The organism is Paraburkholderia nodosa DSM 21604 (genome assembly GCF_000519185.1).
Lineage (GTDB): Bacteria > Pseudomonadota > Gammaproteobacteria > Burkholderiales > Burkholderiaceae > Paraburkholderia > Paraburkholderia nodosa.
In genome coordinates this window covers 1-111,775 of sequence record NZ_JAFA01000024.1, presented here as the reverse complement: position 1 = coordinate 111,775, position 111,775 = coordinate 1, and the positions used below count along the sequence as shown (strand labels likewise).

The window sequence follows — 111,775 nt, the reverse complement described above, 5'->3', positions numbered from 1 at the left end:
GAAGGCGACGGCTTGTCCGTCTCGGTGCGGCGCGGCGAGGTCGAGACGATCGAGCACAACCGCGACAAGATGGTCGGCGTGACCGTCTATATCGGCAACAAGCGCGGCAATGCGAGCACCTCTGACTTCTCGCCGCAAGCGCTCAAGGACACGGTGGCGGCCGCGTACAACATCGCGCGCTTCACCGCCGACGACGACTGCGCGGGCCTTGCCGAGCGCGATCTGCTCGAAACCGCGCCGCGCGACCTCGACCTCTACCACCCGTGGAATCTCTCCGCCGACGAGGCCGTGGAAATCGCGCGCCGCGCCGAAGACGCCGCGTTCGCGGTCGACCCGCGCGTGAAGAACTCCGAAGGCGCGAGCGTGTCGGCACAGCATTCGCAGTTCGTGCTCGCCACCTCGGGCGGCTTCATGCACGGCTATCCGTACTCGCGCCACTACGTTTCGTGCGCGCCTATCGCGGGCGTCGGCCGCAACATGCAGCGCGACGACTGGTACACCTCGCGGCGCAGCGCGGCCGAACTGGCCTCCCCCGAAGCCGTCGGGCGCTATGCCGCCGAACGTGCGCTTTCGCGCCTGAACGCGCGCAGCCTCGACACGCGCAAGGTGCCGGTGCTATTCGAGGCGCCGCTCGCCGCGGGCCTGCTCGGCGCGTTCGTGCAGGCCGTGAGCGGCGGCGCGCTGTATCGCAAGACGTCGTTCCTCGTCGACAGCCTCGGCAAGCCGGTGTTCGCGCCGCACATCCAGGTCGTCGAGGACCCGCATGTGCCGCGCGCGGCCGGCAGCGCGCCGTTCGACGAAGAGGGCGTGCGCACACAGCGCCGCGAGGTCGTGAAGGACGGCATCGTGCAGGGCTATTTCCTGTCGTCGTATTCGGCGCGCAAGCTCGGCATGCAGACCACAGGCAATGCCGGCGGCTCGCACAACCTGCAGTTCCAGAGCTCGCTTACGAAGCCTGAGGACGACTTCGAGGAAATGCTGAAAAAGCTCGGCACGGGCCTGTTGCTGACCGAACTGATGGGGCAGGGCGTCAACTTCGTGACGGGCGACTATTCGCGCGGCGCGTCGGGCTTCTGGGTGGAGAACGGCAAGATCCAGTACCCGGTCGAGGAAATCACGGTGGCGTCCACGCTGCAGGAGATGTTCCACCACATCGTCGCCGTGGGCGCGGATACGCTCGCGCGTGGCACGCGTCAGACCGGCTCGGTGCTGATCGAGCGGATGACGGTGGCGGGACAGTAAGCGCGCCTTCTGCGCTGGCTCGATAAAAAACGGCACGCCCTGGCGTGCCGTTTTGCTTTGGGGCCCGCGCCGCGTGCCGCCTGGGGCACCGGGTTGGGCAGCGCCCGGTCGGTCAATCCCGCCGCACGTACCGCACGAAGGCGAAATCGAAGTCGTTCGGCGCATTCGCATGCAGCGTCTCGCGCGACGTTTCTTGCCACACGTCGGGGTCGGGCGCGGGGAAGGTGGCGTCGCCCTCGAAGTCCGCTGAGATTTCCGTCACCACGAGCTCATGCGCAAGCCCGAGCCCTTCGCCGTAGAGCTGCGCGCCGCCGATCAGGAACGCCGTGGGCGCCTGGTCCTGCGCCGCGAGCGCGAGCGCCTCGTCGAGGCTCGTGGCGGTGTCGCAGCCGGGAAAGCGCTTGCCCGCGTCGCGCGTCACGACGATGTTGCGGCGGCCCGGCAAGGCGCGGCCGATCGATTCGTGGGTTTTGCGGCCCATGATGATGGGCGCGCCCATGGTGGTGCGCTTGAAGAACGCGAGGTCTTCGGGGAGCCGCCAGGGCAGCGCGTTGTCGCGGCCGATCACGCCGTTGCGGGCGCGGGCGACGATGAGGGTGAGCGTCGTCATCGAAAGGGTAGAGGTGCGAGGTTGTAAGCTGTTCGCAGCGATTCTACCTGAGCGCGCCGGGCGCCCCGGCGCGCTTCCTCTGCGGCATCGGGTGTTTCAGTCCTGCCCGTCGGGCGGCAATTCCGGCTGGTTCTCCGCTTCGCCGCCGAAGAACGTTTTTTCGTCGCGCAGGCCGTGCGCGCCCATCAGCCGGTAGAGCGTCACGCGCGAGATGCCGAGATCGGCAGCGGCTTCCGTGAGCCGGTGCCGGTGCCGCAGCAGCGCCGCCTCGATCGCGCGCCGCTCCGCGGCCTCGCGCGCCTGCGCGAGCGTGACCGTCTGCTGCGCGGTGAAGTGCGCGAGATCGAGATCCTCCGCCGAGATCAGCTTGCTTTCGGCCATCACGATCGCGCGGCGCACGCGGTTGATGAGTTCGCGCACGTTGCCAGGCCAGTTGTAGTTGTACAGGGCCTCGATGGCGTCGGGCGTGAAGCCGCGGATGCGGCGCGCGCTGTCCTGCTTGAACTTGTGCAGCACGTGGTGCGCGAGAATTTCGATGTCCTTGCCGCGCGCGCGCAGCGGCGGCTCGTCCACGCGCAGCACGCACAGGCGGTGAAAGAGGTCGGCGCGAAAGCGTCCGTCGCGCATCGCCGCCTCGAGATCGACGTGCGTGGCCGAGATGATGCGCAGGTCCACGGGAATCTGCTCGTGGCCGCCCAGGCGTTCGATCTTGCCTTCCTGCAAAAAGCGCAGCAGGCTTGCCTGGCTTTCCAGCGGCAGGTCGCCGATTTCGTCGAGAAAGAGCGTGCCGCCGTTGGCCGATTCGACGCGCCCGATCTTGCGCTGGTTCGCGCCGGTGAACGCGCCGCGCTCATAGCCGAACAGTTCGGATTGCAGAAGATGATGCGGGATCGCGCCGCAGTTGATCGGCACGAAGGTCGCCTTGCGCCGCGCAGAGCGCTCGTGGATCGCGAGCGCCGTGAGTTCCTTGCCGGTGCCCGATTCGCCCGAGATGAACACGGTGGCGTCGGTGTTGGCCACCTTGCGGATCGTGCGAAAGAGCTGCTGCATCGCTTCGCAGGTGCCGACCATCTCGTCTTCGTCCTGGCTCGCGGCGGCGGCGCCCGGCGCGTCGAGATCGCACAGCGACACCATGCCGAACGCATGGCCCACGAGGTAGTCGAGCGTCGCATGCGCGACCGGGACATGCACGTAGTCGAAGCAGTAGTGACGGATCAGGCGCCGCACTTCGGCGTCGGTGAGGCGCGAATCGTCGGTGAGCGCGATCCATCCCACCTGCTGCAGCCGCAGGATCGTCTCGAGGCCCGCGAACTCGCGCGGCGCGAAACCCGTGAGATCGACGATGCCGGCGTAGGCCGCCTCCGGCTTCACGAGGCGCGAGGCCTCGTGCACCGTGCGCGCGGTCGCGATTTCCCAGCCGCGGCTCTTGAGGTAAGCGCAGAGCAGCGGGTCGGGCGTGCGCGCGACATACAGCAAGGTGCGCTCGAGCCCCGCCTCGGGCTTCGCATCGCGCGCGCGGCCGGCGTCGGGGACATCGCCGGCAAGCGGCGGCCCGGTCACGGCGAGACGCTGACCGGCTCCGGCGAGCGGTGTCACAGTGGCGCCCAGATGTGAGGATTCGCGCACGATCGGCCTCATGTCATCAGAAGGTGTAAGGGAAACGCACGCCGACGACGAAGTTCGGTGCATCGGGCGTGAGCCCGACGGACACCGCGCCGTTGATCGTCAGGTGCTTGTTGACCACGTGATTCAGGCCGAAGTTGAGCACCGAGGCGGTCGTCTCGCTGCCCGGCACGCCGGTCCAGGTGCCGCCCGGCGACTTGGTCTTCGACTGCGGCTCGATGGCCATGGTGTACGAGATGCTCGCCGAGTCCTTGTCCGAGAAGGCGAGCGCGACACCGCCGCCGAACTGGATGATGTCGCCGAGCTTCACTTCGGCAGGCTCGGTTTGCCCGATCACCGAAGAGATGTCGGAGAACGAGCGCGAGATGTTGTACGTGTACGACAAGCTGCCGAACAGCACCACGGGGTCGTAGGTCTTCAGCACTGAGAGGCCGGCCGTCACGTTCCAGAAGCCCGTGCCCGTGGGCAGCTTGCTGGGGGCGACGAGATTGGTGTTGTCGGGCGTGATCTGCTGAACCTTGATGCCGAACGGCGAGGTGCCGGTGGCGGTCTTCACGCGCAGGCTGCCGACCACGTCGGGAATGTTGTTGGTTTCCTTCAGGAACTGGTAGTAGATCCCGAAGTTCACGTCACCGATCGCGTTCGAATTGACCGATGCATCCGTGAGCGTGCTGGCCGAGCCGCCCGCGCCACCCACGATGAAGGTGCTGTGCCGGTAGACGTAAGGCACGTCCACATCGATGCTCATGCGGTCGGTGAGGCCGTAGCGCGTGTCCAGGTCGGCGGTGATCGTGTGCGACTTGGTCTGCCCCAGATTGATGTTGCCGAGGAAGATCGCGTCGAGGGCAAGAAAGCCCGAAAGCTGCAGCTGGCGGCGATCGTAGTAACTGTCGCTGATGCCCCAGTCCAACGTCAGCTTGTGGTCGAAGAGCGGCGCGTGCTCGCGCTGCACGACCGCTTCTTCGGCTTGCGTGCGGGACGGCTCAGCGTTCTTCTGCGTCTCGCCAACCGTTGGGCTTCCATTGGGGTTCACGCCGACCGGCGCGCCCTGCTGCGGCCCGCTCGCGGCCGAGGTGCCGGTCGCGCCATTGGTCGCGCCCGCGTCCGGCGAAGGCGGGTTCACCGGCACGCCCGTGGCCGTGCCGGTGAGCGAACCCGGCGCCGTCGCGCCCGGCAGCGCCTGGGCGAGCGGGGGCAAGGGCACAGGCAGACCGTCTGCGCCCGGCTGTTCCGCGACCGTCGCGTCCGACGCGGCGTCGGGCGCACCCGCGCCCGGCATGCCGCGACCGCGTTGCGCCATTTCGAGGTTCGTCACCTGGCGCTCCAGTGACTGGATTTGCCGCTGCTGCTCGTCGACCACGCGCATGAGCGTATTCAGGCGGTCTTCGATCGACTGACTTTGTAACGCCTGCGCGTGGGCGGACTGCGAGAGCGCGAATAGCAAAACAGCTGCTGGAATGGCGGCCAGCGACATGTGTGGCGCGGCCGCCCTGGACATCATCTTCATTGTTCTTCCCCCGGGATCGAATGCGGGCGCCCGGCGGAACCCCCTGGTCCCACGCCCGCGCACGTCGATGCTCCTCATTCAAAGTGCTGCTTCTCGCGCGGGGCCTTGCCCGCGTGGTGGTCTCCTTGGCTGGTACGTCTCGTTATGAGCCCTCGGTTAGTGGAGATTTCGCAGAGCCTGTAATACGCCGGTCTGCCGGATCATTTGCGACGTCATCTGCTGCGTTTGCAGACTCAGTTGCAGCTGGTTGGCGACCTGCTGGTTATTGCCTGCGACCTGGAGCAACTGGGCGATCGCGCCGGCCTGTTGCGCGTTGCCCGGCATGATGTTCTGCGTGGCGATGCCCGCCGGCGTTTGCAGCGTCACGTTGACGCCGTTACTGCCGAACGAGATGCCCGCTCTTATGCTGCCGGCCGCGTTCGATGCCGACGCGCTCGGCTGGTTGGTGGCGCCTGGCAGATTGGCGAGCTGCGGCGCGTTGTTGTCGTAGGAGATGGTTGCGGCATTGGCGCCCGTATTGCCATTGCCGGCCACCTGGGTGATCTGCGAGACGCCGTTGATCGAGACGTTCTGGCCGCCGGTGGCCGTCGCGTTCGGGTTGGCGCCGCTGTTTGCGCCCGTGGTGCCGCCCTGCGTCGGGTCGATCACGGTTGCATACGTCTTCACCTGCGCGCTCACCTGGTTGGCCGCATTCTGGGCGACCGAGAGTGCGCCTTGCGCGACTGCGGTCGCGCCGTTTGGCAATTGCCATTGAGAAAGCAGGTTCAGAACGAACCCGGAAATCATGTCGCTGCCGGCATACTTGCCGGTCTGATGCGCGAGCACGTCGTCGCCGACGGCTTCGCAGCGGATGCCTTGCGCCTGCGCGTCGGCGTTCGAGAGAAACGCCGGCATCGGTTGCGGCAAGCCGATGCCTTCGGCCGCTAGCGCACCGCTCGAAAAAGCGCAGGCGAGCGCGGAGACGGCTGCCGCGATGCCACACTGTGAGAGGTTGCGTTTCATGATTCTTGGGACTTCAGAACATCACGGCCTTATCGAGGCCGTATTCGAAGAAGGGAGTCGCCGCAGTGCCATTGAGCAGGGCGTTTTCACGCAGCTTGAGCGCGAGCGACTCGTTGTTCTGCAACAGCGGAGAGTCCTCCAGGAACGGTTTGCCGAGCACCGCGAAGACGAGGCCGTTCCATGTTTTGGCGAAGTCGTCTTCGGCGACGATACGGTTGCCGAGCGCGGGGTCCGCAATGAAGATGCGGCCGTTCTCGGCGTGCTTGACGATCACGAAGTGCTCATAGCCATCGATGTTCATGAGCACCAGCACGGGAATCTGCAGGTGGTAGAGCGCGTCGGTGTTGACGCGAAAACCGCGGCCGCGCAAGCCGATCGTCTCGACGAACTTCTTCATGTCGAGCATGGAGAAGCCGTTCTTGACGACCACCTCGGGCGTGGAGAACACCATCATCTGGCGGATCAGCTCAGGTTCGGGGATGTCGATGCCGTAGCCGTACTTGAGCAGTGTGGCGAGTGCGGCGGCGCCGCAGCTGTAGTCATACTGCTGGCTGACGATGCTGCGATAGCGAAGGTCCCGCATCGAGTGGACCGGAAGCTTCACCGGCACGCCGATGAGGTGGGTCGCGTCGAGCGTCGACTGCTGCGCATGCACAGGCACAAGGGCCGCGCTGGCCGAGAGTGTCAGCGCGACGACAAACATCCTTGACGCCGGGGTCGAAACGGGCCCGGACATGGTGGTCTCCTACCTTCTGGTTTGCGCGCCGGCTGTGGTGGGACAGCCGGCGCGCATTGCTTGCTGCGCTTTCTGCCTGGGGCGAGCCCAGTTCCTGCGGTGCTGCCAGCCGTGCTTAGTGGCCGTTGTTCATCGCGGCGATTGCCATGCCGTTGTGCTGCAGGTTGCCGATGCCGCCGGCAATGTTCACGCCGATGTTGCCTTGCGCGCCGGTGAGCGTATTGGCGCCGAGGCTGGCCGTACCCTGGAACTGGCCAGTTGCCGTCATGGCGGCGTTTTGCGAGTTGTTATCCGTCGCGACCATCGCAACCGTCGAGTAAGCACCCGGGGTTGCCGTCGTCACGGAGCCGGCGAGGCTGTTGTTCTGTGCGTTGCCGATGCCCGATGCGACGTTCACGCCGACGTTGCCCGAAACGCTTGCGAGCGAGCCGTCGCCGACCGACGCGTTCAGGTTGAAGTTCTTCACGGTGGCCTTGCCGCTGGAGGCTTGCGTGTTGAAGATCTGCGCGTTGCCGAACACGTTGCCCATGTCGACAGAAGCGAGCGCGACATCGTTGCTTTGTGCGTTGTTGATGCCTTCCGCGATGTTCACGCCGAGGTTGCCTGTCACGCCGGTTGCCGCGTCGCTGCCGGTATTGGCGTCGAGCGTGCCCGCTGCCTGCGTGTTGTAGTGCTGCGTGATCGAGCCCGTGGTGTGCTCGTCGACCGTGTTGAGCGTGTCGCTGACGTTATAGCCCCAGCCGCTGTTCGAGCTCGAGCTCTTCGACGACGAATGCTCATGCGAATCCGCGCTCGTGCTCGACGTGCTGTACGTGTGCGCGTACGTGTCCGAAGAATTCTTCGTCTTCGAGCTCGTGCCGTTCACGCTCGCCGAAAGCGCGGCGCTGGCCGTGCCGTCGGCATGAGCCGTATTGGCCGTGGTCGAGCTGTTGCTCGTGTTCTTGTTGTTGTTCACGGCCCAGGCTGCGCCGACGTTCGTCGTGTCGCTGTCGTTATGCGCGTTGGTCTTCGTGTGCGACGTGCTTTCCGAGCCGCTGAGGTTGATGCCGGCCGAGCCGTTATGCGAGTTGCCGCTGTGCGACCACGATGCGTTGGCCTGGAGGGCGCCATTGCCGCTTTGCGACTTCGTGGACGTGTTGTTGCCTACGCTGTTGTAGCTCGTACCAAGGGCCGCGCTGCCCGTGTCGCTATAGGTGCTCGCGGTCGTGTGGTCGTGCGTGCTGCCGTTGTCGGTCGCGACGTGATAGTCGGCGTTGACGCTGGCGTTGAGCGTCTTGCCGAAGGTCGAGCTGCTCGACGAAGCCTTCGTGGTCGACGCATTGACGTCATGCGTGTGCGACGAACTGCTCGACGAGGACGACATGCTCGAATTGCTCGAGTTCGAATATTTGTAGAACGAGTTCGTGCCGGTGCCCGTCACGCTTGCGTTCGTATTGTTGAACGTCGTCGTGACCTTGCCGCTCACGTAGCTCTGTGCTTGCGGAAGAAGCGTGCCGCCGCTCGTGGTTTGCGTGTTGTTGATGACGGCGCCGGCGGTGCTCGAAACCGAGACGCAGCCGAACAGCGTGACAAAGCCTTCGATGCCGACGTATTGGGATACGCCTGTGGCGTTGAACAGATACGCCGAATTAGCTGCGTGAGCGGAACCTACCGCCGACGCAAGAACTGCCGCTGCTATGAGGGTGCGCTTCATGATTTCGCTCCGATACTGAGTGGTCAGTTAAAAAAGAGTGCCCGCCGGGGGACGGAGCACAAAACTGTTTGCCGTAGCGTTACCGGCGCCGGCCGTCTGGTTCACCTGCACGAGGCCCGTCGCATTCCTGAATGCCGCATTGTCGATGCGTACCTCACGAATACCCCCTGCCTGGACCATTTGCCCCTGACCGCCGTTTTGAGCAGCCGCCGCGGACAGTTCCCCGTCCGAGACCGCCACTACACCAATCGCACCACTGCTGATGAGAGCAGTGTTGCGCTGGATATTGCCCACGCCCGCCGACTGATTCACCATCATTGCGCCGTTCGTGTTCGCAAAAGCTCCTGCACCTATCGTCGCGCTCGCGCCCTTGAGCCGCGCCGTGACGGTGGCGAGCTGGTCGTCGCCGTTCACGTTGATCGACACGTTGCCGGTCGTGATCGTCAGCTGGTTGGCCTGCGCGTTGTCGACACCCGCGGTCTCGTTCACCGTGAGCGCGCCGGTCGTCGAGGTGGCGGCGCCCGGGGCGATGCTCGCCGTCGCGCCGACGCTTACCTGGGCCTGCGCGGCGCTCGCGAAGGCGAGCGCGGCGGCGCAGGCGAGCGCGCTGGGAAGCGCCGTGCGCAACGTGCGTGACGTCTGGATCGAACGGCTCATTTCATGCCTCCCATGGCGCCCGAGAGTGGGGCGAGCGCGCCTGTGATCGTCGAGGAAATCGTGCCGCCGAGACCGGCGCCGATGCCGCCGCTCGCGCCGGCGCCGGCCGCCACGTTCGAGCCGGTCGCGCTGCCCGTGAGAATGCGCGTGAGCGCCTGGACGCCGGCGGTCTGCGCGCTAAGCGCGCCATTCGCGTTCACGCCGCTCGAGCCGTGCGCGTTGGTGAGATCCGTGTCGGTGACGAGCGTCGCCATCGCCGGATCGAAGCTGTTTTTGGGAAAGGTCGTGGCGCGCACGAGCACCGGGTCCTGACTCTTCGGCACGTTGTCGAAGGCGCTGCGCGGCGTGATGTCACGTTCGACGATGACGTCGCCGGGGTTCGTGACCTGCTGGGCGGCCACGCCCGCCGTGACGCTCCCGGCGAGGACGCCGCACAGGGCGGCGGCGACCTGGACCGACCGGCGGCTTGTGCCGCGCGTCGAGTTGCGTGCTCTCATGCTGGTCTCCTCCTGGCCGGAGTCGGCACATGGGCGCCTTGTCCGGTCCTTCTGTCCTGGCTTCGCGCATTCGCCGCGAACCGGACACCGCGCCGCAAGCGGCACGGGTGCTATCTCATCGTTACTTTCTCGTGTAGCTCGCGAGGTTGCCCTGCGCGTTCTGGGTGGCGTCGACGGGGATCGGCAGCGGTGCAGGCGGCGCGATTTCGTCCCAGAGCGTTACGTTGTTGTTGCCGCGCATCAGTTGCGGCGTGGCAGCCACCATCACCATGCCGACGGCGCCGCCGCGCTGGCGCGAAAGCGTCTGGTCGTCCAGAGAGCCGACGCCCGCGAAGACGCCGTCGTTGCCAAAGGCGACGGGGTCGGCCGGGGCGTGGGCGCTGGCGGCCGCGGCGCTGGTCGAGTCTGTGTCGGTTGAGGTGGCGTCGCCGGCCGGCGCGCTCACTTCGAGCGTGGCGGGAACGAGTGCCGCAGGTGTTGCAGGAACGACATCCGGGGCGGCGTTCGCGAGGCTGGCAACCGCGGTTGGCGCGGCAGGCGCATCGTCCACTGTCTGTGCGCGAACACCGGGCGAGAGCACGAGGAGGGCGGCGGGAACGAGCATGGCGGCGCATGCGCTGCCGTAGCTGATGACACTGCGCCGGACCTGCTGGATGTTGAGTCGCATGGCGTATCTCCTGGTGCGAGACATTTAGCGAAACGTGTGCCATCGCCCGCAATCCGTTGATACGCTTCGAACCGCACTATTCTCTGCAAATTTTGAATGGCGGATATTCGCCAAAATGTTTCAGCGCTGAAACGTGAGGCCGTTTAAACCCGTTTGGAATGCGATAGGGTTTCAAAGGAGAACGTTTGCGCGCCGGACGCTTAACTATTGAGAGAAAGGAAACATCCGTAATTATTTCTGCACTGACAAAATGCCGGGAAACTAGTGGAAACATTTCCATCGGTCCCTTATCCATTCCCATTGCATAAATTCTATCCAAGTGCCACGAGGCTATAGTAAGCTTCAGAAAAAGCCGTAATGCCTAAAAGAAAACGCCCGCAACTGGGCAAGTTGACACACACGCCACAACTCGGGGATTCACTGTCAGCAAAAGCATGCGCGTTCACTGTTTTTTTCAGGTACGCGAAAGTCGCTTTTTGCTGCGTGTCTGTACATTCAGGTGCGTGCCGTCATTCCCAAACGATGGTGTTGGCAAGAGGATCTGAATAATGGAACCTGCAACGCGGCAATTGGTGTACGTGACGCGAAAACCGGTCGAAGCGTTGAACGAACGGTTCCACGAGCGTGGCTGGCAGGTGGAGATCGTCGGCAACGCACGGGACGCGCGGCGCGCCCTCCGCGCGGGTATGCCCGCAGGCGGCCTGCTCGATCTCTCAAGCGAATTTCATCTGCATGAAATCGGCTCGTTCGAGCCGTGCCTCACGCTGCCCAACGTCGGCTGGGTCGCGGCGACCACGACGGGGCAACTGCAGGACGCAACGCTGCGCCGTCTGGTGCGCGATTACTGTTTCGATTACGTAACGGTCCCCTGGAACGGCGACCGCATCGTCGATTCCGTCGGCCACGCGTATGGCATGGTTTCGCTCGGCGAAGTCGCCTCGAACGACACCACGGGCGGCACCGAAGGCGAAATGGTCGGCTCGTGCGAGGCGATGCTGGCGCTGTTCCGCTCGATCCGCAAGGTCGCGCTGACCGATGCGCCGGTGTTCATCTCGGGCGAATCGGGCACGGGCAAGGAACTCACGGCCGTGGCGATCCACGAGCGCTCGGCGCGCCGTAGCGCGCCGTTCGTGCCGATCAACTGTGGCGCCATTCCCCCGCACCTGCTGCAGTCCGAGCTGTTCGGCTACGAGCGCGGCGCGTTCACGGGCGCGAGCCAGCGCAAGGTCGGCCGGGTCGAATCGGCCAACGGCGGCACGCTCTTTCTCGACGAAATCGGCGACCTGCCGCTGGAAAGCCAGGCGAGCCTGCTGCGCTTCCTGCAGGAAGGCAAGATCGAGCGCCTGGGCGGTCATCAGTCGATTCCCGTGGACGTGCGCATCATCTCGGCCACCCACGTCGACATGCGCGCGGCGATGGTGGAAGGGCGCTTTCGCCAGGACTTGTATCACCGCCTGTGCGTGCTGCAGATCGACGAGCCGCCGCTGCGCGCGCGCGGCAAGGACATCGAGCTGCTCGCGCGGCACATGCTCGAGCGCTTCAAGAAGGACGGCAGCCGGCGCCTGCGCGGCTTTTCGCCCGACGCCATCGCAGCCCTGCACAACTACAGCTGGCCCGGCAACGTGCGCGAGCTGATCAACCGCGTGCGGCGCGCCATCGTGATGTCGGAGGGCCGTGCGATCACGGCGCGCGATCTCGAACTCGGCGACTACGTCGAGGTGGTGCCGGTCTCGCTCGCCCAGGCGCGCGAAGCCGCCGAGCGCCAGGCCATCGAACTCGCGCTGCTGCGCCACCGCGGCCGCCTGGGCGACGCCGCCCAGGAACTCGGCATCTCGCGCGTGACCCTGTACCGGCTCTTGTGCGCGCATGGCATGCGCCATATGGAAAGCGAGCCGCTAGCGCCGCATCCGGGCGGCCTGGCTTCCGGCGCTTGAGGCGGGTGGGGCTGCTTGAGGTTTGACTGACGCCGATTGAGGCGAGCGGCGCTTTCGTGCTCCGCGCATGGACCGCGCGCCGTCGCTTTTCCCGGCCATTGCCATGGCGTTTCATCTCGCCGCGTCCTGTTGCGCCGCGAGTCTTTCCTTGGGCTCGTCGTAGCCCCTCCTGTGGGCGTTCTGCCCGTGTCCCCGTTGTGTGATGGGCTCGCGCTTTCGGCGCGGCCGACCCGAGACACGCGCGCCGGGTAAAATCCTCCTTTTCCATCCTGAATCCGAACCGGGCGCCACGTGCCCGACGAGGGAACCGCGCATGAAACAGTATCTCGAGCTCGTCCGCTCGATTCTCGACACCGGCACCTGGCAGGAAAACCGCACCGGCATCCGCACGATCAGCCAGCCGGGCGCCATGCTGCGCTTCGACCTGCAGGAGGGCTTTCCGGCGGTGACGACGAAGAAGCTGGCGTTCAAATCGGCCGTGGGCGAGCTGATCGGGTTTTTGCGCGCCTCGCGCAGCGCAGCCGACTTCCGGGCGCTTGGCTGCAAGGTCTGGGACGCCAACGCGAACGAGAACGCCCAGTGGCTCGCCAACCCGTACCGCCAGGGCGCGGACGATCTGGGCGACGTGTACGGCGTGCAATGGCGGCGCTGGCCAGCTTACAAGGTGCTCGACGCCGATGCCGCCGCGCAGCTCGCCGACGCGCGATCGCGCGGCTACGCGCGCGTGGCAGAATTTACCGAGGATGGCCGTCCCAAGGTGCTGCTCTACAAGGCGGTGGACCAGCTGCGCCAGTGCCTCGATACGATCATGAGCAATCCGGCCGACCGGCGAATTTTGTTTCATGGCTGGAATCCGGCCGTGCTCGAAGAGATCGCGCTGCCGGCTTGCCACCTGCTCTACCAGTTCCTGCCGAACCCGACGAAGCGCGAGATCTCGCTGTGCCTCTATATCCGCAGCAACGATGTGGGCCTCGGCACGCCGTTCAACCTGACCGAAGGCGCGGTGCTGCTGCACCTCGTGGGCCGGCTGACGGGCTACACGCCGCGCTGGTTCACGTACTTCATCGGCGACGCGCATATTTACGAGAACCAGCTCGATATGCTCAACGAGCAGCTGCGCCGGGAGCCTTACGCGAGCCCGCGTCTGGCTATCTCCGGGCGCGTGCCCGAGTACGCGAAGACGGGCGTCTACGAGCCGGAATGGCTCGAAAAGGTCGAGCCGTCCGACTTCTCGCTCGTCGACTACCGGCATCACGAGCCGCTTACCGCGCCGATGGCGGTGTGAGGCGCTTGCATTCACGTTAGTGGCCGGTATGACCGCGCCATGAAAAAAGCCCGCGAACGGCGACGTTCGCGGGCTTTTTCGTTGGCGGCGCGGCGATCAGCCGTGGTGGTGATCGTCGTGGCTGTTGCCGCTAGCGCGCTCTTGCGGATGAGGCGCGGGCTGCGGCTGCGGACGCGGTTGGGGCTGCGGCTGCGGGCGGGCCTCCGCGTGCTGCTGCGGCTGGGGCTGGGGCTGCGGATGGAATTCCGGGCGCGGCTGCGGTTGCGGCTGCGGACGGGCTTCCGCGCGCTGCTGCGGTTGCGGTTGCGGCTGCGGGTGGAATTCCGGACGCGGCTGGGGCTGCGGTTGCGGACGGACCTCAGCACGCTGTTGCGGCTGGGGCTGCGGTTGCGGCTGCGGACGGGCCTCAGCACGTTGTTGCGGCTGCGGTTGAGCTTGCACCTGCGGATGGACCTCGGGGCGCGCCGCGGGCTGCTGCGCCGGCCACGCCTCGGCTTGCGGCGGCATCTGCGGGCCATGTTGCGCAGCGGCCGGCTCGGGCATCCGTTGCTGCGGCTGCGGCTGGCCACGCGCCGCGTCGCGCTGCTCCTGCATCGCGACGGCGGCCGGCCTGCCCGCCTCGTTCGCGCCCGGCTGGCCACGCGTGGCCATCGGCGCGTGCGGCTGCGTCCAGGCAGGCTGATGGGCTTCACCGCGCGTCGCATTCGGCGCGTTCATCGCGCCAGGACCAGGCTGGCCGGCTGCGGGCGCGCCGCCTTCGGGCCGGCCCGCAAACTGCGGCGGACGCGGCACGCCCGGCTGGCCATGCTCGGGGCCACGCGGCATGGCGTTGGCGGCCGCGGCGCCCGCTTGGGGCGCGCCGCCAGGCATACCCGGACGGCCGGCTTGCGCCTGCGGGCCCGCCGGCCTGCCGGTCGCGCCGAGCACCGGTGAATGCGGCGGCACGACGCGCACGTTCTGTGCGGGCCACGCGCCATGAGCCGCCGGAGCGAACGGCGAGGAGGGCGCATGCGACGGCGCCGAGACGCGCACCACGGGCGCGCCCGCACCCGGCACTGTGCCGCCGGCGTGAGCGAAGCGCTGCGCGAGGTTGTCGTGGAACGCGGGCGGGGCGACCGGCGCGCGCGTGGCCACGACCTGGCGCTGATTGAGCGTCGCGGGCGGCCGGTAGTCGGCGCGGCGCATGTTGGGCCCGAAGCTGCCCTTCACCGGTGCGATGCCGGGCGTGCCCGGATCGATGCGCGCATTGCGCCATTGCTGCGGATCGACACGTTGCGCGAACCGCGAGACCGGCTGACCGTGGACGAACGCCGTGGCCGGCACAGCTGTCACCGCACCCGGCGCGCGATAGTTCACGTAGGTGTTGTGAACGTTGATATTCGTGATGTTGACGTCGCGCCGGTAATTGTTGACGACGACGGTCTGGTTCACGCGCTCGTAGTAGTGCGGGCTCCAGCCGCCCCAGTGCGGATGCCACGGCTCACCCGGCCCGAGCGCGAACCACGCGACGCCCGCGGCCGCGACGCCGCCTACCGCGAGGTTGACGCCCCAGTCCGTGCCACCGTCGCCGCCGCCCACGAACGCGACCAGCGCCGGCGCATAGACGGGCGGCGCGCTCTCGACGATCGGACCCGGCACCCACGCCCACGAATCGTCGACGTAAGCCCAGCGCCCGTAGTGGTACGGTGCGAAGCCCCAGGGCGCGTCATCGACCCACGTCCAGCCCCACGGCGCCTGCCACACCCAGTGGCCGTCGTGATACGGCGCCCAGCCGGTGGGCACCGAGCTCGGCGTCCAGACTTCGCCGTACTGCGGATCGTTGCGCCACGTGCCGTTGTTGTCGAGGTCCTGGTAGCCCGGGACGTCGCGCGAGACATAGCGCGCCGAGACCGAGCGCTCCTCGGCGGCGTCGCGCGCGAGCGCCCACTGGTCGAAGGCGTCCGGCGGCGGCGCCTGGTCGCTCGCCACCTGCTGCAGGTCGGTGCCGGCGAAGCGGATCTGCTGGCCGGCCGTCATCGGCGTCTGACCGTTTTCGCCGTACACGGTCACGCTCCCGCTGCGCACGGTGACGGTCGTGCTGCTGCCGTCGGGCGCCACATCCACGCGATAGTCGCCGGGGCTCGTCACGCCGAGTGCGAGGTTCGGCGTGTCGATTTCATACGAGCTGCCGGGCGGCACTTCGCGCACACGCGTCGAGAGCGTGCCCTGCGCGACCTTGAGCTGCGCGGTTTGATCGTCGAGATTGAGGACGTCGAGGCTCGTTTGCGCGCCGAGGCGCACCGCTGTCGAGCCGATGTGCAGTTCCGAGCGCCCATTGGCGTCGTTCCAGAGCTGGTCGCCGGTCGTGAGCGGGCGGTTGAGCTGCGCGTATGACCAGTCGCTCGCGCCGGCCGGCTCGGTGGTCACGGCGCCGGCCATGTAGTCCAGACGCGCGACGCGGCTCGGCGGATCGCCGCCCGTGGCGGCGGGGGCGGTCGCGGCTTCGGGCGGCGCCGCCTGCGCGAAGACCGCGGGTGCGGCGGCGAGGTTCAGCGCCGCGAGCGCGGCCAGCGCAAACAGCGTGCGGCGCGAGGTGCGGCGAAACTCGGTGATCGTAGGTGTGCGCGTCGTCATCATTGTTCTCCTGTCGATGGGATTTGGCGTTTTCATGCCGTAGCGTTTAGCGCCATCCCATGCAGGGCACTGTATCCGGCGGGCTTGTTTCCATGCTCACGGATTTGTTAAGGCTTATGCACCAGATGTAACAGAACGTGTGACCGCGGGCGAAACGCGCATTTTTGCACGTGAAATCGGCGATTTTGTCGGGTATTTGTCAGCCAATCAGGCGCGCGCACCCGGTGTTTCAGGCGCCGCCGAGCGCGTCGAACTCGCGCTGTCCCTTGGGCGTGATGCGCAATACGCGCGGGCGGCTCGTGCGCTCGATCCAGCCGTCGTGCGTCCACGAATCGAGCAGCGCCGCGCCGAGTGCGCCGCCCAGGTGCGGCCTGCGCTCGCTCCAGTCGAGGCAGGTGCAGGCGAAGCGCCGCCGCCGCCCGCGCAGCGCCGCCACGTCCACGCCCCAGGCCGCGAGACGCGTCGCGCCCTCGGGCGTGGCTTCGAGCGTGTCGCCGTCGCGCACCAGCAGGCCGCCGTCCACGAGGCGCTCGAACACCTGTACGGCCACTTCGCCGGCCATGTGGTCGTAGCAGGTGCGTGCATGGCGCATCTCGAGCGGCACCGTGCGCGCGGGGCGCGGCGCGGGGCGCTGCGAGGTGACGACGTTGGACACCTGTGCGACGTTCATGAGCGCCTCGATCGCCGCGGCGATCTCGGGCGTGGCGATCCGGTAGTAGCGGTGGCGGCCGCGCACGTCGAGCGCGAGGAGCCCACCGTCGGTCAGGCGTGCGAGGTGGCCGCTCGCCGCCGAAGGCGACAGGCCCGCGATCATCGTGAGTTCGCCCGCGGGCCGCGCGCTGCCGTCCATCAGCGCCCAGAGCATGGCGGCGCGGCCCGGATCGGCGAGCAGCGCGGCAACGCGTGCGAGGCCCGGGAAGTGGCTCGATTCTTCGGTGGCGGGGAGGTTCATGCTGGCTCCTTCATGGCTTGCGATGGCGGCTGACGTCGCCCATACCGTTACTTTAGCGAAATTACGCATTCGACGTTTCAGTCTATGGTGAAGTGTCGATTGCAGCCATTCGATGCTCCGCGACGGGGCCAAAGCATTGGCTGCGGCGGTGCGTACTGCGGCGCGCAGGAGCCCCGCGCTAAAATTGTTTATTCACGCAAATGGCTTGGCCTTTCATGAAACGCTTCCTGGCTCTTTTTGCCGCCGCCGCGCTCGCCGCCTTGTGCGCCGCCTGTGCAGGCGGTTCCGCGCCGTCGTCGAGCAGCGCGAGCGGCATCACGATGTACGGCACGATCGACGAGGGCGTCACGTTCCACAAGTGAGCGGCCAGGCGTCATCTGGCAGTATTTGATGTCACTTTGACCTGACTGCCAAACGCGCGCGTGCGATGATGCGGACACATCGTCAGCATCGAGTTCGCCGCCATGCCGTCTCACCCGCCGTCCCGTGCCGCCGCACGCCATGTCGTGTTCGCCGTCGCGCCCGAGCTCGTGCTGCTCGACGCCTGTGGCCCCGTCGAGGCGTTCTGGCGTGCCGAGCTGGCGATGCGCGCCGCGAGCGGCACAAGCGGCACCAGCGGCACAAGCGGCGGCGAGCCCTGCGCCTACCGCACGACGCTCGCCTCGGTCGCTGGCGGCGTGCTGCCCACCTTCGCGGGCATGCCCATCGTCACCGAGCGGCTCGACACGCTCGACCCCGCCACGATCGACACGCTGATCGTGCCCGGCGTCCCTATCTACGACACTGCGGACGACACCAGCGCACTGCAACCCGAACTCGTCGCCTGGATCGCGGCGGCCGCGCCGCACGCGCGCCGCGTCGCGTCGGTCTGCACGGGCGCGTTCTATCTCGCCGCGGCGGGCCTGCTCGACGGCCGCCGCGCCGCCACGCACTGGCGCAACGCCGCCCAGCTCGGGCGGCGCTTTCCCCACGTTGAAGTCGATCCTGAGCCGATTTTTATCCGCGACGAGCGCGACGGCCGCGTGGTGTGGACGTCGGCGGGTGTCACGGCGGGTATCGATCTCGCGCTCGCGCTGATCGAGGAGGACTGCGGCCATGCGGTCGCGATGCAGGCGGCGCGCCGCCTCGTCGTGTTCATGAAGCGGCCCGGCGGCCAGTCGCAGTTCAGCGAGGCGCTCGCGGCTCAGGCCAGCGCGGGTGCGGAGTTCGACGCGCTGCACGGCTGGATGGCCGCCAACCTGCACGGCGAGCTGAGCGTCGAGCGCCTGGCCGAAGAAGCGCGCATGAGTCCTCGCACGTTCGCGCGCCGCTATGTCGATGCGGTGGGGCGCACGCCGGCGCGCACGGTCGCGGCGATGCGCGTGGAGGCCGCCGCGCATGCGCTCGTGCAGTCGCACCGGCCGCTCAAGCGCATTGCGGTCGACTGCGGTTTCGGCACCGAGCAGAATCTGCGGCGTGCATTCGAGAGGTCCTACGGCGTGCTGCCGCTCGATTACCGGGCGCGATTCGCGGCGAGCTAAAAACGCCGCAGATGGCGTTTCGCAAGCGGCTGCGACCGTCTGTCTTATTGCGCTCGTATAATCGACGCCTCCTTACCCCACCATACGAGCCGCAGTACGCGGCTTTTCGCCATGAGCCAAGCCGAGATGAAGACGCCTACCCAGCCGCTGGACCGTTCGGAAACGACGTTCCGGTTCCTCGCCGAGCCGACTTCGGTGAACTTCGGCGGCAAAGTGCACGGCGGTGCGCTGATGAAGTGGATCGACGAGACGGCCTATGCGTGCGCCGCGGTCTGGTCCGGCCGCTATTGCGTGACGGTGAGCGTGGGCAATATCCGCTTTCGCCGGCCGATTCTCGTCGGCAACATGGTCGAGCTGCGCGCGCGCGTGGTCGCCACGGGCCGCACGTCGATGCACATTCACATCACCGTGCACGCCGGCGACCCGAAGAGCGGCCAGCTGCGCCTCACCACGGACTGCCTGATCGTGTTCGTGGCCGTCGACGAAAACGGCAATCCGATTCCCGTGCCGACCTACGTGCCGGAAACGGACGAGCAGAGGCGCCTCGCGAAGTACGCGCTCGACGTGAAGGAAGCGCTCGACGCGATCGTCGAACTCAAGCCCGAGGAAGTGGCGAAGGGCCAGGTTTGAGCAGGTTTGATACGCAGGCAGGCGGTTGCGGCAGCATGAAAAAGCGGGCGGCGAAGGTGAACTGAACCACGCCGCCCGTTTTGCATTTCAGCCCTGCAAATAGCGCTTATTTCTTCGCGTTGCCCACCATCTCGCCAGGCTTCACCCACTCGTCGAATTGCTGCTCGGTCACGTGTCCCAGCGCGAGCGCGGCGGCCTTGAGCGTGGTGCCTTCCTTGTGCGCCTTCTTGGCAATCTGCGCGGCCTTGTCGTAGCCGATGTGCGGATTGAGCGCTGTCACGAGCATGAGCGATTCGTTGAGCAGCGTGTCGATGCGCGAGCGGTTCGGTTCGATCCCCACCGCGCAGTGATCGTTGAAGCTGAGCGCGCCGTCGGCGAGCATGCGGATGGACTGCAGCACGTTGTGCGCGATCATCGGGCGGAACACGTTCAGCTCGAAGTTGCCGCTCGCGCCGCCCATGTTCACGGCGACGTCGTTGCCGAACACCTGGCAGCAGAGCATCGTCACGGCTTCGGACTGCGTAGGGTTCACCTTGCCCGGCATGATCGAGCTGCCCGGCTCGTTCTCGGGAATCGACAATTCGCCCAGGCCGCAGCGCGGACCGCTCGCGAGCCAGCGAATGTCGTTGGCGATCTTCATGAGGCTCGCCGCCACGGTCTTGAGCGCGCCGTGCGCGAACACGAGCGCGTCGGCGGCGGCCATCACTTCGAACTTGTTGGGCGCCGTGACGAAGGGGATGCCCGTGAGCTTCGCAATGCTTTCCGCCACCTTGTGCGCGAACTGCGGATGCGCGTTCAGGCCCGTGCCCACGGCCGTGCCGCCCTGCGCGAGTTCGTAGAGATGCGGCAATGACGATTCCACGTGCTTGATGCCGTGATCGAGCTGCGCGACGTAGCCCGAGAACTCCTGGCCGAGCGTAAGCGGCGTGGCGTCCTGCAGGTGTGTGCGGCCGATCTTCACGATGTCGGCAAAGGCCTTGGCCTTCGTGTCGAGCGTATCGCGCAGCGTCTTGAGCGCCGGCAGCAGATGCTTGACGATGCCGTAGGCGGCGGCCACGTGCATCGCGGTCGGGAACACGTCGTTGGACGACTGGCCGCGATTGACGTCGTCGTTCGGATGCACCTTGCGCGCCTCGCCGCGCTCGCCGCCCAGAATCTCGCTCGCGCGGTTCGCGATCACCTCGTTGAGGTTCATGTTGGTTTGCGTGCCGGAGCCCGTTTGCCAGACCGCGAGCGGGAATTCACCCGGATGCTTGCCCGCGATGATCTCGTCGGCGGCCTGCATGATCGCGTGCGCCTTGGTCTCGTCGAGCACGCCTAGCGAAAGATTCACTTCGGCTGCGGCACGCTTGATTGTCGCGAGCGCGGTGATGAGTTCCGGCGACTGCTTTTCGGTGGAGATGCGGAAGTTCTGCAGCGATCGCTGCGTCTGCGCGCCCCAAAGCTGCTGGGCGGGCACGGCGATCTCGCCGAACGTGTCGCGCTCCATGCGGACGTTTTCGTTGCTTGCGGTCATTTGATACTCCGGTGATTGAGGCGGCGCCTTGTGCTCGCGTGGCTTGCGCGACGGAGGAGGGCGCCGCTTTCGTGACGGGTTCGGATCCGCGTGGTGGCTAGGCTGCGGGGGCGCTGCGCGTCTCGCGCGACAAATGTGACGCAAGCGGCTTCGCGGCTGGCTCGACGGCGGACGGTACGACGTAAGTCAAGCGCTCTACGTTTTGCGCGCCCGATAGCGGCGTGCGCTCAAAGCCGCTTCACAGCTGGCTATCGACCGGCAACAGCAAGAATAGCCCGGTTAGGACATTTCTGTAGAAACCCGCACCAGGGTCGAGGTTGTAGGTGCGGATCACGCCGTTCTCCTCGTCGGTCCAGACGAGCGGCGAGTTAACCGTCGTGCCTTCGAGCAGCGCCAGTTGCGCGGGCGTAGCGAGCGTCACGTGGTAGCTCACCTGCGGCGAGGTCGCGCGCTTGAACAGGTCGGCGACTTCATGCGCGATCGTCGGACTCTCCACGGTGAGCGCAAGCTCGGTGTTCAGGCGCGCCGAGCGCGGATCGAGATTGAGCGAGCCGATCACGAGCGTGCTTTCGTCGATCACGTAGGCCTTGGCGTGCAGGCTCGCGCGCGAGCGCGACCCGACCACGCCGAAGCGCCGCTCGTCGGCGTGCTCGCCTTGCTGCGGTTTGAACTCGTAGAGCTCGACGCCGGCCTCGAGCAGCGGCACGCGGTAGGGGCTGTAGCCGGCCTGCACCGCGACGGCGTCGGTGGCGGCGAGCGAATTGGTGAGGATCGCCACGCGCACGCCGTGCGAGGTGAGCGCGCGGATGGTCTGCACGCCCGTGTCGTGCGGCACGAAGTACGGCGAGAACACCAGCACGCTGCTGTGCGCCTGATGGATGCGATCGAGCAGCGCGCGCATGGCGTCGCCCAGCTCGCCTTTCTCGGCGCCCGCGATCTTGCCGGGCGAGTCGGCCACGAACGCCCATTTCGCCCAGACGAGCCCGAGCGTGTTGCCCGTGATCTGCTGCGCGAGCGGCGTGGCGTTGAGCGGCTTGGCGTTGTAGGGTTCGGCGCTCTCGCGCCAGTGGCGGCGCAGGTCGTCGCGTGCGGTGTCCAGATCGTGTGCGTCGAACTTCTGATGATTGAGCACGCGCAAGGGGTAGGAGATCGAGCTGTTCCAGTACTCGTCGAAGCTTGCCGAGACGCTTTGCGCGACTGGGCCCGCCGTCAGCACGTCGAGGTCGCGGAAGTCGATCGTCGGGCTTGCGTTGAAATACTCGTCACCGAGATTGCGGCCGCCGACGATCGCCGTTTCGTTGTCGACGATCGTCGCCTTGTTGTGCATGCGGCGCGTGAACTGGTCGACGTTCGTAAAGAAGTTGCGCGTACGCAGGTACATCGATTCGCTCGTGCTGCCGTACGGATTGAACACGCGGATCTGGATGTTCGGATGGCTGTTGAGCGCGGCCATCAGGCGGTCGATGTCGTGAAAATTCAGGTCGTCGACCAGCATGCGCACGCGTACGCCGCGATCGGCCGCATAGAGCGCCGAGCCGAGCAGCAGCTTGCCGGTGGTGTCCTCGTTGGCGATGTAGTACTGCATGTCGAGCGTTTTCGTCGCCGCGCGTGCGAGCGCGACGCGCATCTGCAGCGAGTCGGTGCCGGTGGCGAGCAGGCGGAAGCCCGATTCGTCGGGGTGAGCGGCAACGGCTGCGGCGAGCGCGGCGCCAAGCGGCGTGGCGCTGGCTTGCTGGGCCGGTAGCGCCGCGCTCGTCTCGCGCGGGTAATCCGTGGCGGGCGGGCGCGTTGCGCAACCGCCGACCAGCGCGAGGCAGACGAGCGCGAAGAAGGCTCGAAGCAGGGCTTGCAGCGGGGCGGCCCGCAAGGTCATGCGTTGCGTGACGGCTTCGGATCGGGCGGGATGCGCGGGCAAACGGATTCTCCATGGCGGCGCACCGCATGATGGTTCGTTTTCATTGCACGGCTTCAGGAAGATTCTACGGGAAGCGGCCCGCCTGGCTTGCGGCGGCGGACACGCTGCGTTTGCAAATTCCGGGCCGCATGCACCTGACGTTTGAGCGTGGCCGGAAACGTCCGCGGCGCTTGCCGCGCGACGAGCGGGTTTGCATCAGCGGATGGGGGGCGCACGAAGCCGCGCGCCACAGGAGCGTGTGGCGTAAGCGCCGGGACCCTGGCCTGGCGCCCGGCCACCGCGCCGATCAACCGCGCTCGGGCGACGCGTTCGCGGCGCCTTGTGCGTTGCGCGTGCTGCCGCGCGCCGGCTTGCCGGCCCAGTAGCCCGCGAGCAGCGAGCCCGAGAGGTTGTGCCACACCGAGAAGAGCGCGCCCGGCAGGGCGGCGAGCGGCGAGAAGTAGAGCTTGCCGAGCGTCGCGGCGAGTCCCGAGTTCTGCATGCCGACTTCGATCGCCAGCGTTCGGCACACCGATTCGTCGAAGCCGAGCAGGCGGCCGCCCCAGTAGCCGCCGAGCAGGCCGATGCCGTTATGCAGCACCACCCCGAGCGCGACGAGCGGGCCGACCGTGGCGATGCTTGCGTGCGTGCCGCCCACCACGGCGGCGATGATCGCGAGGATCGACACCATGGAGACGAGCGGCAGCACCGGTTCGACGCGGCGCACGAGCGAGCCCGCGAGACGATTCACGACGAGGCCGATGGCGATCGGCAGGCCGACGATCTGCAGGATGCTCATGAGCATCCCGTGCACGTCGACGACGATCGAGGCGTCGACGTAAAGGCGCGTCAGCAGCGGCGTCGCGAATACGCCGACCAGGGTCGAGAGCGCGCTGATCGTCACCGAAAGCGCGACGTCGCCGCGCGCGAGATAGATCATCACGTTCGATGCCGTGCCGCTCGCCACGCTGCCCACGAGCACCATGCCCGCGGTGAGATCGGGCGGCATGTGCAGCACTTTGGCGATCGCCCAGGCGGCGAGCGGCATGACGAGGTAGTGCAGGAAGATGCCCGCCGCGACCGGCGCGGGCCGCGTGAAGACGCGCTGGAAGTCGGCGAACGAGAGCGTGACGCCCATCGCCAGCATGATGATCATCAGGAGCGTCGTGACGTGCGGCGCGATCGGCGCGACGAGGCCCGGATCGAAGTAGGCCAGCAAGGAAACGAGGACGGCCCAGAGCGGGAAGAGTCGGGTAATCGGGGCAAGCATGAAGGGGTGGTCCGTGAGTGGGTTCGTTATGCGTCGGCGCACGGCAAGCGGTGCCGGGGTGGCCGGCGGCGCTCGCGGGGCGCGGCTGTCTCCAGTCCCATGCAAAGCTCGGCGGGACGTGGCGCTTTAGCGCTTGGTCCCGCCCCATGCAGCGCACTGTTCTTGCCCTCGTGGGACGGACGCCGCTTGCGGCGCCAGGCGCGTATTTTAACCGGTCAAGCCGGTGCGGCCCGGCCGGTTAAGTGAATGCTTCAACCCGCGCTTCAACCCGCGCGGCCTGCCGTGGCGGCGTGAGCCTGCGAGCGCAGGCTCATCCGGTGAAAGCGCCACGTCATGAGCACGGCGACGGTCGTGAGCCCGGCCGCCAGCCCCCACCAGAGCCCGAGCGCACCGAGGCCGAAGCGAAACGCGAGCGCGTAGCCGAGCGGAAAGCCGATGCCCCAGTAGCCGAGCGTGGCCGCGAGCATCGGCACGCGCGTGTCCTTCAGTCCGCGCAGGCAGCCCGAACCCACGGTCTGCGCGCCGTCGACGATCTGGAAGATGGCCGCGACGCCGAGCAGCGTGGCGGCCAGCGAGACCGTGTGCGCGTTGGCCGGGTCGTCGAGATGCAGGTAGAGCCCGACGATCCAGTGCGGCGCCAGCACCATCACGAGCGCCGAGAGCGACATGAAGCCGACGCCGAGTCCGAGCGCGACGAAGCCCGCATGGCGCGCCGCGCGCGGCACGCCCGCGCCGGACCAGTAGCCCACGCGGACGTTGGCCGCCTGGCCGATCGCGAGCGGCACCATGAACGTGACGGACGCCACGTTCAGGGCGATCTGGTGCGCCGCGAGCGGCGTCTCGCCGAGCAGGCCCGCGAGCAGGCCGGTGGCGAGAAAGAGCGTCGCCTCGACCGCATAGGTGATCGCAACCGGCCAGCCGATCGTGAAGAGTTCGCCCATCAGCGGTGCCGTCGGCCGGCGCGCGACGACGAAATGCTGGTGCGAAGGCCGCAGGTGCAGCAGCGCCATCAGTACGAACGCGGTGAGCCACACGGTGATGGTCGTCGCCACCGCCGAGCCGAGAAAGCCAAGGCGCGGCAGGCCCCACGCGCCGTGGATCAGCCCGAAGTTCAGAAAGCCGTTGATGAACACGCAGGCAATCGACACCCACAGCAGGCGCCGCGCCGCGCCGATGGCGGGCAGGAACGAGCGCATGAGCCCCACGCCGATGAGGCTGGCAGGCGCGCCCCAACGCAGCACGGCCGTGTATTCGCCGATGTGATGCGCGAGCAGCGTCGGCTCCCCGAGGGCGCGCAGGATCGGCTCGGCGAACGAGAGCAACGCGAAGGCCGGCATCGAGAGCAGCAGGGACAGCGCGAAACCGGTCCAGTAGATGTGCGGCACGTGGCTTTCGTTGTCGGCGCCGCGCGCCTGCGCGACGCTCACGCTCACCGAGGTGAGTACGCCTTGCAGCACGGTCACCACAACGAAGAACATGTTGGCGCCGAGGCCGCCTGCGGCGAGCGCGTCGGCGCCTAGCGAGCCGAGCAGTACCGTGTCGGTCACGCTCATCGCCATCTGCGAGAGTTGGGCGATCGCGAGCGGCCCGGCAAGGCGGGCGGTGTCGGCCGCATGGCGGCGCAGCGTGGGCGGCGCGGAAACGGCGCGGCGGGAAAGCGTGGTTCGAGTCATGAAAAACAAGCGGCGCGAGCGCGCCGCGTGGCAGGGTTCGTCTGTCAAAACTGAAAGCTTATTGCGAGACAGCAACCTTGTCGATCCAGATGCTCAAATCTGGTGCATGGCTGGCGCCTGCTGGCAAATTCCGGCGGGGTTCACTCGCTCGCCTTGATGGCAATGCGCGTATCGCCGAGCAGCACGGCCTGGCCCGCGCGGATCTTGCACGTCTTGCGCAGCTCGACTTCGCCGTCCACCTTCACCGCGCCGGAGGCGACGATCTGCTTGGCCGAGCCGCCGCTGTCCGCGAGTCCGGTGATCTTCAGGAGGTTGTGCAGTTCGACGTAGTCGCCGGTCAGCGTGAAATCGAGGTTGGGCATGGCAGATTCAAATTCGAAAGGCGTGCGGCAAGCGCGCGAAGGGTGAGCATCATAAGCGATGGCGGGTTCGCGGCAGTGTCTGTCACCGCATTCGGGACATCCAGGGGCCAGATGTTATGAATTCGTCAGTAAATGAAACGTTGAGTAACGTCACGGGACCCCACGGCGATCTTCATACCAAAATGGTTTCACCCGGATCGACAGCGCCGCCCAGGTTTTTCCTGCGCGGCTCCATCGAGCGGGGGCTCGATTGCAGCGGGCTTGCCCACCGCAAAAGCGCCTTCGGAACCACTGCAAAGAGGATACGCCATGACCCAGATCGCCAAGCTGCTCACTGCTACCGCCGCTTTTGCCACCGTGACCACTGCCGCCGTATTCGCGCAGGGCGCGTATGCCCAAAACGCGACCCAGGGCGCGACACAGGCCGGCGAAGCCCCAACGATGGCGCCTTCCGGCGCACCGGCCATGGTGCCGGGTGCCGTCCCGGGCCAGATGACCGGCCATGCGTCGAGCCAGGCGCCGGCGGCCGCGGGCATCGCGCAACCCGCGCCCGCGCCGCAGGCCCTGACCGCACCGCAGTCCGCCGACCCGCTGGTGCAAAAGCGCGACGCGAACGCGGCGGCGAATGCCGAATACCGCAGCGCGAAGAAGTCGGCGAACGCCGAGTACGGCGACGCGAAGAAGCAGGCGAAGTCGCAGTACAAGGCGCAGGTGAAGGACGCGAAGATCAACCACAAGGCCGACCGTCAGGCCAACGACTCGGAAATGAAGGACCAGATGAACGGCATGTCGGCCCAGCAGCAGGGCGGCCAGTCGCAGTGACGAGCGGCTGATGCCGATGGCGCCCGCGCCTTCTGGGGCGCGGGCCTTGACCAGGGCTTGTAAGCGGCGGCGTCCGGCAACGGGCGCCGCCGCTTCGCTTGGTGGCTCCCTGGCGATGATGGCGGCGAAACGCGCCGCGGCGTTGTCGTTAAATCCCGCCAGATCGCCATGGAATCAGGCGCTTGCGGATGCGGGGTGTATGGATATACAGTATGCGTCGCTCCTTCCCGATTCGCCACGTTCATCGTCCCAGCGCCCGCCGTGTCCACCGTTTCCGTTGCCGATTCCTCAGCCTCCGATGCCAGCCAGGCGCGCGCCGAAACGGCCAATGCCGTTACCGCGTGGCTCGCGAAACTCAACGATGCGCAGCGCGAGGCCGTCGAGCACGGCGGCGAGGCGGGCTATGCGCCGGGTTCGGCGCTGCCGGGCCCGCTGCTCGTGATCGCGGGCGCAGGGTCGGGCAAGACGAATACGCTCGCTCATCGCGTCGCGCATCTGATCGCGGGCGGCGCCGATCCGCACCGCATTCTGCTGCTCACGTTCTCGCGGCGCGCCGCGCAGGAAATGACGCGGCGCGTGGCGCGCATCGCCGCTAGCGCCCCGGGCGCGGCCGCCGTGCTCGCGCAGGGGCTCACCTGGGCGGGGACCTTTCACGGCGTGGGCGCGCGCCTGTTGCGCGAGTACGCGGATCACATCGGCCTGTCGCCGGCGTTCACGATCAACGACCGCGAGGATTCCGCGGATCTCATGAATCTGGTGCGCCACGAACTGGGTTTCTCGGCGAAGGAAAAGCGCTTCCCCTCGAAATCGACTTGCCTCGCGATCTATTCGCGCGCGGTCAACACCGGCGATTCGCTCGCCAGCGTGCTCAACCGTTCGTTCTCGTGGTGCCTCGAATGGGAGCCGCAACTCCGCGTGCTGTTCGCGTCGTACGTGGACGCCAAGCAGAAGCAGAACGTCCTCGACTACGACGACCTGCTGCTCTACTGGGCGCACATGGCCGCGGAGCCGGCCATTGCCGCCGATCTCGCGGGCCGCTTCGACCATATCCTCGTCGACGAATACCAGGACACCAACCGCCTGCAGGCCTCGATCCTGCTCGCGCTCAAGCCCGACGGCCGCGGCCTCACCGTGGTCGGTGACGACGCCCAGGCAATCTATTCGTTTCGCGGCGCGACCGTGCGCAACATTCTCGACTTCCCCGCGCAGTTCGACCCGCCCGCGCGTCAGGTGACGCTCGAGCGCAACTACCGTTCGACGGCGCCGATCCTCGCCGCCTCGAACGCCGTGATCGACGCCGCCGCCGAGCGCTTCACCAAGAACCTGTGGACCGAGCGCCCCTCGCAGCAGCGCCCGCGCCTCGTCACCGTGGCCGACGAGGCAACCCAGGCGCGCTACGTCGTCGAGCAGGTTCTCGAGGCGCGTGAAGCGGGCATGAAACTCAAACAGCAGGCCGTGCTGTTTCGCGCGGCGCACCACAGCGCGACGCTCGAAATCGAACTGGCGCGGCGCAATATCCCGTTCGTGAAGTTCGGTGGACTGCGTTTTCTCGACGCCGCGCACGTGAAAGACGTGCTGGCGGTGCTGCGCTGGGCCGAGAATCCGCTCGACCGTGTGGCGGGGTTTCGCGTGACGCAATTGCTGCCGGGCGTCGGGCCCGCCAACGCCGCGCGCCTGCTCGACCAGGTGGCCGCGTGCACGGGCGCGTATCGCGCCGCCGAGGCGCTCGCGGCTTTCGCGCCGCCGCCGCGCGCGGCCGAGGACTGGCCCGCGTTTGCGTCGCTCATCGACAGCCTCTCGATGCGCTCGACGCCGTGGCCCGCCGAATTCGAGCGCGTGCGGCGCTGGTACGAGCCGCATCTCGAGCGCAATCACGAAGACGCCCAGGTGCGTCTCGCCGACTTGTTGCAGATGGAGAGCATTGCGAGCACCTACGCCTCGCGCGAGCGTTTTCTCACCGAACTCACACTCGATCCGCCGGACGCGACGAGCGCCGAATCCGCCGATCCGCTGCTCGACGAGGACTATCTGATCCTCTCGACGATCCATTCGGCGAAAGGTCAGGAGTGGCGCAACGTGTTCGTGCTCAACGGCGTGGACGGCTGCATTCCGTCCGATCTCGGCGCGGGCAGCGACGAGGAGCTGGAGGAGGAGCGGCGGCTGCTCTATGTGGCGATGACGCGCGCGAAGGAGGATCTGCACATCGTCGTGCCGCAGCGCTTTTATGTGCACAACCAGGTGGCGTCGGGCGACCGGCACGTGTGGGCCTCGCGCACGCGCTTCATCGCCACGCCCATGCTGCCGCTGTTCGAATCCCGCGCGTGGCCGCCCGCGCCCGTGGCGAGCGCGCCGAGCGCGGCGGGACTCGCCGCAGCCGCGCAGGCGAAGGTCGAGATCGCCGCGAAGCTCAGGAAGATGTGGGATTAGGGGCGCGCGCCGTTTTCAGGCGGCGCGCCATTGCTTAGCGCCGTTGCTCGCGCGCGGTGCCGCGCTGCGGCGGCATGAAGAAGTTGCGCATCCACGCGGCAAGGCGCGTGAACATGTCGTCGGGCTCCTCGACGAAAATCTCGGGCTTGAGCAGGCGCAGATACTCCATGATCTGTTGCGCTTCCTGCTTCTGGAACACGCCATGCGTGACGCCGAGCCTCAGCAGCCCGCGCAGTTCGCCCAGACGCTCGCGCGCCGCGCTGCCGCTAGCCTGTTCACAGCCAATCTTCGCTTCGTACACACGCTGACGCAGCGACTCGGTGAGGCGCCACGCGGGCGTCTGCATCGACTCTTCGAGCGCCTGGATATCCTGCACGCCCGACTTGATCTGCGCCGCCAGCGGATCGACCAGCGAGTCGTCGCCCTGGGCTTCGCTCACGATGGCGGCCGCCCAGTCGCGGCACTGCTTCGAGAGTTCGTCGGGCGTCCACTCGGGCCGCGACGCGAAGCCGAAACCGAATTCGCCCGCCTGACGCATCAGGATCGAGACGACCTCGGGGAATTCCTTGTCGAGCGTGCGCTTGGCCCACGCGTACTGGCCGCCTTGCAGGAGCCGCTGCACGGCGTGCTCCGTGAGCGGCGTCATGTTGTCGAGCAGCTTCGCGCGCAGGTAATCCTCGAATTCCGGCGTGGCGAACTGCGGGTCGAGTTTGAGCGAGACGCGCAGGAACGCGTCGAAATCCTTGCGCAGCGACGCAAGCGTTTCGTCCTTCAGGTTGAGGGTGATATGCCCCATTGTGGTTGCCCCGGTGTAATCCTTATCGCTTCTCGCGTGCTCTCGCCGTTCGAGCAGTGGCCTGCCAGAGCAGGCCCTGACGGGTTTAACGGCGCTCCGGGGTGAAACTTGAGCGTAAGGTGCGAGAGGCGGCTCTAGCGCAGGACGACGCCTTGCCAGAGGAAGAACACGCCGAGCCCGACCGCGATGGTGAGGAGCGGGCGCTTCGTGAGCGCGCTGACGATGATCGCCGCGAGCGCGCCGACGAGCTGCGGGTTGCGCCAGGTCAGCTCGGCGCCCTGGCCGTGGGGCGACACCGCCATCGGCACGATGATTGCCGTGAGCACGGTGACGGGCACGAAGCCGAGCGCGGTGCGCACGAGCGGCGGGAACACCAGCCGGTCGCCGAGCACGAACACCGCAGTGCGTATGACCAGGGTGATGAGGGCCATGCCGAGAATCAGGACGACGTAGTTCATTGCCCGGCTCCTGCGGTGCGTTGGACGTTGGGGGACTTGCGGGAGGACTCGCTGGCGGCGCGGGCGCCGCGCGAGGAACCTGGGCGCGAGAGCACGACACCCACGACCACGCCAGCGAGCACGGCGCCGAGCAGCCCGAGCTTGTACGGCCAGCCCTGCCAGAAAAAGGCGAGCGCGCCCGCAGTCGCGGCGGCGGCGAGGTAGCGCAAGGCAACGAGCTGCGGCACGACGATGGCGATGAAGGTCGCGACCATGGCGAAGTCGAGGCCGAGCGACTGCAGACCCGGGAACGCCGCGCCGAACAGCAGGCCGGCCGCGGTCCAGAGTTGCCAGTTCAGGTACATCGAGAGCCCCGAACCGAGGAAATGCCACGGCGAAACGTCGTCGCCGGGCGGATGTCGGCGGAAATGCGCCCACGCGACGGCGAAGACCTCGTCGGTGAGCAGGCCGCCGAGCACGAGACGCCAGCGCAGCGGCAGGTGCGAGACATAAGGCGCGAGCGTCGCGCTGTAGAGCACGTGCCGCAGGTTCACGATGAACGTGGTGGCGAGAATCACCGCGAAGCTCGCGTGCGAGGCGATCAGCCCGAGCGCGATGAACTGCGCCGAGCCGGCGAACACGGCGAGCGACATGAACTGGCCGTGCCAGAGCGAAAGCGGGCCCGAGGTGACGAGCGTGCCGAAGATCACGCCGAAGGGCGCGGCGCCGATCATCATGGGGATCATGTCGCGCGCGCCGGCGATGAATTCGGCAAGGCGGTTGGGATGCGTGGTCAAGCTGTCCTCCTGATACAAGGGGACAGCATAGCGGGTGGTCTTACGCGTGGCTTGTACGTTCTTGCGGCGGAACGCGGGCTCGCGCGTTCAGGACGATTGCCAGCGCCCCGGCGGCACGCCGAACATGCGCCGAAAGTGCCGCGTGAAATGGCTCTGGTCGGTGAAACCGCTCGCCGCGGCGACATCGGCGACCGTGGCGCCGTCGCGCAGCGGGGCGAGGGCGCGTTGCAGGCGCAGCTGGGTACGCCAGGCGTGCGGCGGCAGTCCGGTCGCCTGCGTGAAGAGCCGCGTGGCGTGAAACGGCGAAAGGCCCACCGCCTGGGCGAGATCGGCCACGCGCAGCGGCGTGGCGAGATCGGCGGCGAGGAGCGCCTTCATCGTTTCCACGCGCGGATCGTTCGGACCGTGCCTGAGCGCCGCCTCGCGCGTGCGGCCGTAGCGCGTGAGCAGCGTCGAGAGCGCGTCGAGCAGCGAGCCTTCCACGGCGAGCAGATCGGCACACGGCGCCGGAGTAGTGGCTCCGCCGGAACGCGCGGGGAGCGCCGCCACGCCAGCCGAACTGGCGCTCGTGGCGGATTCCGGCACGGCCGCGGCGCGCCGCCAGTCGGCGTCGGCTTCCAGCAGCCGGTGAGCGCGCGAGAGCCGATGCGCGAGATCGAGATCGTGGATCACCTCGGCGTCGAACCACGGCAGCGGCTGCGTGCGCCCGGCGATTTCGCCGGCGAGGTCGTGCAGGAAGTCGATCGGCACGTACATCACCCGATAGCTCCAGCCTTCTTCGACGGCGCGCGAACCCGTGTGCAGCTCACCCGGATTGATCACCGGCACGCTGCCCGTCGCGGCGACATGCTGCGCGCCGCGATAGCGAAAGCATTCCGCGCCGCCCTCGATCACGGGGATCGTGTAGGCCTCGTGCCAGTGCGGCGCGAACGTATGTTCGTTGTATTCGGCCGTGACGAGATCCGCGCCGGGCAGAAGCGGCGTGCGCCAGTAGCGGGCGGAGTCTCGAAAACGGGAATCGGTCATGGTGGAGGATCCTGCACGGATCCCCAGTTTAGCGCAGCGGAATCGTCGTGCCCGCCGGCACCGGCACGGCCGTGACGCTGTTCTTGGCGCTGCCGCTCACCACGCGGTCGCTGTAGGTCAGGTACACGAGCGCATTGCGCTTCGCGTCGACCACGCGCACGACGTGCAACGTCTTGAAGAGGAGCGACATGCGCTCGTTGAAGACGTCGGCCTGCTGTTTGAGCGGGCCTGCGAACGAGATCGGCCCGACCTGCCGGCACGCGATCGACGCCTCGGTCGGATCTTCCGCAATGCCGAGCGTGCCCTTCACGCCGCCCGTGCGTGCGCGCGAGACGTAGCAGGTAATGCCTGGCACCTGTGGATCGTCGTAGGCCTCGACCACGACCTTGTCCGAGCCGGTCACGCGGAAGTTGGTGTTCACGCTGCCGATCTGCTCGGCGTGGGCGGCGGCGCAGGCGACGAGGCTCGCGCAGGCGAGCAGCGGGCGCGCGAGGCGAGCGGCAAGGCGGGTGGATTTCATGCGGATTCCCGAAGATGACGAAGCGACATTATCGGTGAGGGCGGCGTGCGCCACGCGCGCACCAAAAGAAAAAGGGGTTGCGTGCAAACACGCAACCCCTCGATATCTTGGCTCCCCGACCTGGGCTCGAACCAGGGACCTACGGATTAACAGTCCGGCGCTCTACCAACTGAGCTATCGGGGAACAGCAGTACAGCTACAACGCTTTACGTCATAAAAAAACCCGTTGTGCGCTGTGATCAACACGAACGGGCTTTTGCGAATCTTGGCTCCCCGACCTGGGCTCGAACCAGGGACCTACGGATTAACAGTCCGGCGCTCTACCGACTGAGCTATCGGGGATCAACAAAAGCAGAGAACGAGATTCTATGGGGTCTGGCTGGGCCTGTCAATACCCTGTCGCGATCTGTTTAGGGCAATCCGCTGCGCGAGGGACTGTCCACACAGGAGACGGGGCGACACCCCGAACAAGCGATCAGCGCGCGATTAGCGTGCGAGCAGCGCGAGCTTGTCCTTCACGTCCTTGAATTCGTCGGCTTCCGGCAGCGGGGCCTTGGTCTTGGTGATGCTCGGCCAGCCCTTCGCGAGGTCGGCGTTCAGCTCGATGAACGATTGCTGGTCGCCAGGCACGTCTTCCTCGGCGTAAATGGCGTTCACCGGGCACTCGGCAACGCACACGGCGCAGTCGATGCACTCGTCCGGGTCGATCGCGAGGAAGTTGGGACCTTCGCGAAAGCAGTCCACCGGGCACACATCGACGCAGTCGGTATAGCGGCACTTGATGCAGCTCTCGGTCACAACGTGAGTCATTCAGGCAGCTCCTGCAAGCTTTTCGTATCGGGGGATGGCGGTTCGCCAAAAGCGGTATTGTAACTGATGAGGAATTACCCCAACCACAGGCCCGCGACCGTCCTTAGATCGTTTCGTGATTAGTTTATAAGATAGGGTGATCCGCAACGTTTTACCCCTTGCGCGCGAGGGGCCGTGCCGGCGGGCGCGCGGGGCGCGCAGGCATTCGGGTAACATGGGCGCACCGCTGGCGCCTGCCGCCCGGAGCCGCCGCTGGGCATCTGCCCGGCAGCGTGTCCGGTTCCCGCTTCGCGGGCGCTATCCGATTGCAGTCCGGCTGGCCCATCATGATCATTACTTCGCTGCTCGATACCGATCTCTACAAATTCACCATGATGCAGGTGGTGCTGCATCATTTCCCCGCGGCCAACGTGGAATACCGTTTCCGCTGCCGCACGCCGAACGTCGATCTCGTGCCCTATGTCGACGAGATCCGCAGCGAGATCCAGAAGCTGTGCAGGCTGCGTTTCGCCGAGACCGAACTCGACTACCTGCGCAAGATGCGCTTCATCAAGAGCGACTTCATCGACTTTCTCGCGCTCTTTCACCTCAACGAAAAATACATCTCGGTCACGCCGTCGCCCAAGGCCAACGGCGAGATCGACATCGAGATCAAGGGGCCGTGGCTGCACACGATCCTCTTCGAGATCCCGGTGCTCGCCGTCGTCAACGAGGTGTATTTCCGCAACACGCAGCATCATCCGCAGTACGAGGAGGGGCGCGAGCGCCTGCGCCACAAGATCGAGCTGCTCGGCGCGAAGCCCGAATTCGCCGACTGCAAGATCGCCGATTACGGCACGCGCCGCCGCTTCTCGAAGCGCTGGCACGAGGAGGTGATCCTCACGCTCAAGGACGATCTCGGCGAGCAGTTCACCGGCACGAGCAACGTCTACTACGCGATGAAGCACAACCTCACGCCGCTCGGCACGATGGCGCACGAGTACCTGCAGGCGTGCCAGGCGCTCGGGCCGCGTCTGCGCGACTCGCAGATCTTCGGCTTCGAGATGTGGGCGAAGGAATACCGCGGCGACCTGGGCATTGCGCTCTCGGATGTCTACGGCATGCAGGCCTTCCTGCGCGACTTCGACATGTACTTCTGCAAGCTCTTCGACGGCGCGCGGCACGACTCGGGCGATCCGTTCGAGTGGGGCGAGCGCCTGCTCAAGCACTACGAGGACAACCGCTGCGATCCGCGCACGAAGACGATGATCTTCTCGGACGCGCTCGACATTCCCAAGGTGCTGCGCCTGTACGAGCGTTTCGGCGAGCGCTGCCGCCTCGCGTTCGGCGTGGGCACGAACCTCACCAACGACCTGGGCTACCAGCCGCTGCAGATCGTCATCAAGATGGTCCGCTGCAACGGTCAGCCCGTTGCCAAGCTCTCCGATTCGCCGGGCAAGAACATGTGCGACGACAAGGCGTATCTCGCCTATCTGCGCCAGGTGTTCGGCATCGAGCAGCCCGTGGAAGAAGAGTGCGCGGGCAAGTAAGCGGCTGAAAAACGCACCCCCGCGACCCGCAGATCGCAGGCGACGCCCCGGTATAATCGGCGCGTCGCTTTTCTTCATCTGACGAGGACGTTCATGGATACGACGGCCGCCCGCCGCAGCATACTCGCGCGCATTCGCGCGGCGCAGGGACGCGAGACTACGCCCGCGCCGCAAGAACGGGAAGCCGTGGCCGACTATCTCGCGCGTCATCCCGAAGGTCCGCGGCCGCCGCTGGAAGGCGATCTCGTCGCGCGCTTCGTTGGCGAGGCGCGCAAGATGTCGAGCACGGTCGACGAAGTCCAGCAGCTCGCCGACGTGCCCGCCGCCGCGCAACGCTATCTCGCGGAGCGCAGCCTGCCGATGCAGGCCGTCGCGTGGCAAACGCTCGAAACGTTCGACTGGGCCGGCGCGGGTCTCGCCGTTCAGTTCCGCAAGCCCGAAGATCGCGATCTCGTCGGCCTCACGGGCTGCTTTTGCGCCACGGCCGAAACCGGCACGCTGGTCCTGCTTTCCAGCCCCCAGACGTGGGCCTCAGGCGCGCTGCTGCCCGAAACGCACATCGCCGTCGTGCCCGCTTCGCGCATCGTTGCGGGCCACGAAGACGCCTTCGCGCTCATGCGCGCCGAACGCGGAGAGCTGCCGCGCGCGGTCAACTTCGTTTCGGGGCCTTCGCGTACCGGCGACATCGAGCAGACCATCATCCTTGGCGCACACGGGCCGTATCGCGTGCATGTGATCGTCGTACATGGGGCGTAAGCGCAACACGGCGAGCCCTTGTGCGGGGACGCTCTTCGCCGCGCTGACGCTCTTCAGCACGAACGCACACGCGGCGGCCCTGGACAGCGCATCGCTCAGCGTCGCCTGGGCGCTGCCGTTCGCCGGCATGCTGCTGTCGATCGCGTTCTTCCCGATGTTCGCGGCCACGTTCTGGCATCACCACTTCGGCAAGATTTCGGTGGGATGGGCGCTCGCGTTCCTGCTGCCGTTCGCGGCCACGCATGGTGTCGGCGTGACGTATCCGCTTTTCGTGCACGCCGTCGTCGACGAATATCTGCCCTTCATCGCGTTGCTCGGCGCGCTCTATACGATTGCGGGCGGCATCTGCGTGTACGGGAATCTGCGAGGATCGCCGCGCATGAACACGGCGATCCTCGCGCTCGGCACCGTGCTCGCGAGCGTGATGGGCACAACGGGCGCGGCGATGCTGCTGATCCGCCCGCTCCTGCGCGCGAACGACAACCGCCGGCACAACGTGCACGTGGTCGTGTTCTTCATCTTTCTCGTCGCGAACGCGGGCGGCCTGCTCACGCCGCTCGGCGATCCGCCGCTGTTCCTCGGCTTTCTCAACGGCGTGGGATTCTTCTGGACTGCGCAGCATCTCGCGCTGCCGATGCTGTTCGTTTGCGGCGTGCTGCTCGCGATGTTCTACGCGCTCGACAGCTGGTACTTCCGCCGCGCCGGGGAAGCGCGCGCCGCTTCGCTCGACCCGACGCCGGACACAGACGCGCTCTCCATCGGCGGCAAGGCGAATTTCGTGCTGCTCGCCCTGCTCATCGCACTCGTGCTGATGAGCGGCGTGTGGCGTCCGGGTATCGTTTTCGAGGTCGCGGGCGCACACCTGCAGCTGCAGAACCTCGTGCGCGATGCGGGACTCGTTGCGCTCGCACTCATTTCGCTCGCGTTCACGTCGAAAACGGCGCGCGCCGACAACGGTTTCGAGTGGGCGCCGATCGTCGAGGTGGCCAAGCTGTTCGCGGGCATTTTCGTGACGATCACACCGGTCATCGCGATGCTGCGCGCGGGCGAGGCGGGCGCGTTCGCCGCACTGATCCGCTTCGTGAACGACGCACCGGGCCGCCCGAACGAAGCGATGTACTTCTGGGCGACGGGTCTCCTCTCGTCGTTTCTCGACAACGCGCCCACCTACCTCGTGTTCTTCAATCTCGCAGGCGGCGACGCCAACGCGCTCATGTCCGGCGGCGCGAAAACGCTCGCCGCGATCTCGGCGGGCGCGGTGTGGATGGGCGCGCTCACCTATATCGGCAACGCGCCGAACTTCATGGTGAAGGCGATCGCGCAGTCGCGCGGCGTGCGCATGCCGGGCTTCTTCGGCTATCTTGGCTGGTCGGGCGTGCTGCTCGCGCCGGTCTTTCTCGCGGCCACCTGGCTCTTTTTCGTCTAGCCGCAAGCCGCTTGCGAGCCGGCCTGCGAAAAGTGCGCAAGACTTCCCTGAGCGCCCCGTCGCGCGCAACAATGACGGACATCGACTGAAGTGTGGAGAGCAACGATGCAAAAGATTCTCGTGGCCCGCCCGATCTTTCCCGACGTGATCGACCGGCTGAAGCAGTATTTCGAGGTGGACTGGAACAACGGCGAGGCGCTTTCGCCCGAGGCGCTGCACCAGCGTCTCGCCGACAAGGACGGCGCGCTCACCGCGGGCGACCCGATCGGCGCCGCAACGCTCGCCGCGGCGCCGCGCCTGCGCGTGGTGTCGAACATGGCCGTGGGCTACAACAACTTCGACATGGCCGCCTTCAACGCGGCCAATGTGCTCGGCACCAACACGCCCGACGTGCTCAACGAAACCACGGCCGACTTCGGCTGGACGCTGATGATGGCGGCCGCGCGCCGCGTGACGGAATCGGAGCACTTCCTGCGCGCGGGCAAGTGGGACAAGTGGTCGTTCGACGCGTTTCTCGGCTCGGACATTCATGGCGCCACGCTCGGCGTGATCGGCATGGGCCGTATCGGCCAGGCGCTCGCGCGCCGTGCGCGCGGCTTCAACATGCGCGTGGTGTATCACAACCGTTCGCGCGTCGCGCCTGAGATCGAGCGCGAGCTGAACGCCGACTATCTGTCGAAGGAAGACCTGCTCAGGCAGGCCGACCACGTCGTGCTCGTGCTGCCGTACACGGCGCAAAACCATCACACGATCGGCGCAGCGGAACTCGCGCTGATGAAACCCACGGCCACGCTCACCAACATCGCGCGCGGCGGCATCGTCGACGACGCGGCGCTCGCGCACGCGCTGCGCACGCGCCAGATCGCGGCGGCGGGCCTCGACGTGTTCGAGGGCGAGCCGCGCGTACATCCGGCGTTGCTCGAAGTGGAGAACGTCGTGCTCACGCCGCACATCGCGAGTGCGAGCGAAGCCACGCGCCGCGCCATGGCAAACCTCGCCGCCGACAACCTCATCGCCGCGCTCGGCGAGGGTCCGCGCGCCGGGCAGCCGCCCAATCCGATCAACCCCGCCGTCCTGGGGCAAGCGCGTAGATGAGTCCGCTCGCCGTCATGTCGCTGGCGATCGTTGCGCTGGCGATTGCATTTGTCGTGACGCTCGTGGCGTTGCTGCGCGCGCGTCAAGGCCATGGCGACGCCGAGGCCACGCTCGACGCGCTCGATCAACTGAGCGACCGCCTCGCCGCCTCGACCGACACGCAGGCGCGCGCGGCCGAGCGCATCGAGCGCGAGCTGCGCAACGAGATTGCGCGCACGGCGCAGAGCTCGCGCAGCGAATTCGGCGGCGGCTTCGCGCAGGTGCAGCAGGCGCTTGCGGCGCAGCTCGGCAGCATCGCGACCGTGCAGAACAGTCAGATCGACGGTTTCGCGCAGCAGCTCGCCAAACTCACGGCGGCCAATACGCAGCAGCTCGACGCCGTGCGCCAGAGCCTGCAACAGCAGGCCCAGCAGGCGCGCGACGAGCAGGGCGCCGCGCTGCGCCACTTCGGCGCGTTGCTCACGCAGCAGCTCGGGCAACTCACCGAAGCCAACGACCGGCGTTTCGCCGAAGTGCGCGCGACGCTCGAACAGCGCCTCAAGGACATCGAAGCGAACAACGCGGCGAAGCTCGAGGAAATGCGCCGCACGGTCGACGAGAAGCTGCACGCCACGCTCGAACAGCGCCTCGGCGAATCGTTCAAGCTCGTTTCCGACCGGCTGGAGCAGGTGCATCGCGGGCTTGGAGAGATGCAGACGCTGGCCGCGGGCGTGGGCGACCTGAAGAAGGTGCTCACCAACGTGAAAACGCGCGGCACCTGGGGCGAAGTGCAGCTCGAAGCGCTGCTCGAACAGATGCTCACGCCCGACCAGTACGCGAAGAACGTCGCCACGGTGCCGAGGAGCACGGAGCGCGTGGAATTCGCGATTCGCCTGCCAGGACGCGGCGCGGGCGGTGCGGAACAAGGCGAGCCGGTCTGGCTGCCGATCGACGCCAAATTCCCGCGCGAAGACTACGAGCGTCTCATCGATGCGCAGGAGCGCGCGGACGCGCTCGCGATAGAGGAGGCCGGGCGCGCGCTCGAACTGCGCATCCGCGCCGAGGCGCGCACCATCGCCGAGAAGTACGTCGCGCCGCCGCACACGACCGATTTCGCGCTGCTGTTCCTGCCGACTGAAGGCCTTTACGCCGAAATCCTGCGCCGCCCGGGCTTGACCGATGTCCTGCAGCGCGACTACCGCGTGAGCGTGGCGGGTCCGACCACGCTCACGGCGCTCCTCAACAGCCTGCAGATGGGCTTCCGCACGCTCGCGATCGAGCGCCGCTCGAGCGAGGTATGGCAGGTGCTGGGCGCGGTGAAGACGGAGTTCGGCAAGTTCGGCGACGTGCTCGCGCGCACGAAGTCGCAGCTCGAAACGGTCACGCGTTCCATCGAAGCGGCGGAGGTGCGCACGCGTGCGATGAACCGTAAGTTGCGCGACGTCGAGGCGTTGCCGGGCGAGGCCGCCGCGAATCTCCTCGGCGACGCGGTGCGTAACGGTAACGGCGACGCAGAAAGCGAAGCGGGCTTCGGCGACGAGTGACCGCAACCTGCGCGCCAAAAGCAAACGGGCCGCCTGATCCAGGCGGCCCGTTTGCATTCGGGCGTGTGGGGTGCGCTGGCTTACCCGATCATCGTTTCACCGGGCGCGGCGAGCTTTTCGAGCGCATCGCCGGTCATACGCACGACGCGCCAGTCGGGCAGCACGGTCGCGCCGAGCTTTTCATAGAAGCCGATGGCCGGCGTGTTCCAGTCGAGCACGGTCCACTCGAAGCGGGCGCAGCCGCGTTCGACGGCGATCGCCGCGAGCGCGCGCAGCATCGCCGTGCCGAGGCCGGTGCCGCGCTGCGACGGCTGCACGTAGAGGTCTTCGAGATACAGGCCGCGGCGGCTCAGGAACGTCGAGTAGTTGTGGAAGAAGAGCGCGTAGCCGACGATGCGGCCGGCGTCTTCCGCCACCAGCGCTTCGGCGGCGGGGCGTGTGCCGAACAGGGCGTCGGCGAGGCCATCGGCCGTGCCCGTGAACAGATGCGTGAGCTTTTCGAACTCCGCGAGCTCGTACATCAGCGCGTGCATCGCGCCGACGTCGGCGGCCGTGGCGGCGCGGATCGTCGCGGCCATCACGCTTCCTCGGGCACGTCGGAGAGATGGATCTCGATGCCGCCGAAGCGCGAGGCCACCCAGTTGTAAGCGTGGCAGGCGATCCACAGCAGGATGAAGCCGACGATCGCGTTGAGCAGCAGCGCGCTGAAGATGGTCGAAAGTTCGACCGCGCCATAGCGCACGAACGCCACGAGCACGCCAAGCAGCACGATCGGCACGCTGAAGGTCAGGTACACGAGGATGAGCGCCTTGGCGGTCTGGCCCGCAGCGATAAACGAGATCTGTTTTTTCATAGTAGTCGGTCCGTTATGCAGGTGTGGACGTGTGGTTAGATTTGATGGCCTCTGAGCCGCCGCCGCGCTAGACGAGTCCATCGAACAGCATGATGTCGACGGCGTCGCCGGCATCGAGATCGCCGGCCTCATGGGCGAGCACGATGAAGCAGTTCGCCTCGCTCATCGTGCTGAGCGCGCCCGAGCTTTGCGAGCCGGTCGGCGCGACGCGCCACTGGCCGCTGGCGTCGCGGCGCGCGCGGCCGCGCTGGAATTCGGTGCGGCCCGCGCGCTTTTTGATCGGCTGATCGCTCAGTGCCGGCACGAGCGGGACGGGCTGCGCTTGCGCGCCAGCCATCGCCATGAGCGCGGGGCGCACGATCTGGTAGAACGAGACCATCGTCGCGACCGGGTTGCCGGGCAGCCCGAACAGGAGCGCCGCGCGGCCCGCGCCTGGGCGTCCGCCCGACCAGATGCGACCGAACGCGAGCGGGCGGCCGGGGCGCATGGCGAGGCCCCAGAACGAGACGTCGCCGAGCGTTTGCAGCTGGGTGCGCGTGAAATCGGCTTCGCCGACCGAGACGCCGCCGGAGGTTAGCACGACATCGGCGGTTTCGGCAGCGAGTTTCAGTGTGGCGGCGAGCGCCGCGGGGTCGTCGCGCACGACGCCCAGGTCGATCGCCTCGACGTTCAGGCGCTGCAGCATCGCGCCGAGCGCGTAACGGTTGCTGTCGTAGATGCAGCCCGGCTCGAGCGGCTCGCCCGGCGAGCGCAGTTCGTCGCCGGTCGAGAAGTAGGCTACGCGCAGGCGCTGCTTCACGTGCGCCTCGACGAGGCCGAGCGAGGCCAGCAAGCCAATGTCGGACGCGCGCAGCACGCGGCCGGCCGCGAGCGCCACGCCGCCGCGCGCGAGATCCTCGCCCTTGCGGCGGGCGTTCGCGCCGCGCTTGACGGCGTTCGCTTCGAAAGCGATGACTTCGCCCTGCGCCGACACATGCTCTTGCGGCACGACGGTGTCGCAACCCGTGGGCATCGGCGCGCCGGTCATGATGCGAACGCACGCACCGGCGGCAACTTCGCCCGGGTAGGCGTGACCGGCGAAGGCCTTGCCGCACACGGCGAGCGAGAGGGTGCTGGAGGCATCGGCCAGCGCCGCGCCGTCGAATGCGTAGCCGTCCATCGCGGCGTTGTCGTGCGCGGGGACGTCGATGGGCGAAATCACGTCTTCGGCCAGCACGCGCGCTAGCGCCTCACGCAGCGGCACGCGTTCGCTCGCCGCAAGCGGTGTCGCCCACTGCAGCACGATGGCCTGCGCGGCACTGACGGGCAAAGCTTGCGGATCGTACTGGCTGATGCAGCCGGCGCTGCCGGAGGGGTGGTTAAGCGTGGTCATCGAATGAGGAAGCGTCGCATCCGCACGGCGTGTGCGGCGATCGTCCAGGCGGGCGTGCCGGCCGTGTGCCGGGGACGGCGGCTGGCCGCGCACCGCCCGATTGCAATTCAGGCGCGTTCGAGTTCGGCCAGTTCCTGTAAGGAATTGATATTGTAAAACGCACGTTCATCGGCAAAGGCGACTTCGGCGGCCGTGTGGCGCGCGTACCACGCACGCACCTTGCGCTCGCCGGCGCCGAGGAAGACGGCGAGGTCGTCGGCGAGCGAGGTGCGTACGAGCGCGAATACCGGGTGGAGCGAGACCTCGCCTTCGGCATTCGTCGTGGTCGCAGTCACGATGTCGGCGCGCTCCGAGAGCGCGGCATGGCCCAGGCGCTCGGCGAGATCGGCTGGCAGCCAGGGCGAGTCGCAGGGCGCAGTGAGGAGCCATTCGGTTTGCGCCGCGCGCAATCCGGCGAGGAGCCCCGCAAGCGGGCCGGGGAAGTCGGGCAGCGTATCGGCGAGCACGCTCGCTCGCCATGGTGCGCCGAGTGCCGCGTAAGCGTTGCCGTTGCGGTTCGCGCTGATCGAGAGGGCGCCGACCTGCGGCGCGAGGCGCGCGAGCACGTGCGCGGCGAGCGGTTTGCCGTGCAGCATCTGCAAGCCCTTGTCCGCGCCGCCCATGCGCTGGCCGCGGCCGCCTGCGAGCACGAGGCCCGTGATCGATGCGGAGGAAATGGCGTTGGCGCTCATCGGCGTCATGGGCTGCTCAGCCGCCGATATAGGACATTTCGATGCGGCGCTCGTCGGAGGCCGCCGGCGCCTGCGCGCTGCCCCGCAGCTGCGAATAGCGGTCGGCGCGGCCTTCCCACACCTGCGCGATGGCGCCGGAGATTGCCGCGTCGGTGGCGCCGTTGCGCAACAGCGCGCGCAGGTCGTAACCCATCGAGGCGAACAGGCACAGGTACAGCTTGCCTTCGGTCGAAAGGCGCGCGCGCGTGCAGTCGCCGCAGAACGCGCGCGTCACGCTGGAGATCGCGCCGATCTCGCCCGCGCCGTCCGCATAGCCCCAGCGTTGCGCCGTTTCGGCGGCACTGTGGGGCTCCAGCGACACGAGCGGCCAGTGTTCCGAAATGCGCGCGACGACCTCCGCCGACGGCAACACTTCGGCCATGTTCCAGCCGTTCGAGGTACCGACGTCCATGTATTCGATGAAGCGCAGCGTCACCCCCGTGCCGCGGAAATGCCGCGCAAGCGGCACGATCTCGCCGTCGTTCGTGCCGCGCTTGACGACCATGTTGACCTTGATCGGCGCGAGCCCCACGGCTTGTGCCGCCGCAATGCCGTCGAGCACGTCGGCTACCGCGAAGTCGGCGTCGTTCATGCGGCGAAAGAGGGCGTCGTCGAGGGCGTCGAGGCTCACCGTCACGCGTGTGAGGCCTGCGTCGCGCAGGGCGCGCGCCTTGCGGGCAAGCAGCGAGCCATTGGTGGTGAGCGTGATGTCGAGCGGTTGGCCTGCGGGCGTGCGCAGCGCGGCGAGGCGCTCGATCAGGAATTCGATGTTCTTGCGCAGCAGCGGCTCACCACCCGTGAGGCGGATCTTGGTGACGCCATGCGCGACGAAAAGCCGCGCGAGCCGTTCGATTTCTTCGAGCGAAAGCAGCGCGGAATGGGGCAAAAACGGGTAGTCCTTGTCGAACACGGCTCGCGGCATGCAGTACACGCAGCGGAAATTGCAGCGATCCGTGACCGAGATGCGAAGGTCGCGCAGGGGTCTGGCGAGCGCGTCGAAGACCGCGCCGGACGGCGCGCGCACGGCTCCCGCGGCCGGCCTGGGCAATTCGGGCGGCAGCGATCGAACGTCGGCAACAGGGATGATGCGTCGTGTCATGGTCTCTTCGTTCTCGCGTTGGCTCAATTTTAGCCGAACCAGCAGCCGCCGACAGACAAGGGAGAACGCTGATATATCAAAAAAAAGCCCGCCGGGAAGGGCGGGCTTTTCGGGGGGGCGCCGGACTCGAGGCCCGGCGCGCGGCCAGTTGCGCTTGCAGCGCTTACGGCTGGCGCGTGGTTTCGACCTGCTGCATCGGCGCGCTGTCGACCGGCGGCAGCGGTTTGCGCTCGCGCGGCGCGCGTGCCGGCTTCACCAGCTGGGCGGCGGCTTGCTGCGCGGCGCGCAGCTTGTCGGCGTCGGTATTGACCCAGACGAGCCCCGCCGATTCCAGCATCGGGCGCAGCGTGTCTGCAGCGGCCGCAGCCGTGGGTGCCGCGGATGCCACCGGGGCCGGATGCGGTGCGGCCGGCTCGGTGATCGCGACGACCGCCGGAGCGGCTGCTACCGCTTCTTGCGCCGGCTCCGGTTGAGCGACGGGTGCGGCTGCGACAGGCTCTTCGGTCCGCGGTGCTTCGACGCGGTCTTCCCGCACGACAGGCTGCGTTTCGGCCTGAACCGGCTCGACCGGGGCTGCCGGCGCGACCGGTTCGTCCGCTGCGGCAGGCGCCTCAGGGGCTACAGGTGCGACGGGCGCCACAGGTTCCTCGGCCTTCGGCTCGACCACGTGCGTGGTTTCAACGCTTACCGGTGCGGTTTCAACGCTCACCGGTGCGGCTTCGGTGGGTACCGGAGCTTGCTCGGTCGGTGCCGGAGCTTGCTCTGCAGCGGGCGCGACAGTTTCGACCGGCGTAGTCGTCTCGGCGGCGGCCGGCACGTGCCCGGCTTCGGTGGCGACGATTGCGGCCGGCTGTGCGGTCACGACAGTCTCGACAGGAGCCTCGGTGTGCGCTTCTACGGCCGATGCTTCATGCACTTGCGCGGCAACGGCGGGCTGCTCGATCGCCGGTTGAGCGGGTGCGGCTTGCTCTTCGCCTTCCGGTGCGTCTGCACCCGGCGTCAGGCCTGCTGCATCCGTCTCGCGCTCGCGGCGACCACCACGGCGGCCGCGGCGGCGGCGGCGACGTTCTTCGCCTTCACGCTGTGCGCCTTCTTCGTCGGCACCAGCGCCCATGCCTTCGGGCAGTTCCTCCGTGTGAGGCGCTTCGACGCCTTCGGCGCCTGCCGACGCGGCATCGAGACGCGCTTCCTGAGCTTCGGCGGCCTCGGCTTGCTGACGGCGACGCGGTTCATTGCGTTCGCCGCGCTCGCCACGTTCACCACGCTCGCGGCGCTCGCCGCGTGCGGCGCCGGCTTCCGCCGTGACATCGCTACGTTCCTGACCGCGCTCGACGCGTTCGATGCGCTGTTCGCGCTCGGCGCGTCCTTCGCGGGTTTCACGCGGTTCACGTTGCTCGCGCGGTTCGCGTTGTTCACGCGGCTCGCGCGGTTCACGCGGCTCGCGGGCACCACGGCCTTCGCGTACTTCGCGCGGTTCACGTGGCTCGCGCGGCTCGCGCTCCTCACGGCGGCCAGCCGGCTGACCGGTACGTGCGCCGGCTGCGCTTTCGCCGCGGCCTGCCGCGTCGCGGCCGCCGGAACGGCGATTGCGATTGCGGTCGCCGCTGCCGGTCTTTTCACCGCGCTCGGTACGCGCTTCGCGGGTCGGACGGGCGGTCTTTTCGGGTTGAGCGACCGGTGCCGGCGCGGGCGCCGCAGCCGGTGCGCCGCCAAAGAGGCGCTTGACCCAGCCAAAGAAGCCGCCGCCCGCAGGCGTGACGGCCACTTGCGCCGCGACGGGCGCGGTTTCGGCCGGCTTGACCGGCGCGCTCGGCGCCGGACGCTCAGGCGTGATGCCCTTCACCGCGGCTTCCTGCTTGGGCTTGGCTTCGGCGGTGCGCTTGCTGTAGCCGGTTTCCGACTCGAGCTCGCGAGCCGCTTCCTCGGCCATCTTCCACGAGGCGCGCGGGTCGTCGAGGCGCGCATCGTCGTGACGCAGGCGCTCGAGCTTGTAGTGCGGCGTTTCGAGGTGCTTGTTCGGGATCAGCACGACGCCGACCTTGAAGCGCGACTCGATCTTGTTGATTTCTGCACGCTTTTCGTTGAGCAGGAAGGCGGTCACTTCGACCGGCACCTGGCAATGAATTGCCGCGGTGTGCTCCTTCATCGCCTCTTCCTGGATGATGCGCAGGACCTGAAGCGCCGACGATTCCGTATCGCGGATATGACCCGTGCCGTTACAGCGCGGGCAGGTCACGTGGCTGCCTTCCGAGAGGGCGGGGCGCAGGCGCTGGCGCGACAGCTCCATGAGGCCGAAGCGCGAGATCTTGCCCATCTGCACGCGTGCGCGGTCGTGGCGCAGCGCGTCTTTCAGGCGCTGCTCGACTTCGCGCTGGCTCTTGGCCGACTCCATGTCGATGAAGTCGATCACGATCAGACCGCCCAGGTCGCGCAGACGCAGCTGGCGCGCCACTTCGTCGGCGGCTTCGAGGTTGGTGCGCGCGGCGGTTTCCTCGATGTCGGCGCCCTTGGTGGCGCGCGCCGAGTTCACGTCGATGGCGACCAGGGCTTCGGTGTGGTCGATCACGATCGCGCCGCCCGAGGGCAGCGGTACCGTGCGCGAATACGCCGTCTCGATCTGGTGCTCGATCTGGAAACGCGAGAAAAGCGGCACGTCGTCGTGATACCGCTTCACCTTATTGACATTGTCCGGCATCACGATATCCATGAAGGCGCGCGCCTGGTCATAGATCTCGGTGGTGTCGATGAGGATTTCGCCGATGTCGGGCTGGAAGTAGTCGCGGATCGCGCGAATGACGAGGCTCGATTCCAGGTAGATCAGCATGGGCTGACCGGACTGGCCGGCCTGCGACGCGGCTTCGATGGCGCGCCACAGTTGCAGCAGGTAGTTCAGGTCCCACTGGAGCTCTTCGGCGGAGCGGCCGATGCCGGCCGTGCGCGCGATGATGCTCATGCCGTCCGGCAGTTGCAGCTGCGCCATGGTTTCGCGCAGTTCCTGACGGTCGTCGCCCTCGATGCGGCGCGAGACGCCGCCGCCGCGCGGGTTGTTCGGCATGAGGACGAGGTAGCGGCCGGCGAGCGAGATGAACGTGGTGAGGGCGGCGCCCTTGTTGCCGCGCTCTTCCTTCTCGACCTGGACGATCAGCTCCTGGCCTTCCTTGAGGGCGTCCTGAATGCGCGCGCCGCGCATGTCGATGCCTTCGCGGAAGTACTGGCGGGCGACTTCCTTGAACGGCAGGAAGCCGTGGCGGTCTTCGCCGTAGTTGACAAAGCACGCTTCGAGCGAAGGCTCGATACGGGTGACGATCCCCTTGTAGATGTTGCCTTTGCGCTGTTCGCGCCCGGCGGTTTCGATGTCGATGTCGATGAGCTTTTGTCCATCGACGATGGCGACACGCAGTTCTTCCTGCTGTGTCGCGTTGAACAGCATTCGTTTCATTGAACGACTCCAGTGCGTTCGCGCGCAAGCCGCACGGTGCGCGGCGGCGACGCCAGGCAGCACGGTGCGGGCAGCGGCGAGCCGCGCCTTATTGTGTTGTCACAAGCACGCTGGAGCGGGAACGATGGCGGGGAGAATTGCCTTTTCTGGGCGCCGGTCCGGCGTTGCGTTGCCGTGGACGGGGCCGCGTGGGCACATGCGAAATACGTTTTCAAGAAGCGAAGAGACATGCCGCGGGTTCGCGACGTCAACGTTTTCCTGCGCTTCCAATCCACCTGCCTGCCGTGGCCATGATCGTGCCGATGGTTGAGCCCATCGCACTGGCCGTGACAGACGCTTGCCGCAGCGGCGAACCGCGCGCGCTTGCGACTGGATCAGGTTCGCGGCCTCAAAATTCAATCAGGGCCGCGCACGGGAAGCTTTTCAGGAACGCCCGTCTTCCCCCTCGGGGTGTCTCGCCACTTTTGACGTCGCCGTGTCCCGCACATTGCCGGGACGCTTCGGGCGCTCGCCGTATTTTCGCCACCAGCGCCTCCTGCGGCGGTCACTTCGACCGCGCGGCGGGACGCGCCGGATAAATTCTTTATACCAATGTTCCGTTACCGTCGGAGCCGCTCCTGACCGAACGTGCCTGTGGGCGCCGTCCCTGCCGGAGTGGTGATCCGTGCGTGCAACTCGTTGCTTCTCATCAAACAGGGTGAGCAACCAGCCCCGGGCGCAAGTAAAATAACCGTTTATCGCTTGCAGCCTGCGCTCGCCGCGTGGTCCAAGTCCAGGATAACCCCCTTGGGGTGTCCATTGGGTGGTTCGCAGAACATTTGGCCGTTTGGCCTGGGCCATTCGGCCTACCGTTGCGTCGGCGCTGGGCAAATTATATTCAGAATGAAAGGGTTAGGCAAAACATCCCAGAATCAGGTCGCAAGCGACCAGGTTTCGTTCGTCGAAATCGACGAGGGCGCGGCCGGTCAGCGCATCGACAATTTTCTCCTGCGCGTCTGTAAGGGCGTGCCGAAAAGCCACATCTATCGCATTTTGCGCAGCGGGGAAGTGCGCGTAAATAAGGGGCGAATCGATGCACAGTATCGGCTCGCAGAAGGCGACATCGTCCGCGTGCCGCCCATCCGCACGTCGCAGTCGAGCGCGCCGGCCGGCGCCGCGCCCGTGCCGGCGGCCCAGTTTCCCGTCATCTACGAGGACGACGCGCTGCTCGTCATCGACAAGCCCGCCGGCGTGGCTGTGCACGGCGGCAGCGGCGTGGCGTTCGGCGTGATCGAGCAGTTGCGTGAGGCGCGCCCGCAGGGCAAGTTTCTCGAGCTGGTCCACCGGCTCGACCGCGAAACGTCGGGCGTGCTGATGCTCGCCAAGAAGCGCGCCGCGCTCGTGGGCCTGCATGCGCAGATGCGCGATAACCAGACCGACAAGCGCTACTACGCCTGCGTCCACGGCGAATGGGCGAGCGACTGGGGCCGTCGGCGCGCCGTGAAGGAGCCGCTTCACAAGTATCTGACCCCGGAAGGCGAGCGCCGCGTGCGCGTGCAGCCGGACGGCATGCCCTCGCACACGGTGTTCAATCTCGTCGAGCGCTGGCCGGGTTACGCGCTTCTCGAAGCCGAGCTGAAGACGGGCCGCACGCACCAGATCCGCGTGCACCTCGCTCACCTCGGCCTGCCGATCGTCGGCGACGCCAAGTACGGCGACTTCGCGCTCAACAAGGAGCTCGCGCGCACGGGCGCGCGGCCGGGCATCAAGCGGATGTTTCTGCATGCGCACCGGCTGAAGCTCGCCCACCCGATTACGGGCGTCCCGTTGCAGTTCGAGGCGCCGCTGCCGGCGGATTGCCGCGGCTTCGTCGACGCGCTGCGCGCGCAGCGCGAGGAAGGCGCGGCAACCGACGCGGCCCGACCTGACGGCGCCGGACCTGGCGCGGGCCGCCCCGAATGACACCGAATCTGACAGCGTTTGGAGAAGTCCTGCATGGCTCGAGAGTTATTTGACCTGATTGTGTTCGACTGGGACGGCACCCTGATGGACTCGACCGCCCATATCACGCGCAGCATCCAGGCGGCGTGCCGCGATCTCGGCCTGCCCGTGCCCGGCGACGAGGCGGCGAGCTACGTGATCGGCCTGGGCTTGCGCGAGGCGCTGCAGATAGCCGCGCCGACGCTCGATCCAGCCGACTACCCGCGGCTCGTCGAGCGCTATCGCATCCATTATTTGCTCAAGGACCAGCAGACCGAGCTGTTCGCAGGCGTGCGCGAGATGCTCACGGAACTGCGCGACACCGGCTACCTGCTCGCCGTGGCGACGGGCAAGAGCCGCGTGGGGCTGAACCGCGCGCTGGCGGATTCGCGGCTCACGAGCCTCTTCGACGGCACCCGCTGCGCCGACGAAACCTTCTCGAAGCCGCATCCGGCCATGCTTCAGGAGCTCACGCGCGAACTGGGGCAGGATCTGGGCCGCACGGTGATGATCGGCGACACGACGCACGATCTGCAGATGGCGATCAACGCGGGCGCGGCGGGCATCGGCGTGGCGTATGGCGCGCATGCGTCCGGCGCGCTCGAAAAGCTCGAGCCGCGCTTCGTCGCGCCGGACGTGGCCGCGCTCGCGGGCTGGCTGCGGGAGAACGCATGAGCACGGCGCCCGAGGCAGCAACGCTCGCGCCGGTGCGCGTCTGCGCGGCCGAAGAACTCGCCGAGGGTGGCGAGGGGCGGCGCATGAACGCGACCTACGCGGGCGGCGAGGCCGTGGTGTTCTTCGTGCGCTACGGCGGAGAGGTGTACGGCTACCTGAACCGCTGCGCGCACGTGCCGATGGAGCTCGACTGGGTCGAGGGCCAGTTCTTCGAGTCGTCGGGGCTCTATCTGATGTGCGCCACGCACGGCGCGATCTACCAGCCCGACACGGGCAAGTGCGTGGGCGGCCCATGCCGCGGCGGGCGTTTGCGCCCCGTGCAAGTCGAGGAACGCGACACGCCCGAAGGGCGTGCGGTATTCTGGCTGCCGGACGACGCTTTGCGTCCGACCCCAACCTGATTCCTGATTTTCGACCCTTTCGACCTTTTCGAACGTAACCCGCTCGCATGTCCGACAATCCGACCCCTGATTCGAACGAAGCGCCTCGCGCGGCTTCGTCAGACCGCGGCGCGCCCGCGCCTGGCTGGGAGCGCGAGGCGCTCGAACGCATCGCGCTCGCGGCCATCACCGAGCAGCGCGCGGCGCGGCGCTGGCGCATCTTCTTTCGCTTCGCGTTTCTCGCCGTGTTCGTAGTGATCGCGTGGGCGATCCTCGATCTTTCGGGTGCGCGCGTGGAGAGTGAGGGGCGCCACACGGCGCTCGTTTCGCTCGACGGCGAAATCGGCTCCGACACCCCGGCGAACGCCGACGACATCATCAGCGCGCTGGACAGCGCCTTCGACGACGACGGCACCGCGGGCGTGATCCTGCATATCGACAGCCCCGGCGGCAGCCCGGTGCAGGCCGGCATCATCAACGACGAGATCCATCGTCTGCGCACCAAGTACCCGGCCATCCCGCTGTACGTGGTGGTGGGCGACATGTGCGCTTCGGGCGGGTATTACGTCGCGGCGGCGGCCGACAAGATCTACGTCAACAAGGCGAGCATCGTGGGTTCGATCGGTGTGCTGATGGACGGATTCGGCTTCACTGGTCTCATGGACAAGCTCGGCGTCCAGCGGCGCCTGCGCACCTCCGGCGAAAACAAGGGCTTCTTCGATCCCTTCTCGCCCGATACGCCGAAAATGGACGCGCACGCCCAGGAGATGCTCGACCAGATTCACCAGCAGTTCATCGACGCCGTGAAGGCCGGCCGCGGCAAGCGCCTGAAGGACTCGCCGGATATCTTCACGGGCCTGTTCTGGACCGGGCAGAAGAGCGTGGAGCTCGGTCTCGCGGACGGCTACGGTGACACCGATTACGTGGCGCGCGAGGTCATCAAGGCGCCGGACGTCGTCGATTACACGGTCAAGCAGAGCCTCACCGATCGCGTGGCGAAGCGCGTGGGCGCGAACATCGGCTCGGCGGCTGTGCATTCGCTGCTGATGGGCGGCAAGGTATCGGTGCACTGAGCGGCGGCGACGCTTTAGTTTCCGGTCGTCCTCGAGAAAAATCGGCCGCTGCGCGATGGTTGCGCAGCGGCCGATTCGTTTTTGCGCGCCGATGCGTTCAGTGCGCGAGCAGCAGGAAAATCGCCGGCCGCTTCTGCAATTCGGGTGCGGGCTTCTTCTTCCAGTCGGACACGGCGCGGCTCACGATCGTCTCGGTGGGCAGCGTGAGATCGGCGGCGACGCACACGAGCGTGGAGGGCGCGCAGGTCGCGAGCAGCGCGTCGAGCAGTGTGCGGTTGCGATAGGGCGTCTCGATGAAGATCTGCGTCTGCTTGATCTTGCGCGAGATCTGCTCCAGATCGCGCAGCTTTTTCACGCGCTCGTTCGCGTCGACGGGCAGGTAGCCGTGAAACGCGAAGCTCTGGCCGTTCAGGCCCGACGCCATCAACGCGAGCAGGATCGAGCTCGGGCCCACGAGCGGCACGACCTTGATGCCGCGCTCGTGCGCCCGCCGCACGAGCAGCGCGCCCGGATCGGCGACGGCGGGCACGCCCGCCTCGGAGACGAGCCCCGTGTCGATGCCCGCAAGCAGCGGTGCGAGCAGCTTCTCGACCTCGCCGGCGGGCGTGTTGACATTGAGTTCGCGGATCTCGATTTCCTGGATCGGGCGTGTCGTGCCCACGCGTTTGAGGAAGGCGCGCGTGGTCTTCGCGTTTTCGCCGATATAACTGGCGAGCGCGCCCGCGCGTTCGCGCACGGGCGTGGGCAGGACGGCGTTGAGCGCGGCATCGTCGCCTTCGCCCAGCGTGTTGGGGATCAGATAGAGAGTGCCGAGGCTCATGCTTGCGTCTCCAGCAACGGATAGCCCGCGGCAAGCAGCATGCGCGTGAGCGCGATGAGCGGCAGGCCGATCAGGGCGGTGGGGTCATCCGATTCGATCGCTTCGAGCAGCGCGATGCCAAGTCCTTCCGATTTCGCGCTGCCCGCGCAGTCGTATGGCGTTTCGGCGCGCAGATAGGCGTCGAGTGCGGCGTCGGGCAGGTCGCGAAAGCGCACCTTCGTGACGACATCGACGGTATCCGTTTGGCCAGTGGCGGTGTCGAGCACGCTCAGGGCACTATGGAACAACACTTCGCGGCCGCGCATGGCCTGCAGCTGCTCGAGCGCGCGTTCGTGCGTGCCGGGCTTGCCGATCTGGCGGCCATCGAAGGTGGCGACCTGGTCGGAGCCGATCACGAGCGTGCGCGCGGCGCCGGCGGGCAGGGCGGCGGCCACGGCGCGGGCCTTTGCGGCAGCGAGGCGCAGCGCCGTCGCTTCGGGCGTTTCGCCAGGGTGCGGCGTTTCGTCGACGGCGGGCACGGCTGTGTCGAACGGAATGCGCAGACGTTCGAGCAACTCGCGCCGGTAGCGCGAGCTGGAGGCGAGGATGAGGGCGGGGCGGCCCGTGCGCGGGGCCTGCGAGGGAGAATCCTGCATGTTCGATCGGAGTATGAAGGCGGCTGCGAATGTGGCTGGAGAAAGGACGGCTGTGCTTTGGCGATTTCCGGGTGGATTCCGCCTCGAAAACGGGGGCAGATTTCCCGTAAAACGTCGTCAGAGGCTCCCGAAAACCGCGCTCGCACAGACACTTGCGTATGCGAGCTTAAGTGTTTGACTCACAAAGATAAAGGCGATATGATTTTGGGCTTTTCATCGGTATGCTCTCGTCGTACGTCTTGTGCGGGCGCCTGAATTTTGCGGTGTCACGGCTCGAAAGACCTTGCCGGCAGCAGCGTGTCGATGGCAAATATAGGCAAACGCAGGTCGATGCAGACCAGTGCGGGCCGGTCCAGGCTGGATTGCTGCGAGCCGCTGGCGGCTTTTCGCGCATCGCTTGCCCCGCCCTAAGCCTTGAAGCAGGAGAGCGCACATGACCGAACATTCTGGTAAGCCTGCTGGCGCTGAACTGAATCCGCGCGACTTCGATATCTTCGAATTCGCGCGCAGCGAGCGCGAGGCGGCAGGTGTCGTGCGCGTCTCGCAACTGCCGCGCATGTTAAACGAAGTCCCGGCCGAGGCGCCAGATCGCGACACCGCGTTCACCTGGCAGGCTGCGGGCTTTATCCAGCAGGAATTGCAGGACAACGGCACCGAAGGGCCGCAGCCATACCTGCGGCTTGCTGTTCACGGTGGCGCGTGGCTCACGTGCCAGCGGTGCCTCGCTCCGTACGAGCAGGCATTCAATGCGGATGCGACCTTCCGTATCGTCCAGACGGAAGAAGAGGCGGACGAGTTTCCGCTCGACGACGATGAAGTCGAAGTGATCGTGGGCTCGCGCCATTTCGATCTCGTCGACTTGATCGAAGAGGAGCTGTTGCTCGCGCTGCCGCTGGTGCCGAAGCACGAAGTCTGTCCGGAAATTCACGAAAGCCTCGCCTCGGGTCCCGACGGCGCGGAGGGAGTGGATTCCGTGGACGACGTGCCGGAGCAGGAAATCGAGCCGGAAGAGCGCGTCAACCCGTTTGCGGCGCTCGAATCGCTCAAGAAGGACGGTCCTGGCAGCAAGCACTAAGGTAAGCCTTGGGCGGCTGTGCGGGGCAGGCAGTACCAGACGCGTGGGCCTGAGCCCGGAGTCCGGCCATCCCCCAAGGGTGGCGGCGGCCGGATCGGGCTGTGTTAGAATTCGGAAAATTTTCAGGAGTTATCATGGCAGTTCAACAAAACAAGAAGTCGCCGTCGAAGCGCGGTATGCACCGCTCGCACGATTTCCTCACGGGCGCGCCGCTGGCCGTCGAGCCGAGCACGGGTGAAGTGCATCTGCGTCACCACATCAGCCCGAACGGCTACTACCGCGGCAAGAAAGTCGTCAAGACCAAGAACGACTAATCGTTTCAGCGTGCGGTGCAGTGTCGCGCAGTATTGACGACCTGGCGCCGCATCTGACGATTCCGTTCGCTTGACCATATTTCGGCTCGGCAAAAAAGGCGGCATTAAACTGCCGCTTTTTTGTGCCTGAAATCCGTCGCATTCCATGACTGTTACGCTCACGATAGATTGCATGGGAGGCGACCACGGCCCGTCTGTGACGGTGCCTGCCGCAGTCCATTTCGTCCGCTCGCACCCCGACGCGCATCTCATGCTCGTGGGCGTCGAGTCGGCGGTTCGCGCCCAGTTGAAGAAGCTGAAGGCGTCGGACCATCCCGCGCTTACCGTCGTGCCCGCCACCGAGGTCGTCGAAATGGACGATCCGGTCGAAGTCGCCCTGCGCAAGAAAAAAGACTCGTCGATGCGCGTCGCGCTCAATCGCGTGAAAGAGGGCGAGGCGCAAGCCTGCATTTCGGCCGGCAACACCGGCGCGCTGATGGCCGTGTCGCGCTACGTGCTCAAGACGTTGCCCGGCATCGAACGCCCGGCTATCGCCTTCGCGCTGCCGAACCCGCGTGGTTACACGACGATGCTCGACCTCGGCGCGAACGTCGACTGCGAACCGCAGCACCTGCTGCAGTTCGCGGAGATGGGCCACGCGCTCGTCGCGGCGCTCGAGGGCAAGGATCGCCCAACCATCGGGCTCCTGAATATCGGCGAAGAAGTCATCAAGGGCAACGACACCATCAAGCGCGCGGGCGAGCTCCTGCGTGCGAGCACGCTGAACTTCCGCGGCAACGTCGAAGGCAACGACATTTACAAGGGCACCGTCGACGTCATCGTCTGTGACGGTTTCGTTGGGAATGTCGCGCTCAAGACGTCGGAGGGCCTCGCGCAGATGCTCAACGACATGATCAAGGAAGAGTTCGGTCGCTCGTGGCTCACCAAGCTCATGGCGATTGCCGCGCTGCCCGTGCTCATGCGATTCAAGAAGCGTGTCGACCATCGCCAGTACAACGGCGCGGCGCTGCTCGGCTTGAAGAGCCTCGTCATCAAGAGCCACGGCTCGGCCGATGCCTACGCGTTTGAGTGTGCGATCAATCGCGGGTATGATGCCGTCAAAAATGGTGTGCTGGAGCGCCTCGCGCACGCCATGGAAGAAAACGCCGGTTCGCTCGAACAGGCGGCAGACGAGCCCGGCGGCGCCCAGAACGTGCAAGCCGCGCAGGCGGGGCAGGCTACCAATGCGCCCAGCCAGGCAGCGGGCGAAGTACCGCCCGGCGCCGCATCATCCTCGAAGGCATAATGGCTCAATCGACTCTCTATTCCCGCGTGATCGGCACGGGCAGCTACCTTCCGCCTGATCGCGTCACCAACCAGGAACTGGCCGAACGGCTCGCCGCGAAAGGCGTCGAGACAAGCGACGAGTGGATCGTGGCCCGCACGGGCATTCACGCGCGCCACTTCGCCGCCCCCGACGTCACGACGAGCGATCTCGCGCTTGCGGCGTCGCAGCGTGCGATCGCGGCCGCCGACGTCGATCCGCAGTCGATCGACCTCATCATCGTCGCCACTTCCACGCCCGATTTCGTCTTTCCGAGCACGGCCTGCCTCTTGCAGAACAAGCTCGGCATCCGCAATCACGGCGCGGCGTTCGACGTGCAGGCCGTGTGCTCGGGCTTCGCGTACGCCGTTTCGGTGGCCGACAGCCTGATCCGTAGCGGCCAGCATCGCACGGCGCTCGTGGTCGGCGCGGAAACCTTCTCGCGTATTCTCGATTTCAGCGATCGCACCACCTGCGTGCTGTTCGGCGACGGCGCAGGCGCGATCGTGATGCAGGCGTCGAGCGAACCGGGCGTGCTTTCGAGCGCGCTGCACGCCGACGGCAGCTACGCGCACATCCTGTGCACGCCAGGCAACGTGCACGGCGGCGTGATCGCGGGCAACGCGTTCCTGCACATGGACGGCCAGGCCGTGTTCAAGCTGGCCGTGAACGTGCTCGAAAAGGTCGCGATCGAGGCGCTCGACAAGGCGCAGCTGACCGCCGACCAGGTCGACTGGCTGATTCCGCACCAGGCCAACATCCGCATCATGCAGGGCACCTGCCGCAAGCTCGGCCTGCCCGCCGAGCGCATGGTGGTGACCGTCGGCGAGCATGGCAACACCTCGGCGGCCTCGATTCCGCTCGCTTTCGATGTCGCGGTGCGCGACGGCCGCATCAAGCGCGGCCATAACGTGCTGATCGAAGGCGTCGGCGGCGGCTTCACCTGGGGCGCCTCCGTCATCCGCTTCTAAGCATCCTGAGCGGGCTCTCGCGCTCCCGCAGCCGGTCCTGGCGTACGACGTGCACGTCGTGCGCAGCCGGCGGCGGTTCATCCGAGCGCATTGCCCACCCGTATTGATCGAATTTGGGGACGTTATGAATTTCGCGTTCGTTTTTCCCGGACAAGGCTCGCAGGCCGTCGGCATGCTCGACGCCTTCGCCGATAACGCCGTCGTGCGCGAGACGCTGCAAGAAGCGTCCGACGCGCTGGGCCAGGACCTCGGCAAACTGATCGCCGAAGGCCCCGCCGAAGAACTCAATCTCACCACCAACACCCAGCCGGTCATGCTCACCGCCGCCTACGCCGTCTATCGCGCATGGCAGCAGGCGGGCGGTCCTCTGCCTGCCATCGTCGCAGGCCACAGCCTCGGCGAATATACGGCGCTCGTCGCCGCCGGCGTGCTCGCATTCCGCGACGCCGTGCCGCTCGTGCGCTTTCGCGCGCAGGCAATGCAGAGCGCGGTGCCGGTGGGCGAGGGCGGCATGGCCGCCGTGCTCGGTCTCGACGACGACACCGTGCGAGCAGTCTGCGTGGAAGCCGCTACGGCTAGCGGCGGCGTGGTCGAAGCCGTGAACTTCAACGCGCCGGCGCAAGTCGTGATCGCGGGCCACAAGGGCGCGGTCGAGAAGGCCTGCGAAATCGCCAAGGCGAAGGGCGCCAAGCGCGCGCTGTCGCTGCCGGTTTCGGCCCCGTTCCACTCGTCGCTGCTCAAGCCCGCCTCGGATCAGCTGCGCGACTATCTCGCGAACGTCACGCTGAACGCGCCGCAGATTCCCGTGGTGAACAACGTCGACGTGGCATTCGAAACCGACCCCGCGAAGATCCGCGACGCGCTCGTGCGCCAGGCCGCGGGCGCCGTGCGCTGGGTCGAATGCGTGCAGGCCATCGCGGCGCACGGCGCGACGCACGTGGTCGAATGCGGTCCGGGCAAGGTGCTTGCGGGCCTCACCAGGCGTATCGACGGCAATCTGGTCGGGGCCTCGGTGCTCGATCCGAAGTCGCTCGACGAAGCGCTCGCGCTTCTGAAGGCCTGAGCGCCTACGCCACCACCGCTAACGGATTCAAACGATGGAAAAGACTCTCGACAATCAAGCCGCGATCGTGACCGGCGCCACCCGCGGCATCGGCCGCGCGATCGCGCTGGAACTGGCGCGCCAGGGCGCGACAGTGATCGGTACGGCAACGAGCGAAGCCGGCGCGCAGGCCATCTCGGCCGCTTTCGAAGCGGCGGGCCTGAAGGGCCGCGGCGCGGTGCTCAACGTGAACGACGCCGCAGCGGCGGAAGCGCTGATCGACGCAACGGTCAAGGAATTCGGCGGTCTTGCGATCCTCGTTAATAACGCGGGCATCACGCAGGACAACCTGGCGATGCGCATGAAGGACGACGAGTGGGACTCGGTCATCGACACCAACCTGAAGTCGGTGTTCCGTCTCTCTCGCGCCGTGCTGCGCCCGATGATGAAGGCGCGCATGGGCCGCATCATCAACATCACCTCGGTGGTGGGCTCGTCGGGCAACCCGGGCCAGGCCAACTACGCCGCCGCCAAGGCCGGCGTGGCGGGCATGACGCGCGCGCTCGCACGCGAGATCGGCAGCCGCGGCATCACTGTGAACTGCGTCGCGCCCGGTTTCATCGACACCGATATGACGAAGGACCTGCCGGCGGAGCAGCAAGCCGCGCTCAAGCAGCAGATTCCGCTGGGCCGCCTCGGCAGCCCGGACGACATCGCGCATGCGGTCGCGTTCCTCGCGTCGCCGCAGGCAGCCTACATCACGGGCACGACGTTGCACGTGAACGGCGGCATGTATATGTCTTAACCGGATTCAGGTACTATCCGCGCCTTGATGCGCTTGATGCAAAACATTGCCCAAGCGCCGTCGCGGATAGCCTTCCGGAACCTTGAGCGCCGCTTTTCAGCCAGGTCAAACCTGATAAAATGCGCGCACTCGCACTCATGAGCTAACTTTTTTCCCTTGGAGGGGTAATGGACAACATCGAACAGCGCGTCAAGAAGATCGTCGCCGAGCAACTGGGCGTCGCCGAAGCTGAAATCAAGAACGAAGCTTCGTTCGTGAACGATCTGGGCGCCGACTCGCTCGACACCGTCGAACTGGTCATGGCTCTCGAAGACGAGTTCGGCATGGAAATCCCGGACGAGGAAGCCGAGAAGATCACGACGGTTCAGCAAGCGATCGACTACGCTCGCGCGAACGTCAAGGCCTAAGCGCCAGATTCCCGCCTGGGCCGCGCCGCGCATGCGCTGGCGGCCCGCGAGGACGCTCGCCCGTGAAACCGCATACGCCTGCCGCACTCGCTGCGGGGCATCTGCCGGTCAACTAGCCACAGGGCTCACAGGAGCATTTCCTGTGGCCTCTGTGGCTTTTGTTTTTGTCATCTATGGATAAGGGGTTACCGTGAGCCGTCGTCGAGTTGTTGTTACAGGCCTGGGGCTGATTTCGCCTGTTGGCAATAATGTTGCCGACGGCTGGGCCAATCTGGTCGCCGGGAAGTCCGGCATCGCCAACATCACGAAGTTCGACGCGACGAACTTCTCGACCCGCTTTGCCGGCGAAGTGAAGGGCTTCAACGTCGAAGACTACATGCCGGCGAAAGAAGCGCGCCATATGGATACGTTCATCCATTACGGCATCGCGGCGGGCATGCAGGCGATCCAGGACAGCGGTCTCGAAGTCACCGAAGCGAACGCGGAGCGGATCGGCGTGAACGTCGGCTCGGGCATCGGCGGCCTGCCGATGATCGAAGTCACGCAAACCGAACTGCTCAACCGCGGCCCGCGCCGCATCTCGCCGTTCTTCGTGCCGGCCTCGATCATCAACATGATCTCGGGCCATCTGTCGATCAAGTACGGCCTCAAGGGCCCGAATCTGGCGATGGTCACGGCCTGCACGACCGGCCTGCACTGCATCGGCGAAGCGTCGCGTCTGATCGAATACGGCGACTGCGACGTGATGATCGCGGGCGGCGCGGAATCGACCGTCTCGCCACTCGGCATCGGCGGCTTCGCGGCGGCGCGCGCGCTCTCGCAGCGCAACGACGATCCGGCGACGGCCAGCCGTCCGTGGGACAAGGACCGTGACGGCTTCGTGCTCGGCGAAGGCGCGGGCGTGATGGTGCTCGAAGAGTACGAACACGCGAAGGCGCGCGGCGCGAAGATTTATGCGGAAATCGGCGGCTACGGCATGAGCGGCGATGCGTATCACATGACCGCGCCGCTGGAAGACGGCGACGGTGCGCGCCGCTGCATGATCGCCGCGATGAAGAACGCGGGCGTCAACACCAGCGAAGTGAACTGGCTGAGCGCGCACGGCACGTCGACGCCGCTCGGCGACCTCGCGGAAACCACGGCGATCAAGCGCGCTTTTGGCGACCACGCGAAGGACATCGTCGTGAACTCGACCAAGTCGATGACGGGCCACCTCCTGGGTGGCGCGGGCGGCCTCGAGTCGGTGTTCACGGTACTGGCCGTGCACAACCAGGTGTCGCCGCCGACGATCAACATCTTCAACCAGGATCCGGCATGCGACCTGGACTACTGCGCGAACACCGCGCGGGACATGAAGATCGACATCGCGCTGAAGAACTCGTTCGGGTTCGGCGGCACCAACGGCACGCTCGTCTTCAAGCGTCACGCTTGATCCCGCACGACGAGACAGCGGCCGCGCCGAATGCTTCGGCCGGCCGCGTTCCTCCTGCTTTCCCCTCGCGGCGCGCGGGCGCGCCGCTTCTTTCCCTGCGTCCATCGCGTGCGCTGCAACTGCTCGTTGCCGCGGGTTTGGGCGTGGCCGCGACCGCCGTCTACACGACGCTCGTCCCCTGGTTCGGCGCCTGGCAAGCCTTGCCGGTCACGCTGGCGTTCCTCGCGACCGGCGGCCTCGCGGCTGCGGCGTGGCGACGCAAGCAACCGGCCTTCCTCGAAATCGGGTCAGATTTTCTGGTGGCGTGGTCGCGCGATGGCGCCTGCCTCGCGGCCGGGCGCCTTGCGGGCGCGTCGCAATGGGGCGCATGGCTGCTCGCGCTCGTCGTGGAGCAGGGCGCACGCCGCACGACGATTCTCGTCGCCGCCGACGCCATTCCGGCAGAAGCCTTCCGCACACTCGCCGTGCGCGCGCGCAGCGCGGCCGGTCGCTGAGCTTCCTTTCGCTGTAAAGCTTGTAACCGCTGTTACTCACGTAACGTGAGACCGTGGCGAGGACGCTACAATGGTGCCCCCACGTCTACTTCATGTGCTAACGGATTTTTCAGGTGAGCGAAAAAGAAATTGATCAGGTTCTGGTCGAGCGCGTGCAAAAAGGCGACAAGGCCGCGTTCGAGCTCCTGGTCTCGAAATACCACCGCAAGATCATCCGGCTGATCTCGCGCCTCGTGCGGGACCCCGCCGAGGTCGAGGACGTGGCCCAGGACGCCTTTATCAAGGCTTACCGCGCACTACCGCAGTTTCGTGGCGAATCGGCTTTCTATACGTGGTTGTACCGGATTGCTGTCAATACGGCGAAGAACTACCTTGCGACCCAGGGAAGACGCGCGCCGACTTCTACCGAGGCAGATGCTGAAGAAGCGGAAACTTTCTCGGACGCCGATCAACTAAGGGATATCAATACGCCCGAGTCGATGTTGATGAGCAAGCAGATCGCACAGACGGTCAATGCTGCGATGGCGGTTTTACCGGAAGAGCTGCGCACCGCCATTACGCTTCGGGAAATAGAAGGCCTAAGCTACGAGGAAATCGCCGAGATGATGGGGTGCCCGATCGGCACCGTCAGATCGAGAATTTTCCGCGCTCGGGAAGCCATTGCGGCAAAATTGCGTCCGCTGCTGGACACTCCGGAAGGCAAGCGCTGGTAAGAAGAAGCACCAGCTTCGCCCCGGGCGGCGACGCGATTCACCAGAATGAGTTGGTGTCAAAGGGACGTCTGTTAGGGAATGGGGAGCATCATGGGTTCGGTCTCGATGCAATCGGTATCAAGCTCGCGCGGCGAGCGTCTGTCCGCCTTCGTCGACGGTGAAGCGTCGGCGCAGGAGCATCTGAACGGAAATTATCTGGAACTCGACGGCGAAGGGCGCGCAGCCTGGTCGGAGTACCACCTGATCGGCGACGTGCTGCGTTCTGACGATCTGGCCCTCAGCCAGGCGGCAAGCCGCGCTTTCATGACGGGTTTCGCGGCGCGCTTCGAAGCGGAGCCGCATCTGCTCGCACCCGCCGCGCTGCCGCAGGCGCAGGCTGGCCGCAACGGGCGCGTGGGCCGCATTCTGGCGCTGCGCCGTCGCGTGATGCCGTCGCTGGCCGTGGCGGCGGCCGCCGCCACGCTCACGTGGATCGTCATGCCGCAAATGCGCGGCGTGGGCATGGCCGGCGCGCCGCAAATCGCCGCCGTGCAGTCGCAGGGCGACGGCGTGCAGCGCGTGGCGATGAACACCACGCCAGCGCCTGTCGCGGGCGGTCAGGACGGTAACATCATCCGCGACGCGCGGCTCGACGAATATCTGCAGGCGCACCAGCAGTTCGCGCAGCAACCGGTCATGTCGGACTCCATGCCGTACGTCCGCTCAGCCGCTCTTACCACGCAAGGCCAATAAGTTTGATGCAGACATTGCGGTTGAATAAAAAGACAATCTGGGGGCGGTTGCCGGCATTCCTTTGCTGTGCAGCCGTGATGTTCACCGCACTGTCTGTCGCCCCGCGTGCCCACGCGCAAGGCGCGTCCGCGGCCGATGCCGCCGCGCGCCAGGGCGCGGCACAGCTGCTCGACCGCATCCAGCAGGCCGCCCAGCAGCAAAATTACGAAGGCACCTTCGTCTACCAGCGCGGCGAGTTCGTGCAGTCCTCGCGCATCACGCACTACGCCTCGAAGCAGGATGGCGAGTTCGAAAAGCTCGAAAGCCTCGACGGCAAGCCGCGCACGATGCTGCGCCACAACGACGATCTCTATACCTTCGTGCCCGAGCGCAAGCTGCTCGTCGTCGAAAAGCGCCAGAACAAGGACGCTTTCCCGGCGCTGCTTTCCACGAGCGGCGACCAGGTGCTGGGCGTCTACGAGCCGAAGATGCTCGGCAACGACCGGGTGGCGGGCCTCGACAGCCAGGTGATCCAGCTAGACCCGAAGGACAATTTCCGCTTTGCCTACAAGCTGTGGGCGGACGCGAAAACCGGTCTGCTGCTGCGTTCGCAGATGCTCGACCCGTCGAACGGCCAGGTGCTCCAGCAGCTCGCGTTCACGCAGGTGCGCATCGGCGGTCCGGTCGACAAGACGCCTATCGTGAACGGTATGCGCAATATCGAGGGCTGGAACGTGGTGCGCCCGCCGCTCCAGCCGGTCGACATCGAAGCGCAGGGCTGGTCGTTTGGCCAGGCCGCACCGGGGTTCCAGAAGATTCGCGAAGTGCGTCGGCCGATGGCGGCGCGCGACGCGAGCGATCCGCCCATCCCGGTCGATCAGGCCGTATTCTCCGACGGACTGTCCACACTCTCCGTGTTTATCGAGCCGGTCAAGAACAACAGTCGCAAGGAAGGCTCGGGCAGCAGTGGCGCGACCCACGTGCTCGTGAAGCGCAGCGGCGATTACTTCATCACGTTGCTTGGCGAAGTGCCCCAGACCACGTTGCAGCAGTTCGCGTCTGCCATAGAATACAAGGCTCCCAGGTAACTCCTTCCTTCGGCTGACTTCGATATGACGATTCTCCCGCTGCGCAAATTCTTCGCGGCCGCGGTCGTGGCGGCGTGCCTGCCGTTCGCACCGCATGTGGCATCGGCGGCGCCGGCTGCCAACCTGCCCGACTTCGCCGACCTCGTGGACAAAGTGGGGCCGTCGGTCGTCAATATCCGCACCACCACGCGTGTCTCCTCAGCTCAGCGCGGCCTGCCACCGGGCATGGATCAAGGCGACATGTCGGAATTCTTCCGCCGCTTCTTTGGCATCCCGCTCCCGCAAGGGCCGCAGGGTGGGCAGGGCGGCGGCCAGGGTGGCAGCCAGGGCGGAAGTCAGGGTGGCGGTTCGGACTCCGGCCCGGACAGCGGCAACGACACCGAACAGAATAGCGGCGTCGGCTCGGGTTTCATCCTCTCGAGCGACGGCTACGTGATGACCAACGCGCACGTGGTCGACGACGCGGACAGCATCTACGTGACGCTCACCGACAAGCGCGAATTCAAGGCCAAGCTGATCGGCGTGGACGACCGCACCGACGTTGCCGTCGTGAAGATCCAGGCCGCGAATCTGCCGGCCGTGACGATGGGCGATTCGAACAAGGTGCGCGTGGGCGAGTGGGTCGTGGCGATCGGTTCGCCGTTCGGCCTCGAGAACACCGTGACGGCGGGCATCGTGAGCGCGAAAGGGCGCGACACGGGCGACTATTTGCCGTTCATCCAGACCGATGTGGCCGTGAATCCCGGCAACTCGGGCGGTCCGCTCATCAACATGCAGGGCGAGGTGATCGGCATCAACTCGCAGATCTATAGCCGCACCGGTGGTTTCATGGGCATCTCGTTCGCGATTCCGATCGACGAGGCGATGCGCGTGGCGGATCAGCTCAAGTCCACGGGCAAGGTCACGCGCGGCCGCATTGCCGTGGCCATCGGCGAGGTGACGAAGGACGTGGCCGACTCGCTCGGTTTGCCCAAGGCGCAAGGCGCGCTCGTCTCCAGCGTCGAGCCGGGCGGCCCGGCCGACAAGGCGGGCATCCAGCCGGGTGACATCATCCTGAAGTTCAACGGCGTGAGCGTCGACGCCGCGACCGACCTGCCGCGCATGGTCGGCGACACGAAGCCGGGCACCAAGGCGACCGTGACGGTCTGGCGCAAGGGCGCAACGCGCGATCTGCCGATCACGATCGCCGAGATGCAGACCGACAAGAGTGCGAAGGCCGACCAGAAAAAGGCGCCCGAGCCCAAGCCGCGCGCGTTGAACGCGCTCGGTATCGCGGTGGTCGATATCCCCGCCGACCAGCTCGCCCAGCTCAAGATCAAGGGTGGCGCGATGGTGGACGCGGTGGATGGCCCCGCACAGCGCGCCGGCCTGCAGAAGGGCGACATCATCCTGCGCGTGGGCGACACGGATATCACCAGTGCGAAGCAGTTCCAGGAGGTGACCGCGCATCTCGACCCGCAGAAGATGGTGGCGGTGCTCGTGCGTCGCGGCGACAACACGCAGTTCGTGCCGTTGCGTCCGCGCGCGCCGGGGCAGAAGTAACGCCGATGCGCACACCCATGCGGTCTGCGTCGGCGGCGCCGGGCGCGCTCGAACGGACGAGCGCGCACCTCGTGCTCTACGGGCGCGCGTGGTGTCATCTGTGCGAGGACATGCGCGTGGCGCTCGAGCCGCTAGTCGCAGCGGCGGGCGCGCGGCTCGACGTCGTCGATGTCGATTCCGACCCCGCGCTCCAGGCCCGTTACGACGAACTCGTGCCGGTGCTCCTTTGCGACGGCATCGAGCTGTGTCACTACCGCCTCGACGAGGCGCGCGTGCGCGCGACGCTGGGCCTGGGTCCTGGCGCACCGAGCGCACCGCCGGCTCCGACGGGCGGTGCGTGAAACTAACGGCCGGCACGCCGCGGGACATCTGCGTCGCGCCATGACACATCCGTTACATCACCGGATGGTTCGCCCGTGGGACCCCTTTTCGGCTAAAATAGTCCGGTTTTTCATCTGTTTACGAGGCGTGCCACGCAATCGTTGGGGCGCGCCTTTTTCGCTTGATCGGTACTGAATGGATCATATTCGTAACTTCTCGATCATTGCGCACATCGACCATGGCAAGTCGACGCTCGCCGATCGCATCATCCAGCTGTGCGGCGGCTTGTCCGACCGCGAAATGGAATCGCAGGTGCTCGACTCGATGGATCTCGAGCGCGAGCGCGGCATCACCATCAAGGCGCAGACCGCTGCGCTCACCTACAAGGCGCGTGACGGCAAGGTCTACAACCTGAACCTGATCGACACGCCGGGGCACGTCGACTTCTCCTACGAGGTGAGCCGCTCGCTCTCTGCGTGCGAGGGCGCGCTGCTCGTGGTGGACGCGAGCCAGGGCGTCGAGGCGCAGACGGTGGCGAACTGCTACACCGCGATCGAACTCGGCGTGGAAGTCGTGCCGGTGCTCAACAAGATCGACCTGCCCGCCGCCAACCCCGAAAACGCCATCGAAGAAATCGAGGACGTGATCGGCATCGACGCCACCGACGCCACGCGCTGCAGCGCGAAGACCGGCCTCGGCGTGGAAGACGTGCTCGAAGCGCTCATCGTCAAGGTGCCGCCGCCCGAGGGCGATCCGCAAGCGCCGCTGCAGGCGCTCATCATCGACTCGTGGTTCGACAACTACGTGGGCGTGGTCATGCTCGTGCGTATCGTCAACGGCACGCTGCGTCCGAAGGACAAGATCAAGCTGATGGCCACCGGCGCGCAGTATCCGGTCGAGCACGTCGGCGTGTTCTCGCCGAAGTCGCGCAATCTCGAGGAGCTTTCGGCGGGGCAGGTGGGCTTCATCATCGCCGGCATCAAGGAACTCGCTGCGACCAAGGTGGGCGACACCGTCACGCTCGCGACCAAGCCGGCCGCCGAGCCGCTGCCGGGCTTCAAGGAAGTGAAGCCGCAGGTGTTCGCGGGTCTCTATCCGGTCGAGGCGAACCAGTACGACGCGCTGCGCGAATCGCTCGAAAAGCTCAAGCTCAACGACGCTTCGCTGCAATACGAGCCGGAAGTTTCGCAGGCGCTGGGCTTCGGCTTCCGTTGCGGCTTCCTCGGTCTCTTGCACATGGAAATCGTGCAGGAGCGTCTCGAGCGCGAGTTCGACATGGACCTCATCACCACGGCGCCTACCGTGGTGTACGAGGTCGTACAGGCGGACGGCAGCACGATCAAGGTCGAGAATCCGGCGAAGATGCCGGAGCCCTCGAAGATCGCCGAGGTCCGCGAGCCGATCGTGACCGTGAACCTGTACATGCCGCAAGAGTACGTGGGTTCGGTCATCACGCTCTGTACGAACAAGCGCGGCAACCAGATCAACATGCAGTACCACGGCCGCCAGGTGCAGCTCACGTACGAAATTCCGATGGCGGAAATCGTGCTCGACTTCTTCGACCGTCTGAAGTCGGTGTCGCGCGGCTACGCGTCGATGGACTACGAGTTCAAGGAGTACCGCACTTCGGACGTCGTGAAGGTCGACATGCTGATCAACGGCGACAAGGTCGATGCGCTGTCCATCATCGTCCACCGTTCGCAGTCGCAGTACCGCGGCCGCGAAGTCGCGGCGAAGATGCGCGAGATCATTCCGCGCCAGATGTACGACGTGGCCATTCAGGCCGCGATCGGCGCGCACATCGTCGCGCGCGAGAACATCAAGGCGCTGCGCAAGAACGTGCTGGCCAAGTGCTACGGCGGCGACATCACGCGTAAGAAGAAGCTGCTCGAAAAGCAGAAGGAAGGCAAGAAGCGGATGAAGCAGGTCGGCTCGGTCGAGATTCCGCAAGAGGCCTTCCTCGCCATCCTTCGTGTCGAAGATAAATAAGTAACGCAAATAAGCCGGACAACGGATCTCTACATGAATTTTGCGCTGATACTCTTTGTGCTCGTCATCTTGACGGGCGTTGCGTGGGTTGCAGACAAACTGGTGTTCATGCCGCGCCGGCGCCTCGCCGCCGATGCGGCGGTCGCGGAGTTCGACCGTCAGCAGGAGCGTGTGGGCGAGCGCTTCGCCGATGAAAACGCGCCTGTCACGCGTCAGAACCTGCGCAACGACAAGCTGCGCCAGCCGTGGTGGCTCGAGTACACGGCGAGCTTCTTCCCCGTCATCCTGATCGTGTTCCTCGTGCGCTCGTTCGTCGTCGAGCCGTTCAAGATTCCGTCGGGTTCGATGGTGCCCACGCTGCTCGTGGGTGACTTCATCCTCGTGAACAAGTTCGACTACGGCATTCGCCTGCCGATCACGAACACGAAGCTCACCCAGGGCCGGCCGCTCGAGCGCGGCGACGTGGTCGTGTTCCGCTATCCGAAGGATGAGTCGGTCGACTACATCAAGCGCGTGATCGGCCTGCCGGGCGACGTGGTCGCCTATCAGGACAAGCAGCTCACGATCAATGGCAAGCCGGTGCCGGAAGTACCGCAGAGCGACTTCTTCGACGAAGAGCGCATTGGCTACGCGAAGCAGTTCACCGAAGACCTCGGCAACGGCCGCAAGAACAACATCCTCAACAACCCCGCGGTGCCGCCGTTCATCGTGGGCGCAGAGGATTATCCGTATCGCGACAACTGCCAGTACAACGCGCGCGGCGTGATCTGCAAGGTGCCGGCGGGCCATTACTTCATGATGGGCGACAACCGCGACAACAGCGCGGACAGCCGCTACTGGGGCTTCGTGCCCGACGCGAACGTTGTGGGCCGCGCGTTCTTCATCTGGATGAACTTCAGCAACCTGCGTCGCATCGGTGCGTTCGAGTAATTCGTGTTTGCTCGACATGCAATGCACGTCGAGCACGCGCGCGAAGCAGTCATCGAAGCAGCAACAAAACGCGTAGGCGCGAACACGAGTCTCACTCGCATCACACGCATCGCATCTTCGCGCGCTACTTGAAGAATCCCCGGTAACGTCGCTTCGTCACGGTTTTTCGCCCGCCGCCCCCTGTTTTCGCCGGGGGCGGCGGGCGCGTTATACTCTCCCCATGCCCCAATCTCCGTTGGAAAGCCGTTTGCGCTACGAATTTCGCAATGCGGAATTGCTGCGCCAGGCTTTAACCCACCGCAGTCACAGTGCCACGCATAACGAACGCCTTGAATTCCTCGGGGATTCGGTTCTGAATTGCGCGGTGGCTGCCCTATTGTTCCAACGTTTTGGCAAGCTGGACGAAGGCGACCTCTCACGCGTGCGCGCGAACCTCGTCAAGCAGCAGTCGCTTTACGAAATTGCTCAGGCCCTCAATATTGCCGACGGCCTGCGCCTCGGCGAAGGCGAGTTGCGCAGCGGCGGCTTCCGCCGCCCGTCGATCCTCGCCGACGCGTTGGAGGCGATCTTCGGGGCGATCTTCCTCGACGGCGGCTTCGACGCCGCCCAGACGGTCATCAAACGCCTCTACGTGCCGATCCTCGATCACATCGATCCGCGCACGCTCGGCAAGGATTCCAAGACGCTGCTGCAGGAATACCTGCAGGGTCACAAGATCGCGCTGCCGACTTACACGGTCGTCGCGACGCATGGTGCGGCGCACAATCAGCAGTTCGAAGTCGAATGCACGGTGCCGAAGCTCGACGTGAAGGTGTCGGGTTCTGGAGCGAGCCGTCGCGCGGCGGAGCAGGCCGCGGCGAAAAAGGCACTCGACGAGGTCATGGCCGCAGCGCCCGCGCTGGTTGCGAAGCCGCGCCGCTCGAAGGGCGCGCGTGCTCCCAAACCGGAACCCGAGGTCGTCCCCGGTGTGACCGGCGTGCAGGGCGCGCTCGATCTACGCTCGCCGGAGCGCCGCGAGCGTGTCTCGGCGCGTACCGAGCGTCCGGCGCACACCGCGGCAGCCGAAGGCGCGCCGCTCGCGGTCATTCGCGCGGCGCACGTCCAGGAGCGCCCTGCGGAGAAGGACAAACCGGCTGAAAAGCCCGCGGAGAAGGCCGAACGCGGTGCGGAGAAGGCTAGCGACAAGCCCGCCGACAAGGCCACGGGTTTCGACGCCGTACCGAACGCCGGCGCCATCGGCCACCGTTCGGCCGCGGTGAAAGCCGAATCGGCGTTGCGCACCGTCGAGCGCGCGCAAACCACAACGGCCGGCGGCACCAGCGCCGATGCCGAAGCCACGACGGCCATTCCCGTGCGCGCGGCCGATGGCGGCCACTGATTCCACCGAGGCGCGCAGCGAGCGCGCCTCCCGTTTTTCTATTCCGGTCCGATCATGAACGCTCCCACCTCCACTCCTGCCGGTTTCCGTTGCGGCATGGTCGCGATCGTCGGCCGTCCGAACGTTGGCAAATCGACGCTAATGAACGCGCTGGTCGGCCAGAAGATCAGCATCACGTCGCGCAAGGCGCAGACCACGCGCCATCGCATCACCGGCATCAACACGATCGACGATGCGCAGTACATTTTCGTCGACACGCCCGGTTTCCAGACGCGCCACAGCACGGCGCTCAACCGCTCGCTGAACCGCGCGGTGACCTCCACGCTCAGCTCGGTCGATGCCGTGCTGTTCGTGATCGAGGCCGGCAAGTTCGGTCCCGACGACCAGAAAGTGCTCGACCTCATTCCCCCAAGTGCGCCCACGATCCTGATCGCCAACAAGATCGACCGCGTGAACGACAAGGCCACGCTGTATCCGTTCATCCAGCAGGTGCAGGGTCTGCGCGAGTTCCGCGAGATCGTGCCGCTTTCGGCAAATAACCCGGACGACATCAAGCGCCTGCTTGCGACGCTCAAGCCGTATCTGCCCGAAGGCGAGCCGATCTACGGCGAGGACGATCTCACCGATCGCAGCGAGCGCTTCCTCGCTGCCGAAATCCTGCGCGAGAAAGTGTTCCGATGGACCGGCGACGAACTCCCGTACACGAGCACGGTGCTGATCGACAAGTTCGAGCAGGAAGGGCGGCTGCGCCGCGTCTTCGCGACGATTCTCGTCGAGCGCGACACGCAGAAGGCGATGGTGATCGGCCAGAAGGGCGCGAAGCTCAAGCAGATCAGCACCGACGCGCGACTCGACATGGAGAAGCTGTTCGACGGCCCCGTGTACCTCGAAACCTTCGTGAAGGTGAAGAGCGGCTGGGCCGACAACGATGCCGGGCTGCGCGCCTACGGTTACGAGTAAGCACGACGGGCACCGCGTATGAGTGACGGCGCAGCCGGAACCCTGCACGACGACTGGCCCGCGCACGAAGACGCGCAGGCCGACGAGGCATTCGCACCGGGCGAAGCGCCCGATTCCCGCGGCGCGCGGCGCTCGCCTGCGAAAGGCACCCAAGGCACGACGAGCACGCGCAGCACGAAGGTGACGAAAGGCGCCGCCACGCGCAACGCGATGACCGAAGGCGCCGACGCCACGCTCGAAGGCCGCGCCGAACCGCGCAACGGCCGCAAGACTACCGCGCGCTCGCAATTGCCGCGCGCTTCACGCAGCACGACCCCCGATTACCGCATCGCCGAGCAGCCGGCTTTCGTGCTGCACAGCTATCCGTACCGCGAGACGAGCCTCATCATCGATGTGCTCTCGCGCGATCACGGCCGCGTGGCGCTCGTCGCGAAGGGCGCGAAGCGTCCGCATTCGGCGTTGCGTGGCGTGCTGCAAACCTTCCAGCCGCTCGCGCTTTCGTGGACCGGCAAGGGCGAGGTGCGCACGCTCACCGGCGCCGAGTGGGTCGGCGGCATGTTGCCGCTGACCGGCGACGCGCTTCTGTGCGGCTTCTACGTGAACGAGCTGCTGGTGAAGTTCATCGCGCGCGAAGACCCGCACCCCGAACTCTTTCGGCACTACGTCGTGACGCTCACGCGCCTCGCGCACGACGAGCCGCCCGTGCAGGTGCTGCGCTCGTTCGAGCGCGTGCTGCTGCGGGAGGCGGGCTACGCGCTCGCGCTCAACCGCACCGTGAACCGCAAGGCCGTCGTGGCCGAAGCTCGCTACGTGTTCGATCCGGAACGCGGCGTGCGCGAAGCATCGGACGAATGGCCTTCTCAATGGCCCCGGCTTTCGGGTCAGACGTTGCTCGACATGGAAGAGGACGATTACCATCGACCCCAGACGGTTGCGCAGAGCAAGGCGCTCATGCGCTTCCTGCTGAACACGTACCTTGGCGGCACGCCGCTCGCGACGCGCCAGATTCTGATCGACTTGCAGAACCTATGAGCTTCTTTCTCACTTCGCCCAACGTGATCGACCTCGGTGTGAACATCGACCACGTCGCCACGCTGCGCAACGCGCGCGGCACCGCTTATCCCGATCCGATCCGCGCGGCGCTCCTCGCCGAAGAGGCGGGCGCCGACGCGATCACGCTGCATCTGCGCGAGGATCGCCGCCATATCGTCGACGCCGACGTGCGCGCGCTGCGTCCGCAACTGCGAACGCGCATGAACCTCGAATGCGCGGTGACGGCCGAGATGCTCGACATCGCGTGCGAGATCAAACCGCACGACGTTTGCCTCGTGCCCGAAAAGCGCGCGGAGCTGACGACCGAAGGCGGCCTCGACGTCGCGGGCCACTTCGACGCCGTTGCTGCCGCCTGCCGCCAGCTTGCCGATGCGGGCTGCCGCGTCTCGCTTTTCATCGACCCGGACGAAACGCAGATCCGCGCGGCGCACGAAACGGGCGCGCCCGTGATCGAGTTGCATACGGGCCGCTACGCTGAGGCGCACGATGCCGGCGAGCAGGAGCGCGAATACGAGCGCGTGGTCACTGGCGTGAGCTGCGGCAACAGCCTCGGACTGAAGGTGAACGCCGGTCACGGTCTGCATTACACGAACGTGCAGCAGATCGCGGCCATCGACGGCATCGTCGAGCTGAACATCGGCCACGCGATCGTTGCGCACGCAATCTTCGCGGGCTGGGAGAACGCGGTGCGCGAAATGAAGGCGATCATGGTTGCGGCGCGCCTCGGCACACGCGGCTGATTGCAACCCCCGCGCCTTCGCTCCGCGCGCATTCGACATACATCGACGGGAGTCTCATGGCGATCTACGGTATCGGCACCGACATCATCCAGGTGAGCCGCGTGGCGGCAGTCATGGAGCGCACCAACGGGCGCTTCGCGTCGCGCGTGCTCGGCCCGGACGAACTCGCCGTCTACGAGGCGCGCAAGGCGCGGTCGGCGGCGCGGGGCCTCGCGTATCTGTGCACGAGGTTCTCCGCGAAAGAGGCGTTCTCGAAAGCGATCGGCCTCGGCATGCGCATGCCGATGACCTGGCGCGCCATGCAGACCCTCAACGAGCCGGGCGGCCGACCCGTGATCGTCGCTTCGGGTGAACTCGCCCAGTGGCTCGACGAACGCGGTATCACGGCGCGCGTGAGCATCACCGACGAACATGACTACGCGGTGTCGTTCGTGGTTGCGGAAGTCAACGGCTGATATCCATCGCCGTGCGTTGCGCGGCATCTACGTAAAACTCATCGATGAAGAATAATCCCGGGCCAGTCATGCTCGACGTGGTCGGCACCACGCTGAACGACGACGACGTGCGCCGCCTCGCGCACCCGATGACCGGCGGCGTGATCCTGTTCGCACGCCACTACGAGAACCGTGCGCAGCTCGTCGCGCTGACCGACGCCATTCGCTCGGTGCGCGAGGACCTGCTGATCGCCGTCGACCATGAAGGCGGCCGCGTGCAGCGCTTTCGCACCGATGGCTTCACCGTACTGCCGGCCATGGGGCGCCTCGGCGCGTTGTGGGACAAGGATGTGCTGCTCGCCACCAAGCTCGCGACAGCAGTGGGCTACATCCTCGCGAGCGAACTGCGCGCGTGCGGCATCGATCTCTCTTTTACGCCGGTGCTCGATCTCGGCTACGGCCAGTCGAAGGTGGTGGGCGATCGCGCGTTCCATCGCGATCCGCGCGTCGTCACGCTGCTCGCCAAGAGTCTCAATCACGGGCTTTCGCTTGCGGGCATGGCCAATTGCGGCAAGCATTTCCCGGGTCACGGCTTCGCGACGGCGGACTCGCACGTCGCGGTGCCCGTCGACGAGCGACCGCTCGAAGCGATCCTCGGCGAAGACGCGCAGCCTTACGACTGGCTCGGTCTCTCGCTCACGGCGGTGATGCCGGGGCACGTGATTTATCCGAAGGTCGATGCGAAGCCCGCGGGCTTCTCGCGCATCTGGGTCGAGGAGATTCTGCGCAAGCGGCTGCGCTTCACGGGCGCGATCTTCAGCGACGACCTCTCGATGGAGGCCGCGCGCCAGGGCGGTACGCTCACCGAGGGTGCGCGCGCCGCGCTCGAAGCGGGCTGCGACATGGTGCTGATCTGCAACCAGCCGCATGAGGCCGAAAAGGTGCTCGACGCGTTGCGCACCATCGAGCCGCGCCGCGCCGCCAAGGCTTCGGGCCTGCGCATCAAGCGCATGCGCGCGCGCGGCAAGGCGCAGCGCTGGGACAGGATGGTGGCGGACCCGGGGTACGTCGAGGCGCAGGCATTGCTGCGCAGCGTCCTGCCCTGACGACCTGATTACCGCGTCGGCGCAATGAAAAAAGGCTGTCCTTCGGAAACGAAGGGCAGCCTTTTTACAACGTGCGGGCGTTTTGCCGATTCAGTTCAGCCGCATGCGCTGGAGCTTGTTGTAGAGCGTCTTGGGGCTGATGCCGAGCAGCGACGCGGCGCGGTGCCGCGTGCCGCCCACGGCGTCGAGCGTCGCGCGGATCAGCATTTCCTCCACGTCGGCGAGCGGCGTGCCCACGGTGACCTGCACGCGGCCGCCGTTCATCTCGCGCGGGCCCGCGCCGCTGCTTTCCTCGGCCTGCAACGTTTCCAGCACCTCGCCCGAGGCGTGCCACGCGCGCCTCACGCGTTCGTGCAGTTCGCGTACATTGCCGGGCCAGTCATACGCGAGGCACTCGCGGACGAACGAGGGCGCGACGAGCCGCGTCGCGCCCGCCAATCCGTGCGCCTGGGCTTCCTGATTGAGCTCGTCGATGCACGCGAGCGCGAGCAGGGCGGCGTCGTCGTCGCGCTCTCGCAGCGGCGGCAGCGGGATCGCCGCAGCATCGAGCCGCAGCCACAGATCGTCGTGCAGCGCGCCCTGCTGGACGGCTTCGCGCGGGTTCGCACGGGTTGCCGCGATCAGGCGGAAATCGGTACCCACCTCGCTGTTGCCGCCCACGCGCATGAAAGTCTGCGAATCGAGCGCGCGCAGCAGCGTTTCCTGCTGCTCGCGCGGCAGATCGGTCAGCTCGTCGATGAAGAGCGTGCCGCCGCTCGCCTGATCGACGAGACCCGGCTCGCGCTGCTCCGCGCCCGTGAACGCGCCGCGCTCGTGGCCGAACAGCACGCTCGCAAGCGGCCGGCCCGCGGCCGTCTCGGCTACGAGCGAGCGCGCATCACACACGATGAACGGCCCCTTGCGGCGGCGGCTCAGCTGATGCAGCGTGCGCGCGGCGACTTCCTTGCCCGTGCCGGCTTCGCCGTGCACGAGCAGCGCCGCTTCGGTGGGCGCGAGTTGTTCGAGCGTGTCGTAGACATGCTGGATCGCGCTGCTGCGCCCGAGCATCGGCCCGAAGTGACCCATCTGGCGCAGTGTGGCGCGCAGCGCGCGGACTTCCTCGGTCAGTTCGTAGGGACGCGGAATGCGCGCGAGCAGGCTGCGCAGGCGCGGAATATTGACGGGCTTGAGCAGATAGTCCCAGATGCCGTGGCGCAGGCCTTCGATCGCGCTTTCGACCGTGGCGTTGCCGGTCATCACGATCACGGGCAGCGCGCCGCCTGGCGGCTGCGCGGGCAAATGCGGCAGCAACTCGAGGCCGCCGCCATCGGGCAGGTTCAGATCGACGAGTACGACGTCGGGGATAAAGCGCGCAAGTGCGGCGCGCGCCTCGGCGAGGGTGGCAGCGGTGTCGACGGAGAACCCGTCGGCCGACAGGATCGCAGAGAGTCCTGACAGGCTATTGGGATCGTCTTCGACAATCAGGGCGTGTGGCATGGCGGTAGCGGCTTACGGATGAGCGCAGTCGCGCCGGCGCGGCGCGCGCGGGGACGCGCACGCGCCCCGGCAGGCAGCCGCGCGGCGCGCGGAAGCGCGGCACGATGCGAAAGATTTCACCGAGATCACGGAGATGTCTCGTAGCAGGGTGTTCAGTTCCGGTCCTCCCAGTTGTGCTGCGCCAGAGCGGGGGCGCGACGGCGTTGCCCGGCAGCGAGGCGGCCGGGCAGCAGCGCACGCCCGAAGCGCCAGGCGCTTTGGCATGCGTGCAACCCCCTGTTTGCCTGCAAGCGGGCGACGACCGTACCGGCCATGCCGTGGACGGTGCGTCAGTCGCGCGGGCGGTGCGCGTCGAACCAGCGGCGCACTTCCAGTTCTGCCTCGTCACGCGTCTTGCCGTAACGTTCCTGGATAAGCCCGGCGAGCCGATCCGCACGGCCTTCGGCTTTTGCGAGTTCGTCGTCCGTCAACTCGCCCCATGCCGCTTTGGCCTTGCCGATCAACTGCTTCCACTTGCCTTCGGCAATGTCGTTATTCATTGTGTTTCTCCTGATAAGGGGAAAGAGTATGGAACGCATGCCCTATCACCCCACAGCAGAAACCGTGCCGCGAGTGTCACTTTGACCGGTGCGCGCCGCGCTTGCTCGCCGCTTGCCCGCTGAAGACGGCAAGCATGCAATTCGTTTCGCATAACCGGTAAGGTTTTCCGCAGCACTCTCAAACATACACGTTCGGCAAAAAAAGAAAAAGCGCCCCGAGGGGGCGCTTTCACAGCGGTGTCCGCCTTTTGCCGCCAGAGCAGCGGGCGGACGCCGTATTGGCCTGAGGTGCCTTTAGGCCTTAGGCGCGGCTGCGGTACTCGTTCGTACGCGTGTCGATTTCGATCTTGTCGCCGATGTTGCAGAAGAGCGGCACTTGCAGCTCGAAGCCGGTGTTCAGCTTGGCGGTCTTCAGGACCTTGCCCGACGACGTGTCGCCCTTGACGGCCGGTTCCGTGTAGATGATCTCGCGCACCAGCACGGTCGGCAGTTCGACCGAGATGGCCTTCTCGTTGTAGAACACCACTTCGCAGCCCATGCCGTCTTCGAGGTAGTTCAGGGCGTCGCCCATCATCTCGCCTTCGACTTCGAACTGGTTGTAGTCGGCGTCCATGAACACGTACATCGGGTCAGCGAAGTACGAGTACGTCACTTCCTTGCGATCCAGCACGACGACGTCGAACTTGTCGTCCGCCTTGTACACGGTTTCCATGCCCGCGCCGGTCAGCAGGTTCTTGAACTTCATCTTCACGACGGCGGAGTTGCGGCCCGATTTGTTGTATTCGGCCTTCTGCACGACCATTGCGTCGTTACCGATCATCACGACGTTGCCGACGCGGAGTTCCTGTGCGGTCTTCATAGTAAAAAACTGTCCTGTCCAGATTGAGTAGCTTCGAGTGTGCTCGACGGCAAACGTCGCAAGCGGATTCGGGTGATGCTGCTGGTGTAGTTGCTGCGACCCTCTTTCATGCATGCACGATGAGGGCGCGAAACTCGAAGCGCTTGAGACGGCTGCCGTCGGATAACCGCTTATTTTAACTGACTTTTTGCGAATTCGGCGAGATTTCCGGCGAGATCGCCAACCTGCCCGAGTTCGGCGGCCCAGGCGTTCGCGCGCGCCGCGTAGACGGGCAAATGCTGTGCAAAATCGGCCCAGTCCGGCGTGCCGCGGCCATTCCACGCATGCCAGAAGCGTTCGAGCGCGGCGCGCGGCGCCTTCGGCAGTGCGCGGCCGTAGTGCGCGAGCGCGGCGTCGAGCTTCGGCAGATGGGCATCGTCGGCTTGCGGATAGATGTGCCACACGAACGGTCGCGCGGCCCATTGCGCGCGCACGAACGAGTCCTCGCCGCGTACGAAGTTGAGATCGCTCGCCCAGAGCAGAGGGTCGTAACCGCGCTGCTCGGTGAAAGCCAGTGCGTGCGCGCGCAGCGCGCCGCGCGTGGCCTGCGAACCTGCGCCGAACGCCGGCTCGCCGAAAAAGCGCGCGAGCGCGCCAGAGATGCGGCCCTCCGGCACGAGCAGGACCACCGGTTTCGCGCCGTCGCGCCATTGCTCGAGCAGCGGGTCGACGGCGGGGTTCTCATAGGCGAAAAGCGAGATCACGGTCGCTTCCGGGCCGGGCGGCGGGCCGCCCGTGGCGCGCTGCCACCATGCGGCGCGCTCGTCGGGCGAGCGCTCGAAGTCCGCGCGCCCGGCATCGAGCGTGCGCTCCTTGAGCACGCCCCCCGTGCCGGGGCCGAGGCCGGGAAAGAAGAAGTGCTTGGCGAGCGCGTAGCGCGGGTGCGGCGAGGGCCGCAGATGAAAATCGGCCACCCAGTCTTCGGCGCTCAAGTATTCGAGATTGAGCCAGACGGGCTTGCGCGCGCGCTCGGCCATCGCCGCGACATAGACACCCGGCAGCTCGCACGCGAACGCCTCGATCACGACATCGGCGATCTGCAGTGTGTCGCCCGCGTGCTCGGGCTCGTGCCAGTGCTCGACGAGTACGCCTTCGACCGCTTGCGTGGCGCGGTTCGGGTCGAGCGCGGGGCAGAGCTTCTGGAACGCGTGCAGGTCGTCGACGAACAGGCGCACTTGCCAGCCGTGCTCGTGCGCGAGCTGGCGCGCGAGCCGCCAGCACACGCCGATGTCGCCGAAATTGTCGATGACGGCGCAAAAGAGGTCGCAGGCGATGGTGCTGTCGTTGGCGGCGGTGGGTGTGGGGGCTTCTGTCATGGGTAGCGTGCGACGCGGAGAATCATGACCGCCATGCCGCAAGCGGGCGCAGAACGCCCGGCCGGCAAGTTCGGCGCAGGTTCCGTGCAGCATGGAATGATCTAAACTTGCGATTCTAGGACAGAGCCATGAACGCGTCGCGACGGCGGCGCTGGGCCAGGTCTCACCTCTCTCTCGACGCACCGCCCGTCCCCGAAACTGGATGACCGACACCGACGTTTTCGACCCGAAAAAGGCGCTCGCGCAGTTGCCGCATCTGCCGGGCGTGTATCGCTACTACGACGCGCAAGGCGCGGTCCTCTACGTCGGCAAGGCGCGCGACCTGAAAAAGCGCGTGTCGAGCTACTTCACCAAGACGCAGCTTTCGCCGCGCATCGCGATGATGATCACGCGTATCGCGCGCATCGAAACCACGGTCACGCGTTCCGAGGCCGAGGCGCTGCTGCTCGAGAACAACCTCATCAAGGCGCTCACGCCGCGCTACAACATCCTTTTTCGCGACGACAAGTCGTATCCGTTTCTCAAGATCACCGGGCACAAGTTCCCGCGCATGGCGTACTACCGCGGCGCGGTGGATCGCAGCAACCAGTACTTCGGGCCGTTTCCGAGCGCCTCGGCGGTGCGCGAGAGCATCCAGATCCTGCAGCGCGTATTCCAGTTGCGCACCTGCGAGGACTCCGTGTTCAACAACCGCACGCGGCCTTGCCTGTTGCATCAGATCGGGCGCTGCACGGCGCCTTGCGTGGGTGCGGTCAGCGAAGAGGACTACGCGCGCGACGTCAACAACGCATCGCGCTTTTTGCTGGGCCGCCAGAACGAGGTGATGAAGGAGCTGGAGACGAAGATGCACGCGTTCGCCTCCGAGCTTAAGTTCGAGCAGGCGGCGTCCGTGCGCAACCAGATGAGTTCGCTTTCGACCGTGCTGCACCAGCAGGCCATCGAAACGGGCAGCGAGAGCGACGTCGATATTCTTGCCGTGGTGGCGCTGGGCGGGCGCGTTTGCGTGAATCTCGCGATGGTGCGCGGCGGCCGGCATCTGGGCGACAAGGCTTATTTCCCCGCGCACGTGGAGCGCGCGCTGACCGACGAGGAGGGCGGCGTCGCGGAGGAAATCGACAACGAGACCGTGGTCGCGGCGAGCGCGCTGAAGTCGCTGCCAACGCTCGCGCGCAAGACGGTGGAGGACTACGTGGAGAAAGCGCGGGCAGACGACGCACAAGACGACGCGGCGCTTGAAGCGGATCCGCTCGCCATCGCGGCCGAGCTTGCCGACGATGACGACGTGGCAAGCGATGCCGAATCCGCCACGCCCGCGCTCGAGCCGCAGGCGGATGCGCGCAGGACGCGCGAGATCGGCATCGAATCCGAAGTGCTCGACGCCTTCATCGCGCAGCACTACTTCGGCAATCGCGTGCCGCCCGTGCTGGTGGTGAGCCATCCGCCCGCGAACCGCGAACTCGTGGACGTGCTGAGCGAGCAGGCAGGGCACAAGGTCACGGTGCTGCGTCAGCCGCAAGGCCAGAAGCGCGCATGGCTCGCCATGGCCGAACAGAACGCGCGGCTCGCGCTCGCGCGTCTGCTCTCCGAGCAGGGCTCGCAGCAGGCCCGCACGCGAACGCTCGCGCAACTGCTCGGGCTCGAACTGGACGATCTTGCGCATCTGCGCATCGAGTGCTTCGACATCAGCCACACGATGGGCGAGGCGACCCAGGCCTCATGCGTGGTGTATCACCACCACAAGATGCAGTCGGCCGAATACCGGCGCTACAACATCACTGGCATCACGCCCGGCGACGACTACGCCGCCATGCGCCAGGTGCTCACGCGGCGCTACGAGAAGATGGTCGCGCAAGCGGCGCGCGCCGAAGCCGACGAGGCGCCTCCACCGCCCGTGCCGGTGCCTGATCCCGCTGACCCAGATGCAGCGGCGCAAGCCGTGGAGGCCAGCGAGGCAGTCGAAGCCCCGCCGCCCGGCGGCACGCTGCCCAACATCGTGCTGATCGACGGCGGTAAGGGACAGGTCGAGATCGCGCGCCAGGTGTTCACCGAACTGGGTCTCGATCCGGCGATGCTGGTGGGCGTGGCGAAGGGCGAGGGCCGCAAGGTCGGCCTCGAAACGCTCGTATTCGCCGATGGCCGCGCGCCGCTCGAGCTCGGCAAGGAGAGCGCGGCGCTTATGCTCGTCGCGCAGATCCGCGACGAGGCGCACCGCTTTGCCATCACGGGCATGCGCGCGAAGCGCGGCAAAACGCGCCAGACTTCGCGTCTCGAAGAACTGGAGGGCGTGGGGGTGAAGCGTCGCCAGCGCCTGCTCGCGCGCTTTGGCGGCCTGCGCGGCGTGATGGCGGCGAGCGTGGAGGATCTGGCGAGCGTGGAGGGCATCTCGCGCTCGCTCGCCGAGCAGATCTACCAGCAGCTTCACTGATGCGGCGGCGTCGTTGGCCAGGTCCGGTTGGGCCTTTCCTTACGGTTGCTTGTGGCACGTGCGGCGACGCGGCACAATTGCATCTCCCATAATTGCATCTCCCCCCGACAGATAGCGCCAGCCGATGCCGTTCAATATTCCGATTCTCCTGACCTGGCTGCGGATCCTGGCGATTCCGCTCGTGGTTGGCGTGTTCTATCTGCCGCAGACGTTGCTTTCCCCGATGCAGCAGAACGTGCTGGCGATGCTGCTCTTCGTGCTGGCGGCGCTCACCGATTGGTTCGACGGTTTTCTCGCGCGCAAGTGGAATCAGACCTCCTCGTTCGGCGCCTTTCTCGACCCCGTCGCGGACAAGCTCATGGTGACCGCGGCGCTGCTCGTGCTCGTGCATCTGCAGCGGCTCGACGCCGTGATCGCGCTCGTGATCGTCGGACGCGAGATCGCCATCTCGGCGCTGCGCGAGTGGATGGCGCAGATCGGCGCGTCGAAGAGCGTGGCCGTGAATTCGCTCGGCAAGTTCAAGACCGCGTGCCAGATGGTTGCGATTCCCATGCTGCTGTTTTACGCGCCGCTCACGCTCGGCGGCGTGACGCTGTTCGACTCTCGCGTGTGGGGGGCGTGGCTCATCTACGTGGCGGCGTTCCTCACGATCTGGTCGATGCTCTACTACATGAAGCTCGCGTGGCCCCAGATCCGCGAACGCGGGAGCTTGTGAACCCCATGTGTCTTTTTCCAAAAAGATCACGCGAAGGGGTTGACACGATTCTACGGGTTATACATAATCTCACTTCTCCGCTGCACGACGCAGTAGCAAGCAAGCAAATGCGGTGGAGATAGCCGAAGATAAGTGGTAGTTAAGCAAAGTCTGAAGCGAATATGCGGGAGTAGCTCAGTTGGTAGAGCGCAACCTTGCCAAGGTTGAGGTCGCGAGTTCGAGCCTCGTCTCCCGCTCCAGAATTTAAGGTGACGCGTTTTTTGCGGTAGGAAAAACGAGGCGCCGAAGCAGTAAAAGTCGCAGTAAAGCAGGACATTTGCGGGAGTAGCTCAGTTGGTAGAGCGCAACCTTGCCAAGGTTGAGGTCGCGAGTTCGAGCCTCGTCTCCCGCTCCAAATGCCAAGGGGAAGCAGCGCTTCCCTTTTTGTTTGGCAGGCTTTGAGCGTATCAAGCCATCAAACAAATCTGTCCGGTCGTTGCTGGCGCAAGCAGTTTGCCTCATCCCGGTCAGTCCGCTTCTGGCGCGATAGCAAAGCGGTTATGCAGCGGCCTGCAAAGCCGTGTAGGCCGGTTCGACTCCGGCTCGCGCCTCCAGATGCAAAACAAAAGCCACCTTCGGGTGGCTTTTGTTTTTTGTGCCCGCTTTGCTGCGTTTTTCGCGATGCGCTAATGCACGTGGCGCAAAATAGCCGGAACCCTTCCTATCCGGTCTTCCGACATGTCCATCGAACTCCCCGAAGACGCGCGCACCGAAGCGATCGCCTCCATCCAGCGTTATTTCGACGCCAACATGGAAGAACCGATCGGCAACGTCGCGGCGGGCGCGCTACTGGGCTTCTTCCTCGAAGAGATCGCGCCGGCGGTCTACAACAAGGCCGTTGCCGACGCGCAGGAGAGCATGCAGGCGCGCATCGTCGATCTCGACATCGATCTGCACGAGGAGCCATTCCAGTACTGGCGCAAATACGAGCAACCGCGCCGGCGCAAGTGAGCGCTGCGCAGTGGCGGGTTTGTGACGCGCGCGGCGCGCGGCATAATCGTGGTCATTGACGATGCCTTGATGGAAATCACCGACCATGACCGTGCAGTCCGCCGCCTTGCCGCTGCCCCAATTCGACTGGCAATGGAAAGCCTTTGATGCGCTCGACGCGCGCGAAGTCTACGCCATGCTCAAGCTGCGCTCCGACGCGTTCGTCGTCGAGCAGAACTGCGTGTATGGCGATATCGACGGTCTCGACTTCGGCGCGTGGCATCTGTTCGCATGGAGCGAGCAGGGCGGCGTGCGCGAGCTTGCGGGCTATCTGCGCGTGCTGCTGCCTGACGCGCAGGACGCCGACGTGCGCATCGGCCGCGTGGTGACGTCGCAAAACCACCGCGGCATCAAGCTCGGCAACGCGCTGCTCGAACGCGCCATCGCGCAGATCGAGCGTCAATGGCCGGACGTCGCGATGCGTCTGCATGCCCAGGCGCACCTGCAGAAGTTCTACGGTGCGTTCGGCTTCTCACCCGTTGGCGAGATTCACGACGAGGACGGCATTGCGCACGTGTGGATGCGCTCGGCCTGATTCGACGTCGATCGCACCTTACGCCGGCACTCAAGTGCTTTACGTGCGTAGGGTGCGCCCTTCCTCCTGACGCTCGCCGTCCGCCGGACGCATGCCGGGCCGCCGGTCCCGCTGCAAGCGTCCACGCGCGGATAGCCGCATCCAGTGGCGCAGCGCGACCAGCGCGCCGACCACGCTCATCATCGACCCCGGAATCCACAGCAGCAGCCCGCCGATCTGCTGGTCGCGCATGGGCGAGAGCCAGGTGAACGCGCGGCCGCAGATCGAGTAGACCGGGTAAAGCTCGTGCGGCGTGAAGAAGATGAACGCGCCGAGCACGATCTGCGGCGGAATCGCCGCGATCACGACGAGCACACGCTTGCCCGGCGAGAGGCGCGCGGGCGGCGCGGGGCGCGAATCGAGCACGAGCCACCAGAACAACAGCCCGTCGATCACCATGCTCCAGTTCATGACGCGGTAGAGACGCCAGTCGAGCATCGCGATGAAATGGATCGGCGAAAAGAGCCAGAAGTAGATGAGCCCGACGAAGAGCCCGACCGCGACGACGGGATGCATGACGATGTCGAGCGCCACGCGCACGGGCCGTGCGGCGAGCGCGGGGCGCACGAAGCGCTGCCGCCATCTGAACGGAATGCCCGCGCGCAGCGCCGCGCCCGGGTAGGCGAGCGCGATGAAGAACGGCCCCAGATGGTGCAGCACCAGGTGCTGCGCGCGATGCATGAAGAACTCGTGCTCGAAGTAGTAGTCGAGACGCGTATGCAGCACGACGTAGAGCGCGCCAAGCCCGAACCAGAACGAGATCTGGCGTGCGAGCGACACCCGCGCATGCCGCTTGCCGCGCACGAACAGCACCGCCGCGAGCAGCGTGCTGATCATCACGGTCGGCGAGGGCTCCCAGGGTTGGAGCCAGTAGAGCAGGGTCATCGCGAGCATGGCGGCGGCTTCATCGCGGATTCAACATGCTTGCGCGCGCAACCAATAGCAAATGCGGTGTATGCGCGCGCGGTGGTATTGCTGCGGACTCACTGCCCCGCGGGCGGCTTGACCGCGAACGGCGTGTCGAGTGTTTCCCCGTCCGAGAACTGCAGCTTCACGTTCACCGTGTCGCCCGGCGCGACCTTGTGCTTCGCCTTCTCCAGCATCAGGTGGTAGCCGCCCGGTGCGATGGCGAGTGTGCCGTGCGCAGGCACCGTCGCCTTATGCACCATGATCATCTTCTGCGTCGAGCCATTCGAGACCGTCTGATGCAGCATGACCATGCCGTAAGCGTCGCTCGATACACCCACGAGGTCGACCGGCTGGTCGCCATCGTTCTTGAGCGTCACGTAGCCCGCAGCCGGGAGGTCGTTGGGCAGCCAGCGCACCCATGCGTCCTGCGCGCTCAGCGTGCCGGCGGCGGCGTGTGCGGCGGGCGCGAAGGCGGCGAGCGCACCGAAGGTGCTCAGCGCGCAGCCGAGCGAGACGGTGAGTGACTTGAGATTCTTCGTCATAACGTTTCCTGTTGCTGATTGCTGTTGCGTCAAAACCCGATGATTGGACCGGCGAGGCGGCATGCGTTCACGCCGTGTCGTTTATGACGCGGCGCAGGTCATGCGCGATCGCGTCCGGAGAGTCGTGGTCGGTGGCGAGCAGGCGCGCATGACCTTGCGCGTCGAACACATAGACGGCCGAACTGTGCGTGACTTCGTAGCTGCCGTCGGGGTCGCGCTTTTCCATCTGGTAGGCCACGCGGTAGCGCCGCGCGAGCGACTCGATCTGGGCGTCGGTGCCGGTCAGGCCGCGCGCATGCTGGGCGTCGAACGCGCCCACATAGGCGTGCAGTGCCTGCGGCGTATCCCGCGCCGGATCGACGCTGATGAAGAGTATCCGCACTTTGCCGGCATCGGGGCCGAGCTTCGCTATAACCTGCATCAGGCGCGCCATGGTTTCCGGACAGACGTCCGGGCAATGCGTGTAGCCGAAGTAGACGAGCGTCGTGTCCCCGCGAAAACTGGCGCCCGTCACGCGCTGGCCGCTGTCGGCCGTGAGCGCGAAGTCGAGGTCGGGCAGATGGCCGCTCACGTTCGTGAGCTGCCACGGCTCGCCCGGGTGCGAGCACGCCGCGAGCAGCACCGCGCCCGCCATCACCGCCGCGTGCCACAGGTTGCGCATGCCGCCGCGAAGGTGGCCGCTCAGGCGGGCGCGGAACGTGCGCAGCGTGGGCTCGAAGGTGGGGAGCAAAGGCAATCTCGTCGACTCGATTGGATTACGTTGGCCGCGCCCGCTCAGACCACCGGGCTCGGCTTGTCGCTGCGACTGTAGCAAAATTAGGTCCGCGCGGTCGCGAGCGCCCCGGTCGTGCCAATCGCACGCGTCGATATGCCGCATCTTCGAGTCAGGGATGCCTGCACAGGCGGTCAGCCCCTTACTTTCTCGATAATCGATCCAAGGCGCGGTAAGATTCGCACACTTTCCCTGGGCGCAGCCCGGGGCCATACCCGGCCAGCAGGCCGATGGGTGAAAAGAACGCAATGCAAGCACTTCCGGCAGTCCTGCCGCCTGAACAGACGGCATTTTTCTTCGATTTCGACGGCACGCTCGTCGATCTCGCGCCCACGCCCGATGGCGTGCTCGTCCGTCCGGACATGCTCGCGCTGCTGCGCGAGTTGCGCCGCGCGACGCACGGCGCGGTGGCGATCGTCTCCGGTCGCGGCATCGAGAGCATCGACGGTTTTCTCGGCATGCCCGATCTGCCCGTGGCGGGCCTGCACGGCGCCGAGCGGCGCGACGCCAACGGCGACACGCAGCGTGTCGGCTTCAACGACGAGCGCTTGCTGCACATGGAGCAGGTGCTCGCGGAGGTGGTGCGCACGCATGCGGGCATGCTGCTCGAGATCAAGGGCGCGTCGCTCGCGCTGCACTACCGCAACGCCCCGGAGCACGAGGGCACCGCGCGCGCCTCGACCGAGCGCCTCGCCGCCGATTACGCCGACGCCTACGTGCTGCAGCCCGGCAAGATGGTCTACGAAATCAAGCCGAAGGACGTCGACAAGGGCCGCGCGCTGCGCGCGTTCCTCGACGAGCCGCCGTTCGCGGGCCGCCGCCCGGTGTTCGCCGGTGACGACCTGACCGACGAGAAGGGCTTCGCCGTCGTCAACGCGCTGGGCGGGCTGTCGATCAAGGTCGGCGGCGGCGACTCCATCGCGCAGACGCGCGTCGACTCGGTCGACGCGCTGATCGGCTGGCTCGCATCGCTCGTTGCGGCCATGCCGGGCGCCCGGTGACCGCGCGCATGCCTCGCTTCATTGCCCACGTAGATCGACTGACTTGCCCGAGCCGAGGCCTCGCCTCGCACGCGCCACGCCTTCCTGATTTCCTGCACGGACCCCGCCCCTCATGAGCCGATTGATCATCGTGTCGAACCGCGTCGCGCCGATTTCCGAAGGCGGTCCGGCCGCGGGCGGCCTCGCGGTGGGCGTGTACGACGCGCTCAAGGAAACCGGCGGCATGTGGTTCGGCTGGAGCGGGGACGTGCTCACCTCCGGCCAGCCGCAGATCGCGCTCGAAGAGCGCGGGCCCGTGACCTTCGCCACCATTGGCCTGTTGCGGCGCGACTATGACCAGTACTACCGCGGTTTCTCGAACGCGACGCTGTGGCCCGCGTTCCACTACCGCGCCGATCTCGTCCAGTACGACCGCCACGAGTACGAGGGCTACAGTCGCGTGAACGCGTGGCTCGCGCAGCAGCTCGTGCCGCTGCTGCGCGAAGACGACGTGATCTGGGTCCACGACTATCACCTCATTCCGTTCGCCCAGGCGCTGCGCGCGGGCGGCGTGAAGAACCGCATCGGCTTCTTCCTGCACATTCCGTTTCCGGCCTCGCAGGTGCTGCTGGCGGTGCCGCCGCATCGCGAGCTGGTTCAGGCGCTGTGCGCGTTCGACCTGCTCGGCTTCCAGACTAAACCCGATCTGCGCGCCTTCTGCGATTACATCGTGAACGAGGCGGGAGGCACGACGGCGATGCAGCCGGACGGCCTCACGCGCATCGAAGCGTTCGGGCAGACGCTCTGCGCGGGCGACTACCCGATCGGCGTCTATCCCGACGAGATCGCGGAACTCGCCAAGGCCGGCGAGCGCGGCAAGCCGGTGCGCACGCTCAAGTCCACGCTGCATGGGCGAAAGGTCATCATGAGCGTGGACCGGCTCGACTACTCGAAGGGGCTCGTGGAGCGCTTTCGCGCCTTCGAACGCCTGCTCGACCACGCGCCGGCGCAGCGCAACAAGGTCTCGTTCGTGCAGATCGCGCCGCCTACGCGCGCCGACCTGCACGCGTATCAGGACATCCGGCTGCGCCTCGAGGCGGAGTCGGGGCGCATCAACGGCCGTTACGCGGAACTCGACTGGACGCCGATCTGGTACATCCACCGCCAGTACGAACGGGCGGTGCTCGCCGCGCTGTTCCGGGCGTCGAACGTCGGCTACGTCACGCCGCTGCGCGACGGTATGAACCTCGTCGCCAAGGAATACGTGTCGGCGCAGGATCCCGAGGATCCGGGCGTGCTCGTGCTCTCGCGTTTCGCCGGCGCGGCGCAGGAGCTGTCGGGCGCGCTGATCGTCAATCCGCTCGATATCGACGGCATGGCCGATGCGCTGGGCACCGCGCTTGCCATGCCGCTTGCCGAGCGCCTCGCGCGCTATCAGGACATGATGGTCCAGTTGCGCGAGAACAATGTCTCGGTCTGGCGCGACCGCTTCATGCGCGATCTCGGCCAGGTCAGCGTGCGGCAAGGGGTAAGCGTGCCGCCGCTCGAGCGCGCGCAGGGCTGAGCACCCGCGCCTCGCGCGCCCACGCGAGAGCAAAAAAAAAGCCGCTTCAGTCGATGCACTGAAGCGGCTTTTTTGCGTCCGGGCGTCTGGGGCAAGGCGCAGCGGGCGACGCGCCCGCCTGCCCGATGTCAGGCCACGTGCTTTTCGTCTGCCTTCTTGCTGCCCAGATGCAGCGTGGACTGCTTGCCGTACTGCTTCGCGAGGAGGTCGCGGTAGAGGCCCGGACGGTTGCGCAGCTCTTCCGGACTGCCGTCGTCGATCACCTTGCCTGTGCTCATCACGATGATGCGGTCGAAGTTGTTGAGCGTGGAGAGGCGGTGCGCGATCGCGATCACCGTGCGGCCCACCATCAGCCGGTCGAGCGCCTGCTGGATGGCCTCTTCGGACGCGCTGTCGAGCGCCGAGGTGGCTTCGTCGAGCAGCAGGATCGGCGAATTCTTGAGAATGGCGCGCGCGATCGCGATGCGCTGGCGCTGGCCGCCCGACAGCTTTACACCGCGGTCGCCCACGATCGTGTCGTAGCCCTCGGGCATCGCCTCGATGAATTCGGCGCAGCGCGCTTCGCGGGCCGCGGCGAGCACTTCCTCGCGGCTCGCCTCGGGGCGGCCGTAGGCGATGTTTTCGTAGATCGAGCGGTGCAGCAGCGAGATGTCCTGCGGCACGAGCGCGATGGCATGGCGCAGGCTGTCCTGGGTGACCTGCGCGATGTTCTGGCCGTCGATCTTGATGGCGCCGCCCTGGGCGTCGTAGAAGTGCTGCAGCAGTGCGAGCACCGTGGTCTTGCCCGCGCCCGATTTGCCGATCAGGCCCACGCGCTGGCCGGCCTCGATGCGCAGGTCGAAATGGTCGAGGATCGCCTTGCGGTGCGGATACGCGAAGGTCACGCCCTCGAAATCGACGCGGCCGCCCTGGGCCACGAGCTCCTTGGCGTCGTCACGGTCGGGCATGCCATGCGGCTCCAGCAGTGTCTGCACGGCCTCGGCGAGGCGTGCCACGTGCTGGGTCACGTCCACGAGCGCCACGGCCAGGTCGCGCGTGCCGTGCAGGATCGTGAAGCCGAGCGAGCTGACCAGCACGATGTCGCCCGACGTCGCCTTGCCCTGATCCCAGAGCCACAGCGCCCAGCCAAGCAGGCCGGCGGACAGCATGGCCGTGATCACGGCGTGCAGCAGACGCAGCTTTTCGAGGTAGAGCAGGCTCGAGCGGCGCGCGTCGAGTTCGGCCTTGACGGTCGAGCCGAAGCGCTTTTGCTCGCGGAACGTCATGCCGAAGGCGCGCACGAGCGCCATGTTGCCGATCACGTCGACGAGCTCGCCATCCACCGCGGCCGCTTTCGAGGCGAAGGTGTGGTGGCGCGACGAGCCGCGCCCGGCCAGCTTGAAGAGGATCACCGAAAGGATCGCCGAGCAGAGCAACAGGCCGGCCGCCATCAGCGGATTCACGGCAATGATCATGACGATCGCGCCGGCCACGGCGATACAGGGCGGCAGCACGTTCCAGGCGGTGGTGTTCTCGGCCGTGTAGACGGCGTTCGACGTCGCGGTGATGCGGCTGGCGAGCGTGCCGGGCTGCTTTTCGGCGTAGTAAGTGGGCGAGTGTCCGCTCAGGTACTGGAAGAGGTCGCGCCGCAGGTCGCCCGTCACGGTGACGAAGGTGTGCGCCGCGAACCAGCCGCCGACCCGCCAGAGCAGGTTGTCGGCGGCGATCAGGCCGACGAGGATGGCGAACGCGGTCCACAGCGGGCCCGGATGATGGCGTCCCGTTCCGAGCACGTCGATCAGATGCTTGATCGCGTACTGCGAGGCAAGCGCGCAGCCGACGGCCGCGAACACGCTGGCGAGCACGACGGTGTGGGCGAACGGGTGGCGCTTGATGTAGCTGAAAAGGAACGCGAGCGGGCGCCGCGCATAGCTCGCAAGCTTTGCGTTGTGGGCGTTACGCTGTGCGATGGTCAGATGTTCCAATTGATCGGGTGGTCGGTCTGACGGAATTTCGTCCGTGCAAGTTCAAAGGAAGATAGCTGGCGCTGAGGCGACGAAGGGCTTCGGGCGCGCGGCAACGAAGGCGGACTTACCGCATTGTAAACACCCCATGCGCCTGGCGCACCGCCTGTGCCCGGCGGACGCGCATCATATCGCGACACGATAGCGCGGGATACAGATTGGGGACACGTTGTTGCAGCGGAGGTTCAACAGGAATCCCGGACCGTTTTAGAGATAAGGGTTTTAGAGATAGAATCACGGATTGCATTCGGAAAAGCGCTGTGCTTGCTCGCTGCGTGCCGCTTGCCAACCAGGAAACGAGCGCGATCGATTGATGCGCACCGTTGCCGCGACAATCGCGCGCAGTTGTTTCCCGCAGCGCAACACCCAATCTAGAACTCTCTTGGAAAACAATGGGTTGCGGAGTGTTTCCGGTTTGTAACAACGTAAAGACTTTGAAATGATCTAGCCGGTATTTACCCTGGACCGGGATAATGCCGACTCGGACGGCGTAGGGAATTTGACAGCTTCTATGTCAACGGCCGCGAACCCTGCGCGTTTACCGCCTGAACCGCCGCGTGTGCGCTCTCTTGCCGCTTCACAACTGCGTCGGGTCTGTGTCCGGATTTCCGGCGCGGTTAGCGGTACGGAACGCCTGTAAGGCGCGTGGCGACAAGGAAGCCGCAGCCTGCATAGGTCGATTGTCAAATTTGCAGTCTATTGCCCGATTTATTACGAGGAAGGAGTTCACCACTATGCGAATCGCTCAAATCGCTCCGTTGCACGAGGCGGTTCCTCCCAAGCTGTACGGCGGCACGGAACGGGTGGTCTCCTACCTGACCGAAGCACTTGTCGAACAGGGCCACGATGTCACGCTGTTCGCCAGCGGCGATTCGATCACCTCGGCAAAGCTCGAAGCGTTCTGGCCGCAGGCACTGCGCCTCGACCCCACGATTCGCGATGTGATGGCTCCGCACATGCTGCTGCTCGAAGAAGTTCGCCGCCGCGCGGACGAGTTCGACGTGCTGCACTTCCACATCGACTACTACCCGTTCTCGCTGTTCCAGCGCCAGCCGGTGCCGTTCGTCACGACCATGCACGGCCGTCTGGACCTGCCGGAACTGCAGCCGGTGTTCAGCGCGTTCAACGACGTGCCGGTGGTTTCGATCTCGGACAACCAGCGCATTCCGCTGCAGCAAGCCAACTGGCAGCAGACCGTGTACCACGGCCTGCCGGAAGACGTGCTCACGCCGATTCCGAACGTCGAGCCCGGCTACCTCGCATTCCTCGGCCGCGTCTCGCCGGAGAAGGGCCTTGACCGCGCGATTCGCATCGCCGGCCAGGCGGGCATGAAGCTCAAGGTCGCCGCCAAGATCGACAAGGCCGACCGCGCCTATTACGAAGAAGTCATCAAGCCGCTGATGGCGTTGCCGCATGTCGAGTACATCGGCGAAATCGGCGAGCACGAAAAGCGTGAGTTCCTCGGCAATGCGCGTGCCCTGGTGTTCCCGATCGACTGGCCGGAGCCCTTCGGCCTCGTCATGATCGAAGCCATGGCCTGCGGTACGCCGGTCATCGCGTTCAAGCGCGGTTCGGTGCCGGAAGTCATCGAGAACGGCGTGTCGGGCTTCGTCGTGGAAGACGAAATCAGCGCAGTCGCGGCGGTCAAGCGTCTGTCGACGCTGCCGCGCGAGAAAGTGCGCGCCGCGTTCGAGGCACGCTTCTCGTCGAAGGTAATGGCACGCAACTACGTGGCCGTGTACGAAGAACTGCTGCGCCAGAAGCATCGCACCGTGCTGCGCGAAGTCAACGCCGGCTAAGGTATGTACTGAAAACGGACGCGCTGCGGCGCGCCGGTTTTCCCGCTGTTCCCCAACGCCCCGGTGCCATGCACCGGGGCGTTGTCACATTCGCGGCGGCGGCGGGTGAGGCGCACGCTCAATGTCCCTATAATGGCCGTGCCGTAAAATCCGCGGCGCCCACGAAAGCGTGCTTTGCATGGGACCAGAGTAACGTGCCAAAGCGCGAACTCTGGTCGACAGTTTTGCATGGGACCGGAGTAAGACGCTAAAGCGTCAACTCTGGTCGACAGCTATGCATGGGACCAGAGTAAGACGCTAAAGCGTCAACTCTGGTCGACAGAGGAGAATACCTTGGCCAGAACCCGACCGACGCCCACGGCCACCGTACCCGGTGCCGGGACGCTTTTCGCGCTGCGCGCGATCGGGCTCGTGATCCTCGCGCGCTGGCTGCACTCCATGGCGCAAATGAACTTCGTCGCCGCGCTGGAAGGCATGGCGTCGTCGCCGGCGGCGAGCCTGAATCTCGTCTTCCTGTTTCTGCTGATCGTGCTGCCGGGCGCCAGGGCGCGCGTCGAGCGGCCGTTTCACCCGCTGCCGCAGTGGCTGCGCCAGGCGCTGCGCTTTTTCGGCGTGCTCGGCTTTTTGTTCGCGATCGGCTCGATCGGCGTGTTCGTGTGGACCGCCGGCTGGCGGCGCACCTTCCACGCCGTGGCCGATACCAACGGCTGGCTCGTTGCTGCGCCCGCGCTCTATGCCGCCGTGGTCTGGATCTGCCGCCCGCGCGCGCTCTGGCGTAGCAACTTCGCGGCGCGGCGCTTCGCGATCGGCCGCTTCGCCGTTTCGATCGATGCTGCGACGCGCACGACGGTCGTCTGGCAGGAGAGCCGCAAGGTCGGTCAGTACGATGCCCGCGAGCTGTCGGTGCGTTGGCTCTCCGGTGCGCCGCAGGGCGACGCGGTTGCGTCCGCACCCGCGCTCTTGCCCGCACCGGTGCAGTCCGACGATCCCGCGCCCGCGGCTGGTGTTGCCGCACCGGTTGCCGCTGCGGATTCCGCGGATTCCGGGGATTCCACGGCAGCGTCCGGGGCCAGCCAGTCTGCGGCCACGCCTGAGCCCGGCGCGCCCGCTGTGCAGCGGGCGGCATCGGCCCCCTCTGCTGCGGCGCCTGCGGGGAAGCCCGCGCGCCGCGCAAAGATCGAATTGCTCTGGGATTCGCCGGCTGCGGCGGGCCACAACCGTCAGACTGTGTTTCGCGTGGGGCTCGCCTCCGAAGGCGACCGCACGGCTGCACGCGCCCTCGACGCCGCGCTCAAGCAGGTCTGACGACCGGCAGCCCGGACGCATTGCGCGACGTCCGCGCTCGAGCCGCTTTACCATTGCTTGCCGTTCCTGTCGTCCACCGGAAGGAGTTGCAATGCTGATACGCTGGTTGCTCGCCGCCGTTCATCTGCTCGCCTTCGGCTTCGCGCTCGCTTCGATCCTGCGGCGGACACGCGGCCTGCGCCGCTGCACGTCCACCGAAGACCTGCCGATGATCTTCAGCGCCGACAACGGCTGGGGCGGCTCCGCGGTCGTCCTGATCGTGACTGGTGCCATGCGTGCATTCGGCGGTTTCGAGAAGGGCGCTGAGTACTACATCCATGAACCGCTCTTTCTCGTGAAGATGGCTGCGCTCGTGCTGATCCTTCTGCTCGAAATCGCACCCATGATGGCGCTGCTGCGCTGGCGCCTCGCGGTGCGGCGCGGCGACGTGCCGGATCTCACCGGCGCGCCGAAATACGCACGCATCGGCAGATGGCAGACGCTCTTGCTCGTCGTGATGGTGTTCGCGGCCACGGGCATGGCGCGCGGCATCGGTCTCGATACCGGCGGCGAGTAGGGCGCGCGCGATCGCCGTCGATCGTTTGATTCGGATTGCTTACAGTGGAACGCGCCGGCCAGACATTTCGCGCAAAGTCGAAGCCCAAAGCAAAAGGCCTCGTTGCTTTCGCAACGAGGCCTTTTATTCTTCGGTGTTTGTCGTTACCAACACCAGGAATTCTGGTGGGTAGTACTGGGATCGAACCAGTGACCCCTGCCGTGTGAAGGCAGTGCTCTACCGCTGAGCTAACCACCCGAAGAGATTGAAATTATGCAGGGTGTTTTCGATCTTGTAAAGCCATTTTTTAAGCATTTTGCGCATCGGCCGCATTGGCTTCGGCGGGAGCCGGCTCGGTGCGCCACACCGACGTCCCTTTGATCGCCTTGTCGAGACCGTCGAGCACGGCGTTGTGTTCGGCGACTTCTTCGTCGCTCGCCATGACCACCGGCAGATCGATCGACTCGAGGTGGATGCGCGGCGCGGCGGCCGCACCGGGCGCGGCGTGCTCGCCCAGCATGTCGATGACGAGGCTTTCCTGGCCGCGCGTCATCGCGAGGTAGACCTCGGCGAGCAGTTCCGAGTCGAGCAGCGCGCCGTGCAGCGTGCGGTGCGCGTTGCTGATGCCGAAACGGTCGCACAGGGCGTCGAGCGAGTTGCGCTTGCCGGGGAAGATCTGCTTGGCCTGCACGAGCGTGTCGATCACCTCGCCGCAGTGCTCCTTGAACCCCGGCTTGCCGAGCAGCGCGAGTTCGGCGTCGAGAAAGCCGATGTCGAAAGGCGCGTTGTGGATGATGATGTCCGCTTCGCGAATGAAGTCGAGGATCTCGTCCGCGACTTCGGCGAACTTCGGCTTGTCGGAGAGAAACTCGGTCGTGAGGCCGTGCACGGCGAGTGCGCCCGGGTCGCTGTCGCGCTCCGGGTTCACGTAGAAGTGCAGGTTGTTGCCCGTGAGCCGGCGGTTCACCAGTTCGACGCAGCCGATTTCGATGATGCGATCGCCCGTGCGGGCGTTCAGGCCTGTGGTTTCAGTATCGAGAATGATCTGGCGCATGTCTTGTAAAGCGTGAAAGCGTGGGGCAGCCGCGAAGCGGTCCTGCAAAGCAGCGGTCTCAGAGTTCGGCGAGCGTGGCGACGCCGCGGTTCGCGAGCGCGTCGGCGCGCTCGTTCTCCGGGTGGCCGGAGTGGCCCTTCACCCAGCGCCACTCTATCTCGTGCTGGCCGACGAGCGAGTCCAGACGCTTCCAGAGGTCGTCGTTCTTGACCGGCGTTTTGGCGGCCGTCATCCAGTTCTTTTTCTTCCAGCCGTGAATCCACTCGCTGATGCCTTTTTGCACGTACTGCGAGTCGGTGTGCACGATCACCTTGCACGGGCGTTTGAGCGCGTCGAGTGCGGCGATCACCGCCATCAGCTCCATGCGGTTGTTGGTCGTGCCGGCCTCGCCGCCGAACAGTTCCTTTTCCTGCGCGCCGAAGCGCAGCAGCGCGCCCCAGCCGCCGGGGCCGGGGTTGCCCTTGCAGGCGCCGTCCGTGAAGATTTCGACGAAGTCGGGTGTGCTCATGAGTCCTTGTTGCGTGTTGGGGAAGGGGTAGTCGCCGCGGGCTTCAGGCTCGCGGCCAGCACCGGCTTCTTGACCTTCAGTGGGCCGACGAGGCGCATGCCGCGCACGCGCTTGATCGCCGTCACCATATAGATAGCGCCGAAAATCGGCCACCAGCGGTCGCCGGCGGCTTCCATGAAGCCGTAGCGGCCGAGCCACTGTTCTGTCGCGAGCGGCGGACGATAGCAGCCGAAGCGCCCGCGTTCAAGCTCGAAGCCAAGCAGCTTGATCCAGTCTTTCAGGCGCGTGAAAGCGATCAGGTCCTGCCGCGCAGGCAGGAACGGATGGCCGGTCAGCTTGCCGGCCGACTGGCGCGCGCCCCACAGCGAAAGCGAGTTGAACCCGACGATCAGCAGTTGCCCTTCGGGCATCAGCACACGTTCGGCTTCGCGCAGCAGACGGTGCGGGTCGCTCGTGAATTCGAGCGTGTGCGGCATCACGATGAGGTCGACGCTCTGCGCCTCGAACGGCAGATCGAGATAGTCGCACCAGACAGTGCTGCGGCCCGCGGGCGCGTGAAGCAACGTGCCGCCGCCCGCAGCCGGGGTGCGGTCTGGTGTTGCGCCGCCCGCGTCGGGCGACGTTTGCCCGCCGTTCGGGTGCGCATGGGCCGACGCGCCGGGTACGGAGTAGGGGGCGCTCGCGGCACTGGCGGCGTCGAGCACGAGGCCGCGGCACGACATGCGGTTCTCGCGCAGGGCGTCGAGCTGCGGCAGGCCGAGCTGCAGCGCATGGTAGCCGAATATGTTCGACACCACGCGGTCGAGCTGCTCCTGCTCCCAGCCGAGCACATACCTGCCAGCGGGCGAGGCGGTCCAGGCGGGCCAGTCTATAATCAATCGGTCAGACATGTCGAAGAATACGTCGCCCCATGAAGAGTCCGCTTGAGTACGCGCGTTCGAGCGATGCGTGCGCCTACGAGTACGTACCGGTTCCGGCTTTTGAAGACAATTACATCTGGGTCGTCTCGGACGGCCAGAATGCCGTTGCCGTCGATCCGGGCGACGCCGCTCCGGTTCGCGCGTACCTCGCGAAGCGCGGCTGGCGGCTCGTCGCTATTTTACTCACCCATCACCACAACGACCATGTCGGCGGTGTGGCGGACCTGCTCGCCGACGCTCGCGTGCCCGTCTACGGCCCGGCCGGCGAGGCGCTCGGCCCGCTCGACGCGTTCGTCACGCGCGTGAAGGGTGGCGACGCCGTCCATCTGGAGGCACCCGCGCTCGACCTGACGGTGCTTGACGTGCCGGGCCATACGCGTGGCCACATTGCTTATTTCCAGGCGGCGGATGCCGCCGGCACGCCGCACGTGTTCTGCGGCGACACGCTGTTTGCCTGCGGCTGCGGCCGCCTCTTCGAGGGTACGCCCGCGCAGATGCTCGACTCGCTCGACGCGCTCGCGGCGCTGCCCGGCCATACCCATGTGCATTGCGCACACGAATACACGTTGTCGAACATTCGCTTCGCGCTCGCCTGCGATCCAGAGAACGCCGATCTGCGCGACTGGAGCCGCGAGGCGGCGGCGCTGCGCGAGCGCGGCGTGCCGACGCTGCCCACGACGATCGCGCACGAGCGCGCCGTCAATCCTTTCCTGCGCGCGGGCGATGCGGCGGTGCAAGCTGCGCTCACCGAGGCGCTGCACGAATCGGTGCCGGACCGGCTGGCGGCTTTCGCAATGATGCGTGAATGGAAGAATCGGTTCCGCTGACCCAGCCGGGTCAGGGGGCATGCTCAACCCAATCGTATGGAATCACGCCCAAGCTGCGGATTTCATGGCTTTTTTTCCATTAATTCCGATTGACGGAAACGGACGCGTTCCGTACTATCGGCTGCAAATTCCAGCCATGCGGATGTAGATTTTCATGCGATTCATAATCAGTGCGCTGCTGGTCCTCATGCTCGCCGCCTGTGCGAGCGGGGGACCGTCTGCGACTTCTCTAGCACCAGCCAACGCCCAGGCCAACGCCGACCTCATTCGTAAGACCTCCGCTGCGAAAGAAACCATTAACGTCGATCAAGGCTCCGTCGATCAGTTGACGAGCCCCGACGCCGATCTCTGGGCGCGCATTCGCCGCGGCTTCCAGATGCCCGACCTGCAGAGCGACCTCGTCGACATGAACGCCAACTGGTACGCCCAGCGGCCCGACTACGTCGCGCGTATGACCGAGCGTTCGCAGAAGTACCTCTATCACATCGTCGAAGAGCTCGAGGCGCGTCACATGCCTACCGAGCTCGCGCTGCTGCCGTTCATCGAGTCCGCTTACAACCCGCAGGCGCTGTCGGTCGCGAAGGCCGCCGGCATGTGGCAGTTCGTGCCGGGCACGGGCCGCACCTACAACCTCAAGCAGAACATGTGGCAGGACGAGCGCCGCGACGTCCTGGCCTCGACCAGCGCAGCGCTCGACTATCTCTCGCGCCTGCACGACATGTTCGGCGACTGGTATCTCGCACTGGCCGCCTACAACTGGGGCGAGGGCAACGTGCAGCGCGCCATCGCGCGCAACGAGGCGGCGGGCCTGCCGACCGACTACCAGAGCCTGCGCATGCCCAGCGAAACACGTAACTACGTGCCGAAGCTGCAGGCGGTCAAGAACATCGTGATGAACCCGCAGCAGTACGGGCTCACGCTGCCGTCCATTCCGAACCACCCGTATTTCGTGACGGTCACGACCTCGCACGACATCGACGTGGACGTCGCTGCCAAGCTCGCGAACATGACGACCGACGAGTTCCGCTCGCTCAACCCGTCGTTCAAGAAACCCGTGATTCTCGGCGCGACCGATCCGCAGATCCTGCTGCCGTTCGACAACGCGAGCGCGTTCGAGCGCAACCTGAAGGCCTATTCCGGCCAGCTTTCGTCGTGGACCGTCTACACGACCGACTCGCGCGCCACGCCGGCGGCGATCGCGCAAAAGATCGGCGTTGACGCCGACACGCTGATGTCGGTGAACAAGATTCCGGCGGGCATGCGCCTGAAGGCGGGCTCGACGCTCGTGGTGCCGCGCACCGACGACGGCGACGACGAGGACATCAGCGCCGACGTGGCGGAAAGCGCCGTGCTGGCCATGGAACCGGACGTGCCCGACACGCGCAAGATGCTGATCCGCGTACGCCGCAAGCAGTCGATGGAAGCAGTGGCGAGCCGCTACGGCGTGTCGCTCGGCCAGTTGAAGGCGTGGAACAAGACCCGTCGCGACTACGTCGCGCCGGGCCAGGTGCTGGTTTTGCACGTGCCGGTCAACAAGGCGATGCCGAGCGAGCCGGGGCCGGAGCGTCTGGCAACGAACGTTTCTGGCGGTGGCGTGCAGCGAATTGGCACCCGCGTTGCAGACACCGGGTCGAAGTCGCGATACGATAAGAAGCACGGTCGCGCGCGCACCGAGGTTGTCAAGGTTTCCGAACCTGTCAAGGCCAGGACGGTCAGCGCTGCGCCCACCAAGGCGTCGAAGGGTGCGGCGAGCCGCCCGAAGGCCGAAACCCACACGCAGAAGCACCATACAAAATAGCGGCTGGCGAAGGGTGCTCAAACATGCGTTGCGGGGGCAGCGCATGGTATTTCGCTCCGATCACTTTTCCGTTTTTGTTGTGTTTGACGCCGTCACCCCGCCAGGTGGCGGCGTTTTCATTGGCGGGTGCCAAAAATAGCGCGCGCGAATAGGGGGCGACTACGGGCGGCGCCGGGCGGCCGACGCTTGCCGCCGCGCCACCGCCCGCTATAGTGGAAAGGGCCGCGCACCGGGCTGCGAGCACGCTCCCCGTCGCCAGCGTCATCCTGAAATTTGAAGGAAAGGTGACTTTCGCGCTATAATTTCAAGGTTTGAGCTTATCAACCCGCACCCTAGCGCCTACCTCCTCCCATCCGTTCATCCGCCGCCCGCGCTTCATCGTCAACTGGCCGGCTGCCGCCCGATCCTGCGTCACAAACGCGCGCTCGTGGCCCGGCGCCACAACGGTCGACCGCACGAAGAGGTCGCGCAAGCGAGCGAGCCGCGCGCGCATCCTGATCCTCACAGAAAAGGATGCCGACGCCGCAGCCGCTCACAGGTCGCAAGATCGCAACGTCGGATAACAGGTCGGCACAGGGTGCTCCCCCCAAGGAGTCTCCCGTGTTGCCGTCATTCTCTCCCGCTCTGCTCGCGCTCGCCGACGGCACGGTCTTTCGTGGTTACTCGATCGGCGCGCCGGGTCATACGATCGGTGAAGTCGTGTTCAACACGGCTATCACCGGTTATCAGGAAATCCTGACTGACCCGAGCTACGCTCGCCAGATCGTCACCCTCACGTATCCGCATATCGGCAACGTCGGCGTCAACGCCGAAGACGTCGAAGCCACGAAAGTCCATGCCGCCGGTCTGATCATCCGCGACCTCCCCGTGCTCGCCTCGAACTTCCGCATGGAACGCACGCTCGGCCAGTATCTGAAGGACGAAGGCGTAGTCGCCATCGCCGGCATCGATACGCGCAAGCTCACGCGTATCCTGCGCGACAAGGGCGCGCAGAACGGCGCGATCCTCGCAGGCTCCGACGACGAAGCAAAGGCCATCGAACTCGCGCGCTCGTTCCCGGGCCTCGCGGGCATGGACCTCGCCAAGGTCGTGTCGACCCAGAAGCCGTATCAGTGGAACACCAGGGAATGGCGTCTGGGCGAAGGCTACCGCACGCAATCGGCGCCGAAGTACAAGGTCGTGGCGTTCGACTACGGCGTGAAGCAGAACATCCTGCGCATGCTGGCCGAGCGGGGCTGCGATGTCACGGTGCTGCCGGCGCAAGCTACGGCTGAAGACGCCTTCGCACTGAACCCGGACGGCGTGTTCCTCTCGAACGGCCCGGGCGACCCGGAACCGTGCGACTACGCGATCAAGGCGACGCAAGCCTTCATCGAGCGCGGCATCCCGACCTTCGGCATCTGCCTTGGCCACCAGATCATGGGTCTCGCCGTGGGCGCGAAGACCATGAAGATGAAGACGGGCCACCACGGCGCGAACCATCCGGTGAAGGATCTCGGCGACGGCCGCGTTGTCATCACGTCGCAGAACCACGGCTTCGCGGTGGACGCCGCCACGCTGCCTGCGAACACGCGCGTGACGCACGTTTCGCTGTTCGACGGCACGCTGCAAGGCTTCGAGCTGACCGACAAGCCCGCGTTCTGCTTCCAGGGGCACCCGGAAGCATCGCCGGGTCCGCAGGACATCGGCTATCTGTTCGACCGCTTCACGGCGCTGATGGACAAGGCGAAGGCGGCGTAAGCGCCGCATCGAGCGAGAGCGCAGAGCAGGGTGCGCAGCGAGCCGGTCTGAAGAACGGCCCACGCGCGCACCCGGGCGGCAGGCAATCAGCCGCCAGACGTAAAAGACACAGGAATATTTAGCGAGAGCGTTATGCCCAAGCGGACAGACATCAAGAGCATTCTCATCATCGGCGCGGGTCCGATCATCATCGGCCAGGCGTGCGAGTTCGACTATTCGGGCGCGCAGGCATGCAAGGCGCTGCGTGAAGAAGGCTACAAGGTCATCCTCGTCAACAGCAATCCGGCGACGATCATGACCGACCCGAACACGGCCGACGTCACCTACATCGAGCCGATCACGTGGGAAGTGGTGGAGCGCATCATCGAGAAGGAGCGCCCCGACGCGATCCTGCCGACGATGGGCGGCCAGACCGCGCTGAACTGCGCGCTCGACCTGCATCATCACGGCGTGCTGAAGAAGTACAACGTCGAGCTGATCGGCGCTTCGCCGGAAGCCATCGACAAGGCCGAAGACCGCCAGAAGTTCAAGGACGCGATGACCAAGATCGGTCTCGGTTCGGCGAAGTCGGGCGTCGCGCACTCGATGGAAGAGGCGCTCAAGGTGCAAGGCGAAATCGCCGAAGCCACCGGCTCGGGCGGCTACCCGGTCGTGATCCGTCCGTCGTTCACGCTCGGCGGTTCGGGCGGCGGCATTGCCTACAACCGTGAAGAGTTCGAAGAGATCTGCAAGCGCGGTCTCGACCTCTCGCCCACGCGCGAACTGCTGATCGAAGAGTCGCTGCTCGGCTGGAAGGAATACGAGATGGAAGTGGTCCGCGACAAGGCGGACAACTGCATCATCGTCTGCTCGATCGAAAACCTCGACCCGATGGGCATCCACACCGGCGACTCGATCACGGTCGCGCCGGCGCAGACGCTCACCGACAAGGAATACCAGATCCTGCGCGACGCCTCGCTGGCTGTGCTGCGCGAGATCGGCGTGGATACGGGCGGTTCGAACGTCCAGTTCTCGATCGACCCGCGTACGGGCCGCATGATCGTGATCGAAATGAATCCGCGCGTGTCGCGTTCGTCGGCGCTGGCTTCGAAGGCCACGGGCTTCCCGATCGCCAAGGTCGCGGCGAAGCTGGCCGTGGGCTACACGCTCGACGAGCTCAAGAACGAAATTACGGGCGGTCAGACGCCGGCTTCGTTCGAGCCGACCATCGACTACGTCGTCACGAAGATTCCGCGCTTCGCGTTCGAGAAGTTCCGTGAAGCCGACCCGCGCCTCACCACGCAGATGAAGTCGGTGGGCGAAGTCATGGCGATTGGCCGTACGTTCCAGGAGTCGTTCCAGAAGGCGCTGCGCGGCCTCGAAGTCGGCGTGGACGGTCTGGACGAAAAGACCACGAGCCGCGACGAGATCATCCGCGAGATCGGCGAAGCCGGTCCGGACCGCATCTGGTACGTGGGCGACGCGTTCCGCGTGGGCATGACGCGCGAAGAGATCTTCGAAGAAACCGCGATCGACCCGTGGTTCCTCGCGCAGATCGAGGAAATCATCAAGAAGGAAGAGGCCGCCCGCGGCCGCACGCTCGCAAGCCTCTCGAAGGACGAGCTGCGTTACCTGAAGCAAAGCGGTTTCTCGGATCGCCGTCTCGCGAAGCTGCTCGGCAGCAACGCCACGGACGTGCGCCGCCGTCGTATCGAACTGAACGTGCGCCCGGTCTACAAGCGCGTGGACACCTGCGCGGCCGAGTTCGCCACGAAGACCGCCTACATGTACTCGACCTATGAGGAAGAGTGCGAGGCGAACCCGACGACCAACAAGAAGATCATGGTGCTGGGCGGCGGCCCGAACCGGATCGGCCAGGGTATCGAGTTCGACTACTGCTGCGTGCACGCCGCGCTCGCGATGCGCGAAGACGGCTACGAAACGATCATGGTCAACTGCAACCCCGAGACCGTTTCGACCGACTACGACACGTCCGACCGCCTGTACTTCGAGCCGCTCACGCTCGAAGACGTGCTCGAAGTCGTGGACCTGGAAAAGCCGGTTGGCGTGATCGTGCAGTACGGCGGCCAGACGCCGCTGAAGCTCGCGCTCGACCTCGAGGCGAACGGCGTGCCCATCGTCGGCACGTCGCCGGACATGATCGACGCCGCAGAAGACCGCGAGCGCTTCCAGAAGCTGCTGCAGGAGCTGAACCTGCGCCAGCCGCCGAACCGCACCGCACGCGCCGAAGACGAAGCGCTCAAGCTCGCCGACGAAATCGGCTACCCGCTCGTCGTGCGTCCGTCGTACGTGCTGGGCGGCCGCGCCATGGAAATCGTCCACGAACCGCGCGACCTCGAGCGCTACATGCGCGAGGCCGTGAAGGTGTCGAACGACTCGCCGGTGCTGCTTGACCGCTTCCTGAACGACGCGATCGAATGCGACGTGGACTGCATCTCCGATGGCGAAGCCGTGTTCATCGGCGGCGTGATGGAGCACATCGAGCAAGCGGGCGTGCACTCGGGCGACTCGGCGTGCTCGCTGCCGCCGTACTCGCTCTCGCAGGAAACGGTTGCCGAACTCAAGCGTCAAACGGCCGCGATGGCCAAGGCGCTGAACGTGGTCGGCCTGATGAACGTGCAGTTCGCGATCCAGCAAGTGCCGCAGGATGACGGTTCGAAGAAGGACGTCATCTACGTGCTGGAAGTGAACCCGCGCGCTTCGCGGACCGTGCCGTACGTGTCGAAGGCGACCAGCCTGCCGCTCGCGAAAATCGCGGCGCGCGCCATGGTCGGCCAGAAGCTGGCGGAGCAGGGCGTGACGAAGGAAGTCGTGCCGCCGTACTTCAGCGTGAAGGAAGCAGTGTTCCCGTTCGTCAAGTTCCCGACTGTCGATCCGGTGCTCGGACCGGAAATGCGTTCCACGGGCGAAGTGATGGGCGTGGGCAAGACGTTCGGCGAAGCGCTCTTCAAGTCGCAGCTCGCAGCGGGCTCGCGCTTGCCGGAGTCGGGCACCGTCTTCATCACGGTGATGGACGCCGACAAGCCCAAGGCCGTGGAAGTCGCGCGCATGCTGCACGAACTCGGCTACCCGATCGTCGCCACGCGCGGCACGGCTGCCGCGATCGAGGCGGCCGGCGTGCCGGTGAAGGTCGTGAACAAGGTGAAGGACGGCCGTCCGCACATCGTCGACATGATCAAGAATGGCGAGATTTCGCTCGTCTTCACGACCGTCGACGAAACCCGCTCGGCGATCGCGGATTCGCGTTCGATCCGCATGAGCGCGCAGGCCAACAAGGTCACCTACTACACGACGATGTCGGGCGCACGCGCGGCCGTCGAGGGTCTGCGCTACCTGAAGAACCTGGAAGTCTATGATTTACAAGGCCTCCATGCTCGCCTAAACTAAGGCTTCAATTGTCTGTCTAACGCTCAACGAGGCAGGCTAAAAAAGCTGAATGTGCCGCGGTTAAGCGGCGTCCCAACAGGGTTTTCAGGCTGCGCCAGACTGCGCGGCCGCCCTCGCGGGATGCACTTAACCGCGGAATTTTTTTTATGGCCGCAACGTGCGCGACAAGCGTGCGTGGCGCGGTCTCCTTTAGGCCCTTTTGGGCCGTACGAGTTGTTTATGAGCACGATTCCCTTGACCAAGCGCGGTGCAGACCAACTCCGCGGAGAGTTGCAGCGCCTGAAATCCGTCGAGCGTCCGGCGGTCATCAATTCGATCGCGGAAGCGCGCGCGCAGGGCGATCTGTCGGAAAACGCGGAATACGACGCCGCAAAGGAAAAGCAGGGCTTCATCGAAGGCCGCATCGCCGAGATCGAGTCGAAGCTGGCGGCCGCGCAGATCATCGACCCGGCCACGCTCGAAGCGGACGGCCGCGTGGTGTTCGGCTCGACCGTGGATCTCGAAGACCTCGATTCGGGCAAGACGGTGACCTACCAGATCGTCGGCGACGACGAAGCCGATCTCGAGCACGGCCTGATCTCGGTCAGCTCGCCCATCGCGCGCGCGCTGATCGGCAAGTCCGAAGGCGATGTCGCCCAGGTGCAGGCCCCCAGCGGCGTGCGCGAATACGAAGTTATCGAGGTTCGCTACGTCTGAGGGCGCATCGACGTGAGTACTGCAAGCCACGTGGGTTCCGCCACTCCCGTTTCGCTCGTTCCGCACCGGCTCTTCGGGCTGCTGGCCATGCTGTGGGTCGGCAGCCAGCTGACCATCGGCTATGCGGTCGCGCCCGTCCTGTTCGCGTCGCTCGAAAGGGTGGTGGCCGGCGAACTCGCCGCGCAGCTGTTTCGCCTTGAAGGCCTGATCGGCGTGGTGTGCGGCGTGTTGATGCTCGGGCTGTCGAGCGTGCTCGCGCGCCGCGGCGCGTTGGGCTATCGCCGGCTGCGCTGGATTCTGGCCGCCATGCTGCTGTGCGTGCTGATCGGCTATTTCGCGCTGCAGCCGTTCATGAACGCGTTGCGCGTTCAAGCGATGAGCGCGGGCATGGATGTGGCCAGTTCGCCGTATGCGAGCCGCTTCGGCTTGCTGCATGGCGTGTCGAGCCTGTTCTATCTCGTGCAGAGCCTTCTCGGCGCATGGCTCGTCTGGCTGCTGCCTTCGGCGCGCGGCATGCTGCCACGGCACATGGAAACTGCTCCGCGCTGAAAGCGACCTGAAGCCGAGTCAGGCGAAAAAAAGCGCGGCTCGAAGGCCGCGCTTTTTTACTTCGAACCCTGGTGGGCCCGCTTGGAGCTGGTTTGGCGCTTCTTGGCGCGCTTGATGTTGCCGCCTTGCGTGACGCGCTCGTTGCCCTTGACCGTCACCTTTTGCGCCTTCGGCTTGCGCATGGGGTTGTCGCTGGCCTTGACGACCTTGACGGTGCGCGGCGCGGCGCCGCGCTTGCCCGCTTCACGCGCGCTCGGTACGTCGGCGGACGGGCGCGACACGGTGCCGCGGGCGCCGGCGCGCGCGGTCGTGGCCTTCGCCTTGGCTTCCTCGGGCTTGTAGATGACGAGCAGCTTGCCGATGTGCTGGATCGGGGCGGCGCCCAGGCGGTCGCAGATCTCTTCGTAGATCGCGAGGCGCTCTTCGCGCTCGTCGCCGAACACGCGCACCTTGATGAGTTGGTGCGCGGCCAGGTGAACCTTGATCTCCTTGAGGACGGCGTCGGTCAGTCCCTCGGCGCCGATGAGCACAACCGGTTTGAGCGCGTGAGCCTGGGAGCGCAGCTCGGAGCGCTGTTCGGCGGAAAGAGTGAGGGCGGGCATGGGATGTGGCAGACTCGACTAAAATGACGGCGCCGCGCGGGTCGACAGGCATGAATTGACAACCTGGGCAGACGTGAGTGCGGTCCGCGAATAGCGGGCCGCCAGCGGGCAAAGCGCGTCGGAACAACGGAAAACCGTGGGGAACGGCAGGGCGCGGGCCAAAAACGCCGGCGGAGCAACGAACATCCGGCCAGGCGGCCCGCGACGGCCGCACGAATAAAACGCGTATTATCCGCTAAAAGCGCGGAATCACGCAGCAAGAGTTCATCTTTAATGGCAAAAAATCGCTTCAATCAGTCGTGGCTGCACGACCATATCAACGACCCGTACGTGAAAATGGCGCAGAGGGAGGGCTATCGCGCCCGCGCCGCGTACAAGCTCAAGGAAATCGACGAGCAGGACAAGCTGATCCACCCCGGCATGGTGATCGTGGACCTCGGCGCCGCGCCCGGCAGCTGGAGCCAGTACGCCCGCAACAAGCTCGCGCAAAGCACGAAGCGCGACGACCAACGACAAGGTGGGATCGACGGCACGATCATCGCGCTCGATCTCCTGCCGATGGAGCCCATCTCCGACGTGCAGTTCCTGCAGGGCGACTTCCGCGAAGACGACGTGCTCGCGCAACTGGAAGAATTGCTGGGTGGGCGCCCGGTCGATCTTGTAATTTCGGACATGGCGCCCAATCTCTCGGGGGTCGCGTCTGCCGACGCGGCGCGTATCGAGCACGTGTGCGATCTCGCGCTCGAGTTTTCGCAGAATCATCTGAAACCCGATGGAGCCCTCTTAGTCAAATGCTTCCACGGCAGCGGTTACAGTCAGATCGTCGAGAAGTTCAAGCAGCAGTTCAAGGTCGTGGCCGCGCGCAAACCGAAGGCTTCGCGTGATAAATCGTCCGAAACGTTTATATTGGGTAAACATCTGAAGCGTCCCTGTTAAACGGGGCATGATTGCCGTGCAAAAGGCGCAATCTGGTCGCAAAATGACCCCGAGAGGCGGTCAGGACAAGGCGCTCGGGCTATTCCTGCGGTAGCGAAACGTTATGGCAGGGGTCCGTGTACTGGATTAGAATGCTTTGGTGGTGTCGCAAGGCAAATGTAGGCGCCCATCTATGAGTGAAGGAGTGGTGCTTTGAACAACAACATGTTTTCGAAGGCAGCAGTGTGGCTGGTAATCGCACTGGTGCTGTTTACGGTGTTCAAGCAGTTCGACAAGCCCCGTGTCCAGGAAGGCGTTTCCTATTCGCAGTTCATGGACGACGCGAAGAACGGCAAGGTCAAGACTGTCGTGGTGCAGGGGCGGAACCTCACGGTCACTCCGGCAGATGGCCAGAAATACCAGATCGTCTCCCCAGGCGACATCTGGATGGTCGGCGACCTGATGAAATATGGCGTGCAGGTGAGCGGCAAGGCTGACGAAGAGCCGAACGCGCTCGTTTCCGCGCTGTACTACCTCGGGCCAACCATACTCATCATCGTGTTCTGGTTCTACATGATGAGACAGATGCAGGGGGGCGGCAAAGGCGGGGCGTTTTCCTTTGGTAAATCGCGCGCCCGCTTGATCGACGAGAACAACAACGCGGTCAACTTCTCCGACGTCGCGGGCTGCGACGAAGCGAAGGAAGAAGTGTCCGAACTCGTCGACTTCCTGCGCGATCCGCAAAAATTCCAGAAGCTGGGCGGGCGTATACCGCGCGGCGTGCTGCTCGTTGGCCCTCCGGGTACGGGTAAGACGCTGCTTGCGCGCGCCATTGCTGGTGAAGCGAAGGTGCCGTTCTTCAGCATCTCGGGTTCGGACTTCGTCGAAATGTTCGTCGGCGTGGGCGCGGCTCGCGTGCGCGACATGTTCGAGCAGGCCAAGAAGCATGCGCCGTGTATCGTGTTCATCGACGAAATCGACGCGGTCGGCCGCCATCGTGGCGCCGGCATGGGCGGCGGCAACGACGAACGCGAGCAGACGCTGAACCAGATGCTGGTCGAGATGGACGGCTTCGAGGCGAATTCGGGCGTTATCGTGATCGCGGCAACCAACCGTTCGGATGTGCTGGACAAGGCGCTGCTGCGTCCGGGCCGTTTCGACCGCCAGGTGTATGTGGGCCTGCCGGACATCCGCGGTCGCGAGCAGATCATGAAGGTGCACCTGCGCAAGGTGCCGATCGCCAACGACGTGGATGCAGCGGTAATCGCACGCGGCACGCCGGGCTTCTCGGGCGCCGACCTCGCGAACCTCGTGAACGAAGCCGCGCTCTTCGCGGCGCGCCGCGGCAAGCGCATTGTCGAAATGCAGGACTTCGAAGACGCGAAGGACAAGATCTTCATGGGTCCGGAGCGCAAGTCGGCGGTGATTCGTGAGGAAGCGAAGCGCGCCACGGCGTACCACGAGTCGGGTCACGCGGTGATCGCGAAGCTGCTGCCGAAGGCGGACCCGGTGCACAAGGTCACGATCATCCCGCGCGGCCGCGCGCTGGGTGTGACGTGGCAGCTGCCGGAGCACGACAACGAAACGTACTCGAAGGACTATCTGCTGGATCGTCTGGCCATTCTGTTCGGCGGCCGCGTGGCGGAAGAGCTGTTCATGAACCTGATCAGCACGGGTGCCTCGGACGACTTCAACAAAGCGACGCAAACGGCCCGCGCCATGGTTACACGCTTTGGCATGACCGACGCGCTCGGACCGATGGTCTACGCCGACGACGACAACGAAGCCTCCCCGTTCGGCAAGGGCTTCACGCGTGCGATCTCGGAAGCGACGCAGCAGAAGGTCGACGCGGAAATCCGCCGCGTGCTCGACGAGCAGTACAACCTCGCGAAGCGCCTGCTCGACGAGAACCGCGACAAGGTCGAAGCCATGACCGCGGCACTCATGGAGTGGGAAACGATCGACGCCGACCAGATCAACGACATCATGGCCGGCCGTCCGCCGCGCTCGCCGAAGAGCACGGCGTCGCCCGGCGACGCGTCGTCGGGCGGCAGCACGGGCACCGAGGTCAAACCCGGTAGCGCCACTGCACCGGCGTGATCCTTATCGAGTAAAGTTGCGGGCCGGTGTGATGTTCACATCGGCCCGTTTTGCATTTCTGGCGTGCCGCTGTGCCGCCGCATCTCGTTACACATCTGACGTTTTTTGACGTGCCCAACATCTCCTCGCAAGGTAGTCTCCCACCTGAACCGCTCGTGTGCGGCCGCTTCACGCTGACGTTCGAGCGTCCGCTCGTCATGGGCATCCTCAACGCGACACCCGACTCGTTTTCCGATGGCGGCCGCTATATCGCGTTCGGCGACGCCTTGCGCCGCGCCGAGCAGATGATGCTCGACGGCGTCGATATCATCGACATTGGCGGTGAATCGACGCGCCCGGGCGCGCCGCCCGTGCCGCTCGACGAGGAACTCGAACGCGTGATTCCGCTCGTGGAAAAGCTCAAGGGCGCGAACCTTCCGCTGTCGATCGACACGTACAAGCCCGAAGTCATGCGCGCGGCGCTCGCGGCAGGCGCCGACATGATCAACGACATCTGGGGATTTCGCATGCCCGGCGCGATCGAGGCCGTGCGCGAGAGCAACTGCGGGCTGTGTGTGATGCACATGCTAGGCGAGCCGCAGACGATGCAGCTGGGCGAGCCCGACTACGTGGACGTCGTGCGCGAGGTGCGCGAGTTTCTCGCCGGACGTTGCGCCGAACTCGAAGCGGCGGGCGTGGCGAAGGCGCGCATCAGCGTGGATCCGGGCTTCGGCTTCGGCAAGTCGGTGGTCGAGCACAATTACGCGCTGCTCGCGCACCTGCCAGAGACGGCGCCCGAGGTTGCGGCAGGCGTCGCGCCGTATCCGATCCTGGTCGGCATGTCGCGCAAGTCGATGCTCGGCGCGCTCGTGAACCGGCCCGCGCCCGAGCGCGTGGCGGCAAGCGTGGGGGCGGCCGTGTGTGCGGCGGAGCGCGGCGCGGCGATCATTCGCGTGCACGACGTTGCGCCGACCGTAGACGCACTCAAGATCTGGGTGGCGATGCGCGCCGCGATGTCCGCAGGTACGCTGGACGCACAAGGCTGAGCCATTGCCCTGCCGAACGCTGACAGGCGCGAAGTGCGCCGCAGCGGATCCGGGCGGCCACAATACAGGACAAAGCAGCACCAAACCGAGGGGTAGAAAGATGGGACGTCGTTATTTCGGAACTGATGGAGTGCGTGGCAAGGTCGGCGAGGCGCCGATCACGCCCGATTTCGTGCTTCGGCTAGGCTACGCCGCGGGCAAGGTGCTTGCGGGGTCGGCAGCGGGATCCGGGCCGCGCCCGTCCGTGCTGATCGGCAAGGACACACGTATCTCGGGCTATATGCTCGAAGCCTCCCTGGAAGCGGGGCTTTCGGCTGCGGGCATCGACGTGATGCTGGCGGGTCCGATGACGACGCCCGGCATCGCCTATCTCACGCGCGCGCTGCGGCTCGCCGCCGGCGTCGTGATCAGCGCGTCGCACAATCCTTACTACGACAACGGCATCAAGTTCTTCTCCGCCGACGGCAACAAGCTCCCTGACGAGGTGGAGACGCAAATCGAGGAGCAGCTCGAGCAGCCGCTCGCCTGCGCGCCGTCCGAGCAGCTTGGTCGTGCTCGCCGCCTGCACGACGCGGGCGGTCGCTACATCGAGTTCTGCAAGAGCACGTTCCCGCAGGCGTTCAATCTGCGCGGCCTGAAGCTCGTGATCGATTGCGCCAACGGTGCGGCTTATGACATCGCGCCGCACGTGTTCCACGAGCTGGGCGCGGACGTGATTCCGATCGGTGTGTCGCCGAACGGCTTCAACATCAACGACGGCGTGGGCGCGACCGCGCCTGATGCGCTCGTGCGCGCCGTGCGCGCGAATCACGCGGACCTCGGCATCGCGCTCGACGGCGACGCCGACCGTCTCCAGATCGTCGATGCACAGGGCCGCCTCTACAACGGCGACGAGCTGCTCTACGTGCTCGTGAAGGACCGCATCGCGACCGACGGCAAGGTGGAAGGCGCGGTGGGCACGCTCATGACCAATCTCGCGGTGGAGCAGGCGCTCGAAGGCCTCGGCGTGCAGCTGGTGCGCGCGAACGTGGGCGACCGCTACGTGCTGGAGCAGCTGCGCGAGCGCGGCTGGCAGCTCGGCGCGGAAGGCTCGGGCCACATTCTGTCGCTCGACCGCCACACGACCGGCGACGGCATCGTCTCGGCGCTGCTCGTGCTTGCGGCGATGAAGCGCAGCGGCAAGACGATCGCGCAACTGCTCGACGGCGTGAAACTGTTTCCGCAGAAGCTCATCAACGTGCGCATCGCGCAGGGCGCCGACTGGAAGGGCAACGCCGCGATCCAGCAGTCGATCGCTTCCGCCGAGGCGGAATTGAAGGGCAAGGGCCGTGTGCTGATCCGCGCTTCGGGCACGGAGCCGGTGCTGCGCGTGATGGTCGAGGCTCGCGAGGAGCGCGACACCGTGCATTACGCCGAGGCGATCGCCAGCGTGGTGAAGCGTTCGATCGCGTGATCGCCGGCTATTAAGTCGCGCAAGTCGCGCGACTGGGTCGCGCCAGCGCCAAACCAATGAGCACGACGTTGCAATCCGCCGTCGTGCTCATCTTTTTTTTGCGATTTTTTCGACGTCGCAACGGAAGCAGGCAAACGTTTAAAACAATCGAATAACGGTTTGCAAACCATTTTCGAGGAATTCCTCGAATTTTTTCATCGGACCCCCAGGTAGCCTTCGAACGCCCGCCTGGCGGGCGTTTCAGCCGCCGCAGCACGTGCAGGCCATGTTGCAGCCGCGCTTGCAAAATCGCCCAAATCGCATATCCACGCGCCTTTCAGCCAGTAATCGAACTGTCACGTTCGCTTCATGAACCGTCACGGTACTGTCACAGAGACCCCCTAAGCTTCGCGGTGTCGTTCATCCGCTCACACACTGGAGGTCTCATGAAATTGATGCAAACCGCGCTCGCTGGCGTTGCTGGCGCGCTCTTCGCGATCGCAGCGCAGGCTGCTGACATCACCGGCGCGGGTAGCACCTTCGCAGCACCGATCTATACGAAATGGGCGGATGCCTATCAAAAGTCGGGCGGCGGCAAGGTCAACTACCAGGGCATTGGCTCGTCGGGCGGCATCAAGCAGATTCAAGCCAAGACGGTGGACTTCGCGGGCTCGGACGCTCCGCTGAAGGACGAGGATCTGGCCAAGGAAGGCCTGTTCCAGTTTCCGACGGTGGTCGGCGGCGTCGTGCCGGCGATCAACGTGCCGGGCGTGAAGCCGGGCGAGATCACCCTGTCGGGCCCGGTGCTCGGCGACATCTACCTCGGCAAGATCAAGAAGTGGAACGATCCGGCCATCGTCGCGCTGAACCCGAAGGTCAAGCTGCCTGATCTCGACATCGCCGTGGTCCGCCGCGCCGACGGCTCGGGCACCAGCTTCATCTGGACGAACTACCTCTCGAAGGTCAACCCCGAGTGGAAGAGCAAGGTCGGCGAAGGCACGACCGTGAGCTGGCCGACGGGCACGGGCGGCAAGGGCAACGACGGCGTGGCCGCCTTCGTGCAGCGTCTGCCGGGCGCGATCGGCTACGTCGAGTGGGCGTACGCCAAGCA

102 protein-coding genes and 6 tRNA genes (1 of these 108 cut by a window edge) are annotated in these 111,775 nt (G+C 66.0%); 62 read left to right on the top strand and 46 right to left on the bottom strand.

What is annotated here, in order from left to right:
* On the top strand, positions 1-1,242 hold the 3' portion of the coding sequence (gene pmbA / locus A3CW_RS0129290) for a metalloprotease PmbA (protein ID WP_028206732.1). Its footprint begins 129 nt before the window's first position; only the last 1,242 of its 1,371 coding nucleotides appear in the window; its start codon lies beyond the left edge, outside the window; the stop codon is at positions 1,240-1,242.
* 112 nt (positions 1,243-1,354) lie between these two features.
* Here pmbA and A3CW_RS0129285 read toward each other — a convergent pair whose 3' ends face one another.
* From A3CW_RS0129285 to A3CW_RS0129245, 9 genes are all read right to left on the bottom strand, one after another.
* The gene (locus A3CW_RS0129285) at positions 1,355-1,852 is read right to left on the bottom strand and encodes a dihydrofolate reductase (protein WP_028206731.1); all 498 of its coding nucleotides are present in this window, start codon (positions 1,850-1,852) and stop codon (positions 1,355-1,357) included.
* A gap of 96 nt (positions 1,853-1,948) precedes the next feature.
* Positions 1,949-3,478, bottom strand: coding sequence for a sigma-54-dependent transcriptional regulator (locus tag A3CW_RS0129280; protein WP_028206730.1), 1,530 nt, complete (start codon positions 3,476-3,478; stop codon positions 1,949-1,951).
* A gap of 16 nt (positions 3,479-3,494) precedes the next feature.
* On the bottom strand, positions 3,495-4,973 hold the full coding sequence (locus A3CW_RS0129275; protein ID WP_407669776.1) for a hypothetical protein: 1,479 nt from the start codon (positions 4,971-4,973) through the stop codon (positions 3,495-3,497).
* Between the two features lie 165 nt (positions 4,974-5,138).
* Positions 5,139-5,984 (bottom strand): hypothetical protein, encoded by an 846-nt coding sequence (locus A3CW_RS0129270; protein ID WP_028206728.1) that lies wholly within the window; start codon positions 5,982-5,984, stop codon positions 5,139-5,141.
* A gap of 13 nt (positions 5,985-5,997) precedes the next feature.
* Positions 5,998-6,720 (bottom strand): C39 family peptidase, encoded by a 723-nt coding sequence (locus A3CW_RS0129265; protein WP_028206727.1) that lies wholly within the window; start codon positions 6,718-6,720, stop codon positions 5,998-6,000.
* A 115-nt stretch (positions 6,721-6,835) separates the two neighbouring features.
* Complete coding sequence (locus A3CW_RS0129260; protein WP_028206726.1) at positions 6,836-8,413, bottom strand: serine-rich family protein; 1,578 nt, start codon at positions 8,411-8,413, stop codon at positions 6,836-6,838.
* A 27-nt stretch (positions 8,414-8,440) separates the two neighbouring features.
* Entirely contained in the window at positions 8,441-9,070 is a 630-nt protein-coding gene (locus A3CW_RS0129255; RefSeq protein WP_028206725.1) for a hypothetical protein, read from the bottom strand.
* The gene (locus A3CW_RS0129250) at positions 9,067-9,567 is read right to left on the bottom strand and encodes a hypothetical protein (RefSeq protein ID WP_028206724.1); all 501 of its coding nucleotides are present in this window, start codon (positions 9,565-9,567) and stop codon (positions 9,067-9,069) included. Before A3CW_RS0129250 ends, A3CW_RS0129255 begins: the two co-directional genes overlap by 4 nt.
* 121 nt (positions 9,568-9,688) lie before the next feature.
* Entirely contained in the window at positions 9,689-10,234 is a 546-nt protein-coding gene (locus A3CW_RS0129245; RefSeq protein ID WP_051481778.1) for a hypothetical protein, read from the bottom strand.
* Between the two features lie 548 nt (positions 10,235-10,782).
* On the opposite strand from A3CW_RS0129245, the gene A3CW_RS0129240 reads away from it, so the two are divergent.
* Positions 10,783-12,168: a sigma-54 dependent transcriptional regulator gene (locus A3CW_RS0129240; RefSeq protein WP_028206722.1), complete on the top strand. Its 1,386-nt coding sequence runs from the start codon at positions 10,783-10,785 to the stop codon at positions 12,166-12,168.
* 313 nt (positions 12,169-12,481) lie between these two features.
* The gene (locus tag A3CW_RS0129235; protein WP_028206721.1) at positions 12,482-13,453 is read left to right on the top strand and encodes a thymidylate synthase; all 972 of its coding nucleotides are present in this window, start codon (positions 12,482-12,484) and stop codon (positions 13,451-13,453) included.
* 96 nt (positions 13,454-13,549) lie between these two features.
* On the opposite strand, the gene A3CW_RS0129230 is transcribed toward A3CW_RS0129235, so the two are convergent.
* Together A3CW_RS0129230 and A3CW_RS0129225 are read right to left on the bottom strand one after the other, a co-directional pair.
* Positions 13,550-16,066, bottom strand: a complete 2,517-nt coding sequence (locus A3CW_RS0129230; RefSeq protein ID WP_028206720.1) for a DUF6600 domain-containing protein — start codon at positions 16,064-16,066, stop codon at positions 13,550-13,552.
* Positions 16,067-16,295: 229 nt separating this feature from the next.
* Complete coding sequence (locus A3CW_RS0129225; protein ID WP_028206719.1) at positions 16,296-17,018, bottom strand: ArsR/SmtB family transcription factor; 723 nt, start codon at positions 17,016-17,018, stop codon at positions 16,296-16,298.
* Between the two features lie 215 nt (positions 17,019-17,233).
* Between A3CW_RS0129225 and A3CW_RS53430 the strand changes: the two genes are divergently transcribed.
* The 3 genes from A3CW_RS53430 to A3CW_RS0129210 all read left to right on the top strand — a co-directional run bounded on the left by A3CW_RS53430 (position 17,234) and on the right by A3CW_RS0129210 (position 19,168).
* Positions 17,234-17,380, top strand: coding sequence for a hypothetical protein (locus A3CW_RS53430; protein ID WP_169739124.1), 147 nt, complete (start codon positions 17,234-17,236; stop codon positions 17,378-17,380).
* A 102-nt stretch (positions 17,381-17,482) separates the two neighbouring features.
* Positions 17,483-18,538, top strand: a complete 1,056-nt coding sequence (locus A3CW_RS0129215; RefSeq protein ID WP_028206718.1) for a GlxA family transcriptional regulator — start codon at positions 17,483-17,485, stop codon at positions 18,536-18,538.
* A gap of 126 nt (positions 18,539-18,664) precedes the next feature.
* A complete protein-coding gene (locus A3CW_RS0129210; RefSeq protein WP_028206717.1) occupies positions 18,665-19,168 on the top strand; it encodes an acyl-CoA thioesterase in 504 nt (167 codons plus the stop codon).
* Between the two features lie 106 nt (positions 19,169-19,274).
* On the opposite strand, the gene fumC is transcribed toward A3CW_RS0129210, so the two are convergent.
* From fumC to A3CW_RS0129185, 5 genes are all read right to left on the bottom strand, one after another.
* Positions 19,275-20,684 carry a class II fumarate hydratase gene (gene fumC / locus A3CW_RS0129205; protein WP_035514305.1) on the bottom strand — a complete coding sequence of 470 codons (1,410 nt, stop codon included), beginning with the start codon at positions 20,682-20,684 and terminating at the stop codon, positions 19,275-19,277.
* 238 nt (positions 20,685-20,922) lie between these two features.
* Complete coding sequence (locus tag A3CW_RS0129200; RefSeq protein ID WP_028206715.1) at positions 20,923-22,599, bottom strand: phospholipase D family protein; 1,677 nt, start codon at positions 22,597-22,599, stop codon at positions 20,923-20,925.
* Positions 22,600-22,885: 286 nt separating this feature from the next.
* Positions 22,886-23,848, bottom strand: a complete 963-nt coding sequence (gene panS / locus A3CW_RS0129195; RefSeq protein ID WP_028206714.1) for a ketopantoate/pantoate/pantothenate transporter PanS — start codon at positions 23,846-23,848, stop codon at positions 22,886-22,888.
* Between the two features lie 263 nt (positions 23,849-24,111).
* Positions 24,112-25,521, bottom strand: a complete 1,410-nt coding sequence (locus A3CW_RS0129190; protein ID WP_028206713.1) for an MATE family efflux transporter — start codon at positions 25,519-25,521, stop codon at positions 24,112-24,114.
* Positions 25,522-25,661: 140 nt separating this feature from the next.
* Positions 25,662-25,883 carry an RNA-binding S4 domain-containing protein gene (locus A3CW_RS0129185; protein WP_028206712.1) on the bottom strand — a complete coding sequence of 74 codons (222 nt, stop codon included), beginning with the start codon at positions 25,881-25,883 and terminating at the stop codon, positions 25,662-25,664.
* Positions 25,884-26,192: 309 nt separating this feature from the next.
* Between A3CW_RS0129185 and A3CW_RS0129180 the strand changes: the two genes are divergently transcribed.
* Positions 26,193-26,705, top strand: coding sequence for a hypothetical protein (locus A3CW_RS0129180; RefSeq protein ID WP_028206711.1), 513 nt, complete (start codon positions 26,193-26,195; stop codon positions 26,703-26,705).
* A 168-nt stretch (positions 26,706-26,873) separates the two neighbouring features.
* Complete coding sequence (locus A3CW_RS47935; RefSeq protein ID WP_081771857.1) at positions 26,874-29,132, top strand: ATP-dependent helicase; 2,259 nt, start codon at positions 26,874-26,876, stop codon at positions 29,130-29,132.
* A gap of 34 nt (positions 29,133-29,166) precedes the next feature.
* On the opposite strand, the gene A3CW_RS0129170 is transcribed toward A3CW_RS47935, so the two are convergent.
* The 8 genes from A3CW_RS0129170 to fdxA all read right to left on the bottom strand — a co-directional run bounded on the left by A3CW_RS0129170 (position 29,167) and on the right by fdxA (position 33,518).
* Complete coding sequence (locus A3CW_RS0129170; RefSeq protein WP_028206710.1) at positions 29,167-29,928, bottom strand: DUF4088 family protein; 762 nt, start codon at positions 29,926-29,928, stop codon at positions 29,167-29,169.
* A 134-nt stretch (positions 29,929-30,062) separates the two neighbouring features.
* Complete coding sequence (locus A3CW_RS0129165) at positions 30,063-30,386, bottom strand: AzlD domain-containing protein (protein WP_028206709.1); 324 nt, start codon at positions 30,384-30,386, stop codon at positions 30,063-30,065.
* Positions 30,383-31,111 (bottom strand): AzlC family ABC transporter permease, encoded by a 729-nt coding sequence (locus A3CW_RS47930; RefSeq protein WP_081771862.1) that lies wholly within the window; start codon positions 31,109-31,111, stop codon positions 30,383-30,385. The genes A3CW_RS0129165 and A3CW_RS47930 overlap by 4 nt, the downstream gene beginning before the upstream one ends.
* 138 nt (positions 31,112-31,249) lie before the next feature.
* The gene (locus tag A3CW_RS0129155) at positions 31,250-32,188 is read right to left on the bottom strand and encodes an AraC family transcriptional regulator (RefSeq protein WP_028206708.1); all 939 of its coding nucleotides are present in this window, start codon (positions 32,186-32,188) and stop codon (positions 31,250-31,252) included.
* Between the two features lie 28 nt (positions 32,189-32,216).
* The gene (locus A3CW_RS0129150) at positions 32,217-32,708 is read right to left on the bottom strand and encodes a CreA family protein (RefSeq protein WP_028206707.1); all 492 of its coding nucleotides are present in this window, start codon (positions 32,706-32,708) and stop codon (positions 32,217-32,219) included.
* 108 nt (positions 32,709-32,816) lie between these two features.
* A tRNA-Asn gene (locus A3CW_RS0129145) sits at positions 32,817-32,892 on the bottom strand.
* 82 nt (positions 32,893-32,974) lie between these two features.
* Positions 32,975-33,050 (bottom strand) — tRNA-Asn (locus tag A3CW_RS0129140).
* A gap of 144 nt (positions 33,051-33,194) precedes the next feature.
* Entirely contained in the window at positions 33,195-33,518 is a 324-nt protein-coding gene (gene fdxA / locus A3CW_RS0129135; RefSeq protein ID WP_028206706.1) for a ferredoxin FdxA, read from the bottom strand.
* 326 nt (positions 33,519-33,844) lie between these two features.
* On the opposite strand from fdxA, the gene pncB reads away from it, so the two are divergent.
* From pncB to A3CW_RS0129110, 5 genes are all read left to right on the top strand, one after another.
* Positions 33,845-35,047: a nicotinate phosphoribosyltransferase gene (gene pncB / locus A3CW_RS0129130; protein ID WP_028206705.1), complete on the top strand. Its 1,203-nt coding sequence runs from the start codon at positions 33,845-33,847 to the stop codon at positions 35,045-35,047.
* Between the two features lie 93 nt (positions 35,048-35,140).
* Positions 35,141-35,803, top strand: coding sequence for a LutC/YkgG family protein (locus A3CW_RS0129125; protein ID WP_028206704.1), 663 nt, complete (start codon positions 35,141-35,143; stop codon positions 35,801-35,803).
* Positions 35,793-37,229 carry a sodium:proton antiporter gene (locus A3CW_RS0129120; protein WP_028206703.1) on the top strand — a complete coding sequence of 479 codons (1,437 nt, stop codon included), beginning with the start codon at positions 35,793-35,795 and terminating at the stop codon, positions 37,227-37,229. The genes A3CW_RS0129125 and A3CW_RS0129120 overlap by 11 nt, the downstream gene beginning before the upstream one ends.
* A 105-nt stretch (positions 37,230-37,334) precedes the next feature.
* Complete coding sequence (locus tag A3CW_RS0129115; protein WP_028206702.1) at positions 37,335-38,324, top strand: 2-hydroxyacid dehydrogenase; 990 nt, start codon at positions 37,335-37,337, stop codon at positions 38,322-38,324.
* A complete protein-coding gene (locus A3CW_RS0129110; protein WP_028206701.1) occupies positions 38,321-39,847 on the top strand; it encodes a DNA recombination protein RmuC in 1,527 nt (508 codons plus the stop codon). Before A3CW_RS0129115 ends, A3CW_RS0129110 begins: the two co-directional genes overlap by 4 nt.
* An 80-nt stretch (positions 39,848-39,927) precedes the next feature.
* Here A3CW_RS0129110 and A3CW_RS0129105 read toward each other — a convergent pair whose 3' ends face one another.
* The 6 genes from A3CW_RS0129105 to A3CW_RS0129080 form a co-directional block, all read right to left on the bottom strand.
* Positions 39,928-40,425, bottom strand: coding sequence for a GNAT family N-acetyltransferase (locus A3CW_RS0129105; RefSeq protein WP_028206700.1), 498 nt, complete (start codon positions 40,423-40,425; stop codon positions 39,928-39,930).
* Positions 40,425-40,700, bottom strand: a complete 276-nt coding sequence (locus tag A3CW_RS0129100) for a hypothetical protein (RefSeq protein WP_028206699.1) — start codon at positions 40,698-40,700, stop codon at positions 40,425-40,427. The genes A3CW_RS0129105 and A3CW_RS0129100 overlap by 1 nt, the downstream gene beginning before the upstream one ends.
* Positions 40,701-40,767: 67 nt before the next feature.
* Positions 40,768-42,072 carry a molybdopterin molybdotransferase MoeA gene (moeA, locus tag A3CW_RS0129095; RefSeq protein WP_028206698.1) on the bottom strand — a complete coding sequence of 435 codons (1,305 nt, stop codon included), beginning with the start codon at positions 42,070-42,072 and terminating at the stop codon, positions 40,768-40,770.
* 107 nt (positions 42,073-42,179) lie between these two features.
* A complete protein-coding gene (gene mobA / locus A3CW_RS0129090; RefSeq protein ID WP_407669774.1) occupies positions 42,180-42,812 on the bottom strand; it encodes a molybdenum cofactor guanylyltransferase MobA in 633 nt (210 codons plus the stop codon).
* 7 nt (positions 42,813-42,819) lie between these two features.
* Positions 42,820-43,941, bottom strand: coding sequence for a GTP 3',8-cyclase MoaA (moaA, locus tag A3CW_RS0129085; RefSeq protein ID WP_028206696.1), 1,122 nt, complete (start codon positions 43,939-43,941; stop codon positions 42,820-42,822).
* A 163-nt stretch (positions 43,942-44,104) separates the two neighbouring features.
* Positions 44,105-47,380, bottom strand: coding sequence for an Rne/Rng family ribonuclease (locus A3CW_RS0129080; RefSeq protein ID WP_028206695.1), 3,276 nt, complete (start codon positions 47,378-47,380; stop codon positions 44,105-44,107).
* An 882-nt stretch (positions 47,381-48,262) separates the two neighbouring features.
* Here A3CW_RS0129080 and A3CW_RS0129075 point away from each other — a divergent pair.
* The 4 genes from A3CW_RS0129075 to A3CW_RS0129060 are packed head-to-tail and all read left to right on the top strand — an operon-like array spanning position 48,263 to position 51,467.
* Positions 48,263-49,321 carry an RluA family pseudouridine synthase gene (locus tag A3CW_RS0129075; protein WP_028206694.1) on the top strand — a complete coding sequence of 353 codons (1,059 nt, stop codon included), beginning with the start codon at positions 48,263-48,265 and terminating at the stop codon, positions 49,319-49,321.
* Between the two features lie 33 nt (positions 49,322-49,354).
* The gene (locus A3CW_RS0129070) at positions 49,355-50,014 is read left to right on the top strand and encodes an HAD-IA family hydrolase (protein ID WP_028206693.1); all 660 of its coding nucleotides are present in this window, start codon (positions 49,355-49,357) and stop codon (positions 50,012-50,014) included.
* Positions 50,011-50,415, top strand: coding sequence for a Rieske (2Fe-2S) protein (locus tag A3CW_RS0129065; protein ID WP_028206692.1), 405 nt, complete (start codon positions 50,011-50,013; stop codon positions 50,413-50,415). Before A3CW_RS0129070 ends, A3CW_RS0129065 begins: the two co-directional genes overlap by 4 nt.
* 47 nt (positions 50,416-50,462) lie before the next feature.
* On the top strand, positions 50,463-51,467 hold the full coding sequence (locus tag A3CW_RS0129060) for a S49 family peptidase (protein ID WP_028206691.1): 1,005 nt from the start codon (positions 50,463-50,465) through the stop codon (positions 51,465-51,467).
* Positions 51,468-51,564: 97 nt separating this feature from the next.
* On the opposite strand, the gene A3CW_RS0129055 is transcribed toward A3CW_RS0129060, so the two are convergent.
* Together A3CW_RS0129055 and A3CW_RS0129050 are read right to left on the bottom strand one after the other, a co-directional pair.
* Positions 51,565-52,287, bottom strand: a complete 723-nt coding sequence (locus tag A3CW_RS0129055; RefSeq protein ID WP_028206690.1) for an SAM-dependent methyltransferase — start codon at positions 52,285-52,287, stop codon at positions 51,565-51,567.
* On the bottom strand, positions 52,284-52,922 hold the full coding sequence (locus A3CW_RS0129050) for a Maf-like protein (protein ID WP_028206689.1): 639 nt from the start codon (positions 52,920-52,922) through the stop codon (positions 52,284-52,286). Before A3CW_RS0129050 ends, A3CW_RS0129055 begins: the two co-directional genes overlap by 4 nt.
* A 433-nt stretch (positions 52,923-53,355) precedes the next feature.
* On the opposite strand from A3CW_RS0129050, the gene A3CW_RS0129045 reads away from it, so the two are divergent.
* The 22 genes from A3CW_RS0129045 (at position 53,356) to nagZ (ending at position 73,730) form a co-directional block, all read left to right on the top strand.
* Positions 53,356-53,997 carry a DUF177 domain-containing protein gene (locus A3CW_RS0129045; RefSeq protein ID WP_028206688.1) on the top strand — a complete coding sequence of 214 codons (642 nt, stop codon included), beginning with the start codon at positions 53,356-53,358 and terminating at the stop codon, positions 53,995-53,997.
* Between the two features lie 134 nt (positions 53,998-54,131).
* On the top strand, positions 54,132-54,311 hold the full coding sequence (gene rpmF, locus A3CW_RS0129040) for a 50S ribosomal protein L32 (RefSeq protein WP_018441573.1): 180 nt from the start codon (positions 54,132-54,134) through the stop codon (positions 54,309-54,311).
* A gap of 145 nt (positions 54,312-54,456) precedes the next feature.
* Positions 54,457-55,596, top strand: coding sequence for a phosphate acyltransferase PlsX (plsX, locus tag A3CW_RS0129035; protein WP_028206687.1), 1,140 nt, complete (start codon positions 54,457-54,459; stop codon positions 55,594-55,596).
* Positions 55,596-56,585, top strand: a complete 990-nt coding sequence (locus tag A3CW_RS0129030; RefSeq protein ID WP_028206686.1) for a beta-ketoacyl-ACP synthase III — start codon at positions 55,596-55,598, stop codon at positions 56,583-56,585. Before plsX ends, A3CW_RS0129030 begins: the two co-directional genes overlap by 1 nt.
* Before the next feature lie 124 nt (positions 56,586-56,709).
* Positions 56,710-57,648: an ACP S-malonyltransferase gene (gene fabD, locus A3CW_RS0129025; protein WP_028206685.1), complete on the top strand. Its 939-nt coding sequence runs from the start codon at positions 56,710-56,712 to the stop codon at positions 57,646-57,648.
* Positions 57,649-57,682: 34 nt separating this feature from the next.
* Complete coding sequence (fabG, locus tag A3CW_RS0129020; RefSeq protein ID WP_028206684.1) at positions 57,683-58,432, top strand: 3-oxoacyl-ACP reductase FabG; 750 nt, start codon at positions 57,683-57,685, stop codon at positions 58,430-58,432.
* Between the two features lie 167 nt (positions 58,433-58,599).
* Positions 58,600-58,839 (top strand): acyl carrier protein, encoded by a 240-nt coding sequence (gene acpP, locus A3CW_RS0129015; RefSeq protein WP_004197638.1) that lies wholly within the window; start codon positions 58,600-58,602, stop codon positions 58,837-58,839.
* Between the two features lie 190 nt (positions 58,840-59,029).
* A complete protein-coding gene (fabF, locus tag A3CW_RS0129010; protein ID WP_028206683.1) occupies positions 59,030-60,271 on the top strand; it encodes a beta-ketoacyl-ACP synthase II in 1,242 nt (413 codons plus the stop codon).
* Positions 60,268-60,765, top strand: a complete 498-nt coding sequence (locus A3CW_RS0129005; RefSeq protein ID WP_154678062.1) for a protein YgfX — start codon at positions 60,268-60,270, stop codon at positions 60,763-60,765. The genes fabF and A3CW_RS0129005 overlap by 4 nt, the downstream gene beginning before the upstream one ends.
* A 113-nt stretch (positions 60,766-60,878) precedes the next feature.
* Positions 60,879-61,478 carry an RNA polymerase sigma factor RpoE gene (rpoE, locus tag A3CW_RS0129000; protein ID WP_027795258.1) on the top strand — a complete coding sequence of 200 codons (600 nt, stop codon included), beginning with the start codon at positions 60,879-60,881 and terminating at the stop codon, positions 61,476-61,478.
* A 90-nt stretch (positions 61,479-61,568) separates the two neighbouring features.
* Positions 61,569-62,210: a sigma-E factor negative regulatory protein gene (locus tag A3CW_RS0128995; RefSeq protein WP_028206681.1), complete on the top strand. Its 642-nt coding sequence runs from the start codon at positions 61,569-61,571 to the stop codon at positions 62,208-62,210.
* Between the two features lie 5 nt (positions 62,211-62,215).
* Entirely contained in the window at positions 62,216-63,277 is a 1,062-nt protein-coding gene (locus A3CW_RS0128990) for a MucB/RseB C-terminal domain-containing protein (protein WP_028206680.1), read from the top strand.
* A 24-nt stretch (positions 63,278-63,301) separates the two neighbouring features.
* Positions 63,302-64,819 (top strand): DegQ family serine endoprotease, encoded by a 1,518-nt coding sequence (locus tag A3CW_RS0128985; protein WP_028206679.1) that lies wholly within the window; start codon positions 63,302-63,304, stop codon positions 64,817-64,819.
* A 5-nt stretch (positions 64,820-64,824) separates the two neighbouring features.
* Positions 64,825-65,160, top strand: a complete 336-nt coding sequence (locus A3CW_RS50365; protein WP_407669773.1) for a glutaredoxin family protein — start codon at positions 64,825-64,827, stop codon at positions 65,158-65,160.
* Positions 65,161-65,335: 175 nt separating this feature from the next.
* On the top strand, positions 65,336-67,129 hold the full coding sequence (lepA, locus tag A3CW_RS0128975; protein WP_028206678.1) for a translation elongation factor 4: 1,794 nt from the start codon (positions 65,336-65,338) through the stop codon (positions 67,127-67,129).
* Between the two features lie 33 nt (positions 67,130-67,162).
* Positions 67,163-68,059, top strand: a complete 897-nt coding sequence (gene lepB, locus A3CW_RS0128970) for a signal peptidase I (RefSeq protein ID WP_028206677.1) — start codon at positions 67,163-67,165, stop codon at positions 68,057-68,059.
* A gap of 220 nt (positions 68,060-68,279) precedes the next feature.
* Positions 68,280-69,437 (top strand): ribonuclease III, encoded by a 1,158-nt coding sequence (rnc, locus tag A3CW_RS47920; RefSeq protein ID WP_051481775.1) that lies wholly within the window; start codon positions 68,280-68,282, stop codon positions 69,435-69,437.
* Between the two features lie 54 nt (positions 69,438-69,491).
* Positions 69,492-70,397 (top strand): GTPase Era, encoded by a 906-nt coding sequence (gene era / locus A3CW_RS0128960; protein WP_028206676.1) that lies wholly within the window; start codon positions 69,492-69,494, stop codon positions 70,395-70,397.
* 18 nt (positions 70,398-70,415) lie between these two features.
* Positions 70,416-71,429 carry a DNA repair protein RecO gene (recO, locus tag A3CW_RS47915; RefSeq protein ID WP_245623768.1) on the top strand — a complete coding sequence of 338 codons (1,014 nt, stop codon included), beginning with the start codon at positions 70,416-70,418 and terminating at the stop codon, positions 71,427-71,429.
* On the top strand, positions 71,426-72,190 hold the full coding sequence (gene pdxJ / locus A3CW_RS0128950) for a pyridoxine 5'-phosphate synthase (RefSeq protein WP_028206675.1): 765 nt from the start codon (positions 71,426-71,428) through the stop codon (positions 72,188-72,190). The genes recO and pdxJ overlap by 4 nt, the downstream gene beginning before the upstream one ends.
* 56 nt (positions 72,191-72,246) lie before the next feature.
* Positions 72,247-72,645: a holo-ACP synthase gene (gene acpS / locus A3CW_RS0128945; RefSeq protein WP_028206674.1), complete on the top strand. Its 399-nt coding sequence runs from the start codon at positions 72,247-72,249 to the stop codon at positions 72,643-72,645.
* A gap of 44 nt (positions 72,646-72,689) precedes the next feature.
* Positions 72,690-73,730 carry a beta-N-acetylhexosaminidase gene (gene nagZ, locus A3CW_RS0128940; RefSeq protein WP_028206673.1) on the top strand — a complete coding sequence of 347 codons (1,041 nt, stop codon included), beginning with the start codon at positions 72,690-72,692 and terminating at the stop codon, positions 73,728-73,730.
* 90 nt (positions 73,731-73,820) lie between these two features.
* Here nagZ and A3CW_RS0128935 read toward each other — a convergent pair whose 3' ends face one another.
* The 4 genes from A3CW_RS0128935 to earP form a co-directional block, all read right to left on the bottom strand.
* Positions 73,821-75,206, bottom strand: coding sequence for a sigma-54-dependent transcriptional regulator (locus A3CW_RS0128935; protein WP_028206672.1), 1,386 nt, complete (start codon positions 75,204-75,206; stop codon positions 73,821-73,823).
* 329 nt (positions 75,207-75,535) lie between these two features.
* Complete coding sequence (locus tag A3CW_RS0128930) at positions 75,536-75,745, bottom strand: CsbD family protein (RefSeq protein ID WP_028206671.1); 210 nt, start codon at positions 75,743-75,745, stop codon at positions 75,536-75,538.
* A 301-nt stretch (positions 75,746-76,046) separates the two neighbouring features.
* The gene (efp, locus tag A3CW_RS0128925) at positions 76,047-76,604 is read right to left on the bottom strand and encodes an elongation factor P (RefSeq protein WP_028206670.1); all 558 of its coding nucleotides are present in this window, start codon (positions 76,602-76,604) and stop codon (positions 76,047-76,049) included.
* A gap of 170 nt (positions 76,605-76,774) precedes the next feature.
* Positions 76,775-77,959 (bottom strand): elongation factor P maturation arginine rhamnosyltransferase EarP, encoded by a 1,185-nt coding sequence (gene earP / locus A3CW_RS0128920; protein WP_028206669.1) that lies wholly within the window; start codon positions 77,957-77,959, stop codon positions 76,775-76,777.
* Positions 77,960-78,161: 202 nt separating this feature from the next.
* Between earP and uvrC the strand changes: the two genes are divergently transcribed.
* The 7 genes from uvrC to A3CW_RS0128880 all read left to right on the top strand — a co-directional run bounded on the left by uvrC (position 78,162) and on the right by A3CW_RS0128880 (position 82,663).
* Positions 78,162-80,384 (top strand): excinuclease ABC subunit UvrC, encoded by a 2,223-nt coding sequence (gene uvrC / locus A3CW_RS0128910; protein WP_028206668.1) that lies wholly within the window; start codon positions 78,162-78,164, stop codon positions 80,382-80,384.
* Positions 80,385-80,508: 124 nt separating this feature from the next.
* Positions 80,509-81,099: a CDP-diacylglycerol--glycerol-3-phosphate 3-phosphatidyltransferase gene (gene pgsA, locus A3CW_RS0128905; RefSeq protein WP_028206667.1), complete on the top strand. Its 591-nt coding sequence runs from the start codon at positions 80,509-80,511 to the stop codon at positions 81,097-81,099.
* Positions 81,100-81,262: 163 nt separating this feature from the next.
* Positions 81,263-81,338, top strand: a tRNA-Gly gene (locus tag A3CW_RS0128900).
* Positions 81,339-81,417: 79 nt separating this feature from the next.
* Positions 81,418-81,493, top strand: a tRNA-Gly gene (locus A3CW_RS0128895).
* Between the two features lie 125 nt (positions 81,494-81,618).
* Positions 81,619-81,692: transfer RNA gene (locus A3CW_RS0128890), tRNA-Cys, on the top strand.
* Between the two features lie 124 nt (positions 81,693-81,816).
* Positions 81,817-82,089: a DUF2164 domain-containing protein gene (locus A3CW_RS0128885; RefSeq protein WP_028206666.1), complete on the top strand. Its 273-nt coding sequence runs from the start codon at positions 81,817-81,819 to the stop codon at positions 82,087-82,089.
* 85 nt (positions 82,090-82,174) lie between these two features.
* Positions 82,175-82,663, top strand: coding sequence for a GNAT family N-acetyltransferase (locus tag A3CW_RS0128880; RefSeq protein ID WP_028206665.1), 489 nt, complete (start codon positions 82,175-82,177; stop codon positions 82,661-82,663).
* Between the two features lie 39 nt (positions 82,664-82,702).
* Here A3CW_RS0128880 and A3CW_RS0128875 read toward each other — a convergent pair whose 3' ends face one another.
* The 3 genes from A3CW_RS0128875 to A3CW_RS0128865 form a co-directional block, all read right to left on the bottom strand.
* Positions 82,703-83,587, bottom strand: a complete 885-nt coding sequence (locus tag A3CW_RS0128875) for a cytochrome c oxidase assembly protein (RefSeq protein ID WP_028206664.1) — start codon at positions 83,585-83,587, stop codon at positions 82,703-82,705.
* A 98-nt stretch (positions 83,588-83,685) separates the two neighbouring features.
* On the bottom strand, positions 83,686-84,153 hold the full coding sequence (locus A3CW_RS0128870; RefSeq protein ID WP_028206663.1) for a copper chaperone PCu(A)C: 468 nt from the start codon (positions 84,151-84,153) through the stop codon (positions 83,686-83,688).
* A gap of 67 nt (positions 84,154-84,220) precedes the next feature.
* Complete coding sequence (locus A3CW_RS0128865; RefSeq protein ID WP_245623769.1) at positions 84,221-84,787, bottom strand: SCO family protein; 567 nt, start codon at positions 84,785-84,787, stop codon at positions 84,221-84,223.
* A 386-nt stretch (positions 84,788-85,173) separates the two neighbouring features.
* Here A3CW_RS0128865 and otsB point away from each other — a divergent pair, with 386 nt between their 5' ends.
* Positions 85,174-85,926, top strand: a complete 753-nt coding sequence (gene otsB, locus A3CW_RS0128860; protein WP_028206661.1) for a trehalose-phosphatase — start codon at positions 85,174-85,176, stop codon at positions 85,924-85,926.
* A 112-nt stretch (positions 85,927-86,038) separates the two neighbouring features.
* The gene (otsA, locus tag A3CW_RS47910; RefSeq protein ID WP_051481774.1) at positions 86,039-87,469 is read left to right on the top strand and encodes an alpha,alpha-trehalose-phosphate synthase (UDP-forming); all 1,431 of its coding nucleotides are present in this window, start codon (positions 86,039-86,041) and stop codon (positions 87,467-87,469) included.
* A 128-nt stretch (positions 87,470-87,597) separates the two neighbouring features.
* On the opposite strand, the gene A3CW_RS0128850 is transcribed toward otsA, so the two are convergent.
* Entirely contained in the window at positions 87,598-89,433 is a 1,836-nt protein-coding gene (locus A3CW_RS0128850; RefSeq protein ID WP_028206660.1) for an ABC transporter ATP-binding protein, read from the bottom strand.
* Between the two features lie 773 nt (positions 89,434-90,206).
* Between A3CW_RS0128850 and A3CW_RS0128845 the strand changes: the two genes are divergently transcribed.
* The 3 genes from A3CW_RS0128845 to A3CW_RS0128835 all read left to right on the top strand — a co-directional run bounded on the left by A3CW_RS0128845 (position 90,207) and on the right by A3CW_RS0128835 (position 93,132).
* The gene (locus A3CW_RS0128845; protein WP_028206659.1) at positions 90,207-91,271 is read left to right on the top strand and encodes a glycosyltransferase family 4 protein; all 1,065 of its coding nucleotides are present in this window, start codon (positions 90,207-90,209) and stop codon (positions 91,269-91,271) included.
* A 333-nt stretch (positions 91,272-91,604) separates the two neighbouring features.
* The gene (locus A3CW_RS0128840; protein ID WP_028206658.1) at positions 91,605-92,576 is read left to right on the top strand and encodes a hypothetical protein; all 972 of its coding nucleotides are present in this window, start codon (positions 91,605-91,607) and stop codon (positions 92,574-92,576) included.
* Positions 92,577-92,667: 91 nt separating this feature from the next.
* Complete coding sequence (locus A3CW_RS0128835; protein WP_028206657.1) at positions 92,668-93,132, top strand: DUF2214 family protein; 465 nt, start codon at positions 92,668-92,670, stop codon at positions 93,130-93,132.
* 162 nt (positions 93,133-93,294) lie between these two features.
* On the opposite strand, the gene A3CW_RS0128830 is transcribed toward A3CW_RS0128835, so the two are convergent.
* The 4 genes from A3CW_RS0128830 to A3CW_RS0128815 all read right to left on the bottom strand — a co-directional run bounded on the left by A3CW_RS0128830 (position 93,295) and on the right by A3CW_RS0128815 (position 95,563).
* Positions 93,295-93,369: transfer RNA gene (locus A3CW_RS0128830), tRNA-Val, on the bottom strand.
* Positions 93,370-93,418: 49 nt separating this feature from the next.
* Positions 93,419-94,165: a DNA polymerase III subunit epsilon gene (gene dnaQ / locus A3CW_RS0128825; protein WP_028206656.1), complete on the bottom strand. Its 747-nt coding sequence runs from the start codon at positions 94,163-94,165 to the stop codon at positions 93,419-93,421.
* Between the two features lie 58 nt (positions 94,166-94,223).
* Positions 94,224-94,673 (bottom strand): ribonuclease HI, encoded by a 450-nt coding sequence (gene rnhA, locus A3CW_RS0128820; RefSeq protein WP_028206655.1) that lies wholly within the window; start codon positions 94,671-94,673, stop codon positions 94,224-94,226.
* Positions 94,670-95,563: a class I SAM-dependent methyltransferase gene (locus A3CW_RS0128815; RefSeq protein ID WP_028206654.1), complete on the bottom strand. Its 894-nt coding sequence runs from the start codon at positions 95,561-95,563 to the stop codon at positions 94,670-94,672. The genes rnhA and A3CW_RS0128815 overlap by 4 nt, the downstream gene beginning before the upstream one ends.
* Before the next feature lie 20 nt (positions 95,564-95,583).
* Between A3CW_RS0128815 and gloB the strand changes: the two genes are divergently transcribed.
* The 6 genes from gloB to A3CW_RS0128780 all read left to right on the top strand — a co-directional run bounded on the left by gloB (position 95,584) and on the right by A3CW_RS0128780 (position 104,590).
* Positions 95,584-96,420, top strand: coding sequence for a hydroxyacylglutathione hydrolase (gloB, locus tag A3CW_RS0128810; RefSeq protein WP_028206653.1), 837 nt, complete (start codon positions 95,584-95,586; stop codon positions 96,418-96,420).
* Positions 96,421-96,574: 154 nt separating this feature from the next.
* A complete protein-coding gene (locus A3CW_RS0128805; protein ID WP_028206652.1) occupies positions 96,575-98,218 on the top strand; it encodes a transglycosylase SLT domain-containing protein in 1,644 nt (547 codons plus the stop codon).
* Between the two features lie 600 nt (positions 98,219-98,818).
* Positions 98,819-99,958, top strand: coding sequence for a glutamine-hydrolyzing carbamoyl-phosphate synthase small subunit (gene carA, locus A3CW_RS0128795; protein WP_028206650.1), 1,140 nt, complete (start codon positions 98,819-98,821; stop codon positions 99,956-99,958).
* 132 nt (positions 99,959-100,090) lie between these two features.
* Positions 100,091-103,345, top strand: a complete 3,255-nt coding sequence (carB, locus tag A3CW_RS0128790) for a carbamoyl-phosphate synthase large subunit (RefSeq protein ID WP_028206649.1) — start codon at positions 100,091-100,093, stop codon at positions 103,343-103,345.
* A 219-nt stretch (positions 103,346-103,564) separates the two neighbouring features.
* The gene (greA, locus tag A3CW_RS0128785) at positions 103,565-104,041 is read left to right on the top strand and encodes a transcription elongation factor GreA (RefSeq protein ID WP_028206648.1); all 477 of its coding nucleotides are present in this window, start codon (positions 103,565-103,567) and stop codon (positions 104,039-104,041) included.
* An 87-nt stretch (positions 104,042-104,128) separates the two neighbouring features.
* On the top strand, positions 104,129-104,590 hold the full coding sequence (locus tag A3CW_RS0128780) for a DUF4149 domain-containing protein (RefSeq protein ID WP_051481780.1): 462 nt from the start codon (positions 104,129-104,131) through the stop codon (positions 104,588-104,590).
* A 56-nt stretch (positions 104,591-104,646) separates the two neighbouring features.
* On the opposite strand, the gene A3CW_RS0128775 is transcribed toward A3CW_RS0128780, so the two are convergent.
* On the bottom strand, positions 104,647-105,192 hold the full coding sequence (locus A3CW_RS0128775) for a YhbY family RNA-binding protein (protein ID WP_028206646.1): 546 nt from the start codon (positions 105,190-105,192) through the stop codon (positions 104,647-104,649).
* Positions 105,193-105,465: 273 nt separating this feature from the next.
* On the opposite strand from A3CW_RS0128775, the gene A3CW_RS0128770 reads away from it, so the two are divergent.
* The 4 genes from A3CW_RS0128770 to glmM all read left to right on the top strand — a co-directional run bounded on the left by A3CW_RS0128770 (position 105,466) and on the right by glmM (position 110,685).
* Positions 105,466-106,128: an RlmE family RNA methyltransferase gene (locus tag A3CW_RS0128770; protein WP_028206645.1), complete on the top strand. Its 663-nt coding sequence runs from the start codon at positions 105,466-105,468 to the stop codon at positions 106,126-106,128.
* Between the two features lie 192 nt (positions 106,129-106,320).
* Positions 106,321-108,207 carry an ATP-dependent zinc metalloprotease FtsH gene (gene ftsH / locus A3CW_RS0128765; RefSeq protein WP_028206644.1) on the top strand — a complete coding sequence of 629 codons (1,887 nt, stop codon included), beginning with the start codon at positions 106,321-106,323 and terminating at the stop codon, positions 108,205-108,207.
* 119 nt (positions 108,208-108,326) lie between these two features.
* Positions 108,327-109,232, top strand: a complete 906-nt coding sequence (gene folP / locus A3CW_RS0128760) for a dihydropteroate synthase (RefSeq protein WP_154678064.1) — start codon at positions 108,327-108,329, stop codon at positions 109,230-109,232.
* 100 nt (positions 109,233-109,332) lie between these two features.
* A complete protein-coding gene (gene glmM, locus A3CW_RS0128755) occupies positions 109,333-110,685 on the top strand; it encodes a phosphoglucosamine mutase (RefSeq protein WP_028206642.1) in 1,353 nt (450 codons plus the stop codon).
* Here glmM and A3CW_RS52580 read toward each other — a convergent pair.
* Positions 110,640-110,855, bottom strand: coding sequence for a hypothetical protein (locus A3CW_RS52580; protein WP_154678061.1), 216 nt, complete (start codon positions 110,853-110,855; stop codon positions 110,640-110,642). The genes glmM and A3CW_RS52580 overlap by 46 nt on opposite strands.
* 255 nt (positions 110,856-111,110) lie before the next feature.
* Between A3CW_RS52580 and pstS the strand changes: the two genes are divergently transcribed.
* A partial coding sequence (gene pstS / locus A3CW_RS0128750; protein WP_035514292.1) for a phosphate ABC transporter substrate-binding protein PstS occupies positions 111,111-111,775 on the top strand: 665 nt, incomplete at its 3' end.

What these genes read in the sequence shown, in the direction of transcription:
- A3CW_RS0128985 (WP_028206679.1), top strand. Translation starts at nt 63,302, where the DNA reads ATGACGATTCTCCCGCTGCGCAAATTCTTCGCGGCCGCGGTCGTGGCG.
- A3CW_RS0128885 (WP_028206666.1), top strand. Translation starts at nt 81,817, where the DNA reads ATGTCCATCGAACTCCCCGAAGACGCGCGCACCGAAGCGATCGCCTCC.
- panS (WP_028206714.1), bottom strand. Translation starts at nt 23,848, where the DNA reads ATGCTTGCCCCGATTACCCGACTCTTCCCGCTCTGGGCCGTCCTCGTT.
- A3CW_RS0128835 (WP_028206657.1), top strand. Translation starts at nt 92,668, where the DNA reads ATGCTGATACGCTGGTTGCTCGCCGCCGTTCATCTGCTCGCCTTCGGC.
- dnaQ (WP_028206656.1), bottom strand. Translation starts at nt 94,165, where the DNA reads ATGCGCCAGATCATTCTCGATACTGAAACCACAGGCCTGAACGCCCGC.
- A3CW_RS0129240 (WP_028206722.1), top strand. Translation starts at nt 10,783, where the DNA reads ATGGAACCTGCAACGCGGCAATTGGTGTACGTGACGCGAAAACCGGTC.
- A3CW_RS0129115 (WP_028206702.1), top strand. Translation starts at nt 37,335, where the DNA reads ATGCAAAAGATTCTCGTGGCCCGCCCGATCTTTCCCGACGTGATCGAC.
- A3CW_RS0129245 (WP_051481778.1), bottom strand. Translation starts at nt 10,234, where the DNA reads ATGCGACTCAACATCCAGCAGGTCCGGCGCAGTGTCATCAGCTACGGC.
- acpS (WP_028206674.1), top strand. Translation starts at nt 72,247, where the DNA reads ATGGCGATCTACGGTATCGGCACCGACATCATCCAGGTGAGCCGCGTG.
- A3CW_RS0128780 (WP_051481780.1), top strand. Translation starts at nt 104,129, where the DNA reads ATGCTGTGGGTCGGCAGCCAGCTGACCATCGGCTATGCGGTCGCGCCC.
- pdxJ (WP_028206675.1), top strand. Translation starts at nt 71,426, where the DNA reads ATGAGCTTCTTTCTCACTTCGCCCAACGTGATCGACCTCGGTGTGAAC.
- A3CW_RS0129110 (WP_028206701.1), top strand. Translation starts at nt 38,321, where the DNA reads ATGAGTCCGCTCGCCGTCATGTCGCTGGCGATCGTTGCGCTGGCGATT.
- A3CW_RS0129255 (WP_028206725.1), bottom strand. Translation starts at nt 9,070, where the DNA reads ATGAGCCGTTCGATCCAGACGTCACGCACGTTGCGCACGGCGCTTCCC.
- A3CW_RS0128990 (WP_028206680.1), top strand. Translation starts at nt 62,216, where the DNA reads ATGCAGACATTGCGGTTGAATAAAAAGACAATCTGGGGGCGGTTGCCG.
- efp (WP_028206670.1), bottom strand. Translation starts at nt 76,604, where the DNA reads ATGAAGACCGCACAGGAACTCCGCGTCGGCAACGTCGTGATGATCGGT.
- A3CW_RS0129225 (WP_028206719.1), bottom strand. Translation starts at nt 17,018, where the DNA reads ATGAACCTCCCCGCCACCGAAGAATCGAGCCACTTCCCGGGCCTCGCA.
- mobA (WP_407669774.1), bottom strand. Translation starts at nt 42,812, where the DNA reads ATGACGCCGATGAGCGCCAACGCCATTTCCTCCGCATCGATCACGGGC.
- glmM (WP_028206642.1), top strand. Translation starts at nt 109,333, where the DNA reads ATGGGACGTCGTTATTTCGGAACTGATGGAGTGCGTGGCAAGGTCGGC.
- A3CW_RS0129165 (WP_028206709.1), bottom strand. Translation starts at nt 30,386, where the DNA reads ATGAACTACGTCGTCCTGATTCTCGGCATGGCCCTCATCACCCTGGTC.
- A3CW_RS53430 (WP_169739124.1), top strand. Translation starts at nt 17,234, where the DNA reads ATGAAACGCTTCCTGGCTCTTTTTGCCGCCGCCGCGCTCGCCGCCTTG.
- uvrC (WP_028206668.1), top strand. Translation starts at nt 78,162, where the DNA reads ATGACCGACACCGACGTTTTCGACCCGAAAAAGGCGCTCGCGCAGTTG.
- A3CW_RS0129150 (WP_028206707.1), bottom strand. Translation starts at nt 32,708, where the DNA reads ATGAAATCCACCCGCCTTGCCGCTCGCCTCGCGCGCCCGCTGCTCGCC.
- earP (WP_028206669.1), bottom strand. Translation starts at nt 77,959, where the DNA reads ATGACAGAAGCCCCCACACCCACCGCCGCCAACGACAGCACCATCGCC.
- lepB (WP_028206677.1), top strand. Translation starts at nt 67,163, where the DNA reads ATGAATTTTGCGCTGATACTCTTTGTGCTCGTCATCTTGACGGGCGTT.
- A3CW_RS0128875 (WP_028206664.1), bottom strand. Translation starts at nt 83,587, where the DNA reads ATGACCCTGCTCTACTGGCTCCAACCCTGGGAGCCCTCGCCGACCGTG.
- A3CW_RS47935 (WP_081771857.1), top strand. Translation starts at nt 26,874, where the DNA reads ATGGAATCAGGCGCTTGCGGATGCGGGGTGTATGGATATACAGTATGC.
- A3CW_RS0129045 (WP_028206688.1), top strand. Translation starts at nt 53,356, where the DNA reads ATGACCGAACATTCTGGTAAGCCTGCTGGCGCTGAACTGAATCCGCGC.
- otsA (WP_051481774.1), top strand. Translation starts at nt 86,039, where the DNA reads ATGAGCCGATTGATCATCGTGTCGAACCGCGTCGCGCCGATTTCCGAA.
- A3CW_RS0128770 (WP_028206645.1), top strand. Translation starts at nt 105,466, where the DNA reads ATGGCAAAAAATCGCTTCAATCAGTCGTGGCTGCACGACCATATCAAC.
- rnc (WP_051481775.1), top strand. Translation starts at nt 68,280, where the DNA reads ATGCCCCAATCTCCGTTGGAAAGCCGTTTGCGCTACGAATTTCGCAAT.
- otsB (WP_028206661.1), top strand. Translation starts at nt 85,174, where the DNA reads ATGCAAGCACTTCCGGCAGTCCTGCCGCCTGAACAGACGGCATTTTTC.
- greA (WP_028206648.1), top strand. Translation starts at nt 103,565, where the DNA reads ATGAGCACGATTCCCTTGACCAAGCGCGGTGCAGACCAACTCCGCGGA.
- moeA (WP_028206698.1), bottom strand. Translation starts at nt 42,072, where the DNA reads ATGACCACGCTTAACCACCCCTCCGGCAGCGCCGGCTGCATCAGCCAG.
- A3CW_RS0129030 (WP_028206686.1), top strand. Translation starts at nt 55,596, where the DNA reads ATGGCTCAATCGACTCTCTATTCCCGCGTGATCGGCACGGGCAGCTAC.
- gloB (WP_028206653.1), top strand. Translation starts at nt 95,584, where the DNA reads ATGAAGAGTCCGCTTGAGTACGCGCGTTCGAGCGATGCGTGCGCCTAC.
- A3CW_RS0128880 (WP_028206665.1), top strand. Translation starts at nt 82,175, where the DNA reads ATGACCGTGCAGTCCGCCGCCTTGCCGCTGCCCCAATTCGACTGGCAA.
- A3CW_RS0129210 (WP_028206717.1), top strand. Translation starts at nt 18,665, where the DNA reads ATGAAGACGCCTACCCAGCCGCTGGACCGTTCGGAAACGACGTTCCGG.
- A3CW_RS0129100 (WP_028206699.1), bottom strand. Translation starts at nt 40,700, where the DNA reads ATGAAAAAACAGATCTCGTTTATCGCTGCGGGCCAGACCGCCAAGGCG.
- A3CW_RS0129105 (WP_028206700.1), bottom strand. Translation starts at nt 40,425, where the DNA reads ATGGCCGCGACGATCCGCGCCGCCACGGCCGCCGACGTCGGCGCGATG.
- A3CW_RS0128930 (WP_028206671.1), bottom strand. Translation starts at nt 75,745, where the DNA reads ATGAATAACGACATTGCCGAAGGCAAGTGGAAGCAGTTGATCGGCAAG.
- A3CW_RS0129275 (WP_407669776.1), bottom strand. Translation starts at nt 4,973, where the DNA reads ATGTCCAGGGCGGCCGCGCCACACATGTCGCTGGCCGCCATTCCAGCA.
- A3CW_RS0129065 (WP_028206692.1), top strand. Translation starts at nt 50,011, where the DNA reads ATGAGCACGGCGCCCGAGGCAGCAACGCTCGCGCCGGTGCGCGTCTGC.
- moaA (WP_028206696.1), bottom strand. Translation starts at nt 43,941, where the DNA reads ATGACACGACGCATCATCCCTGTTGCCGACGTTCGATCGCTGCCGCCC.
- A3CW_RS0129230 (WP_028206720.1), bottom strand. Translation starts at nt 16,066, where the DNA reads ATGACGACGCGCACACCTACGATCACCGAGTTTCGCCGCACCTCGCGC.
- A3CW_RS0129285 (WP_028206731.1), bottom strand. Translation starts at nt 1,852, where the DNA reads ATGACGACGCTCACCCTCATCGTCGCCCGCGCCCGCAACGGCGTGATC.
- rnhA (WP_028206655.1), bottom strand. Translation starts at nt 94,673, where the DNA reads ATGAGCACACCCGACTTCGTCGAAATCTTCACGGACGGCGCCTGCAAG.
- fabG (WP_028206684.1), top strand. Translation starts at nt 57,683, where the DNA reads ATGGAAAAGACTCTCGACAATCAAGCCGCGATCGTGACCGGCGCCACC.
- recO (WP_245623768.1), top strand. Translation starts at nt 70,416, where the DNA reads ATGAGTGACGGCGCAGCCGGAACCCTGCACGACGACTGGCCCGCGCAC.
- acpP (WP_004197638.1), top strand. Translation starts at nt 58,600, where the DNA reads ATGGACAACATCGAACAGCGCGTCAAGAAGATCGTCGCCGAGCAACTG.
- fabD (WP_028206685.1), top strand. Translation starts at nt 56,710, where the DNA reads ATGAATTTCGCGTTCGTTTTTCCCGGACAAGGCTCGCAGGCCGTCGGC.
- A3CW_RS0128805 (WP_028206652.1), top strand. Translation starts at nt 96,575, where the DNA reads ATGCGATTCATAATCAGTGCGCTGCTGGTCCTCATGCTCGCCGCCTGT.
- carB (WP_028206649.1), top strand. Translation starts at nt 100,091, where the DNA reads ATGCCCAAGCGGACAGACATCAAGAGCATTCTCATCATCGGCGCGGGT.
- A3CW_RS0128845 (WP_028206659.1), top strand. Translation starts at nt 90,207, where the DNA reads ATGCGAATCGCTCAAATCGCTCCGTTGCACGAGGCGGTTCCTCCCAAG.
- A3CW_RS0129125 (WP_028206704.1), top strand. Translation starts at nt 35,141, where the DNA reads ATGGATACGACGGCCGCCCGCCGCAGCATACTCGCGCGCATTCGCGCG.
- A3CW_RS0129075 (WP_028206694.1), top strand. Translation starts at nt 48,263, where the DNA reads ATGAAAGGGTTAGGCAAAACATCCCAGAATCAGGTCGCAAGCGACCAG.
- pncB (WP_028206705.1), top strand. Translation starts at nt 33,845, where the DNA reads ATGATCATTACTTCGCTGCTCGATACCGATCTCTACAAATTCACCATG.
- A3CW_RS0129265 (WP_028206727.1), bottom strand. Translation starts at nt 6,720, where the DNA reads ATGTCCGGGCCCGTTTCGACCCCGGCGTCAAGGATGTTTGTCGTCGCG.
- era (WP_028206676.1), top strand. Translation starts at nt 69,492, where the DNA reads ATGAACGCTCCCACCTCCACTCCTGCCGGTTTCCGTTGCGGCATGGTC.
- A3CW_RS0128775 (WP_028206646.1), bottom strand. Translation starts at nt 105,192, where the DNA reads ATGCCCGCCCTCACTCTTTCCGCCGAACAGCGCTCCGAGCTGCGCTCC.
- fumC (WP_035514305.1), bottom strand. Translation starts at nt 20,684, where the DNA reads ATGACCGCAAGCAACGAAAACGTCCGCATGGAGCGCGACACGTTCGGC.
- A3CW_RS0129235 (WP_028206721.1), top strand. Translation starts at nt 12,482, where the DNA reads ATGAAACAGTATCTCGAGCTCGTCCGCTCGATTCTCGACACCGGCACC.
- lepA (WP_028206678.1), top strand. Translation starts at nt 65,336, where the DNA reads ATGGATCATATTCGTAACTTCTCGATCATTGCGCACATCGACCATGGC.
- A3CW_RS47930 (WP_081771862.1), bottom strand. Translation starts at nt 31,111, where the DNA reads ATGATCCCCATGATGATCGGCGCCGCGCCCTTCGGCGTGATCTTCGGC.
- A3CW_RS0129070 (WP_028206693.1), top strand. Translation starts at nt 49,355, where the DNA reads ATGGCTCGAGAGTTATTTGACCTGATTGTGTTCGACTGGGACGGCACC.
- A3CW_RS0129055 (WP_028206690.1), bottom strand. Translation starts at nt 52,287, where the DNA reads ATGAGCCTCGGCACTCTCTATCTGATCCCCAACACGCTGGGCGAAGGC.
- A3CW_RS0129060 (WP_028206691.1), top strand. Translation starts at nt 50,463, where the DNA reads ATGTCCGACAATCCGACCCCTGATTCGAACGAAGCGCCTCGCGCGGCT.
- fdxA (WP_028206706.1), bottom strand. Translation starts at nt 33,518, where the DNA reads ATGACTCACGTTGTGACCGAGAGCTGCATCAAGTGCCGCTATACCGAC.
- nagZ (WP_028206673.1), top strand. Translation starts at nt 72,690, where the DNA reads ATGAAGAATAATCCCGGGCCAGTCATGCTCGACGTGGTCGGCACCACG.
- A3CW_RS0129190 (WP_028206713.1), bottom strand. Translation starts at nt 25,521, where the DNA reads ATGACTCGAACCACGCTTTCCCGCCGCGCCGTTTCCGCGCCGCCCACG.
- A3CW_RS0129170 (WP_028206710.1), bottom strand. Translation starts at nt 29,928, where the DNA reads ATGGGGCATATCACCCTCAACCTGAAGGACGAAACGCTTGCGTCGCTG.
- A3CW_RS50365 (WP_407669773.1), top strand. Translation starts at nt 64,825, where the DNA reads ATGCGCACACCCATGCGGTCTGCGTCGGCGGCGCCGGGCGCGCTCGAA.
- A3CW_RS52580 (WP_154678061.1), bottom strand. Translation starts at nt 110,855, where the DNA reads ATGGTTTGCAAACCGTTATTCGATTGTTTTAAACGTTTGCCTGCTTCC.
- A3CW_RS0128815 (WP_028206654.1), bottom strand. Translation starts at nt 95,563, where the DNA reads ATGTCTGACCGATTGATTATAGACTGGCCCGCCTGGACCGCCTCGCCC.
- A3CW_RS0128935 (WP_028206672.1), bottom strand. Translation starts at nt 75,206, where the DNA reads ATGCCACACGCCCTGATTGTCGAAGACGATCCCAATAGCCTGTCAGGA.
- A3CW_RS0129215 (WP_028206718.1), top strand. Translation starts at nt 17,483, where the DNA reads ATGCCGTCTCACCCGCCGTCCCGTGCCGCCGCACGCCATGTCGTGTTC.
- A3CW_RS0128870 (WP_028206663.1), bottom strand. Translation starts at nt 84,153, where the DNA reads ATGACGAAGAATCTCAAGTCACTCACCGTCTCGCTCGGCTGCGCGCTG.
- A3CW_RS0128865 (WP_245623769.1), bottom strand. Translation starts at nt 84,787, where the DNA reads ATGGCGGGCGCGGTGCTGCTCGCGGCGTGCTCGCACCCGGGCGAGCCG.
- plsX (WP_028206687.1), top strand. Translation starts at nt 54,457, where the DNA reads ATGACTGTTACGCTCACGATAGATTGCATGGGAGGCGACCACGGCCCG.
- A3CW_RS0129250 (WP_028206724.1), bottom strand. Translation starts at nt 9,567, where the DNA reads ATGAGAGCACGCAACTCGACGCGCGGCACAAGCCGCCGGTCGGTCCAG.
- A3CW_RS0129270 (WP_028206728.1), bottom strand. Translation starts at nt 5,984, where the DNA reads ATGAAACGCAACCTCTCACAGTGTGGCATCGCGGCAGCCGTCTCCGCG.
- A3CW_RS0129080 (WP_028206695.1), bottom strand. Translation starts at nt 47,380, where the DNA reads ATGAAACGAATGCTGTTCAACGCGACACAGCAGGAAGAACTGCGTGTC.
- rpmF (WP_018441573.1), top strand. Translation starts at nt 54,132, where the DNA reads ATGGCAGTTCAACAAAACAAGAAGTCGCCGTCGAAGCGCGGTATGCAC.
- A3CW_RS0129185 (WP_028206712.1), bottom strand. Translation starts at nt 25,883, where the DNA reads ATGCCCAACCTCGATTTCACGCTGACCGGCGACTACGTCGAACTGCAC.
- A3CW_RS0129050 (WP_028206689.1), bottom strand. Translation starts at nt 52,922, where the DNA reads ATGCAGGATTCTCCCTCGCAGGCCCCGCGCACGGGCCGCCCCGCCCTC.
- A3CW_RS0128995 (WP_028206681.1), top strand. Translation starts at nt 61,569, where the DNA reads ATGGGTTCGGTCTCGATGCAATCGGTATCAAGCTCGCGCGGCGAGCGT.
- A3CW_RS0129260 (WP_028206726.1), bottom strand. Translation starts at nt 8,413, where the DNA reads ATGAAGCGCACCCTCATAGCAGCGGCAGTTCTTGCGTCGGCGGTAGGT.
- A3CW_RS0129155 (WP_028206708.1), bottom strand. Translation starts at nt 32,188, where the DNA reads ATGACCGATTCCCGTTTTCGAGACTCCGCCCGCTACTGGCGCACGCCG.
- pgsA (WP_028206667.1), top strand. Translation starts at nt 80,509, where the DNA reads ATGCCGTTCAATATTCCGATTCTCCTGACCTGGCTGCGGATCCTGGCG.
- A3CW_RS0129120 (WP_028206703.1), top strand. Translation starts at nt 35,793, where the DNA reads ATGGGGCGTAAGCGCAACACGGCGAGCCCTTGTGCGGGGACGCTCTTC.
- A3CW_RS0129180 (WP_028206711.1), top strand. Translation starts at nt 26,193, where the DNA reads ATGACCCAGATCGCCAAGCTGCTCACTGCTACCGCCGCTTTTGCCACC.